This is a genomic window from Dyella sp. AD56, from assembly GCF_002878475.1.
Taxonomy (GTDB): Bacteria; Pseudomonadota; Gammaproteobacteria; order Xanthomonadales; family Rhodanobacteraceae; genus Dyella.
In genome coordinates this window covers 114,624-203,883 of sequence record NZ_NRDP01000030.1, presented here as the reverse complement: position 1 = coordinate 203,883, position 89,260 = coordinate 114,624, and the positions used below count along the sequence as shown (strand labels likewise).

The window sequence follows — 89,260 nt, the reverse complement described above, 5'->3', positions numbered from 1 at the left end:
AGAAAAGTAACCCAAAGAAAGGGCACCCCCACTTGGCGCTGGCCGGTGAAGCCGGCCAGTTCGTGAGGGGCGGCCGGGCTTTTCGACAGGGCATCCTGCCCTGGCGAAAAGGGATCGGCATCCATGCCGATCCCCCTGCGGGCCTGATCGTCCACCCCTCACCGCCGCACAGGGGGCCCGACGATCAAAAGCGCCGAGCCGAAGGCTCGTGCAGCGGAGCTGCACATCGCATCGCGGCAGGTCGCGTTGCTCCTGCTCCAGGGCACAAAGTCGAGGCAGAAGGGAAAAGCAAAGCCGTTTCGTGGCGAGTTCTCCACAACGGTCGGGAAGCGTAGCGACCTCTTTACCTTGCTCCAGTGGTAGGAAAGCGTAGCGCTCCCTTTACCCAGCCTCGACGATAGGAAAGCGTAGCGTCCACTTTCCCTAGCCTCAGCGATCGGGAAGCGTAGCGAAGCCTGCTTTCAGTCCTCTCCGCATCGGCGCGTTGCGAAACGCTCCGACGTATCCGCTGTGTAGCGGCAAAGGTGGCCAAGCAACAAACCGCCTCACCTGTTCGGGCTTATCCCCATGGAATGCTGCGGGCGTTGGCTTGTCAGGCCATTTCTTTGGGTTACTTTTCTTTGGGCCAACAAAGAAAAGTGACTCGAGCGTCCCACGGGACTAGCTTCGCGTCGTCGGCAGACGATCGAAACGCCTGCTGCGTAAGCGGCCAGGTCGCGGTAACGCACGAGGCGACAGCCGACCACCGACGAACCTGGATCCCTGCCTTCGCAGGGATGACGGTTTCATCGAAACAGTGTGGCGAGCACCCACCCCTCACCCCAACCCTCTCCCCGAAGGGGCGAGGGAGCAGTACTGAGGCGTTCCGCACGTGCATTCAAGCCGATGAAAAATCAGGAGCGGCGCCCCGCCGAAGCGCAAAACGCTCAGTTCGACACCACCGAACCCTGCCACCCACCCCCCAACGCCTGAATCAACGCCGCCGTATCACTGAGTCGCGCCGCCTGCGCCTGCACCCGTGAAATGCGCGCCTGCTGAAACGCCTGCTGCGCATTAATCAACGTCAGCACATTCACGTAGCCAAGCTGCTGCTGTTTCTGCGTAAGCGTCAGCGTGCGCGAAGCGGCCTTCTCGGCATCGTCGGCAGCGGCGAGAGCACGTGCGTCGCTGTCAATGGCATACAACGTATCGGCAACGTTCTGGAACGCGCCGAGCACAACGCCGCGATACTGCGCGGCGGACTGTTGAAGGGCAGCTTCCGCGGAGCGCTGCTTGTGCTTGAGCGCGCCGAAGTCGAATACGGTCTGGCTGACGCTGCCGGCCAGCGTCCAGAACACGTTGTTGTCGGTGAACATGTGGGTGAACGAGGTGGAGCTGCCGCCGTAGGCACCCGACAGTGTGAACTGCGGCAGGCGGTTGGCCAGGGCTACGCCAACCTGGGCGCTGGCGTCGTGCACGCTTTCCTCGGCGGCGCGCACGTCGGGGCGCTGTGTGATGAGTTGCGAGGGCACAGCCTGCGGTAGTGATACCGGCAAGGTGAGGTGTTCGAGGTCGAACTCGGGTGCGCCGGCCTGGTCGGGCGTGTCGCCGCACAACACGGCAAGCAGGTCCCTGTTCTGTTCCAACTGTTTTTCGAGTGGCGGCAGCGATTGGCGAGCCTGCGCAAGCGCGCTTTCCTGAGCAGCCACGTCGAGCCCGGAGGCATAACCTAACTTCGCCTGGTCATGCAGGATCGTCAGCGCTTTCGTCTGCGCGTCGATGACGGCCTGTGTGGCTTCGATCTGCGAACGCAGCGAGGCTTCCTGGATGGCCGCATTCACCACGTTGGCAGCCAGGGTCAGGCGCGCTGCTTCCAGTTGGTAGCGCTGGTTGTCGGCCTGCGCCTGCAGCGATTCCACGGTACGTCGGTTGAGTCCGAATACGTCAGGCGCATAGCTGATGTTGAGCTGGGCGGTGTGTAGCGTGTAGTAGGTCGCGTTCGACGTGAGCGTCGGCGCGAGTGTGCCCACGGCATCGCGCTGACGGGATGGCGAGTAATTGAGCTGGGCGGAGGGAAAGAACGTGGCGCGCTGTGCCGCTACGTTCTCCTGCGCCTGCTTCAGCGCGGCGGTGGCGGCGTCGAGATCAGGGTTGTGCGCAAGCGCGCGTTGGACGCGGCGATTGAGTGCATCCGACCCGAAGACCTCCCACCAGGTTTTCGCAATGGCCTCGTTGGAGGACCACTGCTGGGATGCACCGCTTGCGCTGCCCGCCGTAGATGCGAGCGGTTGGCGTGTGATCTGCGTTGGCGTCGGCGTAGTGGGCCGCTGGTAGTCGGGACCGACGGCGCAGCCGGCACAAGCGGTCAATGCAGCAGCGAGCACATACCAGCGCGATGTGTTTCCGGCGCGGATCATGGCGTGCCTCCTGCGTGTCGACGCTTCCGTCGTTTATGCGACCACTCCACCACCAGTACCTGCAGCGCGGGCGCCACGACCAGCAGCATGACGGGACCGATCAGCATGCCGCCGACCACCACGGTAGCGAGCGGGCGCTGCACCTGGCTACCAATGCCAGTGGATAGCGCCGCCGGCAGCAGGCCGATACAGGCTGACAAGGCGGTCATCAGCATCGGCCGCATGCGTTGCTCCGCAGCCTGCGCCATTGCTTCCACCGGAGACAAACCGGTGAATAGCAGGTGATTGAAGTAGGTGATGACGAGAATGCCGTTCATCACTGACACGCCGAACAGCGACACGAAGCCGATGGCGGCGGAGATGCTGAAATCCAATCCCGAGAAGTACAGCGAGATGATGCCGCCGGCGATGGAGAATGGAATGGCCGCCAGTGTGAGCAGGCTGTCGCGGAACGAGTTGAACAGGGCAAAGAGCAGGGCGAGGATCAAGCCCATGGCAATCGGCAACACCACGGCCAGGCGTTGCTTGGCCTGCTGCAGATCATTGAACTCGCCCGCCCACACCAAATGGTAGCCCGGTGGCAGCGGCACGTGTTCGGCGATGCGCTGTTGGGCATCCGCCACCGTGCCGCCCAGGTCGCGACCACGGACGCTGAACTTCACCGGCACGAAACGCTCGTTGCGTTCGTGATAGATGTACGAGGCGCCGGTATCGAGGCTGATCTTGGCGACGTCGCGCAGTGGTACGTAGCCGGTGCCACCGTTGGGCAGGTTGTAGCCCACCTGGATGTTGCCGATGTCCTCGATGCTGCGCCGGTACTTTGGGGCAAGGCGTACGACCAGGTCGAACTGGCGATCACCTTCCAGCACGGTACTGGCCGACGTGCCTCCGGCCGCCGCTTGCACGACGGCGTTGATATCGCCCGTGTTGAGCCCGTAGCGCGCAGCTTTGGCCCGGTCGATGGTGATGTTGAGATTGGGCTGGCCCAATACGTGGAAAACGCCAAGGTCTTGTATGCCGCGCACCTGCTGCATCTGGTGCATGACTTGGTCGGCAAGGCGTTCCAGTTCGGGCAATTCGGGCCCGACGATCTTTACCGAGTTGGCGCCCTTCACGCCGGACAGTCCTTCCTCGATGTTGTCCTGGATGTACTGCGAGAAGTTGAACTCGACGCCGGGCAGCGCGTTCTCGAATTCGTGTTGCAGGTCGGCCACCAGCTTTTCCTTGGTGTGGCCGCTGGGCCAATCGTCCTGCGCCTTGAGTGGGACGAACAGCTCCACGTTGTAGAAGCCGGAGGCATCACTGCCGTCGTCGGGGCGGCCATGCTGCGACACCACCGTTACCACTTCGGGATGGGTGAGCAGGATGCGGCGCAGCTCGTTCACCTTGTCCTGGCCGGCCTCCAGCGAAATGGTGGGCGGCATGGAGGCGCGTATCCACAGGTTGCCTTCCTCCAATGCCGGCAGGAACTCGGTGCCCACGCGCGTCAACAGCAGGGCGGCGAGCAGCAGAAAACCCACGCCCAGGCCCACGGTGGTGCGGCGACGTTCCAGTGCCCAGCGCAGCACCGGTGTATAGACGCGGCGGATGGCCCGCACGAACAACGTCTCGGTTTCCTTCACGTGCTTGGGCAGCAGCAGTGAGGCCAGCACGGGCGAGATAGTGAAGGTTGCGATGAGTGCGCCGGTCAAAGCATAGGCATAGGTGCGCGCCATTGGGTTGAAGATCTGGCCTTCCACACCCTGCATAGTGAACAAAGGAATAAAGGCCGCGACCGTGATGGCGGAGGAGAACAGCACCGCGCGATCCACCTGCATGGCACTGATGAAAAGCAAGCGCAGGCGATCGGTCCAACCGTGGGTGGCGCCGCCGCGCATATAGGTGCCCAGGTCGCTCTGCGCGGCTTCGTGCAATATCTCGTGTTGTTCTTCGCGGCTCTTCTGGAAGTTGCGGAAGATGTTTTCGATCAGGATCACCGCCGAGTCGACGATGATGCCAAAGTCCACCGCGCCCAGTGACAACAGGTTGGCCGAGTCGCCCATCAGCACAAGGATGATGATGCTGAAGAACAGCGCCACTGGAATATTGGCGCTGACGATGATGGCGCTGCGCAGGTCGCCCAGGAAGATCCACTGGATCAGGAACACCAGCAGGCAGCCGAAGATCAGGTTGTGCAGTACGGTGTGCGTGGTCACCGAGACCAGCGTGGAGCGATCGTAGAAGGGCACCAGCTTTACGCCTGCCGGCAGCGTGCCGTCGCTGTTGAGCTTTGCGACCTCTTCCTTGACGCGTGCCACCACTTCATTGGTCTGCAGCGTACGGTTCATCACCACGATGCCAGTAACTACGTCGTCCTGCTTGTCGCGCCCGGCACGACCCAAGCGCGGCACGGAGCCCACCTCAACCTTGGCCAGGTCTTTTACCAACACCGGCGTGCCGTTGGACTGGTTGAGCACGATGTTGCCGATGTCGTCGACGTCCTTGACCAAGCCGACGCCGCGGATGTTCACCGACTGTTGGCCGATGTTGATCGTACGTCCGCCGACGTTGCTGTTGGCGTTGCCGATGGCGGTGATGAGCTGGGGCAGGGTGATGCCGTAGCCCTGCAGCTTGTGCAGGTCGGCCTCAACGTCGTACTCCTTGGTGGTGCCGCCCCAGGTCACCACTTGCGCGATGCCGGGCACTGACAACAGGCGGCGCGTGACCACCCAGTCCTGCAGGGTGCGCAACTCGGTAAGGCTCGTCGATGGCGGGCCAACCAACTGATAGCGGAAGACCTCACCGACCAGGCTGGATGCCTGGATTTGTGGTTGCACGTTGTTGGGCAGGGTTACGTTCTGCTGCAAGGACAGCGCAGCCTGCGTGTAGTCGAAATAGTAGTCAGTGCCGTATTTGAAGGTGACGCGCACAAACGACAGACCGTAGAACGAGGTGGAGCGGATGCTTTCCACGCCCGGTGTGGTCGCCAGCCCCACTTCCATCGGACGCGTATAGGTGCGCTCCATTTCCTCGGCGGAAAGCCCAGGTGCCTGCGCAGTGATTTCCAGGATCACCGGCGCGGGGTTGGGATAAGCCTCGATATTGAGCTTGGCGTATGCCACCAGCCCGGCGATAGTGAACGCCGCCAGCGCCATCAGCACGATGGCGCGGCGGGTCAGCGCGAAAGCGACAAGACCACGAAACACATTCGGTCCTTATGAGATTTGCGGTGCTTACTGCGATTGCAGTGCCAGCGCGTTACTGAGGAACAGCGCGCCTTCGGTTGCGATGCGTTGGCCAGCGGGCAGGCCGGATAGCACGGGGTAGTAGCCGTCCTGTGGTGGCCCCAACTGCACGGGGCAACGGGTGAAGCGCAACCCGTCGGACGTGGTGAACACCACCATGGCGCCGGTGCCTTCGCGCACCACCGCATCGGCGGGCACGGCTTCGTGACGCGCGGGAGGCGCGGTGAAGATGCGGTAGTTCGCCAGCATTTGCGGACGCAGGCCCTGAGGCGGCGTGTGCAGTATCGAGCGCAATGTCACTCGATGCGTGGCGGCATCAGAACTGTTGCCCACATAGTCCACGGTAGCCTTGATGGCCTGTTGCGACAGCGCGGGCAAGGTCGCACTCAACACATCACCCACATGTACCTGGGTGGCGTCGTCCTCGCTCACATTGGCGACCAGCCACAGGCTGTCGTCGTCGGAGATGGTGAAGGGTGCGGGGCTGTTGCCCGGCTGCACCAGATCGCCAGCAGCGATCGTGCGTGCGCTGACGTGGCCGTCGATCGGACTGTCGATGCGTAGCTCGCCGTCCACGCGTCGCGTGGCGGCAATGCGGTCGATATCCGCGTCGCTCTTGCCAAAGATGTGCAGTGCGCGTCGTGCCGCCTGGTAATTACCCTCGGCGGTCTGCTGGTCCGATACCGCCTGTTCGACATCGCGCGGTGCATTGGCTTGCGCCTGCGCCATGCCCTTGGCGCGCTCAAGCGCCGCGGTGGTTTGCACACGCGAAGCGGCGGCGCCAACCAACGTGGCTTCGGCCTGCGCCAGATCCGGGCTGTCCACGGAGAACAGCGACTGGCCCCGCTTTACCGCATCGCCAGCCTTGGCGAACACCTCGCGCACGCGTCCCGCGTAGGGCGAGTTGACCTGCGCCAGACGGTCCTGGTTGAAGTCGACGTAACCCACAGCGTCGACACCCGGCGTGAAGTCGCGCATGACGATCTGCGCAACACGCACCTGATGAGCCTGCTGCTCGTTGATGGTGACGTTCTGGGGATCTTTCGGCGCCGTGGCAGCCGGTGCGCTGGTGTCCGCCGAGCTGGAGGGGGAACGCAGGAACACGGCCAGCAGAATGGCCGCCAGGAGGCAGCCACCGGCGATCAGTCGTCCTTGATGCTTCTTCATGAAACCTACGGCTTGTCGCACGGGAACAGAGGGAGCCGCGGTGGGATACCGCGCGGTGACATTCCATGGTCCCGAGGCTTAAGAGCTGGCCGGCGGGCAGGGAAAGCCCCGCCACCCTAAGGCAGGCAGGTGCCCAGCAACAGTTACGGTTTGGAAAGGTTGGCGGCGGGCAGTTCGATGCCCACCCGCAGGCCTGGCGAGGTGTTTTCCAAGGTCAGTCGGCCTCGATGCAGTGCGACCACCGCCGCCACGATGCTCAGGCCCAGCCCGTTGCCACGCTGGTGACGGCTGCTGTCCACCCGGAAGAAGCGTTCAGTGGCGCGGGACAGCGCCGGTTCCGGTATGCCGGGGCCGTCGTCTTGCACGCTAATGCAGACCCACTCGCCGGTGGATACGGCCTTCATGGTGACGCGGGCACCTTCGCCCGCGTACTTGAAGGCGTTGTCCAGCAGGTTGGCCAGCACGCCAGCCAGCAGATGGCGGTCGGCCATCACACAGGGATTGCCTTCCACGATGGATTGCAGAGTGATCGAACGCAGTTCGGCGGCCGGCTGGTACAGCTCGACGATATCGTCCAACAGGCCAGCCAGCGGCAGCGCTTCGAAGCTGCCGCGTCGCACGCCCGATTCGGCCTCGGCGATCTGCAGCATCTTGTCCAGCACCGTGATCAGGCTGTCCACCTCGTCGATGGCGTACTGCGCGTCGTGGGGCAGGCGGGTTTCCCGTTGCGGCGAGCGCAGCGCCTGCTCCAGCGCGGCGCGTATCCGCCCGAGTGGCGTACGCAGGTCGTGCGCGATGGCGTTGGAAACCTGGCGCGTGTTGTCCATCAAGCGCTCGATTTCGTCGAGCATATCGTTGATGTCACGGGCCACGATGGCGAATTCGTCGCGCGAGCGCCCGACGACGACGCGACGGTCCAGGCGGCCGGCGGCGATTTCAGTGGTGGTGCGGTGGATGGCCTTGAGCTGCCGCTGCAACTGCGAGCGGAACAGCATGGCGCCGCCACCGGCGAGCAACAGCGCCAACAGGCCGCCGATGCCGAAGGCCACCATGATGCGGTGCTCCAGCGTGCGCACGTCCTGCATGTCGCGGCCTACCAGCAGGGTGCTGCCGTCGGCAAAGCGGTGGGTCAGCAGGCGGCTGGGCGAATGGTGGTCCAGTCGATCCACTTCAAGCTGGTGCATGCCGTCGGTGACGACCGCAGCGTTGGGCCACGCCGTAAGGTTGCCGATGATCGTCTTTCCGTGCGCGTCCAGCAGCAGGTAGATCTCGGTGTCGGTGTCCTGGTTGTCGGTGAGCAGGTCGTGGATATCGCTGGCCATGGCATCCATGCCGCGCTGCTGCTCTTCCTGTACCAGGTGACGGGTGCGGCTACGCAATTGTTCGTCGATATTGCTGCGTAACAGCCCTGCAGTGCCAACATAGAAAACGGCAGCAATGAGCACGACCGAAACCAACAACAGCACGCCATAGCCCGCCGCCATACGAAACACCACGGAATGGCGGAAGTCACTCAGCGACATGCAGGTCATCGCCGTCGGTGCCGATAGTGAAGCCGACGCCGCGCACGGTGCGGATCAGCGGCGGCGCTCCGTCTTCGTCGATCTTGTTGCGCAGGCGACTCATCTGCACGTCGATCACGTTGGTTTCCGGATCGAAGTGGAAGCCCCACACCGCGGCGAGCAGCATCTTGCGTGTCACCACCTCGCCTTGGTGGCGCACCAGGTATTCGAGTAACTGGTATTCACGCGGCTGCAGCAGCACGGGGCGGCCGTTGCGAAACACACGTCGTGTGCGCGGCTCCAGGGTGAGGTCACCCACGCTGAACACATCGGGTTCCGGCCGTTGCCCTGCACGGCGCGCGAGGGCTTCCACGCGGGCCAGCATTTCGTCCAGGGCGAATGGCTTGGTCAGGTAGTCGTCGCCACCGCTGCGCAGGCCACGCACGCGCTCGTCCAGGCTGCTGAGCGCGCTGAGCACCAGCACGGGCGTGTGGTCGTCGCGCAGGCGCATGGTGCTGAGGATGTCCAGGCCGTCCACGCCGCCGGGCAGCATGCGGTCCAGCAGCACTAGATCCCATCGTTCGTTGCTGACGCGGTCCAGCCCGGCGGCGCCGTCGTGGCAGGCCTCCACCTGGTGTCCAGCCCCGGCCAGGCCCTCGCGGATCAGGTCCGACGTGGGGATGTCGTCTTCAATGAGCAGACAGCGCATGGTTCAGTGTGCTCTGGTGCGTGTTGGGAGGGGCATGCAGGCGTGCCGCCGACGCTTCATCATCTGCCTATCGTAATCAGTGGACGAACCTGCCGTGGAGCAATGGCTGGATAAGGCAACGCAGGGAGTGGATCCGGACAGCCCCGATGCCTTCCTGCATATCTTCCTGAATCTCATGGGCATGGTGCCGTGGGTGGCGCTGCTGTGGTGGAACGTGGTCTTCATTGCCGTGGGTGCGCTGCTCGGCTGGTGGAAGGGGCGCACGGTGGAGGGCATTGTCTGGGCCGCCGTGCTCGGGCCTATCGGCTGGATTGTCGTGTTGGTGAGGCCGCGCCCCAAGGCGCCGGCCGTGCCGCCACCGCTTCCAGGACGGCGCTGAGCAGGCGCTTGCGATCATGCGTCGCAAGCCTCACACCGGTGGCGGTGTATGATGTACGACGAGGTGAATCCATTGAGTCATGCCGCTGACAAGCCGCACACGCACCACCATCATCATGACGACGCGGAGAGCTTCGTTCGTGCGGTGGAGCATGCCAGCGAGGAACGTGGGCTGCGGCTGACGCCGCTGCGCAAGGAAGTGCTGGAGCTGGTGGCTGCCGCCGGCAAGCCGGTGAAAGCGTATGACCTGTTGGACCAGCTGCGCGAACGCCATGGCAATGCGGCTCCGCCGACGGTGTATCGCGCACTCGATTTCCTGCTCGAGCACGGCTTCATCCACAAGCTCGAATCCATCAACGCCTTCGTGTCCTGCCACCATCCGGCAGAGGCGCATCAGGTGCCGTTTCTCATCTGCGATAACTGTTCCAGCGCCCAGGAAGTGTGTGACGAGCGCGTGGCGGAACTGATCGAGGCGCAAGCCAAGGCCTTCGGCTTCCGGCCGCAGGCGCAGACGCTGGAAGTGCACGGCCTTTGCAAAAACTGCCGCAAGAGCTGACCGGGATGCCCGCCTGAACGGTCCCGTTCTCCGGGCTTGCGTTCGCGACGTTATAATGTAACATGCGTCGAACGGGTCACTCCAAGGCCCGGTATGTGCTCCGCTCCGGCCCCGATCCGATGGAAGCTCCCCGACTGAACAAGAAGCGCTGGTGGTCCCTTGCGGACCGGATTGGCGCGACGGCGTCATTCCTATGCGCCATCCACTGCGCGGCGCTGCCGTTCGTGCTCGTGTTGCTGCCCGTACTCGGGCTCGGCTTTCTGGCCGATCACGCGTTCGAGCGCGGTTTTGTGATGTTTGCCAGCGCGCTCGCGCTGTTCAGCCTGATCAGCGGCTATCGCCACCATCACCGTCCGTTGGCGCTATTGCTGGCGCTGCCGGGGCTGGTCCTGTTGATCGTCGGCGTGACGTTTGCCGAGAAATATTCGATCGGCTTGCACAGCGCGATGGTCACCTGCGGTGGTCTGTTGGTGGCTGCGGGGCACTTCGTCAACCTGCGCACGCATCGCGCCATGCACGTGCATGGTCCGCAATGCGCTCACTGACAGTCGCGACGAATGGCGTCGTGATTGTGTAACGGGGCCCCGGGTTTCTAGCATTTACGCATGAGCTCCACGCACGCGCACACCCACAATCATCACGATCATGACCATGCCAACGGTCATGCGCACGATCACGCCCACGGTCATGACCATGCGCATGGTGGCGTCACCGGTAGGGAAAAGAAGCTGATTTTTGCCTTTGTGCTCACCACCCTGATGATGGTGGTGGAGATGGTGGGCGGCTTCTGGTCCGGCTCGTTGGCGCTGGTGGCCGATGCCGGCCACATGCTGATCGACGCACTGGCGCTGCTGCTCGCTGTGGTCGGCGCGTGGTTCGCCCGCCGACCGGCGGATGCACGACGCAGCTACGGTTACGGACGGCTGGAGGTGCTGGCGGGTTTCGTCAACGCGCTCACGCAGTTCGTACTGGTCGCTTTCATCGCGTACGAGGCGATCACCCGCCTGTTCGAGCCCACGCACATCCTCTCGGGCATGATGCTGGTGGTTGCGTTGATCGGCCTGGTGGTGAACGTACTGGTGCTGAGCACGCTGCACGGACACGCGCACGACGACGTAAACCTCGCCGGTGCGACGTTGCACGTGCTGGGCGATCTGCTCGGTTCCGTGGCCGCCGTGGTGGCGGCGCTGCTCGTACGCTGGATGGGCTGGAACTGGGCCGACCCGGTGCTTTCGGTGCTGGTGTCGCTGCTGATCCTCAACAGTGCATGGCGCCTGCTGCGCCGGTCCTCGCACATCCTGCTGGAGGGCGTGCCGGAAGGCGTGAACACTGGCGACGTCGAAGAGGCGCTGCGCGGCGCGGACGAATCCATTCGCGACGTGCATCATCTGCACGTGTGGCAGCTTGCTTCGGGTTCGCGCATGGCGACGCTGCATGCTGAACTGCACGATGGCGCCAGCAGCGCGCCGGCCATCCAGGCGATCAACCAGGTGTTGGCGGAACGCTTTGGCGTCCAGCATGTCACCGTGCAGATCGATGCCGAAAGCTGTCCTGATGGCACACGTGGTTGCGCCGGCCCAGCCTGTCGTTAAGGGACGCTGATCCGCCAGGTGGGCTCAAAGGCCTCAACTATTGCGCTTTGGGCGGTCGCTGATACGATGGTCGGCCGTATTCAACCCAACGAATCAAGGAGTTCCCCATGGGCAAGGGCGATCGCAGGACCCGTCGTGGCAAGACCTATCGTGGCAGCTACGGCAACAGCCGCGCTCATTCGGTGCAGCCGGCCGTGGCCGGTGGCAAGGCGACTGTGACCAAGTCGGCAGCCGCCAAGAAGGCAGCGCCGAAGAAGAAGTCGGCCTAAGCCGTTACGCTTCGCAAAAAGCCCCCGCCAGTGCGGGGGCTTTTTTATGGGCGTGGCGGGCGCGTTCAGGTGCTGGGAGGCAGGGCCGCGCCGCCGACGAACAGCTTACGCAGGGCATGGTTGCCGCCGATCCAGTAGCACAGCTCTGCCGGCTGCCTCACGTTCCAGATGGCGAGATCAGCCCGCTTTCCCGTTTCCAGCGTGCCACGGTCACTGAGACCCAGCGCCTTGGCCGCATGGACCGTCACACCGCGCAGCGCCTCTTCGGGTGTGAGACGGAACAGCGTGCACGCCATGCCTGCAGCCAGTCGCAGCGAGAGCAGGGGGGATGTACCGGGATTGCAGTCCGTCGCAACGGCCATAGCGACGTCGTGATGGCGGAGACTGGTGATGGGCGGCAGCTTGGTCTCGCGTAACGCATAGAACGCGCCGGGCAGTAGCACCGCCACCGTGCCCGCCTGCGCCATGGCGCGGATGCCGCTGTCGCTGAGGTATTCCAGATGGTCGGCAGACAATCCCTGATAACGGGCGACCAGAGCCGCACCGTCGAGGTCCGACAACTGCTCGGCGTGCAACTTCACGGGTAGGCCAAGCTGCGTCGCGCGGTCGAATACGCGGCGTGTTTCCTCCGGCGTGAAGCCGATGGTCTCGCAGAAGGCATCGACCGCATCGACCAGGCCTTCGCCGGCAAGCGTCGGCAACACCTCGTCGCACATCAGCGCAACGTAGCCGTCGCGGTTGTCACGGTATTCCGGTGGCAGCGCATGCAGACCAAGGAAGGTTGTGCGCACCGTGATGCCCAGCGCCTTGCCCAGGCGCCGTGCCACGCGAAGCATGCGGCGCTCGGTGTCCAGGTTGAGTCCGTAACCTGATTTGATCTCCAGCGCGGTGACGCCGTCGCTCATCAGCGCATGCGCACGCGGCAGCGCCTGGGCGAACAGTTCGTCTTCGCTTGCTTCGCGCGTGGCCTTGACGGTCGAGACGATACCGCCGCCGGCACGTGCGATCTCTTCATAGGTGGCACCGTTGAGGCGCATGTCGAACTCATGCGCGCGGTTCCCACCAAATACGAGATGCGTGTGGCAGTCGATCAGTCCTGGCGTGACCACGGCGCCGCCGAGATCATCCACGTGCGTAGCCTGCGTCGTGGCATCCGCGGGAAGCGCATCCTGTGGGCCGACCCAGGCGATGTGCCCTTCATGCAGCGCAATGGCGCCGCGTTCGATCAGACCATAAGGCGCGTCGCCCGCGAAGGTGGCAAGCGTGGCATTGGTCAGCAGGTGATCCCAGCGTGGCGTCATGAGCTTCGATGGTCGGTGGATGGAGTGGGCGTGTGCGGTGGCTCGTCTGACGGCGGGATGGGCGTGGCCGGATCTTCCACCATCGACAGTTCGGTCCACGCGTTGTGCGTATCGTCGCTATCGTCCGCCGATGCCTCCGCATTGCGGCGCGCCAGTTCTCGCTCATAGCCTTCGATCAACTTATCGGCCAGCGCGCGATACACCGGCTTGCGCGACAACAGCGATGAAGCGGCACGCGCCAGCAGGCAGGTCGCCATGATCGGCAGCACCATTTGCTGATTCGCGGTGAGTTCCATGGAAATCACCGTGGCCGTAAGCGGCGCCTGCGTGACGCCGGAAAGGTAGGCCGCCATGGCCAGCAGCACCACCGCTGAAGGGTCTACACCCGGCAGGATGGCGCACAGGTTGTTGCCCAGCCCCGCGCCCACGGCGAGTGCCGGTGAGAAGATGCCGCCCGGGATACCCGCCCAGTACGACGCGATATTGCCCATGAACTTCAGCACGCCGAAGCTCTGCACCGTATCCGTATGGCCTTCCAGAATGTCCCTGGCCTGGGCGTAACCGGTGCCATAGAGGCCGGTGTGCGTAAGCTGGCTCAGCAGCACCAGCGCAAGGCCGCAGGCAGCGGCGAACACCACGGGCTGGCGCGCGCGCAGGCGACCGACGAAACCACGGAAGCCGGTGTCGTGGGGCACGATAAGGCGGGCAAAGAAACCGCCGGCAAGGCCGCACACGATGCCCGTGGCCAGCACCGCCCACCAAGCCTTGCCCAACGGCAGGCCAATATCGAAATGCCCGAAGTAGGCGTAATTGCCGAGCACGCCCAGCGACACCAGGCCGGCCACGAACACGGCGGTGAGAAGGATGCCGCTCATGCGGTGTTCGAACGAGCCGCTCATTTCCTCGATGGCGAAAACGATGCCCGCCAGCGGCGTGTTGAAGGCAGCAGCGAGGCCGGCAGCCGCACCGGCAAGGATGAAGCGCCCCGCTGCAGCGGGCTCCGCAAAGCCGAAGCGTCGTCCCAACGAGTAGAGCAGACCGGCGCCGACGTGCACCGTCGGGCCCTCGCGCCCTACCGATGCGCCGCCGAGCAAGGCGGCAAGCGTCAACGCCATCTTGCCGATGGCCACGCGCAGCGAGAGCAGACTGCGCCGAAAGCCTTCGTCTTCGATCTTCAGTGCGGCGATGGCCTGTGGAATACCGGAGCCCCGGGTGGGCTTGAGCGCACCCTCGGTAAGCCACGCCAGCAGCGCAAACATGGCCGGCGTGATCAGGAACGCCCAGTACCGGTTATGCGTGACCACGCTGTGGAAAATGTTGAAAGCCCAATCCGCCGCTCGGGCAAAGCCGATCGCCGCCAGACCCACCAGCACGGCACCGCCCCAGAACAGGATGCGTCGGCGCCACTGCACCGGCGAGAACAGATCCGAATTGGCCAGCTGCTGGAGGCGCCCCTTGGCGGTCGATGCCGGGCGCTCCTGTTCGTCGTCCGGGTGGCTCACGATTTCGTCTCGGATTTGCGGGTCCAGCGCGTTTCGTAAAGGTCGAAGCGGCGGTCTTTGAGGTTTTGGACGGCGCCGGCATTACGAGCACGGGCCAAGCTTTCCAGATGCAGGTCGGCGAACAGTACGGTTTCAATGTTCGGCGTGGAGTCCGCTGCAATGCCGTCGCGCGCGAACGGGAAGTCGCTCGGTGTGAGGATGCAGCTCTGGCCGTACTGGATGTCGAAGTTGTTCACGCCCGGCAGATTGCCCACGTTGCCCGAGAGCACGACGTAGCACTGATTCTCGATGGCGCGTGCTTGTGAGCAGTAGCGCACGCGCAGGTAGCCTTCGCGAACATCCGTGCAGAACGGCACGAACAGGATCAGCGCACCCTGGTCGGTGAGATGGCGTGCGACCTCGGGAAACTCCGAGTCGTAGCAGATCATCACGCCGATGGGGCCGCAGTCCGTCTGGATGGTGGCGGCGGTGTCGCCGCCAGTAATGTTCCATACCGTACGCTCGCTCGGCGTGGGGTGGATCTTTTCCTGCTCATGGATCGAGCCGTCGCGCAGGCACACGTAGCAGACGTTATGGATGTCGCCGTTGGCTTGTTCGGTCGGGTGCGAGCCGGCAATGATGTTGATGTTGTAGTGCACGGCCAGGCGGCTGAAAAGCTCTTTCACCTGCGGCGTGTACTGGCTGAGCATGCGGATCGACTCGACCGGCGAGAGTTCCTCGTTCTCGATCGACAGCAACTGCAACGTAATCAGCTCGGGGAAGGTGACGAAATCCGCGTTGTAGTCCGCCGCGATGTCAGTGAAATATTCCACCTGCGTGGCGAATTCCTCGAACGAACGGATGCGGCGTTGCTGGTATTGCACCGACGCCACACGCACCATGTCAGGCAGGCGTTGCGTGGACGGAATGGACGGAATATCCGGTTGGTCCAGCAATTGTGGGTTGCGCCACACCAGGTGCGCCGCGTAACCCAACGACTCGTAATCGGAAGGCACGTAACCACGCAACAGGCCAATCACCTCGAACTCGTTGCTGAGTTGGAAACTCAGTGTGAGATCGCGGCGCTTGCCTTCGGTGACCGCCTGCACGTAAGCCTCTGCGCTGCCATAGCGATGCAGGTTGCGGGCAAGGCCGGGAATACGGCCGCCAAACACGATGCCGCGCAGTTTCAGGTCCGTACACAGGCGTTTGCGCGCCTGGTACAAGCGCTGGCCGATGCGCATGTTGCGGTAGTCCGGGTGCACCACCACTTCCATGCCGTACAGCCAGTTGCCGTCGCGACGATGGCGCGATGCCATGCCGCCGCCAGTGATCTGCATCCAGGTGTGCGGCGCCAGCGCCGTGGCCTCGTCGATACGGAAGGTCGCGCAATAACCGACGACTTTCCCTTCGTACTCGACGACGAACTGACCCTCGGGAAAGTGCGTCTGCTGTGAGCGCAACATTTCCGCCGCATGCCCCCATTCAGGGGTATAGACGCGGGCGGTCAGGTCAACCAGTGCGGGCACATCGGCGGGTTTCGCCTGCCGCACCAGCAGCTTCGGAGTGTGTTCCTGGTTTTTCTTGGCCATCGCCACATTATGCCGCACCGATGTGAACGTGACGGCGTCGGTTACACTCGATGTCTGTTTCCCAGGAGTCCGGTCATGGCAGGCACTATTGCGACCCGTTACACCGCCGATCGTGTCTGGACGCCGCAAGGCTGGACGCCGGACGCGCTGCTGGAAGTGGATGACGGCGGCATGCTTGCCGGCGTTGGGGCAGGCGAGGGCGAGCGGCTGGGGCGCTGGGTACTGCCTGGCATGCCGAACCTGCATTCGCATGCATTCCAGCGTGCAATGGCGGGCCTGGCCGAACGCAAGGGCAAGAGCGATGACAGCTTCTGGACCTGGCGCGAAACGATGTATGCCTTCGCCGCGACTGTCGGGCCAGATGAACTGCAAGCCATCGCCGCCCAGCTCTACGTGGAAATGCTCAAGGCCGGCTACACGCAGGTGTGCGAGTTCCACTACCTGCACCACCAGCCCGATGGCACGCCGTATGCGCAGCCAGAGGCCATGTCACTAGCGTTGATCGAGGCCGCGCGCGAGGCGGGCATCGCGCTTACCTTGCTGCCGGTGCTGTATATGAGTGGTGGCTTCGATGGCCGCCCGCTGGCGCCGCGCCAGCGCCGCTTCGGCCACGATGTACCGTCCTACTTGCGACTGCTAGAAGCCCTGCGTGCGCACGAAAGCGATCGGCTGCGCGTAGGCATCGCACTGCATTCCCTGCGCGCCGTGCCGGAAGAGGCGTTGCGCCAGGTGCTTGCCAGCGATGCCGCCACGGCTTGCCCCATTCACATCCACATCGCCGAGCAGATTGGTGAGGTGCAAGATTGCCTCGCCACACGCGGTGCGCGACCGGTCGAATGGCTGTTCGACCATGCGGAGGTCGATGCGCGTTGGACGCTGGTGCATGCCACGCATCTGAGCGACAAGGAGATGGTGCAGATCGCGCGCAGCGGCGCGGTGGCGGGCCTGTGTCCCACCACCGAGGCGAATCTTGGCGATGGACTGTTTCCGTTGGCCGACTTTATCGATGCGAATGGCACGCTGGGCATCGGCTCCGATTCGCACATCTCCGTGTCGCCGGTCGAAGAACTACGCTGGCTGGAATACGGACAGCGCCTGTCCACACGGCATCGCAACATTGCTGCCCGCCATCAGGGAGACAGCGTGGGCGAGACACTGTGGCGCGCCGCGTTGCGTGGTGGTGCGACGGCGTCGGGCCTATCCATTGGCGAGCTGCGCGCATCCGCACGCGCGGACCTGCTCGTGCTCGATGATCGTGCGCCGCTACTCGCCGCGCGCGACGAACGTTCAGTGATCGACAGCTTTCTTTTCGCCGGCAACACGCCGTTGGTGCGTGACGTCATGGTGGGCGGCGAATGGGTGGTGCGTGGCTTCACGCATCGTGACGAAGACCGCATCGCGGCACGCTATCGCACGGTGCTGGAGAAGTTGTCGCCACGCTGATGTGGACCTATTTGGAAGTAGTTCGGCGAGAGGATATGCCTTATGCGAATTGAACTGGCTTTGTTGGAAGCACCTTTGATCGGCGGCCGTTGGGTCACCGTCCTTGTGTTTGACGCCATGGCCACCGATGGCCAGAAGGCGGCATTGTTGGAACAACTGGTGGAAGCGGCGAAGCAACAGATTGGTGTGACTGCGGAGTTGAATGTCCTCGGCTATAAGGAGGGTGACAAGCCCACCTACTACGGTGAAGAGGCGCTGGTCGCCTATCTGCAGAAGCACGGTGTGCCGCGCTGGACGCACCATATCGAGGTGTAGCGCACGCCCACTCGCGTGCGCTGAATGTCAGCGCGGCTACAGGTTAAAGACGTCTTGCAGAGGGATCGCGCTGACGATCGTGCAAGCTTCATGTCAGCATGAATGGATGCTGCGATTTGCATGAATCGCAGCCATCGCTTTCGGGTGTTTCCGTCATCGCCGTTTTGAGACCGGCGTTTTTCGGATCAAACCCACCCGAAGGAGAACGCCATGCGTCGACTCATGCTGATCGGACTCGGCCTTGCCGTTATGTCTGGCGTGACCCTGTCACTCACCGGTTGCATCGTGGTCGCACCACGCCCCTACGGCGCGCGCGTCTGGGTGCCTGCCTACTACGCACCGAGCGGCATTTACGTTTCCGGTCACTGGCGCTCGTGATGGGACGTCATGACGTCGCGGCGACGACCGTGCCTTGCGCGATGGCACACAAGGTTTCCGTGCCGTCGTCACCAACCGCGACAACGTCGCATAGGCAGACGGCCTGACGTTTGCCCTTGCCCTTGGCATGGGCCCGCGCAATCAGGTGTGTACCCACCGCGGGCCTCAGGTAGTTGATCTTGTATTCCGACGTCAGCGCATCACCGGCCAGCGCGAGCCCTCCCGCAAAGGTAATGGCGTTGTCCGCTAGATAGCTGATGACGCCGCCGTGCACGAAACCGTGCTGCTGTTTCAGGTGATCGACGATGCGCAGGGTTATCTCCGCATGGCCCGGACCACAGCTCGCCAGTTCCGCACCGATGTAGCGTGTGAACGGTTGGGCTTCGAATACCTGATGGGCGAAAGCCTGAAGATCGTCCATGGTGTGTTCCTTGGGTCTCGTCGAGCTATCGACTGGCAGCAATGTGCTGCCGAAGATGCTCGATAAAGGCGCGCAGTTTCGGCGGTACCTGCAAGCGACTCGGATAATAGAGATAGAACCCATCGAAGGGCGGTAGCCACTCGTCCAGCACGGATTCCAGTTGTCCCGTGGCCAGCGCGGCGCGCACCGAGGGCTCCACCATGTGCGTCAACGCCAGGCCGTCGACGGCCGCTCGTATCGCCATGCTCGGGTCGTTGGTGGTGATGGGGCCATCGACATCCAGCTCGAACCATTGCCCTTTGGATGCACCCGATGGGTGCGCGAACTCCCAGCGATAGATCGCGTTGCTGCTGAAGCGGAAACGCACGCAGTCGTGCGCGGCCAGATCCCGTGGATGCATGGGGCGACCGTGAGCGGCGAAGTAGGCCGGCGATCCGACCACCACGGCACGCTGCGGCCCGCCCAGCGGGATCGCCACCATGTCCCGCGCCAGCCGCTCGCCCAGGCGGATACCGGCGTCGAAACCCTCGGCGATCAGGTCGGTCAGGCGGTTCTCGACCTGGATGTCCAGCTTTACCTCCGGCCAGGCCCGCATAAAAGGGACGACACAAGGGGCGATAAGGTGGTCGAGCACCATCTGTGGCACAGCGATGCGCAGCGTGCCAGCGGGCCGGTCGCCATGCTGGCGCAGGGCATCGATGGCTTCGTCGATTTCGTTGAGGGCCGGCGAAATACGTTCCAGGAAGGCATGGCCGGCCTCGGTGAGCCCGACGCGGCGCGTGGTCCGGTGCAGCAGGCGCACGCCGACATGGTCCTCCAACTGGCGCAGCGTCTGGCTCAAGGCCGAGGCGGTGACCTCTAGCTCGGCGGCGGCGCGGGTGAAGCTCCCATGGCGGGCGATCAAGCGGAAGGCGCGCAGCGCGGAGGCGTGGTCGAGGGACATTAATTAGCCCTGCTTAATAAAGCATGCACACGATCCCGGTTTTTCTGGGTAATGGCAAGGCGCAGACTTCGTTCATCCGGTCCACCCCATTCATGTACAGGAGTTCGCCATGTCGCTTGATGCCTACTACACCCTCGGTCGTTCTGGCCTGCGCGTCAGCCGCCTTGCCCTGGGAACCATGACCTTCGGAGACAACTGGGGCTGGGGCGCCGCGGAAGATACCGCCCGCGCCATGTTTGACCGCTACGTGGCAGCGGGTGGCAACTTCTTCGACACCGCTGATCTGTACACCGAGGGCGCCAGCGAGGAACTGCTGGGCAAGTTTGTCGCCGATAGCGGCACCCGCGACCGCGTGGTGCTGTCCACCAAGTTCTCGTACAACGCCCAGCCCGGCAACCCGAATGCGGGTGGCAATGGTCGGAAGAACATCCTGCGCGCGGTAGAAGGTTCGCTGCGTCGCCTCCGCACCGACTATATCGACCTGTACATCCTGCACACCTGGGATCGCCTGACGCCAGCGGAAGAGGTGGTACGCACGCTCGACGACTTGGTACGCGCCGGCAAGATCCGCTACGCAGGCCTTTCCGATGTGCCGGCCTGGTACGCCTCGCGGGCGCAGACCTACGCTGAAGCCCACGCGCTGACGCCGCTGGTGAATCTGCAGTTGGAGTACTCGCTGATCGAGCGGCACATCGAGCATGAGTTCGTGCCCATGGCAGGCGAGCTGGGCATGGGCATCACGGCATGGAGCCCGATGGGCATGGGCCTGCTGTCGGGCAAGTACAAGCCGAGCGAAGCGGGTGGCGCGGGTGACGGCCGTCTGTCGAAGATCTCCGGCACGCCGGGCTTCGACCGCTTCACCGAGCGCAATTGGGCCATCGTGGCGGCGCTGGAAGAGGTCGCCGGCAAGATCGGCAAGCCGATGGCGCAAGTGACGCTGAACTGGGTGGCCACGCAGCCGGGCATCGCCTCGGTGATCATCGGTGCGACGAAGCTGGCGCAGCTGGACGACAACCTGTCCGCGCTGTCGTTCGAGATTCCCGCCGAGCTGCGTGCGCGACTTGACGAAGCCAGTGCGCTCGAGCCGGCCTTCCCGTACTGGTTCTTTGGCGACGTGCAGCAGTCACGCATCCACGGTGGTGTGGCGGTGGGCAGCAAGCCAGAAAGTTATGCGCCGCCGATCTACGTGCCGGCGCAACAGCAGGCTGGCTTCAAGAGCGATTGATCGTTCGCTGACTTGGGAAGCGCACCCTGTGCGCTTCTGGCAAGGGCGGGGGCCTGCCACGCACAGGGTGTGCTTCAAACTGAAATTCGGAAAAAGAACGGCGCCAGCATGCAGGCTGGCGCCGATGTTGTTGCGGGTACCGAAGCGATACCGTGGTTCTTATGACGTCGTCCGAAGTGTTACTGGGTCGAGGACGAGCCCGACACCGGGTGCTGGGCCTTGAATTGCTGCCACTGTTCGCGGCGGGCCTGCTGCTGAGCCTTGAGGGTGGCCAGCTGAGCCTGCTGGGCAGAGGTCAGGATGCCGTAGACCTGGGCGCGAATGGCAGCGCGCTGCTGCACGCGAGCCGTGGTGGCGGCGCCTTCGGCCTGGGCAAGGGCGGTAGCCGCAGCCTGGTAACCGGAAGCATTCGGGGCCATCTGCTCGAAGGCTTCACGCTGCTGGTGCAGCGCCTCACGCTGAGCCTTACCCTGCGAGAAAGCGGTCTGCATGATCTGCTTGATGCTGGCCTTCTGGGCGTCGGTCAGGTTGAGCTTGCCGTACTGCTCGAACCCGCCATGGCCATGTCCGTGGAAGCCGCCATGCGAGCCACCGTCCTGTGCGGACGCGATGGCGAACGGAGCGAGGGCAACAGCCGAAGCGAGCACCAGAGCGAGAGAGATGTTCTTACGCATGGGGTTTACCTGTGTCGTTGGGGGTTGGTCTTGCTTGGTGCCTATTTGACGACAGTGTTATGTGTATGTTCTTTGCGGGAAGGTAAAGAACGGTAAAGCCAGTGGAGCCAGGGATGCTCTGATCTATTCAATAGGGGTGGCATGATGCCCAGAAGGCGCGCTGGCAGCGGGACGTGGCGCCGCGCAGGCTGGCCGCCTGGGCAAGCCGCGCCCCGCTGCCAGCGCGCCTTCTGGGCATCACCCGAAGGGCCGACTCTGTTTGCCCGCAGCTCCGCGTCGCGCTGTCTCGACAGGCAGCCAGCCTGCCTTCGCCAGCGCAACACGCATCTGCGGGCAAACAGAATCGGTGACACCCTTATTGAATAGATCAGAGCACCCCCGTCCTTCGCACGGCTTGAATGACGGGCAGATACGTAGGGTCCACCCAGAAGACATGTCCAGAATTCTCATAGTCGACGACGATCGCGCCTTGGCCGGGCTGTTAGCGGAATACCTGCAGCGGGAAGGCTTTGTCGTGGACGTGGCGCATGACAGCGACGCTGGCTTGGCACAGCTTCATAACCCGTCCACTCGGCCGGATCTGTTGATCCTCGACGTGATGATGCCGGGCCGTGACGGCCTGGATACCTTGCGCGAAGTGCGTCTGAAGCACAGGCTGCCGGTGATCATGCTGTCCGCCAAGGGCGAGCCCGTCGACCGTGTGATTGGTCTGGAGCTTGGTGCGGACGATTACCTCACCAAACCCTGCCTGCCACGCGAGCTACTGGCCCGCGTGCGCGCCCAACTGCGCCGTAATGCGCCGGTCAATGCGAGCAGCATGCAAGTGGGTGTGTTGCGGCTGGAGCCGGCCGAGCGCCGGGCGTATGTCGGCGAGCAGGAACTCTCACTCACCGGTGCAGAATTCCAGTTGCTTTTGGCGCTCGCGCAACGCTCGGGTGAATTGGTGGACAAGTCCACGCTCACGCGCATGGCGTTGGGTCGCGAACTGGAGCGCTTCGATCGCAGCATTGACGTGCACGTGAGCCGCCTGCGTCACAAGTTGTCGGAGGCCTCGGCGCAGGCGCCGCGGATCGAATCGGTGCGTGGTGCCGGTTACAGCCTGGTGGCGGGGGCGGCGTGAGTCCATTCAAGAGCACTCTGTACTGGCGCGTGTTGATCAGCTTTTGCGCCGCCAACTTGTTGGCGCTGGGGTTGGGCATCTTCTTCACGCAGAGCTTCATCGAATTCAGCACGGCGGTAGAGATCAACTGGGTTGCCCTCGCCCAAGGCGCCGACCAAGCCTATGAAAGTGGTGGCTCGGCAGCATTGACCGATTGGTCGCGGCAACAGCGGCGCGAAGGCATCATCGACGCCACGCTTTACGAGAATGGACAAGCACTGGCGCCCATACGCCTCTCGCCAGCGGTGCAGGAATCGTTGCAGACCTGGCTGGAAGAGAAACGCGACGTGGTGCTGCAGCCGTGGCCCAACCTTTACTTGGCCGTGCAGCAGGTGCAGGGCAGCGACGGACAGGTCAGGCAACTGGTGGCGTTGAGCCGCACGCACTCGCGTCTCCGCCAGGGCACGCGGCAAACCATCTTCCTTGCTATCCAGGGTGGGTTCTCACTGCTGTTCATTGGCCTCGTCGGTTGGTGGGTTGCGCGGAGCGTGGCTAAGCCGGTGGAAGCGATCAGTCGCGCCACGCGGCGAATGGCTGCGGGCGAGTTGTCCGCGCGGGTCGAAGCGCCGGGACGCCGCGCGCCGGAGGAGCTCAACCAACTCGCCAACGATTTCGACGCCATGGCTGTACGCATCGAGGCGCTCGTCGCCCATGACCGCAGCGTGCTGCAGGATCTCTCCCACGAGTTGCGTTCACCGCTCGCGCGCCTGCATCTGATCCTGGATCTTGCCCAGCGCAGTGCAACGCCCGAAGAGGCGGCACGCTATTTCCTGCAGGCCGAGCAGGAGATCAGCCGGCTCGACAGCATGACCGGCGAAATGCTCGCGTTGTCGCGTCTGGAAGGCGGCATTCCCGGTGTGAACCGCGAGCCGGTGGACGTGGCCTCGCTGTTGCGCGAATGCATGCAGCGCGCAGAGTTGGAAGCACAGGCGCGAGGCATCACGCTTCAGTTGACCGATAGCGGGCCTGCGGTGATTTCCGGCAATGAACTGCTGCTGGAACGGGCGTTCGACAACCTCATCGGCAACGCGATCAAGTTCAGTCCCGAGGAGGGGCGTGTCGAGCTCGCGGTGCAGGCAGCGGCGGCCAAAGTCGATATTTTCATTCGCGATAACGGTCCTGGCGTGCCCGAAGCGGAGATGAGTTCGCTGTTCCGTCCGCTGTTTCGCGGCAGCAATGCTTCGCGCGCGGATGGTCATGGCCTGGGGCTAGCCATCGTGCAGCGCGTGGTAAAGGCGCATGGCGGCGATATCCACGCGGAGAACGGTGAGAGCGGCGGGCTCGTGGTGCGCATCCAGCTTCCCTTGGCGCCGGACGGGGCGGGCTAAGCCAGCGCGGCCAATTCATGGCCGCGTAGGTCACCGGTCTTCGAAAACGCCCTAACGTCTGCGACACTTAACGCTCTTGAACCATGGATCAACGTATGCGCTCCAACGCTGTCGCCGCGGTGGGACTGGCGCTGTGCGCAGCCTTGTTCTTCACCATGACCTACGTGCTCAACCGCAGCCTCGTCGCGGGTGGCGGGCATTGGGCGTGGGCGGTGATTCTGCGCTATCTCATCACCTTGCCGCTGCTCGCCGTCGCGTTGCCGTGGCAGGGTGGCCTTGGTGAGCTTCCCGCGGAACTCCGGCGCTACCCGCGCACCTGGTTGCTGTGGAGTGCTGTGGGTTTCGTGCTATTTGGCTTACCACTCACCTGGGCCGCCAATAGCGGACCTTCATGGCTGGTAGCGGGTAGCTTCCAGACCACCGTACTCGCGGGGCCATTGCTCGCGCCCTTCATCTACCGCGACGCGCGACGCCATCTGGCGTGGCGCAGTGTGGCGATCGGCGTGCTGATCGTGGCCGGCGTGTTCGCTTTGCAGTGGGGTCATGCGCAGGGCCAGCTAAGTGCCGCTGATTGGCTGGCGATAGGCGCGGTGGTGTTTTCCGCTTTCGCCTATCCGCTGGGCAATCGCATGGTGCTGCTGCATCTGGAGCAGAGCGGCACGCGCATCGGTGCTACCCAGCGCGTGTTCGGTATGACGTTATGCAGTTGGCCGCTCTGGCTGGTGCTTGCGGTGGTGACGTGGATAACGGTGGGGCCGCCGGGATGGCGCGAAATTCTGCTTGCCGGTGGAGTGGCGCTGTCTTCGGGCGTCATTGCCACCGTGCTGTTCTTCCGCGCCACCGACATGGTGCGCTCGGAGCCGACGGCGTTGGCGGCAGTGGAGGCGATGCAGGCCGCCGAGCTGCTGTTCGCCACGGTGATCGGCGCGGTCTTCCTTGGCGAAACTTGGCCGCATGGATTCTCCGCATTCGGTGCGGTGATGATCATAGTGGGCATCGCGCTGTTCGGTTGGGTTAGCGGGCGCTCCGCCGCGGGGCATGAGGAAGAAGTACGCACGTTGAGGACGGATCGCGGCGCCTAAGCAGCTGCGGCTTCGCGTAATGCATCAACAAAGTAAGGTGCCGCCCGTCGTCGATGGGCCTTTCGGAACTTGCCCCTTTGTATCGCCTCGGGTTAAACACCCTGTTTCCGCGCTCGCAAGAGCTGCCGGTTTTGGCTATCTGGGGAGAACAGCGTGCATCGACGTAGTGCTTGGATCATGGCCGGTGCTCTATGGGGCGCCACATGCGCAACGCATGCGCAGACACCGGTGACGCAGCAAGCGTTGCGCTGGAACGCGGACGCTTTGGGCAATCACCGCTATCTGATTCAGGTCGATGCCCCGGCCACGGCGGTGCATGTGCTGATTCCGTGGCGCCGTCGCGATGCGCATCCAGAGAACGTTGCCGTCATCGTGACTGCGCCTGACGGTTCCACGGTTGCCAACGTGCGACGTGGCCGTATCGACCAGGCCAGCGGTGAACTGGTGTTCCAGGCGGTGCAGGCCGGTACCTACGCGGTTTACTACCAGCCCTACGTGGGGAAGGGGCGCAGCAATTATCCGACCGTGACTTACGCTGAGCCCAAGGACACGGCGGACGCCGCATGGGCTGCCAAGCTGGGCGATGCCAAGCGGTGGTCGCGGCTTCCGCAGGCGAAGGTGCTGCGCTACGAAGCCGTGGACGACTTCGATGCGTATACCTCAATGGAGCGCACCGCGACACCCGCCGAATTGGATGCCTTGCTGGCGAAGCACGCGTCCGATGCGTTGCTGTTGTTCCCGGAGACTCGCGCAAACCCGATCCGCATGTTCGATACGTTGCCGGAGTCCTGGGCTGAACGCGGCCCGGGTGGCACGCTGAAGGACACAGCGCTGCGTGGCGAGTACCTGAGCTTTCAGGTTGGCGCATGGGCACCCCGCACAGCGGTGAGCAACCTGCGCGTGAGTTTCGGTGACCTTCGTAGCGACGACGGCTCGACTATCCCCTCCAGTGCGCTTACTTGCTTCAACCTTGGTGGCATCGGTTACGACAGCAAGCCGTTCACGGCACGCGTGGATGTGACGCAGGGGCGCGTACAGCCATTGTGGATGGGGCTGGACATCCCTGTGACCGCGAAGCCAGGCACGTATCGTGGGGAGGTTTCGGTAACGGCGGATGGTATGACGCCGCAATCGATTCCACTTGTGATCACCGTGGGCGAGGGCGAGGCCGTTGCCCACGGCGACGACGATCCGTTTAACTTGACCCGCCTGCGCTGGCTTAACTCCACGCTGGCGCAAGACGATTCGGTGGTGAAGCCTTTCACGCCGATTGCGGTGAAGGGCAATACGTTGGGCATCCTGGGCCGAGAGATCGCGCTCGATGCCAGCGGCCTGCCGGCGCAGATCACCAGTCGATTCGATGAACGTATGACCGCCTTCACCAGGCAGGGCAAAGCGCTGCTTAGCGCGCCCATTCGATTGACGGTGGAGGACGCTACCGGACGACATGCGCTGAGCGCGACGCAGGCTCCACAAATTCAGGTCGATGGCCCCGGCAAGGTGCATTGGCAGGTGGATGCGAATGCCGGATCGCTGCAGGGCGACGTGAAAGCCACCCTCGAAGCGGATGGCACGATGACCTATAGCATCGCGCTGACGGCGCGGCAGGACGTATCGCTTCAGGACGTCCGCCTGTCGATTCCGATGCAGCACGATGCGGCCCGATACCAATTGGGGCTCGGAAGGCAGGGCGACGAAGCGCCTGCCGATTTCAGTTGGAAATGGCAGGTCAAGAACAACCAGGATGGCGCGTGGATTGGTTCGGTGAATGCGGGCCTGGAATTCCACTTGCGCGACGAAAATTATAGGCGCCCGCTGAATACGAACTTCTACCAGCAACAGCCGCTGCGCATGCCCACATCGTGGGACAACAATGGGCAGGGTGGAATACGGCTGCACAGCGAGGCGAAGGACTATCTGGCTGAAGCCTACAGCGGCCCCCGCCAGATGAAAGCCGGCGAAACGCTGCACTATGACATCGTCATGCGCGTCACGCCGTTCAAGACGATCGATCCGTCTAAGCACTTCGCGGAGCGCTTCTTCCACAAGTATGGTGACCTCGACGCGATCAAGGCCGACGGCGCGAACGTGGTGAACATCCACCATGCCACGCCGATCAACCCGTGGATCAACTATCCGTTCCTGGAACCTGGCGCGATGCGCGCTTATATCGATGCCGCGCACCAACGCGGCATGCGCGTGAAGATCTACGACACCGTGCGCGAACTTTCCGACCGCGCGCCTGAGTTGCCCATGCTCGAAAGCCTGGGCCATGAGGTGATCAGCGCGGGTAAGGGCGGCGGCTTCTCGTGGCTGCAAGAGCACCTCGATGGCGACTACATCGCCGCGTGGCATGTGCCGGAGAATCGCGATGCCGCGATCATCAACGCCGGCCAGAGCCGTTGGCATAACTACTACATCGAGGGGTTGGACTGGCTCGCGCGCAACATGGGCATCGATGGCCTGTACCTGGATGACGTCGCGTATGACCGCACGACCATGAAGCGCGTGCGCAAGGTGCTGCAGGCGCGCCGGCCCGATCCGCTGATCGACCTGCATTCGGCCAGCCAGTACAACCCGCGCGACGGCTACATCAACAGTGCGCTGCTGTACATGGAACTGTTCCCGTATATCGACCGGCTGTGGTTCGGCGAGGAATTCGACTACGAGAAAACGTCGCCTACGTACTGGCTCACCGAGATCTCCGGCATTCCCTATGGGTTGATGGGCGAGATGCTGCAGAACGACGGCAACCCGTGGCGCGGCATGTTGTTCGGCATGACGAGCCGGCTGGGCTGGTCGGAGGGTAGCGACCCGCGCGGCTTGTGGAAAGTGTGGGACGCGTTCGGCATCGAGCAGGCGGACATGGTCGGCTGGTGGGTGCACGACACGCCGGTCAAAACAAACCGTGATGACGTGCTGGCCACCAGTTATGTGCGCAAGGGCAAGAAGACGCTTATCGCTGTCGCGTCGTGGGCACCACAGAAGGTGGACATCAAGTTGATGGTGGACTGGAAAGCCTTGGGGTTATCGCCGACACGCGTGACGTTGACGGCGCCTCAAGTCACCGGCTTCCAGCCACAGGCAACGTTCAAGGTAGGGGAGGCGATTCCCGTGGAGCCCGGCAAGGGCTGGTTGATCGTGGCGGAGTGATGCTCATGCGCGTGCATCGGAAGGGTGTGACGGCATGCCTGCTGGCGGGCCTGATGGGTTTGGTATCGATGGTGCACGCAGCAGATAGTGTCGCAACGCCACCGGTGAAGCTCGTCCTGAATGCTCCGGCGTTCGCCCCGGAGCAGATCAACGTCACCGTGTACCTACCACCGGGTTACGCGGTGTCTGATGCTCGCTATCCCGTGCTTTACGCAAACGACGGGCAGGACATGGACGCCGTGGGTCTGCGGGACACCTTGGCCACGCTTTACGCGCAGCACGCTATCCGGCCGGTCATCGTGGTGGCCGTAGATATGCTCAAGGATCGCGCTTCCGGATATGGATTGTTCGATCTTGCACGGCGGCGCAGTGTGGTCGGTGGCTCCCGTATCGGCCCCATCGGCACACGGGCCTATGACTACTCGGCGTGGGTGGTAAACGAGTTGGTGCCGTATGTCGACACGCACTACCGCACGCAGGCTTCCGCACAAGGTCGCACCATGCTGGGTTGGTCGCTCGGCGCACTCCAAGCGTTCTGCCTCGGTTGGGAGTACCCGGACGTCTTTGGACAGGTCGGGGCGTTCTCACCCTCGTTCTGGCTGGCGACTGATCGCAGCGATGCGCGTGCGGTGGAGAGCACTCGCCTGGCGCAGGCGATGGTGGCGCGCAGCAGGGCGCGCAAGCCGGTGCGTTTCTGGTTCGCGGTGGGTGGCCGTGAGGAAACCAACGACCGAAACCACAACGGCGTTATCGATGCCGTCGAGGATCTGCAAGACCTGATCACCGGCTTCACCGCGTCCGATGGCACGCATCAGGGTGGCCTGCGTGACCTGGGCTATACCGTCGACATGGACTACGCGACGCATCCGGAACGGGCGGACGATGTCGCATACGATCTGTTCCCCGACGGCGAGCACAACCAGGCGACATGGAAGCGCATGCTGCCGGTGTTCCTCACCTGGGCCTATGCAGTGGAACCCGCGACGCAGCCCCGGTAAGGCGGGGTGTTCAGCCAGCGACAGCAGTGAGCGAAGCATGCGCAACCACGCAATTGCGTCCGTGCGTTTTGGCTTGATAGAGCGCGGCATCGGCGCGACCGATGAGATCGTCCACCGTATCCGTGGGGCCGAGCAAGCTCGACACGCCCATGCTGACGGTGGTCTGCAAGGTGTTGCCACGGGCGTGAACCTGCAGGACGTCGATGCAGTGACGAATGCGCTCAGCCACCGCCATCGCATTCTCCTGCGTGGTGCCTGGCAAGATCGCCACGAATTCTTCGCCACCGTAGCGGCCAAGGCTGTCCGAAGGGCGCAATTCATCCGTGATGGCTTCAGCCACAGCACGCAGGCAAGCATCACCGGTCGGGTGACCATAGCGATCGTTGACCGACTTGAAGTGATCCATGTCGAGAAAAATCAGCGCTAACGGTTGATGCTGCGTGCGTGCCAGTGCGACGGCATCATGCAGGCGCCTGACCAGCGCCCGACGATTGAGCACGCCAGTCAATGCATCGTGGTCGGCCAGGTGGTGCGCCATGTCGCGTTCGCGGCGCGTCCGCAGGGATAGGTCGGCCAACCCTACCGTCATCACCACGCAGCAGAACGCCATCGCCGTGGGCAGGCCATATTCCAGCCAGGAAGGTAGATCCAGCGACAGCAGTACCTGGCCCAGGCGCAAGATATTCAGCAACACCTGCGGCAGCCATGCGATCAGGAAGATACGCGCCGGCTGCCCACCGCGGATCACCGCCAGGATCACCGCTGCGAGTGCCCACAGCAGGGAGGTGGTGTACCAAAGGTTGTACACGCTCGCAGGCAGATTCATCCGCTCGGCGAACGGAAAGCACAGGAGCAGGGCAATGCCCAGATAGGGCCAGCGCATAGCGCCCAGCACACGTGCCGCGCGCGGCGTGATCGTGCGCAGGTCGCAGAACTCGATGATGAAAGAGAACAGCAGCGGCGCGCCGAGCACGACGAGCAACCACAACGCATGTGTGCCCAGCGGCACTAGCAGCCACCCGCCGGGCAGCTCGTACGCCTCGCCGCTCATCAGCAACTGCGCCATCCATTGCAGGCTGGTATAGCCGAAGAAGTAGAGCAGCACGCGGTCGCGTAACACCAGCCAAAGGCAGAGCGCGGCCAGCAGCATGGTGAACTGCACGCTGGAAAGTAGCGTCACCAGGCGGACATGGTTCAGGTCCTGGGCCTGGTACGTCGCCAGGTCGGTGATATCGACGCGAATCTGCCGAGTGAAGTTGTCCGCAGCGATACGTACATAGACGGACTCACCGGCGCGTAGATCGTGTGGCAATACCAAGGCCAGATGATGGCGGGAGAAACGGGCTGGCTTGCCGCTCTGCGCAAACCAGAGCTCGTGCGGGCGATAGTCCGGCGGGGCGTACACCGTGATGGGTATGTAGGCTGCACCCGTAAAACTGAGCACGGGGGCGCTCTCTTCCTGCCAGTCGCGGTCGATGGTCAGCCGATACCAGCGCTGCGCCTCAACGGCGTTGGGCGTATGGGGCGACGTGCTAGGCACGAAGTTGGCATCCATGCCGCCATGGACGACCTGCGTGGGTGAGGGCGCCGACACGACGGGTGCCAGTGCCGAGACCTGCAGTGCAGGAAGGCGCGACGGTACAGGTGCTGCCTCCACGGTCAGCACGGACAACATGGCGCACACCCACGCGACGAGAACCACTACGGGTCCGCGAAAAGGCATATCCCCCCCTTTTTTGATCCACCGGTCCCCTGTTACCGGCTTGCAGGGTTGTCCTCTCCCGAGACGCTCCCCGCTGGGCCCTTATGTATCACGTCCGCCTTGTGACATGCGCTTTGTGTCAGCCCCGGGCAGCCACGCTGAATGAGGTGCTCGGGGTCAGTGCCGCGGGTCGAACACCATCGCGGCAAGTCTTATGCTTACGCCCCTGCAGTATCGAGGCGGCAGCAACATGGCAAGGCGGGAAAGCGTGGAACCGGTGGCCCGGGCAGGACATCGGCCGGAGGCCGGCGAACTTGAGTCGCACGATTTCATCCGCCACGGCACGCCAGTATTCCGACGTACCAACCTGGCTCTGTTCGCCGCTGGCCTGGCCACGTTCGGCCTGCTGTATTGCACCCAACCGCTGATGCCCGAGTTCAGCAAGGACTATGGGGTCAGCGCAGCCACCGCAGCGCTGTCGCTATCACTCACTACGGGCGTGCTGGCCTTTGCCATGCTGTTTGCCGGTGGCGTGTCGGATGCCTGGGGACGCAAGTCCGTGATGACGGCATCGCTGGTGTCTTCCGCGTTGCTGGTTTTGCTGACGGCGCTGGTGCCGGACTGGAACATGCTGCTGGTCCTGCGTGCATTGCTTGGGCTGACGCTGAGCGGCTTGCCCGCCGTGGCCATGACGTATCTCAGCGAAGAGATGCACCCCGAATCCATAGGCCTGGGTATGGGGTTGTACATCAGCGGCAACGCCATCGGCGGCATGGGCGGGCGCCTGGTGGCGGGCGTGCTGGCCGAGTTCGTCGGCTGGCGCATCGGTGTTGCCACGGTGGGCGTGATCGGCTTGCTTTCAGGCCTGGTGTTCTGGCGCATCCTGCCGCCTTCGCGACACCACGTTCGCCAGCCCTTGCACGTCGGCGCGTTGATGGGGCGCTTCGCCGCGACCTTTCGCGATGCCGGCCTACCGTGGCTGTTCGTGGAAGGCTTCCTGCTGCTGGGCGCGTTCGTCACGGTCTACAACTACATCGGTTATCGCCTGCTCGCGCCGCCGTATGGGCTGAACCAGGCCGTGGTGGGCGCGATCTTCAGCGTGTATCTGATCGGTACGTTCAGTTCCGCGTGGATGGGTCATCTCGCCGGCAAGCTGGGGCGGCGCAAAGTGCTGTGGACGGCCTTCGCGCTGATGCTGGTGGGTCTCGCATTCACTGCCACCAAGCCGTTGGCGTTGATCGTGCTCGGCATCGTCGCCGTGACGTTCGGTTTCTTCGGCGGGCATTCCGTCGCCAGCAGTTGGGTCGGTCGACGCGCAGGCAACAACAAGGCGCAGGCCTCGTCGCTCTATCTGTTCTCGTACTACATGGGCTCCAGCATCGCAGGTGCCAGCGGTGGCTTGTTCTACGCATCGCATGGTTGGAACGGCGTAGCCATTTTCGTCGGCGCATTGATCGTCGCCGGCCTGTTGATCGCCTTGCGCCTGTATCGCCTGCCGCCGTTGGTGAGCCCTTCGCGGCCGGAAACCGAACCCCCGATTCCCCAGTGAGGCACGCTATGAAAATCGATGCGCTTGACCATCTCGTACTGACGGTAGCCGACGTGGCTGTCACCTGCACGTTCTACACACGCGTACTCGGTATGGAAGAGGTGACGTTCGGCGCGGGGCGCAAGGCGCTGTCGTTCGGCGCGCAAAAGATCAACCTTCACCAGCATGGCAAGGAGTTCGAGCCGAAGGCGCAACATCCCACACCGGGCTCGGCGGACCTTTGTCTGCTGACGTCGTCGGCACCGACCGATGTGATCGAGCACCTCAAGCAGCAGGGCGTAGTGATCGAAGAAGGGCCGGTGCGGCGGACGGGCGCGCGTGGGCCGATTGATTCAGTGTATTTCCGCGACCCCGACGGCAACTTGATCGAAGTGAGCCGTTACGCGGATTGAGCGCTGCGGTGGGAACGCGTTGCACGCTCCCACCGTAGTTTGCTGACGATTTACTGCGCTTCCGGCTTGAGCATGCTCTTCACGGCGTTGTAGTCGCCATCGTTCGCGACAGGCTGAACGTCGAGCAGATGCGTCATCAACGGATAGACGTCGACGTTCGGGAACGACGGTACCTGCAAGCCCTGTCGGAACGCAGGGCCGTGCGCCACGAACAGTGCCCGCATCTCCGGCGCGGCGTTGTCGTAGCCATGCTCGCCCAGCGTAGGCTTCTTTTTCTTCGCCACGTAATCGCTGGTGGAAACGCGCCAGCCCACGTCGGCAAGGCACAGCAGCTGCGGCACGCGCGGGTTGCTGCCGTAGGCGAGGCGTGCCGGCACGCGGGTCTTGTCCCAGCACGTCATGTGCTTCTGCGGCTTTTCCAGCGTGGCTTCGATCTTGGCGAAATCGAAACCGGGCTTCGGGTTGAAGCCAGCAAGTACGCCCATGCTCACCACGTCCACTTGTTTGAGCGGAATGAGCTTGTCCGCCATGACCATGTTGTGCGCCGGCGTACTGGCCATGCCATGGTCCGCGACCACGATGATGTTGATGTGATCGAGCAGTCCACGCTGCACCAGGCCCTTGACCAGTCGGGCAAGCGCGGCATCGGTATGGGTGATGGCGTCGTTGACCTGCGGCGTGTCCGGGCCGTAGGTATGGCCGGCATGATCCACTTCATCGAAGTACAAGGTGAGGAACATCGGGCGTTCGCTCGCCGGCAGGTCGAGCCACGACAGCACCTGATCGACGCGCTGGTTCGGCGTCACGTCGCCGTCGTAGGGCTTCCAGAAGTTGGGATGCTCGCCATGGATGTCCGCTTCGGAGCCAGGCCAGAACATGGTGGCGCTTTTCATGCCTTGCTTCTGCACGGTTTCCCACAGCGGCGTGCCTTCATTCCACCAGCGGCCGTTGCTGACGGCGTCGCGGTTGCTCAACGAAAACTTGCCGAGTACCGGGTCGGTCATCGTGTTGTTGACGATACCGTGGTGATCCGGACGCAGACCGGTGACCAGGGTGTAGTGATTCGGGAAGGTCAGCGAAGGGAACGACGGCTGCATGCCATCGGCCGCGCGCACACCGCCATCCGCCAGCGTCTGCAGTGTTGGGCTGAGTCCACGCGCAATGTAGTCCGCGCGATAGCCGTCGATCGAAATCAGCAGCAGGGGCATGGGCGCCGGCTTTACGGCGACCTGCGCCGGTGGCGTGTTGGCTGGCGGGTTGTGCGTGGTGGCGCAGCCTGCGCCAAGCGCGATCAGCGAGCAAAGCAGCGGGCGAAACAGGATCTTCATACGGAAGGCTTTAATATCGATACAAAGCCCGTATGATCGCCCAGGCGTATGACCATTACACGTCTTTTCTTTTACGCGACTTTAGCCACTTGCCCGCTATGGGGAGGTGCGGCGTCGGCTCATCCGACGCTGGATGGCCTGCCTGCTGCCGCCTCAAGTGCAAGCACACCGGCAGCGCTCGCGCCGAAGGCATCGACGCTTCACGCGCAGCCGCCTTCGCCACATGGCAAATCGAAAACCGCTCCCGCAACGAAGGTCGTCAAGGGCGCGGCGGCCCGGCAGGCGTCGACGGCGGGTGCGTATTCGCTTTCGCACCAACCCCATCAACTTGATTCGTACCAGAAAGCCGTGACGCCACCGCCGGTGACGACGGACCGCTGAACCGACCTGTTTGTGGCCGAGGTACCGTTGTTTAGTGCGCGAGGCCCCGTACCGGCACGCCGAACAGATCGCCCTCGATCGTTCGACTTTCCAGCGACAGCAAGAACTGCTTGGTCGGCAGTCCGCCACCAAAGCCCGTCAGGCTGCCGTTGGCGCCGATCACGCGATGGCAGGGCAGAACGATGGGCAGCGGATTCCTGCCGTTGGCTGCACCGACCGCGCGCATGGCGAGGGGCTGCTTGATGCGGCGCGCCAACTCGCCGTAACTGATGGTGGTGCCGAAGGGAATACGCGACAGCTCCCACCACACCTGCACTTGGAATGGTGTGCCGAGTGGATGCAATGGCAGGTCGAAGTGCTGGCGTTCGCCCGCGAAATACTCGTCCAGTTGCTGCCTGGCCAGCGCCAGCGGTTTGCTTGCGCGAATCCAATCCGCGTGCGGTGAACGCTGGTGGCGGCCAGTGGAAAACCACACCTCGCGCAATCCCACCTCATCGGCAACCAAGCGCAGTAGGCCGATGGGCGTCTGCATTTCGTCATACCAGATTGTTTCGTTGGACATCACGCCACCTTCTTGTTCGATGCTTGCGCTGCATCGGTCGCGCTGCGCCACAGATACATGACAGAGTACGCGCGCCATGGGCGCCAGTTCTCGGCCAGTGAGGTCAGCGCTTTTGTCGACAGCTCCGGACCGTTGCCTGCGGCCACACGCCGAAGGATCAGATCCGCGGCAGGGAAAGCATCCGGATGGCTGAGTGCGCGCATGGCCATGTAATGCGCCGTCCATTCGCCAATGCCGGGGAGGGCGACCCATCGCTCGACGAACTCCTCGAGAGGTTGTTCGCTGCGGAAATCGATGCGCCCATCCAGCAGGGCCTGTGCCATGCCCCGTACGGTCGCCGCGCGCGCCGTGATGAGGCCGATGGAGCGAAGATCCGCGTCAACCAGCAGCTCGGGGCCGGGAAACAGGCGCTGTAGTTCTGGCACGGGAGATATCACCGGCGTGCCGAACTTTTGCACGATACGCGTCGCCAGCGTTCGCGCGGCGGCCACGCTGACCTGCTGGCCGAGGATGGCGCGTACGGCGATCTCGAATCCGTCCCAGCCTCCGGGTAGGCGCAGTCCCGGACGCTTACGCAGCATGGGGCGTAGTACCGCGCTTTCCTTCAGTACGTCGCCAATCGATTGTGGACTGGCATCCAGGTCGAACATGCGGCGCAGCTTGTTGACCACGCCGAGCATCTGTGCCGGTTGCGGGCAGTGCAGCTCCAATCGCAACGCGTGTTCGCGGCCGGGCCATTCACTCAGGCGCAGCCAACCCGGCGCTTCCGGTGTGCCGAACACGCGGGAGTAACTGTGTTCATCGACGTGCTCGACGCCGGGCAGGGCGCGACCGCGCAGGAACGCCAAGATGGCCTCGAAGTCATAAGGCGGGCGGTAGCCGAGTCGCAAGGTAATCGCGTCGCCTGTCGCCGTGGTCGGATGGCGACGCAAGTCGCGCGGGGCCATCCGGTTGGATTGCAGGAATGCCGCGTTGAAGCGACGTAGGCTGCCGAAGCCGGAGGCCAACGCGACCTCCGTAACCGGCATCGTCGTTTCCGTCAGCAACTGCTTCGCGAACAACAGGCGTCGCGTGGTGTGCACGCTGATCGGTGGTGCGCCTAGGCGTTCCACAAACAGGCGACGTAGTTGCCGCGAACCCAGGCCGACGCGTTCGGCCATGGCTTCCACCGAGCATTCGTCGAATGCGCCGCTATCCATCAGCTTCAGCGTGCGCGCGATCACGTGGTCACCGCGTTGCCATGCATCGTTGCCCGGCGACAGTTCGGGGCGGCAGCGCAGGCAAGGCCGGAAACCGGCCGCTTCTGCCGCAGCCGCGCTGCCGTAGTAGCGCACGTTCTGCGGTTTCGGCGGCGGCGCGGGGCATACCGGGCGGCAGTAGATGCGCGTGCTGGTGACAGCGGTGAAAAACAGCCCGTCGAAGCGCGCATCGCGGCTCAACCGCGCCTGCTCGCAGGTGTGGGTGTCGAGTGGCGTGTCATGTCGGTCGGTCATGCACGCAGGCTAGCACCGCCCCTGCCGCATGACTCGCCGTTTTCGGACATCAATGGCGGATTGCCTCCAGGGCGTTTATTTCACCGGTGCCATCAGGTGCTCGTAGGGCGTACCGGCCCACATGACATACGGCGCACTGGTATCCGGATCCACGTTCTTCGGATAGTTGTCGTAGAACGCCGGATCGGCGCCGACCACCATCACGTGCGCTCCGGTTCGAATCCAGTGGTTGCCTGTCGCGGGGCCGCTTGCATAAGGGTCGGTGTTGCTCGCGTCCGTTCCGCCTTCGAGCATATACATCAGGCCGACTTTCCCCGCCGGTGGTGGTTTGTGGGCCATATAAGCCGCTACCCATTCCCAGGCGTTCTTGTCCATGCACATGGGGTCCGGGCCAGGTGTGGCAGGGTTGTCCGGCATGCAGGTGAAGCCGTTCTTGCCCTGGCGCAGCGTGCGCATCTTTCCCTGGGCATCCACCGCGACAATGGTCGCGTCTTTCGCCACGCCAGGCGGCGCGGCGCGCATCGCACTGGCGATGAGTTCCTGGTCGGAGGGAGTGCCTTTTTCGGCAGCGGTTGCGCCAGCGGTGGCTAGCAAGGCCAGCGTCAGCATGGCGGCGGGGTAATTCGCGTTCATAGTGGCCTCCACGAGATCGCGTGACGGCCGAGCCTGAATACCCCAAGCCAGAGTCTGTGCTTGCCCCGGGGTGACCTTCAATCGACCAGAAGGCTTAACGCACGGGCATCTCGCGTGTTTTGCCGCAGTGCGGTTTGCGGGCGTCGCCGGGGCTGGTCACAATCGACATTTCCCCACTGGCTGTGACGCTTCCCATGAACGCTCCCACCCGAATCGACACCACCCGCACCATCCGCGCGCCGCGCGGTTCCGAGCTGAGCTGCAAGAGCTGGCTCACCGAGGCGCCGTTCCGCATGCTGCAGAACAACCTCGATCCAGAGGTGGCCGAGAACCCGGCGGAGCTGGTGGTTTATGGCGGCATTGGCCGCGCTGCACGCAACTGGGAGTGCTTCGATGCCATTTTGCGCGCGCTGCGCGAACTCAACGACAACGAGACGCTGCTGATCCAGTCGGGCAAGCCGGTGGGCGTGTTTCCGACTCATCCGGATGCGCCGCGCGTGTTGCTGGCCAATTCCAATCTGGTGCCGGCATGGGCGAACTGGGAGCATTTCAACGAGCTCGATAAGAAGGGCTTGATGATGTACGGCCAGATGACGGCCGGCTCGTGGATCTATATCGGTTCGCAGGGCATTGTGCAGGGCACTTACGAGACGTTTGTGGAAATGGGGCGCCAGCATTACGGCGGCAGCCTCAAGGGCAAGTGGATACTCACCGCGGGCCTGGGCGGCATGGGCGGCGCGCAGCCGCTGGCGGCCACGTTGGCGGGCGCATGTTCGCTCAATATCGAATGCCAGCAGAAGAGCATCGATTTCCGCTTGAAGACGCGTTACGTCGATGAGCAGGCGACCGATCTGGACGATGCACTCGCGCGCATTGCCAAGTACACCGCTGCAGGCGAAGCGAAGTCGATTGCGTTGCTTGGCAACGCGGCGGACGTGTTGCCGGAACTCGTGCGTCGTGGCGTGCGTCCGGATGCGGTCACCGATCAGACCAGCGCGCATGACCCGGTGAATGGCTACCTGCCGCAGGGCTGGACGGTGGAGCAGTGGTTCGAGCGCCGCAAGAGCGATCCGACTGGCACCGCGAAGGCGGCCAAGCAGTCCATGAAGAAGCACGTGGAAGCGATGCTTGCGTTCCATGCGCAAGGCATCCCCACGTTCGACTACGGCAACAACATTCGCCAGATGGCGAAGGACGAGGGCCTGGAGAACGCGTTTGCCTTCCCCGGTTTCGTGCCTGCCTTCGTGCGTCCGCTGTTCTGCCGTGGCGTGGGTCCGTTCCGCTGGGTGGCGCTGTCGGGTGATCCGGAGGACATCTACAAGACCGACCAGAAAGTGAAGGAGCTGATTCCGGATGATCCGCACCTGCATCGCTGGCTGGACATGGCAAAGGAACGCATCAGCTTCCAGGGCTTGCCGGCGCGCATCTGCTGGGTCGGCCTGGGCCTGCGCCATAAGCTGGGCCTGGCGTTCAACGAGATGGTGCGCAAGGGCGAGCTGAAGGCACCGGTGGTGATCGGTCGTGATCATCTCGACTCCGGTTCCGTTGCCAGCCCGAATCGCGAAACCGAAGCGATGCGCGACGGTTCGGACGCTGTGAGCGACTGGCCGCTGCTCAACGCCATGCTCAACGTCGCTGGCGGCGCAACATGGGTATCTCTGCATCATGGCGGCGGCGTAGGCATGGGCTATTCGCAGCATTCGGGCGTGGTGGTCGTGTGTGACGGCACTGAGGCGGCGGACAAGCGCATCGCACGTGTGCTGTGGAACGATCCGGGCACCGGCGTGATGCGTCATGCCGACGCTGGTTACGAGATCGCCATCGAATGCGCGAAGGAGCAAGGTCTCAACTTGCCCATGCTCTGATCGGGTGATGGTGCCTTGCGCGTGGCGCAGGGCACCGCCCGGGGTTGTCCGCGCGCGGGCAGGGACTTGCCCCCGATTTGCCACGGTCGGCTGCCAGAGTGTCCGGCGACAAACCTGACGACAAGGGCTTTCCATGGCTTTCCCATACGTGCGTCGCACGCTCGCTGCGGCGGTTTTGGCACTGGCATGCGCGGGTGCATCGCATGCGCTTTCCGCGCCGGAACAAACCGCGCCGGCCAGTACGAACGAAACGCTGCAGCACTCGCTTGAAGCGCTCGCTCAACGCGCTCACCCCGGTGTGCTTGGCATCGCGGTGCTGGATCTGAATTCCGGTGCTTCCGCACGCGTCAACGCTGATCAAGCCTTTCCGATGATGAGCGTGTTCAAGGCACCGGTGGCGGCGGCCGTGTTGTCGCACGTCGACAGTGGAACGTTGTCGTTGCAGCAACCGGTGACGATCACGCGCGACCAGGTAATGGGCGGCTCGGCCATTCCTTCCATTGGCGCGAATTTCCGCGGCGAGCGCATGACCTTCACTGTCGAGCAGTTGCTGAAGGCGGCGGTGAGCGAAAGCGATAACACCGCGGTGAACGCATTGATCCGCACGCTCGGCGGCCCGTCGGTGGTCACGGACTATCTGCGCGCGCACGGCATCGATGGCATGCGCATCGATATCGACGAGGCCATCGTGTCCCAAGTGTTCGATGGCCTGCGGCCGGGAGAGAAAGAGCCGTTCGATGAAAGCCATGCCGCCGCTAAAGAGCGTTACGAGCACGGCTATCAGGCCTTCCTGGCCGATCCGCGCAATCGCTCCACGCCAGATGCTGCCATTGTCTTTCTGCACAAGCTGGTCGGGCGCGAGTTGCTGTCGCCGGCATCGACGCAGCGTCTGCTCGCGTTGATGGAGGCGCAGACCATTCCCAATCGCCTGCGTGCGGGGCTGCCACAAGGTGTGCGGCTTGCCGACAAGACGGGCTCCTCGGGATCACTGGGTGAACGTCGGGCGGCTTACAACGACATCGGCATCGTCACCTGGCCAGACGGCCACCGTGTACTGGTTGCGGCTTTCCTGCTCGACTCGCCGGGGTCAGATAAGGCACGCGATGCCCTGTATGCCGATATAGCGCGCAGCGTGGTGGCCGTGACTCATCCCTGAGTCCGGCAGTGGTGCCCCGCTGGGGCCGGGCGCATGATGTCGCCACATCCAATACGGAGGTGCGACATGTCCGTCGAGCTCAAGATGTTGGGATGGTCGACCGCGCTGGGGCTGGTCTATTTGCTGTTCGCCACGCTGCTGTCGCTGATGCAGCGTGGCATGGCCTGGAACGCAGGCAACCGGGATGAGCTAATCCCGCTGACCGGCCTGGCCGCGCGAGCGGACCGGGCGAGCCGGAATTTCCTCGAGACCTTTGTGTTTTTTGCCGCTGCCGTGCTGGTGGTCGTGTTGGGGCAGTGCACCAACACCCAGACGGCACTCGGAGCCCAACTCTATTTCTGGGCCCGCGTTATCTACCTGCCGGTCTATGCGATCGGCATTCCCTACCTACGGACCCTGGTCTGGGCCGCCTCGGTGGTGGGGATCGTGATGGTGCTGTCGGGCGTGTTCTGTACGCGCTGAGTCGCCATGCCTGCGACCCTGCCGTTACGTGACGTCAACGTGAAAACTTGGCCACTGGCAGGGGGCCTGGTCTGCTGTGGGCGTCAAAAGATTGGCGTTCGTCGATTTTTTGGCGCTATTTTTCCGCCGATCTTGCGTTGCAGGTCAGCGCGGTGTTCTTAATTTTTCAATGTTCATCAATGGGTTAAGTGGCTTCAGTAGCGCGACCAAAAAGGGGCGTTCGCAAGCTCTCCAAGGCGTGACCACTATGCAGGTCCGGCGCAACACGCGTCGGGCCGCCGGCAGGGTCTGGCGGTATTCCCTGATTGATGACTGGAGAAATTGCATGAACACCAACACTGTACGCACCGGCTCGCTGACCGAACTGTCCAGCTACCCCAAATGGGCGCGCGACATGATTGAAGCCTGCGAACCTGCCCGCCGGAGCGTTCGCGACCACGTGATGTGGGACATGATGAGCGCTGGCAGCATTGATCCGCAGACCATGCGCAACTTCATGGTCGGTACCTGGTCGCTGATCGAGCGCTTCCCGTCCTTCATGGCGCTGAGCCTGCTTAAGACGCGATACGGAAGGAGCGCTGGCGACAACATGGCACGACGTTGGCTGGTACGTAATATCCGCGTGGAACAGAACCATGCGGAGTATTGGCTGGATTGGGCCGAAGGCGCCGGCGTGCCGCGTGAAGACGTTCTTGACGGTATGCCGCCGCGTGGCACCCAGACGGCCGCTGACTGGTGCTACGACGTATGTGGCCGCGACAGCCTCGCGGCGGGTATCGCCGCCACCAACTACGCCATCGAGGGCGTCACCGGCGAATGGTCCCAGAAGGTGTACGACAGCGTGGCCTACGCCAACAGCCTGCCGGAGACCGGGCGCAAGGCCACCCTGCGTTGGCTTCAGCTACACGCGGCCTATGACGATACTCATCCGTGGGAGGCGCTGGAAATTGTCTGCACCCTTATGGGCAGCCAGCCCGCCCCCGAAGAAGTGGAGCATGTGCGGGAATGCATCGAGCGTAGCTATGTAAGCTTGCACTACGGCCTCGAACGCTGCCTGATGCGGCACGCGGTGGGCGAGGTGGAAGAGCAGGCGGCGTAACGGAATCTCGTCGTCGACAGAATGGCGGGACGAGATGTAGCTTTACTAGGTGGTCGTGTAAAAGGACGCCATGGATTTGATCCGTAGCACCTCGCCAAGACCGCTGTCCCGTCGCTTGAGGCCATTGGCCTACGGGCTGGTGGCCGTTATCGGCTTGATTCTCATACTTACCTGGGGAGCACTCCAGGTCCAGGTCACTCTCGCCGGTTTCCTCAACGGCGAGAGTGTCTGGAGCAAGGCGCAAAAGCAGGCCGTGGTGGACCTGCTCGGTTACGCCAACAGCGGCGACGCCGCACGGCTGAGCCGCTTCCGCCAGAATTACGAATTGCTACGGTCCGACGGCTGGGCGCGCGACGCCATTGCCTCGGGCCAGTACGATCGCGGGCAGATCCATCAGGCTTTCGGGCGCGGCAAGATTCTGCCGCAGGCAGAGCCGGGGATGATCTTCATGCTGCGCTTCTGCACCGGCGCGCCGCACATGCGCGACGCGGTGGCCTTGTGGCGTGCGGCGGATCGCCCGCTGACCCAGTTGAACGCCGTGGCGAAGGAGCTGCAGGACGCTTATGCGCGTGGGCAGCCGGAGCGCCCATGGGTGCAATGGCAACTGGACCGCATCAATGGGCTGAACAACGAGCTCGAACCGCTCACTAACGGGTTCTCCCTCGAAGTGGCACAGGGCGCCATATGGTTGGGACGCGTGCTGTTTGCCGCCGTCTTCCTCACCGCCTGCGCGGCGTCGTTGCTGTGGCTGCGCGTGGCGCGGCGCATCCTGCTGCGCATCCGGGGCACCGAGGAGCGCTATAGCGTGCTGTTCAACAGCGCCGCCGACGCCATTCTGATGGTGGACGAGGAGACCGGTCGTATCCTGGAAGCGAACCGCACGGCGCTGCAATGGACCGGGCGCGACGTGGACAACCTTGCCGGCGAGGAACTCTCGACCTTCTTCTCGCCGTTGCTGCATCGCGCTGATGGTGCGGTCACCGGCGAGTTGCGGGGGGCTGGCGATGAACTGCGACCGGTAGAGATGCGTAGCAGCGTGACGCACTGGGGCACGCAAAGCGTGCGCCAGTCCATCATGCGCGACATCACCGAGCGCGTGAACCTGGAACAGCAGCGGCGCATCGCATCGGAGGCTCTGGCCAGCATCGCCGAGGGCGTGATCATTGCTGATGCCGATCGCCGGGTGGCGCGCGTCAACGCCGCGCACATCCGCATGACCGGTTTCACGGTGCAGGCCCTGCTGGGGTTGCGGTTCGATGACTTGCGCTGTCTGGCCGACGGTTCGCCGTTGCCCGACTCGGTATGGGAAGTCATCGAGGCGGAGGGCAACTGGGTAGGTGAGGTGCGCAGCCGCCGCATGGATGGCACCAGCTACCCGGAACTGCTCAGCATCAGCGCCATCCGCAATCCCGAAGGCAAGGTGCAGCACTACGTCGCCGTGATCAACAACATCAGCGCGGCGAAGGCGAACGAACAGCGCCTGCAATACATGGCGGCGCACGACACGCTGACCGGCCTGGCCAACCGCGCTGAATTCGAGCGACGCTGCGTGCAGGCGATCGTGCGGGCCGACCGCGATCGCGGCATGGTGGCGATTGTCTTCATCGACCTCGATGCGTTCAAGGCAGTGAACGATAGCTACACCCACGCCATCGGCGATCAATTGCTGGTGAAGGTGGCCGAACGCATTGGCTACGAACTAGGCGAGAACGGCGTGGCGGGGCGCATCGGTGGCGATGAGTTCACCGTGCTGTTGTCGGACCTGCATTCGCGCGAGCAGGCCAGCGCGTTGTCGGGACGATTGCTCTCCGTGCTGTCTGCGCCCTTTGCGGTGGGGGATTACGAACTGGCGCTCAGCGCCAGCATTGGCATCGCCTGCTTTCCACTCGACGGCACCGACGTGCCTACCCTCATCACCAATGCCGACGCGGCTATGTATGCGGCAAAGACAGAGGAACGCAACGCGTTCCGCTTCTATTCGCCGCGTATGCAGGCGGATGCGCGGCGGCGCATCGCGCTGGCGTCGGAACTGCGCAAGGCGCTGGCCGAAAGCGAATTCCGGCTCGTGTACCAGCCCACGGTGGAAATGCGCACCGGGCGCATCGTGGCGGTGGAGGCGCTGCTACGCTGGTTCCATCCGCAGCGCGGCCTGATCGCGCCGGGCGAGTTCATTCCCATGGCGGAAAAACTGGGGCTGATCCGACGCATCGACCAATGGGTGCTGCAGGCGGCCTGCCAGCAGATGTTCGACTGGGATAAGGCTGGCTTACCGCCGTTGCGCATGGCGGTGAACGTGTCCGCCAATTGGTTTGGTCAGGCCAACTTTGTTGACGAGATCCGCTCGCTGCTGGATGCGCGCCGGCTGGCCCCCGAGCGGCTGATGCTGGAGATCACCGAAGGCGCGATTCTGCGTCTGGGTGAAGAGATGGAGCGCACGCTGCATGCACTCCACTCGATGGGCGTGGGCGTAGCCATCGACGATTTCGGCACAGGCTATTCATCGATGAGCTACCTGAAACTGCGAGCCATCGACTATCTGAAGATCGACCAGAGTTTCGTCGCTGGCTTGCCGGACGACAGCAGTGACGGCGCCATCATCGAGGCGATGCTCACCCTGTGTCGTCGGCTGGATATCAGCCCGATCGCCGAGGGTATCGAAACGGAAGAACAGCATCGCTTCCTGCTGCGCGCCGGATGCGTCGAAGGGCAGGGCTTCCTTTACTCGCGTCCGGTCGAACCGGCCGTCATTGTCCAGTTGCTCACGCCCGGGCGGCGCCAAGGCAACTCGCACTTGCGCCTGGTGCCGCCCGAGGCCAGCTAGCGCGCCCGTCTAGTGCAGCACGACGCTGACCACCTCGCGGTCGGGCTGATAAAGCGCAGGGAATAGCTGCTTGAGATGCGTCACCTTCGGGGCGTCATTGAACACGATGTACGAGTCGTCAGGGTGCCGCTTCGCATAGTCCTGGTGATAGGACTCGGCTACATAGAAAGCCTTGAGTGGTGCCACCTGCGTCACGATGGGATCGTCGAAAGCGTGGGCTGCACCAAGTTGCGCAATGTAGGCAGAGGCAATGCGCTTCTGTTCGTCGTTGCCGTAGAAGATCGCCGAGCGGTACTGCGTACCCACGTCCGGGCCCTGTCGGTTGAGCTGGGTCGGATCGGTGGCGACCGAGAAGTACACCTTGAGCAGTTGCCCATAGCTGATCTTGCTGGGGTCGTAGACGATCTTCACCGACTCGGCATGCCCGGTATCGCCATCGCTGACCCGGTCGTACTCCGCCGTATTGGCTGCGCCGCCGGAATAGCCGGCCAACACCTTCTTCACGCCTTTGACGTGCTCAAAGACGGATTGCAGGCCCCAGAAGCAGCCTCCGGCCAGTACCGCGACCTGATCGCCCTGGGCGGGCGCAGCGTCCACAGTGGGATCGGGAAGTGGTGCAGTGGTGCTGCCGGCCGTGGCCAGCGTGCAGGCGCCCAGGCCTGCCATGAGTAACATGCCCGCGAGGGCAGGGAACAGCGTGAATCGGCGGATGCTCATGAAGGAACGCTCCATCGAAAGGAGGGACGGACTGCCCGCCACGGCCGGCGCGGGTCCTGATTCCTTATTCGTCGCTGGACCGCTTTCGGTTACCTCCATGCTGGCACGTCGTGACGATTGGCGTGCGAAAGCCACGCCAACGCGGTGTTATGGTGCGGCTCCCCTTTCAGTGGGTATCCCCATGGCGCACCGCTTCGATCTGGACGGCTACGTGCAACGCATTGGCTTCGTCGGCGAGCCGAGGGTGGACGTCGCGACCTTGCGTGCTCTTGCGACCGCGCATATCGCCGCCATCCCGTTCGAGAACCTCGATCCCTTGCTGGGCACGCCGGTATCGCTGGAGCTCGCGGCAATTGAAAACAAGCTGGTGAAGAACCAGCGTGGCGGCTATTGCTTCGAGCAGAACGGCCTGTTCATCGCCGTGTTGAAGGCTATCGGATTCGACGTGACGGGCCTGATCGCCCGCGTGCTATGGAATAAACCCGAGGACGCCGAGGTGGCGCAGTCGCACATGCTGCTGCGCGTGGAAGTGGAGGGCGAAAGCTGGCTCGCCGATGTGGGCTTCGGCAGCATGGCGCTGGGCGGCGCGTTGCGACTGGTGGTCGACGAAGCGCAGCCGACATCGTTGGAACCGTTTCGCCTGGTCACGGACGGTGTCCAATGGCGCACGCAGGCGCTGGTGCGCGACGAATGGCGCACGCTGTATCGCTTCCGCTTGCAACCCACCGAAGCCATCGATTACGTCGTGGCCAATCACTTCACCTCGACATATCCCGAATCCCATTTCCTGCATAGCCTGATCGCCGCGCGCACGCTCGCCGACCGCCGTCTTGGACTGCGCAATCGCGAATTCGTGGTGCATACGTTGGGGCAGGAGTCCGTGCGCCGCACCTTGCAAGGTGCGGCGGAGATCAAGCGCGTGTTGGAAGAGCAGTTTGGTATCCGGCTGCCGGTGTCACCGGTGCTCGACGCAAAACTCGACGCGTTGCCGATGGCAGAAGTCTGATCAGTCCAGCCCGTGTACGTGGATGACGAAGTCCTCCACTTGCACCACCTGGCCCACGTGGATCTTGCAGGTTTTGCGCAGCTCCTGTTGGCCGTCCACGTAGACCACACCGCTGGCCACGATGGCTTTGCCGGCGCCACCGCTGTCGCACAGGCCCACCAGTTTCAGCAGCTGGTTGAGTTCAACGTAGTCGCGGTCCAGTTCAAATTCGAGTTCTTGCATAAGTGATGTCAGATTCAGGCGTCGGTATCGTCGAAGGCGCTTTCAGGCAGCGCGAAGAATACGAAGAATGGGGCAGGGGCTTCCTGCCAGTAATCGACCGCTTCCTCGAGGATGTCGAGCAGCGTGTCGAAGTCTTCTTCGTTGCGATCGCGCATGTCTTCCGCGCGATCAAACAGCAGGATATAGCCGGTGGCCTTCAGCCACGAGAGATCGCGCATGCTGTCGGCCAGCGCGTCCCAGTTGCGGCCGAAATCCGCGGGCAGGCGCAGTGCCTGGGTCAGGCGGTCGAACAGGGCATCCCGGTCGGCGACGTCGGCGAGGCTGACGCGGCATACGCGCAGGCCTTGCATGCCAGCGGCTTCGGCCAGTGGTTCCAGGTCTTCGCTGGTGACAAAGAAGATGCCGCCGTGTTCGGCATCGGCAAAGTCGAGATCAAACTGCGCATTCATCGGGATACCTCGAACTGGCGAAACGTGCGGTAGTGGTCATCGGTGTAGTAGTAGATCTGTGGTGGCGTGCCGCCAGTAATGATTCGGCGCGCCCCTCGGTAGTCGAGTCCCGGCGTGTCCACGGTGTACTCGTGGTAGTAGCCCTCGGGCATGGACGGAAGGCGGCTTTCGCGGTTCTGGAACACCACGCCGTCCTGGCGGTGTTGGAACGGGCCTCCACTCGCAATGAGGCGCAAGGTATCGGCGGCTTCCGGCGGGAGGAACGAGGGCAGGGTGGTGCCGCTGGTTCCGGCAGTGCGAGGGGCCGGCGCATGCTGCGGCAGCGCGGTGCCTTGCGGTGCCACCGTGCCTTCCGGCGTGGGCCCGGGCGAGTGGCGACCCCACAGCAAGGCGGCGATAGCCAGCACCGCGAGCAAGAGCAGGGGTTTCATTGAGCGCATGACGGACGACCTGGGCGGAGTGGCGCGAGTGTAGTCCCTGGGAAGCACGCCGGCATCAGCCGGCTGCATCGGCTCTCTGTTGCAAGGCCATGGCGGCGGCCGGGTTTCGCTCTTTGGCGCTGCTGATGAAATACACGAACACGTCCCGCTTGGCCTGTGATTCCCTTGGCGTTGCCATATGCGGCAGCTCCGGCAGATCGAGGCCTTCCGACCAGGCGCGCGCACGGCTGCTCCATGTATCAAGATCGGCGGTCGCATAGCCCGTATCGAGGTGTGATTCGCTGCGCATCAAGCGTGCATAGGCAAAGCCACCCGTCAGGTCCGCCAGCGATGGATACTGCGGGGAATCGGTGAACACGGTGGGGATGCCGTACGAGCGCGCGAGCTCCACGTAGTGCTCGTGGAGAAAGCTGCTGTGGCGCACCTCCAGCACATGCCGCATCGGGTGACCGTTGAGTTCGCGCGGCAGCAGGTCCAGGAAGGCGGCCAGATCGTCGGGATCGAAGGCACGCGACGGCGTGAACTGCCAAAGCACCGGGCCAAGCCGGTCGCCGAATTCGGCAAGACCGCCAAACACGAAGCCGTCAATGCCCCGGCCGGCATCAGCCAGCCGTTTGCTCTCGGTGACGTAACGCGGCGCCTTCAGCGAAAAGACGAAACCGTCTGGCGTTTCGGACGCCCATTTGGCGTACGTCGCGGGCTTCTGCGCGCCGTAGTAGGTGCCGTTGATCTCGATGGCCCGAAGATGCCTGCTCGCGTATTCCAGTTCGCGCCGTTGCACCAACCCTGTCGGATAGAAGTTGTTGCGCCAGGGGGCGAAGTTCCAGCCGCCGATGCCGACGCGGATGCGCGAGGCCGGGCCGTGGGCGGGCGCGGGCGAAAACAGATCGCTGGACATGTGAGGGGCCTCGCTAGGGGGAGGCATGATGCCACGGCGAAAGTGAAGAGACGCCTTGGAGCCACCAACAAAACGACTGCGCGACCGTCAGGCGGCCGCTCGATACATTTTGTTCGCGACGCTTAATCTAGCGGCAAGTGATTCGGATACGGTCCGCGTGCGGCCATGAAGGCCGTGGGCGTCATGCCGGCGAACTCGCGGAACTCGTGCACCAGATGCGCCTGGTCGCCGTAGCCACCGTCGAAAGCGACGGCGCTCCAGTCCACGGCACCAGAGCGGTACACGGCGTCCACCACGCTACGGAAACGCAGGAGTCGCGCATAGCGTTTTGGGCCCATGCCCACTTGGCGGCGGAACAGGCGGCCAAAGCGGTATTCGGATAGGCCGGTGTCGCGCACCAGCGGACCGATGCGCATCACCTGCGGTCGCGCGCCGATCTCGCCGAGCGCGTACAGCACCTCGGGCGCGAGTTGCGGCATGCGCATATGCGCAAGGAGCCAGTGCTCCAGCAGCGCAAGGCGCTGCTGCGCGCAGGATGTGTCCAGCAGTCGTTCGCGCAGCGCGTGGGCGCTGCTGCCGAAGATGTCTTCGAGCCCGATGTCCTGGGCAACTAGGGTCTCGTGATCTTCGCCGGTGAATGCATGCGCGCCGCCAGGGCGAAACACCACGCCCATCACGCGCACTTGTTCGGCGGTGTCGATGATCTGGCTGCGCAGGCAGGGGCCACCGATGACCGACGCAGCCGAACGAACGCAACGTCGTTCCACATCGTCGTTGTAGATGCGGGTTTCGTTCTCGTGCAGGTTGATGATCAGTGCCGCGCCTGGCACGGGCAGCACACGCTCATAGTGGTGCGCGGCCGGCGGCATGTCCCAGTCCCATAGGCGGGCGACCAGGGCATCGAGTGGTGGCGCAGGTACGACGGCGTGGTGTCCCATCGGCAGGCTCCGGGTATGTCGCGAGTCTAGGCCGATGGGATGCGGGTGTCAGGTCTTCTGCCCGGGGATTACCGTGGTCGACGGCGCCGGTGCGGTGGCCGGGTCAGGCTGCATGGTGCGTACCACCATGTCCTGCGGCGTGGAGAGGGGCTGGTCGGCCTTGCGCAGGCGGTCGATGATCTCGAACAGCAGGTCGCTCTTCACCGTGCCGGAGTCGCGCGGATTGCTCACGTAAGCCGTGCATACGAACATCATCGAGCCCGAGTCGATGCTGTCCAGCGTCACACTGGGCGAGGGCGCATTCAGTGTCACCGAGTGGTTGCGCAGGATGTCGAAAATGATCTGCCGCACCTTGGCAGCATCGGTGCTCAGTGGCATGGGTAGGCGGATCTGCACGCGACCTTGCGCATTGGCCAGGGTCACATTGCGCACGTTCTGGGTGATCAGCTGCGAGTTGGGCACGATCACCGTGGAGCGGTCGCTCTGCTGGATTTCGGTGGCACGCACGTTGATGCGTTTGATATCGCCTTCCACGCCGCTGATGCTGACCCAGTCGCCCACCTTCACCGGGCGCTCTGCCAGCAGGATCAGGCCGGAGATGAAGTTCTGCACGATGGCCTGCAGGCCGAAACCGATACCCACCGACAACGCGCTGGCCACCCAGGCGATGCTCTGCACATCCACCTTTAGTGCACCCAGCACCAGCACGAACACCAGAATGCCGCCCACGTAGCCGAGCAGGGTGACGATGGACGTTTGCATGCCTACGTCTAGCGAGGTCTTGGGCAACAGCTGGTGGCTGAGCCAGCGCTTGATCAGGCGCACGATGACGCCGCCCAGCACCAGCACGATCAGCGCATTGAATATACTGGTGGGGCTGATGGTCAGCGTGCCCAGCGACAGACCGCTGAAAATGCGCGTGCCGCGATCCACCAACTCGTTGGTGCCGGCACCGTAGGGCGCCAGGATCAGCGGGATGGCGATCAGCAGCAGGAACGCGCGGCTGACGCCGGAAAGAATGGTGGCCGTCTGCTCAAGGCGGGGTGCCGAGATGCCGAAGTTCTCCTGCATGCGCTGGCCAGCGCGTGATTCCGGCGAAAGCAGCGACTCGCACAGGTCGTTGACCAAGTGCATGAACACGTAGAGTGCAGCGATCAGGAAGCCGGCGCGAATCATCTGTCGTGCGACGTAGAAGCCCAGCGCGATGTAGCCGGTAAGCACTGAGAGCAGGATGATCAGCACCCCAAGGAAAGCACACAGCACCAGCAGGCCCACCCATAGCGGGCGTTCGGCCGGCGTTTCCCCTGCGGCGAGCAGGGCGCGCCGGGCGCGGCTCATCTGGATCAGCCCATAACCCACCAGGCATCCGATCAGCGTGGCCGCCAGGGCATTGGCTGCCATCGCGGTGGCGAGGCTGGCCCCGATGTCGTTGGTGACGCGTTCGATGATGCCTAGCAGCAGCGCGCTATAGGCCATGGTGGTGGGGAACGGCCACAGGCGCTTGGCCAGGTCGTCCGAGATCGGCGGTAGGCGCCATGACGGGTGCTTGACCATCAACAGCGCACGTCCGAGGCCGGCCATGGTGGCTACATAGAACATCAGCCTCACCAGCGGACGTACGAGATCGTCCAGGTCCTGGTCGAACACGCCGTTCCAGTTCACCGCGAGATACAGCAGCCATGCAGCCATGCCGTAGACCAGCATGGTGGCGATGGTCACCAGCACGGCCATGGCGCTGCGGCGCAGGTGGCCGGATGGCAGGTAGCGCGCTGCCATGTCCAGCATCTTGTGCTCGAGCAGACGACGCCCGCCGGCGAACAAGGCGATGGCGGCGAGCAGGCACGCGATGAACGGCAGGCGATTGGCGGGCTGCCAGGCCTGGGCGATGGCGGCCTTCAGCGATACCCAGAGCTGGCCGAAGCCGACCCGGTCATCGGGAACGCTCTGCGCGAGGCGGCTCCAGAACTCGCCGCTCAGCGGCGAAGCGCTGCGTTGGCTGATCTGTGCGTTGAACAGGTCGCGGCGCAGCGCGCCGATCTCCGTCAGCAACTGCTGGCTGTCGCGGCTCAACAGCTTCGATTGGGTGATCTGGCCGGTAAGGTCGGTCTGTGCCTTCAACAACAGTTTGCGCTGGCTCGCCACTTCCGGCGCTTCTGCCGGCGCGCCTTTCTCCGGTGCAGGACCCAGCACGTCGAGTTTGCCCTTGAGTGCGTCGGCCTGCGGGGCGAGGCTGGCGGTGAGCTGGTCGGCTTGCTGCTGCACGTTTTGCGCGCTGGTGCGCGCGGCCGTCAGCGTCTCGTCGGTCAGCTTGGTCTTGTCGGTCAGCGTCTGCTTGATCTTGTCGAGCTGTGCGCTCAGCTGGTCGGGCGTAGCGAGCGGCGCCTGCTGGATCTGCGCGCTGCCCTGCGCATCTTGCGCAAACACGGGAGTAGCGCCAGCGATGGCGATAAGGAGAATCAGCAGAAAGCGAAACAGAATAGGCATGCGACGCATGATCCGGGCCGACCCCTGAACCGGTCAATGAATAAATGTCTCGGAATGCAGCTCTTGACGGTTCATTGATTCCCGGGCATTCACGCTGTCGTGATGACTTCGATCGACATGACGCATGCTGTGCCGCCGTGGGACGGCAACGTGGCGAAGGCCCGCTTGCTGCAAACCGAACTGGCTGCGAGGGTGCGGTTGGAAGACGACTATCCGCCGCTGCGACGCGTGGCCGGTGTGGACGTGGGCTTCGAGGAGGGTGGCGCCGTAACGCGTGCAGCCGCAGTACTGCTGGACGCACACACACGGGAGCCCGTGGCCGAGGTGGTGGCGCGGCAACCGACGCGGATGCCTTACATCCCGGGCCTGCTTTCCTTCCGCGAATTACCTGCGGTGTTGCAGGCACTGTCTGAGCTGCCGGATTCGCCGGACTTGGTGTTCGTCGACGGACAAGGTATCGCGCACCCGCGGCGGCTGGGCATCGCAGCGCACCTGGGCGTGGTCACCGGCCTGCCGACCATCGGCGTGGCGAAGTCGATCCTGGTAGGCACGCACGAAGAAGTCGGCCCGCATCGCGGCGATCGCCAGCCGCTGGAATACAAAGGTGAGGTGATCGGTTGTGTCCTGCGCAGCAAGGATCGCATCCGGCCACTGATCGTTTCGCCCGGACATCGCGTCAGCCTGGCGACGGCGCCGGAACTGGTGCTCGCGTTTGGCACAAAGTACCGATTGCCCGAACCGACGCGATTGGCCGACCGGCTGGCGTCGCGTCGCGGCAACACGCGTCGCTGACGCGTGTTTCAGGTGGTCACGACCGGCACCAATCGGTAGCCGAAGGCGGCAGCAAGGCGGGCTACGGCGGCGATGGCTTCGGTGTTCTTCGTGGTCGATTCGGTAGACGACCCCACGCGCCAGCGCGAGCGTTCGTGCGCGATGGGCCGCGAACTTGCCAGGCCGTGTTGTTCCAGTTCGCGCAGGAACCGATAGACCGTGCCGAGGCTGGTGCGTGGTTCGATCCGTTGCGCCCGGCATAGCAGCTCCACCGCATCGGGCTCATCGGTGGCATCGTGCAGCGCCTGCCAGATGGCCAGGCGCGGCGGGGTGGCGCGCATGCCCACGCGCGCCAGCAGCGGTTGGATGTCGGCTGGCGCGGTGGTCATGGCCTCAGGCATCTTTCTTTCCCTTGATGATCTCATCCACGGCCCGCTTGATGATGTCGACGATGCGCTTCACTTCCTCGGTGTTCCACGGGCCTCCGTGCATGAACAGGGCGCGCTTGAGGTTGTGCATCGCTTCGCGCAGCGCCATCGGTGCGGAAGCGCGGGCAAACATCTTGGCGGTCTGCTCCATGCGAGACATCACTGCGTCCACCGCTTCCTTGTTCTCGGCCAGGAATGCCTTGCCTTCCTCGGTGATCGTGTAGAGCTTCTTGCCGTCGTCGCTCTGCACGCTGGCGTGGCCCAATTCCTCCAGCAGGGTGAGGGTGGGGTAGACCGCGCCGGGGCTGGGCGCGTAGGCGCCATCGAACATCTCCTCGATGGTGCGGATCAGGTCGTAGCCGTGGCGCGGCTGTTCGGCGATCAGGGCGAGCAGGATGAGCTTGAGGTCGCCGTGGCCGAACATGCGCCCACCCCGGAAACGACCGCCCATGCCGCCCCAGCCGCCTTCGCCGTCGTCATCGCCTAAACCGCGGCGACCGCGTCCGCGACCGATGCCCATGGCCTCGCGGGCCCAGGCTTCGCGGCCTTCAAAACCGTCGCGGCAATGGCCGTGGCGGCTGTGGTGATGGTGGTGGTGCTCAAAGAAATGACGAAATCCCATGACTAACTCCGATATATCGTAAGTAACGGTCTTAAGATATATCGTAACTTTTCGGGATTGCAAGTGTCCGGGCCGGGATATCACTTGACCGGCCATCGCGCCCCCGTACAGAGCAGGGTGCGGTTGCCCATCGCCATGGCGATGGAAACCTTGAAACGCCCCCTTCGCGCCTTCACCCACAAAGCACTCCCCGTGCGTTTCCCCCAAGGACGATCCCATGCTGCTCCGCTGGTTCGAATCGCTGATCGACGCCTTCAAGGAGCCCGTCGATGGCATGCCGCCGCAGTCGGTGTGGCGGTTCTATGTGTTCTACCTGCGCCAGGTGTGGCCTGTGTTCGCCGCCGCGTTGGTGGTGGGCTTTGGCGTGGCGATGGTGGAGGTGTCGCTGTTCGGCTTCATCGGCAGCATCGTGGACATGGCCAAGGGGGCGCCGGTAGCCGACTTCTTCCACCTGCACGGCAACGAGTTGCTGTGGATGGGCTTTGTGGCGCTGATCGCGCGCCCGGTGCTGATCGGCCTGCACGACCTGCTGGTGAACCAGGCCATCGTGCCCAACCTCACCAATCGCATCCGCTGGCAGAACCATCGCTACGTGATCCGGCAGAGCCTGGGTTTCTTCCAGAACGACTACGCCGGTCGCATCGCCAACCGCATCATGCAGACCTCCGGCGCGCTACGCGAATCGGCGGTGCAGATCGTCGATGCCATCTGGTATGTGGCGATCTATACCGGCAGCGCGATCATCATGTTCGCCAAGGCTGACTACTGGCTCGCCGTGCCGCTGATCGTATGGCTGGTGGCCTATGTAGCCACGCTGCGCTATTTCGTGCCGCGCACCAAGGAGCGTTCCTGGCGCCAGTCCGAGGCACGCTCGCGTCTGATGGGGCGCATCGTGGACGGTTACAGCAACATCCTCACGCTCAAACTGTTCGCGCATACGCAGCGCGAAGAACAGTATGTGGCCGACGCCATGGGCGAGCAGATCACGCGCATGCGCGCTATGACACGCCTGACCACGGCGATGGACGCCGCCATCACCACGCTCAACGGTTTCCTGATCGTGGGTACCTCCGCGCTGGCGTTGTGGTTGTGGAGCCAGGGCAAGGTCACCGTGGGCGCCATCGCGCTGAGCACCGGGCTGGTGATCCGCATCAACAACATGTCCGGCTGGATCATGTGGGTGATCAACGGCATCTTCGAGAACATGGGTACTGTGCAGGATGGCATCGAGACCATTTCGAAGCCGCGCACCGTGCAGGATCGCGATGGCGCCATGCCGCTGGAAGTTACCGAAGGCAGCGTGCGTTTTGAGGACATCCATTTCCATTACGGCAAGAAGGGCGGGGTGATTTCCGGCCTTGATCTGAATGTGCGTGGCGGCGAAAAGATCGGCGTGGTGGGTCCCTCCGGCGCGGGCAAATCCACGCTGGTGAACGTACTGCTCAGGCTCTATGACCTGGAAGGCGGGCGCATCCTCATCGACGGCCAGGACATCTCGCTGGTGGCGCAAGAAAGCCTGCGCGCGCAGATCGGCGTGGTCACCCAGGACACCTCGCTGCTGCATCGCTCCATCCGCGACAACCTGCTGTATGGCCGTCCGGATGCCAGCGAGGCACAGGTGATCGAAGCCGTACGACAGGCGCGCGCGGAAGAATTCATTCCGCAACTGGTCGATGGCGAAGGGCGTGTCGGTTACGACGCTCATGTTGGCGAGCGTGGCGTGAAACTCAGCGGCGGTCAGCGCCAGCGCATCGCGATCGCGCGTGTACTGCTGAAGGATGCGCCGATCCTCGTTCTCGACGAGGCCACCTCGGCGCTGGATTCCGATGCCGAGGCCGCTATTCAGGACAGCCTGGACGTGCTGATGCGCGGCAAGACAGTAATCGCCATTGCGCACCGTCTATCCACCATCGCGCGCATGGATCGCCTGGTGGTGATGGACAAGGGCCAGATCGTGGAAACCGGCACGCACGCGGAACTGATCGCGCGCGATGGCCTGTACGCGCGTCTCTGGCAGCGACAGACAGGCGGTTTCGTGGCGGTGGAAGATGCAGCCGAGGACAGCGCCCTGGCATAACCATGTGCGCATGGCTGTATCGTCGAGTGCTGTCGCAACGCCCTCTGCTATGCGCATGAACGCTCAGCGAGGGCTTGAGGTTTATTTGTTCCGCCTTTCACGAGAGGCGCGGCAGCATGACGCTTCACCGTCACCGGAGCAGCGATATGCCTACAGAACGAGCCCTGGCACGCGCCCGCAAGGACAGGCGCGAAGGCAAGTCGGCGAGCACGCAGGCCGGCGAATTTGTGCGCGAAGAAATCGAGCGCATTCGCCAAGGTAAACATGGCGCCCGTTCGCCGGAACAAGCCATTGCCATCGGGCTTTCGGAGGCACGGCGCGCCGGTATCGCCGTACCGGCGAAGAAGGGCGCACACAGCGCCAAAAGCAGCCGCAAAAAGCCGGTGGCGAAGAAGACCTCCGCAAGCAAGGCTGCATCGGCCAAGCGCAGCCGCGCCACGCTGGGCGCGCTGAAACGTGAAAGCAGCGCGGCAGCTTCGAAAGCCGCCTTGTCCGAGCACGCGAAGGAAGCCGCTGCCCGGCGTACACCGACCGAGCGCTCCGCGGCCGCCAGAAAGGCCGCGCGCACCAAGGGAGCTACCAAGCGCAAGGCCGCCGCGAAGAAGGCAGCAGGCACGCGAGCTACGACGCGAACCGCCGGTGCGACTCGCGCCGCACGCACGCGCGCTATGCGTAGTCGCACACGCTAGCGGTCGAACACCAGCAACGTAGAGGTCGCCGAGCCGTACAGGCGGCCTTCGGCGTCGAGCAGACTGGCTTCGGCAAACGCCACCCGGCGGCCAATGCTGCGTACGTGACCTTCCGCGCGGATGCGGCCGGTGTCGCGCGTCATCGCTTTGTGGAAGGCGACTTTCAGCTCCAGCGACGTATAGGCCTGTTGCGCGGTCAGGCGCGAATGCACGGCGCAGCCGCAGGCCGAATCGAGCAGGGTCGCGAAGTAGCCGCCGTGCACGATGCCCATGGGGTTGTAGGCATGCGGGCCCGGCGTGCCCGCAAAGACGGCGGTACCGTCACCCACTTCCACGAGATCGAAATCCAGGGAATCGCCGATGCCTGGGCGCTGACCGGAAGCCATGAACGCGCGCAGTTGTTCCAGCCCGTTCAGACCCTGGCCAATCTGGTTGATCATGCTCATGCGGTGGGTTCCAAGGCCAGTCGGTGTTTCAGCTGTCGGCGCGAGTCGGCAAGAATGGCATCGGAGTGCTGCGCATCCGTTTCTGCACGGGCCAGCGACAACGCGCCCACCAGCTCCGATACGGTGGAGCGGGCCAGTGCCTGCGGATCGGGATACCCCATGGCTGTGAACTTGCCGGCCATGGTTTCGGTGAGTCGGCGGGCACCTTCCGCAAACAGCGTGCGGGCATCTTCAGGGAGACGCGGCAGGTCTGATGCCAGCGCCGCGATGGGGCAGCCCGCGCCACGCGCATCGCGATGTTTCGTCGACAAGTAAAAGTCGATATAGGCGGACAAGCCATCGGCGGGGCTGCGGCCCTCCATCTCGCGCTCAAGGCGTGCGCGCGATTCCTCGAACATCTGCCCGATAGCCGCGGTGACCAGTTCGTCCTTCGACTTGAAGTGCGCGTAAAACCCGCCGTGGGTCAGGCCGGCCTCGGCCATGACGCCGGCCACGCCAATGCGATCCGGGCCATCCTTACGGATGGCCTTGGCGGCGACTTCCAGTACTTTGGCTCGGGTTTTCTGTTTGTGTTCGGCGTCGTAACGCATGGCCGCTCCACGCAATTTGTATGACGTAAATCATACTATTGACATGGGGCACCGCAAGTGCCCTGAACGGAAGGCGGGCTGTTCGTTCACGGTGGAGGCACTTCACCGGAGCGCGGCGACGGTTCTGTGGGTGCGGGCGCGATGATGACCACCGGCTCCGAGGCTCCAACTGCAGCTATCCCTCGGGATGGAAAGGTCATGCTCGGTAGCACGTCATCGCGTCGAATCAAGCCGTGGTAGAGCGCTGCGCCCACGTGCCCGAGCACGGTAAAGAACAGCAGGTAGGCCAGATAACGATGCGACTCGCGCAACCACGCAAACGTTTCGCCGTTGGCGGAAAGGATCGGCGGTAGATGCAGCGAGCCGCCCAGCGAGATCGGATAGCCGCCCGCCGACAGCATGGCCCAGCCCACCAGGGGCAGGGCGAGCATCAGCGCGTAGAGCAGCCAGTGCGACGCATGCGCGGCGAACTTCATCAGTGCAGGCATGTCGGCTGGCAGTGGCGGCGGAGGGAAACGCAGACGAACGCCGAGGCGGATCAGCGCTAGCACGAAGATAAGCGCACCTAGCGGCTTGTGGAGGGCGAGCAGCCACGTGTGTTTGCCGGACACAGTGGACACCATGCCCACGCCGATAAACAGCATCGCCAGGATGAGCACGGCCATGGTCCAGTGCAGCAGGCGCGCCAGCGGATGGAAAGCGTTGGGGGCGTTCATTACGGATGCTCCGAAGGCGTGCTTGCGTGCGCGGTGCCCGGAATATGGGCTTCCTCGCCCGTGCGGCGCAGATACGAATCCGCATAGGCGGAGGAGCGCGCCGGCAGCAGCGGGTCGTCGGAGATCTTGATGCCCGACGGCAGGATGGTCGGGTCGTAGTTCACGTCGCGGCAAGGGCCGCTTTCCTGCGGTTGTTCGCTTTCGATCACCAGCGTACCCGCATCGATGACGCGCCGGTCCGCGGGCCACACTTTGGTGGCATCGTTGGTCGGGTCGTCCGGCGCGGCCAGCGTCACCAGCAGGCGCCAGCGCTGCGAGCCCTGGGCCAGTCGGTGTTCCAGGTCGCGGGCGAGGTAATCCTTGTCGCCGGCCTGCGGGCCGGTGCCTGCATCGTCCGTGGCTTCCGGCACCACCTTCCAGCGTACGGCATGGCGTTTGCCCATGGCGTCGATGAAGTAGAACGCGTTGAGTCCTTCGTAGGTTTCGGTCACATAGCTGGCCGAAGGCTTGGCCGTCTTCACCCAGGCGAGGAAGGCGCCGGTTTCAGGGTGTGCGGCAAAGAAGGCCCCCACGCGTTTGGGGTCGGGTTTACCGGTGGCCGGGTCGGGCCGTGTCGCCACCAATTGCTCGTAGAACGCTTCCGGCGTCGCCACGGGAAACACCGGCATGCTGTTCATGCCCGTGCGCCATTGCTCGCCGTTAGGCAAGGCAAAGCGCAAGGCGAAGCTGCGGATGGGAACGCTGCTGTCCGGTGCATACGGATTGCCGCCGGGCAGCGCGAAGCGACCGACCACGGGCGTACGCCCCTGCGCGAACACCCCGGCCTTGGAATAGGTGGCCGCCGCGCCGTTGCTTTCGAAGTAGCCGGCCACGCAGACGCCCTTGGCATGGTTGCGCCGGTAGCCGGGATAGACGCCGCTGTTGTCCTGCAAGGCATTCACGATGCGGTGCGCGGTAAGGCGCTGGGGCGTGATCCAGCCGGCGACGTAGGCGAAGGCAGCGGCCAGCGCCACCACGGCGAGGCCGATCACCGCCCACCTCCAGGGCTGATGCGATGGTGACGGTCGGGACGGATCGGTCATGCGGCACTCCCTGGATAGCAGGTTGAATGTCCTGACTTCGTCCGGTGGCGGCCGATGGTTACCTCGGTGCTACGCGTCGGGCTGCCGCCGGATGTCCCGCTCCGGCGCCGGATGGTTGAAGGCCGCTATTGTTGGCTCGGGGTCATGCTGCGCCACGTGAAGAAAGGGCCCGCGTCGAGCGGGCCCTGTTTCGTCACTTTGCTGCCTGCTGGTTCCAGGTAGCGACCTTGGCGCGTGTCTCGTCGAGCATGCCGTCCAGCGCGTGGCGGTCATAGACATGGCCGCGCAGGATCACCGTGTCGATGTCGCGCGTGGCGTCGATGTCCTTCAGTGGATCGCGCTTGAGCAGCACCATGTCGGCGGCATGACCCGTGGCGATGGCGCCATACCTATCCAGCTTGCCGAACCACGCCGGGCCGGCACGCGTGGCAGACGATAGGGCCTGCGCCGGCGTCAGGCCGTTCTTTACGTACAAGCTCAGCTCGTCGTGAAGGCCAATGCCGGGGTAGTCGAAGGAGTTGAGGAAGCCGGCGTCGGTGCCCGCCATGATGGTGACGCCCGCCTGCTGCAGCATGGGCAGCACCGCGGCCAGTTGCTGGTAATGCGCGTGGCGGGTCGCGATCTGCTCCGGCGTCGCCTTGGCGGCGCGCTCGATGCGCCAGTCGTAGGTCTTGCGTAGCTTCGGCCCGATATAGGCGAGGTAGGGATCGTGGGCGTGGTCGTCGGCATCCAGAAAGTCGAGCACGCGGCCGCCGTTGAGCGTCGGTGTCACGAACACGCCCTTGTCCTTGAACATCCGGTACGCCTTCATCGCCGTCGCCTGATCGAAGCCGGCATCGAGGCGACGATTGGCTTCCGCACGCGTGATGCGTCCCGCGGCGAAGTCGGCGGCGATGGCGGCCTCATCCTTCACACCCGCCTTGTACGCATAGTCGATGTGCTCGATGGAACTGATACCGGCGTCAACCGCCTGTTCCACCGTCAATGCCATGGGGATGTGGCCCGACGAGCGGATGCCGAAACTCTTCGCTTCCGACACGGCATAGAGAAACAGTTGCGGGTCGAGCGTGCTGTCCGTGATCTTGACGAAGTCGACCTTGTCTTTTTTCAGCTTCACGAACGCGGCGTCGACGTCCGCTTTGCTGCCGACTTCGATGGTGCCCTTCCATACCGGATGGATGCCTTCGATCTTCGCGCCCGAGGTAAATAACTGCGGGCCGAACAGCGTGCCGTTGGCAATCTCGCCGCGCCAGGCGAGTACCTGATCGGGCAGATCGCCGGAGCAGTCGCGGATGGTGGTGATGCCGTGCGCGATGTACAGCGGAAGCAGTGCCTTGTTCTCCTCGATAAGATCCGGGCCGCCACCGAAATGCACGTGCATGTCCCACAAGCCGGGGATCAGGAAGCGATGGTTGCCATCCACAGTCAGCCCTGCCTTCCACGCCTTGGCGATGTCGGCATCGGGCCCGACGGCAACGATGTCGTTGCCGCGCAGCACCACGGCCTGGTCGTCGATGGTCTTTGCATGCTCGACGTCGACCACGTTGGCATGGCGGATGATCACGTCACCGATGGACGGTGCCGCAAAAGCAGGTGATGCCAGGGCCACCGCGGAGGCGATGGCGACTGAAAGAAGCTTCTTCACGCGTGATGTTCCTCGACGGGGGAAAGCGGGCGTTGCCCGGTGCCTTCATCGATGTTAGAAGTCGGTCCTGTCATTTAGAAGCCAAATATTCAAATGGCTACCAGTGCAAAACCAAATAGGGCGTTGTTCGACCTGGACCTGCTGCGGGCCATCGTCACCGTGGCCGATTGCGGCAGTTTCACCACGGCCTCGGCGCATCTGCATTCCACGCAATCGACGGTGAGCCAGAAGATCCGGCGCCTGGAAGACATGGCGGGCCACCCGTTGCTGGTGCGTGGCAATCGCGATGTGCGGCCCACCGACCAGGGCGAGAGGTTGCTTGCGTACGCGCGGCGCATGCTGTCGCTCAACGACGAGATGCTGGATGCCTTGGCAGGCGCAGCCGTGGCGGTCACAGTGCGGTTAGGCGTGCCGGAGGATTTCGTTGTCGGCAGAACGCCGCAATTGCTCGCCGCGTTCAATCGCCGGCATCCCGACCTGAAACTGGAAGTGACTACCGGGCTCAGCCGGGATCTCGCACAGGGCTACGACCACGGCGAGCTCGATCTGGTCATCGTCAAGCAGCGGCGGAACAGCCGCGAGGCGGTCGCACGCTGGCAGGAGAAACTGGTGTGGATCGACAGCGCGAAGAACCCGGCCGTGGATCAGGAACCACTACCGTTGGTGGCGTTCCCTCCGCGCGGCCTGTATCGCGAGGAAATGATTAAGGCCGTGGAAGGGCGGGGGCGAAGCTGGCGCATCGCCTTCACCAGTTCCAGCTTGTTCGGCGTGCAATCGGCTGTGGCGGGTGGTCTCGGCGTGAGCCTGATTCCGGCGCGCGCGGTCACCGCCGAGCACGTTGTGCTCACACGCCGGCAGGGCCTGCCTCCTATCGGTACGATGGATATCGCCTTGCTGCATCGGCCCACGGCGGACCCGCTGGTTAAGGAACTCGCGGCGGAACTGGGGCGAATGCTGCAGCGGTATCGCGGCTAGCCCTCGCGCCTCGCCTGACCACGGTGCAGCCGATCACGTTTTATTCGACAGTGCGTGTCGAGCGCTGTGATATGGTCAGATCGAGTCACGCGCAGCAGCGCGTTTCGCGAGCGTTCTCCTATGAAATTGCAACACCTGCGCAGCTTGGTGGCCGTATACGAATCCGGCAGCCTGCAACAAGCCACTAAGCGCCTGCACATCAGTCAGCCTGCGTTGAGCCGCACCTTGCAGGCACTGGAAGAAGAGCTTGGTGTTGCGTTGCTTGTGCGTTCGAGCCAGGGAGTGACACTGACTCCATTCGGCCTTCGCCTGATCGAACACGCACGTCATGTGCTGGAAAGCGTGGGCCGCGCGCAGCGCGATATCGAGGAAATGAAGGGGGACGCCGCGCGACGAGTGTCCATCGGCATGACGGCGGTGGCGGCGCTATCCATGTCGTTGGAGGATGCCTTCGTCGCGTTCCACGCCAAGTTCCCTGAAACCCGATTGAGCGTGCACGAGCTGCGTCCATCCGCGATCACCGCGATGTTGCGCGAGGGTACGCTGGATTTCGCCCTGAGCACGCATCCGCCGGAAACGTCGAGCGGATTCGACGTCTCGACGGCCTGCCATATCCCTTTGCGGATTTCCGCACGGTGTGGCCACCCACTGCAGCGCGCAAAGCATCTGGCCGAACTGCGCGAGGCGCTGTGGGTGACGTCGGCATCCGGTTCGCAAACTGTTTTCCAGCAGTTTTTCCTGCAGAACGGGTTGCAGCCACCCGAGCGTGTCTTCGAGTGCTCGTCGCTGACTATGGCGTTGGACGCCATGGCGGGCCTGGATGCGCTGGCGATGGGTCCGCAAATGAGCGCGCGGATGTCGTCGTCATTGCACCATCAGATTCGGCCGCTAGAAATAGAGGAGTCGCTGCCGGATCGTCCGCTACTGATGATCAGCCTCAACCGCGAGCTACTCCCGACGTCCGCCGAACTGATGTTCAAGCTAGTGCTGGAATCATTGCAGCGTAGCCACCCTTCCACCTGAGTCGGGTGGAAGGGTGGGCCACGCTTGCTCAGCGGGTCGGGAAATGCAGCACGCGCCGCTTATGAGTTCGGCTGCATCGAGCTCATAACGGCAAGCGTCATCGCTTCGACGCCGGTGCGGATGGTCGGCTCGGGCACCGGGGCGTACATGGGCGAGTGGTTGACGGGCAAGCTTTCGCCTTTCTTCTTCGCTTCGGCGACACGCTCGGGTTCATAGGCGCCCACGGCGAAGTACAGCGACGGCACGCCGGCTTCGATGAATTCCGAATAGTCCTCGCTGCCCGACATCGGGCTGGGCATTTCATGCGCCTTGTCGCCGAAGACGGCCTTGAATACCGACGCCGTGCGTGCGGTCACCGCAGCGTCGTTCACCACGGCATCGTAATTGACGCCGCTGTGCACGCTGACGTCGGGCGCTGGTGCTCCCGCCATTTGCGCTACTCCATTGGCAGTGCGCGTGATGCCCGCGAACAGTTTTTCGCGGACTGCGGGATCGTAGCTGCGAATGGTGCCGCGCAAGAGGGCGGTGTCCGGGATGATGTTGCCCGCGCTGCCCGTCTGGATGGCGCCGACCGTGATCACGCCGAAGGCGGCCGGATCCTTCTCGCGGCTGATCACCGACTGCACGTCCTCGACGAAACGCGCAGCCATCAGCACCGGGTCGATCGACTCCTGTGGCATCGATCCATGCGATCCCTTGCCATGGAAGGTGACGAACAGATCGTTGGAGTTCGACGTCAACACGCCGGGCCGGTAGTACACGCCGAACGGCATGGGGCCGTTGTGCAGGGCGAAACCCACGTCGGGCTTCGGGAAGCGCGTGAACAGGCCGTCGTTGATCATGGCCTTGGCGCCGCTGACGCCATCCACGGCGGCCTCTTCGGAGGGCTGAGCAATGAACATCAATGTACCGTGCCACTGGTCTTTCATCGCCAGCAACGCCTTTGCCGTGCCCACCCACGTCGCCATGTGGATGTCATGGCCGCATGCATGATCGACCGGAGTGTCCTTGCCCTGCCAAAGCTGTTTGGCCTTGCTCGCATAGGGCAGGCCAGTCTTCTCCTCCAGCGGGAGTGCATCCAATTCGGTGCGGACCAGCACGGTGGGACCGGCGCCGTTCTTGTAGATCGCCACGAGGCCCGTCTTGCCGACGTGCTCGGTCACGGTGAAACCGAGGGCGCGCATCTGCTTGGCCAACGCTGCCGCGGTGCGTGTTTCCTGGAAGCCGAGTTCAGGATGCTCGTGGATGTCCTTGTACAGCGCGTCGAGGTGCGGATAGTCCTTGTCCAGTTCGGTATCGATGCTGCTCTTGGCTGCGACGGGATCAAAGGCGAGGCAGGTTGCAGGCGCGGCGATGGTGACGAGTATGCCGAGAGCGAAGGCTAGGCGGTTCTTGCGGATCACGAGGTTCTCCTCTGCAACGATGTTCAGAATGAAAAATACAGGGTGGACATCCATACCAGCGTGGCGGGGTGCTGCGGCACCAGTACCGGATGATTGGTATAGGAAAGCGAGTTGTTGAAGTAAAGGCCGCGTATCACGTGGAAGGCGTAGCTCAGTGTGTAGGTTTGGCTGTTGTCGATGGGCTGGAGCCCGGTGGCGTGGGCTAACGCCAGGCGCGTCCATGGGCTGATCCACTTGTACTGGTAGCCGAAGGTTGCCATGTCGTACGGGCGGGCCTTGAAGGGGCCAATGCTGTAGAGCGAGAACAGCACGTCCTTGTCGTACACGTTGCGGCTCGATGGTGCCTCGTCCAGCTTGATGTCCGTATACAGGCCACGCACCGGGTAGCTTGGATCAGGCTGCGTGTACTGCTGCGTGTACGCCACATAGACCATGTGGTTGCTGACGGTTGGGCGCCCGACCTTGTAGTTCATGTAGTCGCTGGTGTTGTAGACACCGCCAGCGCGTATCCAACTGGCGAACTGGTCAGGCTTGGGCATCACCCGATAACCCACTTCATCGATGTACAACACTTTGGCGCCGGGCACGGTAAGGCTCAGGCCGGTGGGGTTCTGCTGCGAGTCGTACTGGAAGCCGCGAGGGCTCGTGCTGCGCGCCATGCCGAAATGGTTGTAAAAGCGCTGGCTCGGTGAATAGAGCCGCAGATCGAGTGCGGGCGTGGGCTTGAATCCACCCGTCACCACGCCGGCTTCGTACATCAGGCCGCTGGTCGGCCCAAGTGCCGACGCGGCTGTACTGGTGCCCAGCACTGCGCCGTAGAACTTGGCGCCGATGCTGTAGAAGCCATATTCCAGACGCACGCGGCTGTTAGCGAATTCCTGCTCGATGGAGAGCTGGTTGACGAATGCGCCGCGCAGGCCGTTGCCGAGGTAGCTGTTCTGGTTCCACGTCACCTGCGCCCCGAACTGCGCGTTCTGGCCAAAGAAGCCCACTCGCGATAGATCGTAGGTGATGGTGAAGTTGGTGTTGGCCTGGAAGGTCGGGCGCTGACCGCTATAGGTCTGCGGCACGTCGCGATCGGCGTGGTTGAGGTCATAGGATTCGGTGACCGAGCTGTAGTTCTGTACCAGCCAGCCGCTGTTGATCATGGACTTGCGCAGGCCGCCCAGGTCGGGCGACAAGGTATCGCACGTCGTGATGATGGCCGTTTCCGATCCGCGCAGTCGGTACTTGTCGTACATGGCGCAGTCGGTGGTTTTGGCTGCCTGGGCAATGCTGTCGTCGGCATGGGCCAACGGTGCCCACGCGGACGCTGCGATGGTGGTGCCGAGCACGGGTGCCGCCAAACGCAAGGCGAAGTGAACCGTCGCGCCTGGGCGCGATGCGTTAGTCATCAATGTCTCCCCCTCAGAGTGGTGCTGCCTGCGCGTCCTGCTGGCGGCAGCGATCAGGTGGTTGCCCGAAAATCGGCGTGGATCGGCTGGCCGGGTGCGCCCGTTCTGCTTGGCGAACCCAGCGTGTAGCGAACCGTCGAAGCCAACGCCGTAGTGGGTAGATCAATGGATACCATCGCGACCAGCAGGGCGCGTAGTTCCATTTATGGATGGCTATGCAAAAAAGTTATAGCCCGATGACGGCCGGGCGGCCTATGGGGAGTGATGAGGCCACCGAAGCGGCACGCGAGAGCGGGTGCCGTCGTACCGGTAAACGCAGCCTATTTGAAGAAGGTTGACGTGAAGATGACACCCAGCGCGTTCTGCGCTGCCTCTTCCGACAATTCTTTTGGAATGGTTTCGTTGAAGAAACGCATGCCGTCGATCAGAGCCATGGTGGTAAAGGCCAGATCTTTGGGCGGGGCGGGCGGCTTGGTGCCACGCATCTGGTAGAAGCGCTCGATGACGTCGGCGATGTCGTCGCGCTTTTCCAAGCAGTACGCATTGAGCCGTGCGCGGAACTTGGCATCGCGCAGCGCCAGCAAGCGCGCTTCAGCCCACAGGATGAAATTCTTCTCATCGCGGTAGACACGCAGGTAGTACTGCGTGATCTGTTCCTCGATGGCTTCCAGCGACTGCGGCGCATCCAGGATCTGGTGCAGGTCCTGGCGCACGCATTGGTGGTCCTGGCTCAGCAGCTCAATGAACAGCTCGGCCTTGCTTTTGAAGTTCGAATAGAACGCGCCGCGCGTGTAGCCCGCCTGCGCGGTGATGTCTTCGACGCTGGCCGCCGCAAAGCCCTTCTTGGCGATGACAAGCGCCGCCGCCTCCAGCAGGCGCTGGTGGGTCTGGTCGCGGCTTTCCTCGCGGGTGAGTCGTTTACGGGCCATGCGCCATGGTAACACCTGTGCCGAAAGTCATCATTTGAATGCTTATTTGAATTCAGATACAACTGTGTATTAGAGTTCATCGGCGTATGAAGGGTGTTCCGGCGGAGCTGGCGCACCTGAATCCCCCATCCCCATCAGGAACGGCTCGTGAACCTTCCCGACTTCCCCGTGCGCGGTTTCGCGCGCAGATCCGCGGCGTGGCTTGGCATGGCGGCAGCGCTGGCCTTGCTGTCTGGCTGTGGCCCATCCGCCCATGACTCCGAAGCGGCGCGCCCTGTCATCGCCTTGCCGGCCTCGGCGGCGGACGGCGCTAACGTGCTGCGCTTTCCTGGCGACATCCACGCGCGCTACGAGATGCCGTTGTCCTTCCGCGTGCCTGGCCAACTGGTGTCGCGCGAGGCGCACCTGGGCGACAGCGTGAAGAAGGGGCAGGTGCTTGCACGCCTCGATGATGCCGACGCCAGCAAGAACGAAGCTGCCGCGCGCGCCGCTCTGGACGCGGCTGAGCACCGGCTGGTGTTCGCCACCCAGCAGCGCGATCGCGACGAAGCGCAGGCGAAGGAAAACCTGATCAGCCAACTGCAGTTGGAGCAGACGCGCGATGCCTATACCTCCGCCTTGGCTAACCAGGTACAAGCCCGCCAGCAGCTCGAACTGGCGCAGAACCAGCATCACTACACCAGCTTGGTAGCCGACCGCGATGGCGCGATCACCAGCGAACAGGCGGAAGTAGGGCAGGTGCTGGCGGCGGGCCAGGCCGTGTTCGGCTTTGCCTGGTCGGGCGAGCGGGACGTGTTCGTGGACGTGCCCGAAAGCCGCATCGGTGAGATCAAGTCGGGCCAGTCGGCGAGCGTCGTTCTTTCCCCGGCGGATGGCAAAGCGCTGACGGCGCACGTGCGTGACATCGCACCAGCCGCCGATCCGGTCAGTCGCACCTACCGCGTCAAACTGGGTCTGGATGATGTCGGGCCGCAGGTGCACCTGGGCATGACAGCTGCGGTCGCGCTACAGATCTCGGCGCAGACCAGCCCGTCCGTACGCCTGCCGGCCACCGCGTTGTTCCATCAGGGCGAGCAACCGGCCGTGTGGGTGGTGCGTCCGTCAGATATGACGCTGGAGCTTCGCCCCGTGACGGTGCTGCGTTACGGCGAGCACGACGTGTTGGTAAGCAATGGCATCAAGGCCGGTGAGCGCGTGGTGATGCAAGGCGTGCACACGGTCAGTGCCGGCGAGAAGGTTGCGCCGATCGATCCGCCGCATCCCGAGGACCGCCCGCTATGACGGCCCCGGCCCCCCACGAGGAAGGTCGCTTCAATCTCTCGGCCTGGGCGTTGCGGCATCAGTCGCTGGTGTTCTTCGTCATGGTGATGGTCGCGGTGTTCGGCATGCTGTCGTACAGCCGGCTGTCGCAGTCGGAAGATCCGCCGTTCACCTTCAAGGTGATGGTGGTGCAGACGTTCTGGCCCGGCGCAGATGCAAAGCAGGTGCAGGAGCAGGTCACCGACCGCATCTCGCGCAAGCTACAGGAAACACCGTCGATCGACTTCCTGCGCAGTTACTCGCGTCCGGGCGAATCGCTGATCTTCTTCAACATCAAGGATTCCGCTCCGGCTTCCAGCGTGCCCGATACCTGGTATCAGGTACGCAAGAAAGTGGGCGACATTGCCACGCAATTGCCGCCGGGCGTGCAGGGGCCGTTCTTCAACGACGAGTTCGGCGACGTCTACACCAACATCTACGCGCTGGAGGGCGATGGTTTCTCGCCGGCGCAACTGCACGACTACGCCGATCAATTGCGCGCCGAGTTGTTGCGCGTACCGGGCGTGGGCAAGGTGGATTTTCTGGGCGACCAGAACCAGCGCATCACCATCGAGATCGCCAACGCGCGCCTGTCTCAGTTGGGCATCACGCCGCAACAGATCGCGCAGGCCATCAACGAGCAGAATGCCGTGGCCTCAGCCGGGGTCATCACCACCGGCGACGATCGCGTGTTTGTACGCCCCACGGGGCAGTTCAGTGACGTTGCTGCATTGGAGAACACCCTGCTGCGCGTCAATGGCCAAAGCTTCCGTCTGGGCGACGTGGCCACCATCCGGCGCGGCTACGACGATCCGCCGACGCAACAGATGCGTTTCATGTCGAAGGACGTACTGGGCATTGGCATCACCATGCAGCCCGGCGGCGACGTAGTCCACCTGGGCAAGGCCTTGGACAAGGCCACGGTGGACCTGCAGAAGCGCCTGCCTGCTGGCCTCAAGCTCAACGAAGTGACCAGCATGCCGCACGCGGTGTCGCATTCGGTCGATGACTTCCTTGAGTCGGTTGCCGAAGCCGTCGGCATCGTGCTGCTGGTCAGCCTGCTCAGCCTGGGCTTGCGCACGGGCATGGTGGTGGTGATCTCCATTCCGTTTGTGCTGGCGGCGACGGCGCTGTGCATGGAGCTGCTTGGCATCGGCTTGCACAAGGTATCGCTGGGTACGCTGGTGCTGGCCTTGGGTCTGCTGGTGGACGACGCGATCATCGCGGTGGAGATGATGTCGGTGAAGCTGGAGCAAGGCTGGAGTCGCCTGCGCGCCGCCGCGTTTGCCTACACCAGTACCGCGTTTCCCATGCTCACCGGTACGCTGGTGACGGTGTCCGGCTTCCTGCCCATAGCGCTGGCGAAATCCGGCACGGGCGAATACACCCGATCCATCTTCGAGGTCTCCGCCATCGCCTTGCTGGTGTCATGGCTGGCGGCGGTGATCGTGATCCCGCTGCTGGGCTATCACATGCTGCCCGAGCATCACGCGCGGACGAAGCCGGGCGACGAGTGGTGGGCGCGTTTTCTGCCAACACGCTGGCGCGATGCACGTCGTGCGAAGGCGCTGGTCGCGCCGACGCACGGTGGCGACATCGACATCTACCAGACCGCGTTTTACCAACGCTTCCGCCGCATGCTCGACGCCTGTCTGAAGCATCGCGTGCCGGTATTGGTGGTGACGGTGGCCTTTTTTGTGGTGTCGATGGCCGGTTTCGCGCTGGTGCCCAAGCAGTTCTTCCCGAGTTCGGATCGGCCAGAGTTGCTTGTCGATCTGCGGTTGCCGGAAGGCGCGTCGTTCGAGGCCACGCTGGCCCAGGTCAAGCGCATGGAAAACGTACTGAAGGATCGCAAAGACGTCGCCAACTACGTCAGCTTCGTAGGCAGCGGCGCGCCACGTTTCTATCTGCCGCTGGATCAGCAGTTGGCACAGCCTAACTTCGCGCAGTTCGTGGTAACCGCCAAAGATGTGGAGAAGCGCGAGGCGCTGGCGAGTTACTTCGATGGTGTGCTGTCACGTGATTTCAGCGCCGTGCGTACTCGCGTCAGCCGTCTCGAGAACGGTCCGCCGGTGGGCTTTCCCGTGCAGTTCCGCATCGATGGCGACGACATTGCGACGGTGCGCGGTATCGCCGAGAAAGTCGCCGCAGTGATGCGCGCAGACCCACGCACGCGCAACGTGCAATTCGACTGGGACGAGCCGGCTGAGCGCTCGGTGCGTTTCGAGATCGATCAGGCCAGGGCACGCCAGTTGGGTGTCAGCTCGCAGGATGTGGCCAATTTCCTGGCGATGTCACTGTCGGGTACCACGGTCACGCAGTACCGCGAGCGGGATAAGTTGATCGCGGTTGACCTGCGCGCGCCCAAGAACGAGCGCGTGCATCCGGACCAGATCGAACAGCTTGCGCTGCCCACGGCCAATGGTCAGGCAATTCCACTCGCCCAGCTCGGCCATGTGCGCTATGGGCTGGAGTATGGCGTGATCTGGGAGCGCGATCGCCAGCCATCGATCAACGTACAGGCCGACACGCGCAACGGCGCGCAGGGCTTGGACGTCACCAACGCCATTGACGCAAAGCTGAGTGAGCTGCGCAGCCAGTTGCCCGTGGGCTATCGCATCGAAGTGGGCGGTTCGGTGGAGCAGAACGCCAAGGCGCAGGGCTCCATCAACGCACAGATGCCGCTGCTCGCCATTGCCGTGCTGACGCTGTTGATGATCCAGCTGCAGAGTATCGGCCGCACCTTCATGGTCGTACTCACCGCACCTTTGGGCTTGATCGGCGTGATCGTGTCGCTGCTCGTGTTCCGCCAGCCATTCGGCTTCGTCGCGATGCTGGGCACCATCGCCATGTTCGGCATCATCATGCGCAATTCGGTGATCCTGGTGGACCAGATTGAGCAGGACATCCGCGACGGCCATTCGCGCTGGGAGGCCATTGTGGGCGCCACCGTGCGCCGCTTCCGACCCATCACGCTCACGGCCGCTGCCGCGGTGCTCGCGCTGATCCCGCTGTTGCGTAGCAACTTCTTCGGCCCGATGGCTACGTCGCTGATGGGTGGTATCACCGTAGCGACCGTGCTCACTTTGTTCTATCTGCCGGCGTTGTACGCCGTGTGGTACCGCGTGCGTGCTGACGAAACGCCGAAGGAGATCGCCCCATGATGCGCTCTGTTCCTCTACGCATGGTGACGCTGGGTGTGGCCGTCGCATTGGCCGGCTGTTCGTTTGCACCGCCAGCGCGGCCGCCAAAGGCACCGGAACCTGCCAGCTACACCGCCACGCCGACACCCCCCACCAGTGCGGAAGCCGCGGGCGTGGCGCAAAAGTTCAGCCTGGGTACGCGCGCCGTGCCGGAATGGTGGAAGGCTTACGGTTCGAGCGAACTGGATGCGCTGGTCGATGAAGGCCTGCAGCACAGCCCTTCACTGGACGCCGCACGCCACACGTTGGAATCAGTGCGCCAGCAATATCGCGCCCAAGTGGGTGACGCGCTGTGGCCTTCGTTCGACGCCGCCAGCCAGGTGGGTCGCCAGCGTGCGCTGGGCCTGCCGAATTTCGGCAGGCCCACCAACATCTACGACGTCTACGCGGGACAACTGCAACTGAGCTATGACTTCGACCTGTTCGGCGTCTCCCGCAACGAAGTGAAGCAGGCAGCAGCGCAGGTGGACTCGCAGTCCTATCAGTTCGATGCCGCTAAGCGGGCACTGGCTGCAAATATCGTGATCACCGCCGTACGGGTGTCGGCATTGGCGGAGCAGGTGAGTGCCACCGAACGGCTCTCTGCGCTTGCGCGCGAACAGATGGCCCTGGCCGGGAAGGCGCACAAGCTCGGTGCGGTAGCGCAGGAAGACGTGCTCGCCTCGCAACGCAGCGCCGCCTCCATCGATGCCAGCCTGCCTGGCCTGCGTGCGCAGGCGCTGCACGAACGCCACGCGCTCGCCGTACTGCTAGGGCGCACGCCGGACCAGGCGCCTGCGCCGTTGTCACTGGCCAGCCTGACCTTGCCCGCCGAGGTGCCGGTGCTGGTGCCTTCCGATCTGCTGAGCCAGCGACCTGACGTGCTGGCGGCGGAAGCAGCGGTGCGCGCGGCGTCTGCACAGGTCGGTGTCGCCACCGGCAATATGTTTCCGCATTTCTCGCTGACGGCTTCGCTGGGCACGGGCGCATTCGACAGCGCCAAGCTATTCACCGGCGCGGGGACGATCTGGGGCGCTACTGCGGGAATCACTCAACCGATCTTCCACGGCGGCGCGCTGCGGGCGCAACGCAATGCAGCGGTCGCGAGCTACGAAGCATCCATTTCGCAGTACCGGCAAACCGTGCTGGGTGCGTTCCAGAACGTGGCGGACACGCTCACTGCACTCGATCAGGACGCGTTGGCGCTGCGCGCAGCACAGAACGGCGAAGTCTCCGCGCGCCAGTCGTTCGACGATGCGCAACGACGCTACCGGCTGGGTTCGGCGTCCTATCCCTCGACGCTCGCCAGCGAATCGGGTTGGCAGAATGCTCGGGTGCAGGCGATTCAGGCTACGGCGACACGCCTGATGGATACGGCAGCGCTGTATCAGGCGATGGGTACGCCGGTGGATGAAACAGCGGGCACACAGGGTGGTGGCGTCGGGGCACAGCGGGGACAGGGCGAGCGCTGAGCGGTTGCCTGGATACTCTGGATCGCATTTTTTAGCGACGCTTGGGAAGGCCGGTCGATCTACCGGCCGTAGCGCCCGGTGCATGCGTTTGGCGCGGCACCGGGCGCGTGCGTTCGCGGGTCTGCCCAAGTGCCGTTGGCGGCGAGCCCACATCATCGCGTACGCCTATTACCTGTTTAATCAGGTAATTAACCCGAGGTAACTCGAGCCAGTCATGAGTGACTTCTGCCAGGGTTGACTAAACTAACCCTTGGGTTCAAAAATGAGAATGATCATTCACCCTCATTTCTAAACTACCCGTCCCCACGGGTACAAGGCCCCCGCCATGTCGCTCGCACGTAAATTTTTGCGCCCACTTCTGGGGGGCGCCCTGGTTTCCGCCACGCTGCTGCTGGCTGCCTGCAGGGGCTCGGCCGAGGCACCCCAGGGTGGCCCGGCCGAAGTTACGGTGGTGACGCTCAAGCCTCAACCGGTCACCGTCACCCGCGAACTGCCAGGACGCACCAATGCCTTCCTGATCGCCGAGGTGCGGCCACAGGTGAATGGCATCATCAAGCAGCGCCTTTTCGAAGAGGGCGCGATGGTGAAGGCGGGGCAGCCGCTCTATCAGTTGGAAGACGCGCAATACCGCGCCGATAACAACAACGCCAAGGCGGCGTTGGCCAAGGCCAAGGCGGCGCTGTACTCCGCGCAGCTCAACGCCAAGCGCACCAGCGAGCTGGCGCGCATCGATGCGGTGAGCAAGCAAGACAACGAGAACGCCACCGCGGCATGGCAACAAGCCGAGGCGGACGTAGCGGCGGCACAGGCATCGGTGGAAAGCACCGGCGTGACGCTCGCCTTCGCCCGCATCGTGTCGCCGATCACCGGCCGCATAGGCAAGTCCAGCGTCACGCCGGGTGCGTTGGTCACGGCCAACCAGTCCGAGCCGATGGCGCGCGTGCAGCAGTTGGATCCGGTGTTCGTTGACGTCACCCAGTCCAGTGGCGAGTTGCTGGCGCTGCGCAAGCAGATCGCTGCAGGGGCGCTGAAGGAGTCGGACGGCACGCCAGTGAAGATCCTGTTGGAGGACGGCACCCCGTATACGCACGAGGGCAAGCTGCAGTTTTCTGACGTCAGCGTGGACCCCACCACGGGCAGCTTCGCGCTGCGTGTGATCGTGCCCAATCCCGAGCATGCGCTGTTGCCCGGTATGTATGTGCGCGCCGTGCTGGACAAGGGCACCAATCCCAAGGCGCTACTGGTGCCGCAGGCCGGTATCGCACGCGACCCCAAGGGCGGTGCCACCGTGATGCTGGTGGACAAGGACGGCAAGGCCGCGCTGCGCGACGTGCAGGTGAGCCGCACCATCGGCGACCAGTGGTTGGTCGAGAGCGGTTTGTCGGCGGGTGACCGGGTGATCGTGGAAGGGTTGCAGATGATCCAGCCCGGCATGCCGGTACACGCGGTTGAAGCGGGCGCACCTGCTGCAGCTGGCGCGCCTGGCGCGTCGGCACAGGCATCGACGGCCCACTAAGGACTTCTACCCATGGCCAGGTTTTTTATCGATCGCCCCATCCTTGCGTGGGTCGTCGCCATCATCGTCATGCTTGCGGGTGCGTTGTCGCTGACACGCTTGCCTATCTCGCAGTATCCGGTGATCGCGCCGCCGCAGGTGACCATCAACGCCAACTACCCGGGTGCCTCCGCTCAGGCGGCGGAAGACTCGGTGGCGCAGATCATCGAGCAGAACATGAAAGGCCTGGACGGCCTGATCTACATGTCCGCCACCAGCGATTCCGATGGCTCGGTGCAGGTGACGCTCACCTTCGAGAACGGCACCAACCCCGATATCGCCCAGGTGCAGGTGCAGAACAAGCTGCAGCTCGCCACGCCGCTGCTGCCGCAGATCGTGCAGCAGCAGGGCATTAACGTGGTCAAGTCCAGCTCCGGCTTCCTGATGGTGGTGGGCTTTGTATCCGAGGATGGACGTCTGGATGGCGAAGACATCTCCGATTTTGTCTCTGCCAACGTGGTGGACCCGCTCAGCCGTGTGGAAGGCGTGGGCAATATCGAAGTGTTCGGCTCCAAGTACGCCATGCGTATCTGGCTGGACCCGAACAAGCTCGATACCTACAAACTGACACCCGCGGAAGTGGTGACGGCGTTGCGCGCCCAAAACCAACAGGTGGCCGTGGGTCAGATTGGCGGCAACCCCGCGGTGAAAGGCCAGCAGCTCAACGCCACGGTGATTGCGCAACAGCGCATGCAGACGCCGGAGCAGTTCCGCAACATCGTCGTTCGCAGCAACACCGATGGCTCGGTGTTGACGCTGGGTGACGTGGCGCGCGTGGAGCTGGGTCTGCAGGACTATGGCTTCACCAGCAAGTTCAACGGCAAGCCAGCCACCGGTATCGCAATCTCACTCACCTCCGGTGCCAATGCGCTGGCAACAGCGGAGCGCGTGCAGGCATCGTTGAAGCAGATGGAGCCCTCGTTCCCGCGCGGCGTGAAGTCGGTGATCGCGTTCGACAGCACGCCGTTCGTGAAAGTGTCGATCAAGGGCGTGATCAAGACGCTGCTGGAAGCGATCGTGCTGGTGTTCCTGGTGATGTATCTGTTCTTGCAGAACTTCCGGGCCACGCTGATCCCGACCATCGCCGTGCCGGTGGTACTGCTGGGTACGTTTGGTGTGCTCGCGGCCATGGGTTACTCCATCAACATGCTGACCATGTTCGCCATGGTGCTGGCCATCGGTTTGCTGGTGGACGACGCCATTGTGGTGGTGGAGAACGTCGAACGCGTGATGAGCGAGGAGGGATTGTCGCCGCTCGAAGCCACGCGCAAATCCATGACGCAGATCACCGGCGCACTGGTGGGCATTGCGCTGGTGTTGTCGGCGGTGTTTGTGCCGATGGCATTCCTGAGCGGTTCCACGGGTGTGATCTATCGCCAGTTCTCGGTGACCATTGTGTCGTCGATGGCCTTGTCGGTGCTGGTGGCTCTCGTGTTGACACCGGCGCTGTGCGCAACTTTGCTCAAGCCTATCGCCAAAGGTCACCACGTATCCGAGCGTGGCTTCTTTGGCTGGTTCAATCGCAAGTTCGACCAGGGCACGCTGAAGTACGAGCGCAGCGTGGGCGGCATCATCGCGCGCAGCCGGCGTTTCCTGCTGGTGTTCGTAGCGATGAGCGCGGCGATGGTGGTGGTGTTTCTGCGCCTGCCCACCTCGTTCCTGCCGATGGAAGACCAGGGCTTTGCTTTCACCATTGTGCAGGCGCCGGTAGGTGCTACCACCGAGCGCACTGCCCACGTGATGGCACGCGTGGAAAAGCAGTTTATGGACGATCCGGCGGTCGATTCGGTGTTTTCGGTGCAGGGCTTCAGTTTTGCCGGTGCCGGCCAGAATACGGGCATGGCCTTTGTGCAGTTGAAGGACTGGAGCGTGCGCCACAAGGCCGACCTGAGCCTGGATGCGGTGATCGGGCGCGCCATGGGCGCTTTCAGCCAGATCAAGGAAGCGATGGTGTTCGCTTTCGCGCCGCCGGCCGTGCCGGAGCTGGGCAACTCAGCGGGCTTCGATTTCTACCTGAAGGACAACGCCGGCCTCGGCCATGCGGCTCTGGTGGAGGCGCGTAATCAGTTCCTGCAGGCAGCCGCCCAGAGCAAGCTGCTGGCCAATGTGCGTGCGAATGGCCAGGACGACACACCGCAGTTCCGCATCGACGTGGATTACCGCAAGGCCGCAGCGCAGGGCCTCGCCATTGGCGACATCAACGACACCTTGACGATGGCCTGGGGTGGTCAGTACGTCGACGACTTCATGGATCGCGGCCGCGTAAAGCGTGTGTTCGTGCAGGCCGACGCGCCGTTCCGCATGGCGCCGGAAGACTTCGAAAAGTGGTCGGTGCGTAACGCCAGCGGCGCGATGGTGCCGTTCCGCGCCTTTGCCAACACACGTTGGGATTTCGGCTCGCCGCGTCTTGAGCGCTACAACGGTGTCTCCGCCATGCAGATCAACGGCGAGGCTGCGCCGGGCGTGAGCTCGGGTGATGCCATGACGGAGGTGGAGAAGCTGGTGGCGAAATTGCCGCGTGGCGTTGGCATGGAATGGACCGGCCAGTCGTATCAGGAGCGTGAGGCCGGAGCACAAGCGCCGCTGTTGTACACGCTGTCCGTGCTGGTGGTGTTCCTGTGTCTGGCCGGCCTGTACGAGAGTTGGACGATTCCCACGTCCGTGCTGCTGGTGGCGCCGCTGGGCATCCTCGGCACGGTGGTGGCGGCGTATCTCGCAGGGTTGGATCGCGATGTGTATTTCCAGGTCGCGATGCTTACTACGGTGGGTCTGTCGAGCAAGAACGCCATCCTGATTGTGGAGTTCGCCAAGGAGAACCTGGAGAAGGGCATGGACCTGATCGCCGCGACGTTGCTGGCGGTGCGTACGCGTCTGCGTCCCATCCTGATGACCTCGCTGGCTTTTGGTCTGGGCGTGTTGCCGCTGGCGCTCGCCAGCGGGGCAGGTTCGGGTGCGCAGCGCGCGATTGGCACCGGCGTGTTGGGCGGCATGGTAGCCGGCACGGCGCTGGGCATCTTCTTCGTACCGCTGTTCTTCGTGATGGTGCGGCGCGTGTTCGGCAAGAAAATAGCTCCGGTCAGCGACATGCCGGCGGCGGGAGAAACCATCCATGAGTAAGCCCATCCTGGCCGCGTGCTGCGCGGCCATTGCCCTGGCCCTCGGCGGCTGCGTGAGCATGGCACCCAAGCTGCCCGCGGCGCAGGCGGGTATCCCGGCGTCGTGGCCCTTGCCGGAAGCCACCGCCGCCGAGCCGGGTCGCGCGGAGGACATCGGCTGGCGCCAGTTCTTCACCGATCCCAAGCTGGCGCGCTTGATCGAGCTGTCGCTCGACAATAACCGCGATCTGCGCGTGGCTGTGCTCAACGTGGAGAAGGCGCGCGCGCAGTACCGCATCCAGCGCGCCGACCGTGTGCCGTCGGTGAACGTCACTGGCCAGTCGACACGCACCGGCGTGAGTGGTCAGCCGTTGAGCGAGCAATACCGCGCCGATCTGGGCACAACCAACTTCGAACTGGATCTGTTCGGTCGCGTGAACTCGCTGAGCAATGCCGCACTGGAGCGCTACCTGGCCCAGGATGAATCGCGACGCAGCACGCAACTGAGCCTGATCGCGGAGGTCGCCAACGCCTACCTCACGCTGGCGGCGGATCAGGAGTCGCTGAAGGTGGCCCAGGCCACGCGTGACAATCAGGAAGTCTCGTTCGAGCTTACGAGCAAGCGGCACGCCCTGGGCGCAGCCTCCCAGTTGGATCTGAGCCAGGCGCAGACTACGGTGGAAAGTGCGCGCGCCGATATGGCTCGCTACACGGGGCTGGTGGCGCAGGACACCAACGCGCTGCGTCTGTTGGTGGGCGCACAGTTGGACGATGCACTGCTGCCTGACGGGTTGGATGGTGATGTCACCATGTTGGGGGCATTGCCGGCAGGCCTGCCTTCCGACGTGCTGTTGCGCCGGCCGGACATTCTGCAGACGGAGCACTTGCTGCGTGCGGCGAATGCGGATATCGGCGCGGCGCGTGCGGCTTTTTTCCCTTCCATCCAGCTCACTGGCAGCGTGGGGACGGTCAGCAACGATCTCTCCGGTCTATTCAAGAGCGGCAGCGGCACATGGACCTTCATGCCGCAGATCACTGTGCCGATCTTCCAGGGCGGTCGACTCACCGCACAGTTGGCGGGCGCCAAGGCCGACCAGCAGATTGCGTTGGCGCAGTATGAGAAGGCAATCCAGACCGGCTTTCGCGAAGTGGCCGACGCGCTGGTGCTGACCCGCACGCTGGCCGATCAACGCCAGGCGCAGGAGGCCTTGGAGAGTGCGGCGGCACGAGCGGACGAACTGTCGAAGGCTCGTTACCGTGCGGGGCGCGACAGCTACCTGGAGTCGCTGGTGACGCAGCGTTCGTTGTACAGCGCGCAGCAGCAACTTATTGCGACGCGACTGGCCGAGCAGACCAACCGGGTTACTTTGTATAAAGTGCTGGGAGGCGGCTGGAACGAACGAGCACCATGAGTCAACGCAAGACATCCGACGACAAACCCCTGAGCGAACGTGCCAGGGAACAACGCGAGCGCATCCTCGCGGCTGCGCAGCATTGCTTCGTCAAATACGGCTTCCACGCAGCGAGCATGGCCAACATCGCTGAAGCGGCCGGGATGAGCGCGGGACTTATCTATCGCTACTTTCCCAACAAGAGCACCATCGTGCTGGCCATCATCGAGCGCCAGACCGAGATCGAGTTGGAGGACATGCGCGCCTTCAACGCATCGATGGACATGACCGAGATGCTGGTGGAGACGTTCGACACCTGGACGCATCCCAAGCCCGACATGCGCATCACCAATGCTGCGCTGTTTCTGGAGGCCAGCGCAGAGGCCACGCGCGACAAAGCGGTGGCGAAGGCCATGCACCAGACCGATCAGCTGTTCTGTACCGAGATGCAGGCGATCTTGATGCGGCCGGTGGCCGACGGTGGTTTTGGTATGTCAGCAGAGCTGGCGCGCCAGCGCTCGCTAGTGCTGACCTTCCTGTTCGAAGGCCTGGCCGTGCGCGCAGCGCGCGATCCCGGGCTGGACATGGACTGGCTGCGTTCGGCATTGAACGACGTGATGCCACACTTGCTCGGGAAATAACAGACGTACCCGCCGCGCTGATCGCGGCGGGACATCACGGCGGGTTACCAGCGATAACGGGCGGAAACGGTGATCTCACGCGGGTAGCCGTAATAGCACCAGATGGCGCTGTTGCAGGCAGATACGTACTCACGATCGAACAGGTTCGCCGCCGTGACCTGGAAGCGCCAGTTCTGAATGTCGTAGTGCGCATTGGCGTCGAACAGTGTGTAGCCGCCGGTATGGAACTGGTTGAACGCATCGCCGTAGTGATCGCCGATAAAGCGCACGCCACCGCCAAAACCCAGGCCGGCGAGTACGCCCTCGTGGACACCGTAGTCAGCCGATAGTGATGCCTGCTGCTTGGGCACCAGTGCCACTTGTTTGCCGAGTGTGGCGTCGTTGGCGTGGGTGACCTTGGCGTCCGTGTAGGCGTACGCGGCCGTCATGCTCAGGTGGTCCGTCACGGCCACGTTCGCTTCGAGTTCTGCGCCACGCGTGCGCGTCTGGCCTTGCTGCAACGAGAAGAACAAGTGGTCGGGGTCGACCGTGAGTGAGTTCTTCTGCGTGAGTTGGTAAACGGCGCCGGTGATCAGCGTACGTCCGTCGGGCGTCTGGTACTTGAGGCCGGCTTCGTACTGGTCGCCAGTGATCGGTTTGTATGCGTTGCCGTCAAACGTGGTGCCCACCGTGGTCTTGAACGAGTGGGAGTAGGCGACGTACGGCACCAGCCCGATGTCGGTGGTGTAGTTGACGCCCAGGCGACCGGAGAACGCGTTGTCGTTTTGCTTGTCGCGCGTGTTGGCGATCAGGTCTTTCACGTCGTTGCTGACCCAGTCCTCGCGGCCGCTGGCGACGATGCCCCATTTGCCGATGGTGATCTGGTCCTGCACGTACGCACCCAATTGCTCCAGCAGGCTGTTGGTGTGATACGTGTACGGCGCGGGTGCGATGGGCTGCCCGTAGATCGGGTCGAAGATATCGATCGGCGGGGCCGAGGCATAACCCGACTTGTAGTCGTTGTGGCTGTGCAGATAGTCCACGCCCATCAGCACGTTGTGCTGCACGTTGCCCTGGTCGAATTTGGCCTCGACCTGGTTGTCCACGGCGAACACGTTGGCGTGATCCACCAACGGATAGTTGTAGCGGTTGAGCGTGCGCAGGTCGTCCTGCAAGCCCAGGCTGCCGATGGAGCGGTGGTCCACCTTTTCATTCTGCAGGCGCATGTCCTGACGGAACGACCAGGTGTCGTTGAAGCGATGCGTAAAGGCGTAACCGATCGATTCGTCGGTTTTCCAGTAGTGGTCGTATCCCGGCTCGCCCGGATTCACGTCACGCGGAATTTGTCCGTTCGGGTTGGGGTAGAGCGTGCCCTGCGACGGCAGGAAGCCACCCACGCCATCCGACAGAGCGCGCTGGTAGCGCGGCAGCAGCGTGAACGACGTGTTGTCATCGGGCTGCCAGGTCAGGCTGGGGGCGAAGTAGTAGCGGTCGTCCTTCGAATGCTTGATGTTCGAGTCGCCTTGCCGGGCCAGCGCTACCAAACGCCACAGCCAGTGGCCGTCGCTGTCGAGCTGTCCGCCGGTATCGCCAGCCAGTTGCTTCTGACCGAAGCTGCCCACGGTCGCGATGATTTCGTGCGGAGCATCCAGGCTGGGGCGCTTGCTCGTCATGTCCATCATGCCGCCGGGTGGCAACTGGCCATACATGGCTGACGACGGGCCCTTGTTCACTTCGACGCGCTCGAGGCCATACGGCTCGATGCGCGAATCCGCGGTCCAGTCGCCATTGGGCAGCGCCAGGCCGTCGAGGAATTTGGCGGGGTCGTAACCGCGCACCAGAATCCAGTCGCTGCGCGGGTCGGCACCATAGCTGCCACCCACCGCGCCGGCGAGATAACGGACGGCCTCGTCCAGGCCCTGCATGCCATATAGCTGCATGCGATCAGGCGTGATGGTGCTTACCGATTGCGGGATCTCGACGGCCGGAGTTTCCGTCTTGGTCGTGGAGTACACGACATTGACAGCCTCGAGGGCGACGCTTTTCTTGTCGTCCTTCTGGGGTGTCGTGGATGCAGGCGTGGTCGCGTTGTCGGTCTGGTCGTCGGCATAAGCCGGGGAGGCCAGGGCAAGGGTCATGGCTGCCAGAAGCGCGCTTCTGGAGAAGAGGGCGGACATCAGTCGTTGTTCCCGGGGCGACGTGGCCGTGGCTCGGATGGGGCACGGCTCATGGGTTGCAAAGCACAAGATGATAATGATTCTTATTTTTGAATCAACTTCTTGCTGCCTGTCTGCGGCAATTACTCCCTTGGGCCTTGTCTCGATGCCTGCAAGTTCTTGCGAAAATGCAGGCTTTTACCGCGCGTTGTCGGAAGTTGACTAGTAATGCGAATGATTCGCGAAAGCGTTCTGATCTATGCTGCGCCGCTCAAGTTGGGGACAAGCTTTCTGCAAAGGGGCAGGCATGTTTCGAAAGCGCAGTCGTAAAGGGACGTTGGATGGGCGCAGCGCGTCTGCTGTTTTCCTGGCAGCACTTGGCGTGGGCTCGGCAGGCGTGGTCGCAACAGGTGACGCGTGGGCCGGTGTTCCGCCGTTGTCGGTGCCGATCAGCTCCGACCAGGTCAATGGTCAACCCAAGAACCTCGCGAGCTTTCTGGGTGATCTCAAGCGAAGCAACTTTATGCTTGGCGACATGTTTGGCTTGCGCAGTGGGCTGAGCAAGTACGGCATCTCGCTGGCGATCCAGGAAACCAGCGAAGTGCTGGGCAATGCGACGGGCGGCACGCAGCGAGGCGCCCAGTACGACGGTCTCACGCAGATGATCATGCAGTGGGATACACGTCGCGGCATCGGCTGGTACGGCGGCTTGTTCAATATCAGCGCGCTCCAGATCCACGGCCAGAATCTGAGTGCCAATAACCTCTCGACCATACAAACCGCCAGCGGTATCGAAGCGGATCGCGCGACGCGTTTGTGGGAGATGTGGTACGACCAGAAGTTCCTGGAAGAAGATCGGCTGGACATCAAGGTCGGCCAGCAAAGCGTCGATCAGGAATTCATCGTCAGCAGCAACGCGTCGTACTTCGTCAATACGATGTTCGGCTGGCCCGCGTTGCCCTCGTACAACATGCCGGGGGGCGGTCCTGCGTATCCGCTGTCGGCGCTTGGTGTCAGGTTCCGCTATCGCCCCGTGGATTCCATCAACCTTCTGGTTGGCGTGTTCAACGGCAGCCCTACAAAGAACAACCAAGGCGATCCGCAGCAGACCAATCCTTCCGGCACCAGTTTCCCGCTGGGTGGTGGGCGATTGATCATGGCGGAATTGCAGTACGCCTATCCGTCGTTGGGCAGCATGGTGTATCCGGGCGAATCGGCTCCGCTGGCGCGCACGTATCGACTCGGCGCCTGGTACGACACCGAAAGCTTTGCGGATCAGCGCTACGACACGCAAGGCGTGGCGCTGGCGAACCCGCAGAGCAATGGTGTTGCGGCGAACCACAAGGGCAACTTTTCCTTGTATGCCGTTGCCGATCAGATGCTCTGGCGTAGCAGCACCGATCCTAATCACACCTTCAACGCGTTTGGTCGTGTGATGGGCACGCCGCAGAACGATCGGAACTTCATCCGCTTCAGCATGAACGCGGGCGTTGTGCTGCACGAACCATTTCGAAACCGCGCGGACGATACGTTCGGCGTCGGCATGGGCTACGTACGTGTCTCCACCGGTATTGCCGGGGCTGATCGCGACACAGCGTACTTTGCCCAGTTGATTGATCCCAACAGCTACAACCCGATCCGCAGTTCCGAAACCTATGTCGAGATGACTTACCAGTATCAGCTTCGACCGTGGTGGCAGTTGCAGCCGGATCTTCAATACGTGTTCAACCCCGGTGGCGGGATAGCCAACCCCAACGAACCCACGCGTCGCATCGGCAACGAGCTGGTGCTTGGGTTGCGTACCAATATCCTGTTCTGAGGTGTCGCCGATGAATGATTCGATCTTTAGTGGAAAGGGTGGGGCGCTGGCCCTCGCAGTGGCACTCATGACGTGTGCGGCACAGGCTGCGGCGGATGAACCCAAGGGTATGCTGGAGTCCATTCACCGTCATGTGACGTTGACTTCGTCGGTCACGGAGAACGGGGACTTGAATCCCTATGCGGTCGTTGTCGCGCCGGTCTCTGCAGGCGCCATCCAGAAAGACGATGTGCTGGTCGACAACTTCAATAACCTGTCCAACCTGCAGGGCACAGGCACGACCATCATCGATTATCGGCCCTCGACCAAGCAGACCACGCTGTTCGCCAAGCTGCCGCAGAAACTGCCGGAATGCCCGGGTGGCGTGGGTTTGACCACGGCGATGACCATGCTCAAGAGCGGTTGGGTGATTGTTGGCAGTACCCCGAGCACCGACGGCACCACCGCCACCAAAGGCGATGGTTGCCTGATCGTGCTGGATCCCAATGGCAAGATGGTGGCGGCATGGTCGGCCGACCATCAACGATCCCTGGGGCGATATGGCCGTGGTGGATCGTGGTGACACCGCCACGTTGTTTATCAGCATGGCGGGCTTTGGACTGCGCAGCCCAGACGTGATCGATAAGGCCACCGGCTTTCCGGAAGTCATTCACAAGGCGACGGTGCTGCGCCTGAATATCAAGATTCCCGACGGCAAGCCGCCGGTGCTGGTCGATCAGACCGTCGTGGGCGATGGTTTCGCGCAGCGCGCGGATCGCGACAACTTCCTGCTGGGTCCAACCGGGTTGTCATTGGGGCCGGACAATACGCTTTACGTGACGGACGGCCTGGATAACGTCATCACCGCCATTCCGGATGCCGTTGATCGCACGACCAGCGGGGGCACTGGCAAGTTGGTAACCAAGGACGGCTTGTTGAGCTGGCCGCTTGCGATGGTCTACACCCCGGCCGGGCATCTCCTGGTTTGCAACGGCAAGGACGGTCAGCTCGTGGAGGTCGATCCGGCCGGCGGCAAGCAGATCTATAGCCAGTGGATTGATTCCGATCAGGCGCAATCGCCGCCTGGCAATGGCGATCTTTTTGGTATTGCCCTGACCCCGGACGGCCAAGGCTTCTACTACGTCGAAGACGACATGAATACCTTGGTGAGAGGCGGAAAATGAGCACCACCGACGATTCCAGGTTACACGGCCGGCGTCGTTTTCTCGCATCGGCAACGACATTGGCAGCGGTCGCTTCCGTAGCGCCCGCGCTGTCCTACGCACGTAGTCGGAATGCACCCGATGCGAGTGCCGGTGATGGCGACGTCGTACCGTTCTTTGGCGAGCATCAGGCGGGCATTGCCACGCCTCAGCAGTCGCACGTGTATTTCGCCGCTTTCGATGTCGCGACGGAGAAGCGCGACGAGCTGATTGCCTTGTTGAAGACATGGACGAATGCAGCGGCGCGCCTGACCCAAGGTCAGACCGCCGCACCACTCTCCAACGATCCGGGCAAGGAGCCGCTTGATTCGGGAGAGTCGCAAGGACTGCCGGCCAGTCGCCTCACGGTGACCTTTGGATTTGGCGCAACGCTCTTCGTGAAGGACGGTAAGGAGCGCTTTGGCCTTGGTGATCATCGGCCCGCCGCGCTGGTGGATCTTCCGCGTTTCAACGGTGACCAACTGGTCGCGGAGCGCACTGGCGGCGATCTTTGCATCCAGGTGTGTGCGAACGATCCGCAAGTAGTTTTCCATGCCGTGCGGCAGTTTGCGCGCCTGTCCTATGGCGCTGCTAAGTTGCGCTGGGCGCAGACGGGCTTTCTTTCCGCCGGCAAGTCTGCGCATGAAACACCGCGCAATCTGATGGGGTTCAAGGATGGCACCATGAATCCCAGCGCGTCCGACCCAAAGACCATGAGCGACTTTGTGTGGGCGGGCAGCGAAACGGCGTGGATGCAGGGTGGTTCCTATCTGGTGGCGCGGCCCATCCGCATCGCTCTCGAACACTGGGACCGCATGAAGCTCGCGTTCCAGGAGCAGGTGATGGGGCGTCACAAAGACACCGGCGCCCCATTGGGCAAGACGGGCGAGTTCGATGCGCTGGATCTTGAGGCCAATGATGCCGACGGAAACCCTGTGCTACCGGAGAATTCCCACGTTCGGTTGGGTGCGCCCGCGGTCAATGACGGTGCGCAGATTCTTCGTCGCTCCTACTCCTACGACAACGGTCTGAGCTTTACAGCGGAGCGTTGGCCGCCGTGGCACCAAGGCATGGAGTTCGACGCCGGCCTGATGTTTCTGTGCTTCCAACACGATCCGCGTCAGGGCTTCATCAAGATCTTCGACAAGATGTCCAAGTTCGACATGATGAATCAGTTCGTGACGCATATTGGCGGTGGTGTGTTCGCGTGCCCGCCAGGTGCGCGAGAGGGCGGATATGTGGGCCAAAGTTTGTTTGGCGTTGCTTGAGAAGCTTGATCCGCGTGTCGTGTCTGGTTGCGTGGGGTCGCAAGTGCCAAGGTCTGGCACTTGCGGCTATCCAGGCACGCCGACCTCAGTGTCTGCGCGGTGCTGAAAGAGACGGACCGAGTAGTACCTTGTCGTCCTCGTCATGCAGCGCGGCCTCCAGCATGTCGACGACCTGCTCGCCTTGATCGGCGAAAACCATTTCCAGCGCTGTGTGTCCGTCAAATCCGTCGATGTGCGTATGAAGCAACCAGTCCCAAACCGCGGTGCGATTGGGTTCCAGCTGTTCAGCCAGTTGGAAGATGCGTCGGAAGATGCCTTGGCTCATGTTCAGAAGATGTAGCTCAGGGAGATGAAATAACTCTCCGTATGATCGGCGTCGACCATGGGGCTGTCCTTCACGGCGTCCGGCAAACGCGCATAGCGCACGCCGGCTGAGGTTAGCCAGGATCGAGATAGCTTGTAGGTGGCCGACATGCCGAGGTACGGCATGGAGCCGCTGCCGGCGCGATAAAAGCTCAGCCCACTTCGAGAAGCATCGGCTGCGCTTATGCCGTAGTAGTAATTATTGATCGCGCCCGTGTCGTACGTGACGCCCAAGGTCGGCGTCAGCAGCAGACTTCCTTCCTTCATCGGGAAGCTGTAGTTCGCATCAAGCACCTCGCCGCCACCGTGGCCAGTGAATTCCTTTTGCGCACTCGCTTGAAGAACACCCCAGTTCGCGCGATGCAACCATGCCACGCCGGCGATGCCGGAAATGTCACGATCGGAGAGACGACGAAGGCGTGGATCGTTGGTGTCGTCATGCATGAAACGATTGCCCAATGGCGATGCGATAACGGAGAACTCATCCGACCCGGTGGTGAATAGCCGATATCCGAGGCTGGCTCCCCGCACATAGAACGACTTGCCTTCATAGCTGACCAACGGCATCGGCCATGCCTTGTTGCTGTAGTCGCGATACGGGCTGGGACTCCAAATGGCGCCTATGCCTATGGTCCACGTGCGGTTTTGCTCTGGCGACGATTGCGCAGCGGTACCGGCGCAGTAAAGGGTGCCCATCGAAATAACGACCAGGCTGGCGAGACGTTGGGAAATAGTTGGCATGGGATGCAGGCTGATAATCCAAGCGCTGCATGCTGGGGAACCTACATTGCCCGAACATTGCGCCGGCTAAGCAACCTAACTGCTAGAGTCATCGCCCCGGCCATGGCGGGCTGAGAAGGAGCAACCGCCTCACTATGCGTATCCTGCTGGTCGAAGACGAACCAGAAATGGCCATCGCCTTATGCGCGGCCTTGCAGCGCCACGGCATGCTGGTAGATACCGCACCCGATCTGTCGCAGGCGGGTGAAGCCTTGCGTCAAAACGTCCATGATCTGCTCCTGCTCGATCGCCAATTGCCGGATGGCGACGGCATCACGCTCATTCGGTTGGCGCGCAAGTATCGGGCAGATCTGCCTGTCATCATGCTGACGGCGCGTGGCGCGCTGCCCGATCGTGTCGCTGGCCTTGATCTTGGCGCGGATGATTATCTGGTCAAACCGTTCGCCATCGAGGAGTTGTTGGCGCGTATTCGCGCGATATCCCGACGCCCCTCACAACTGGTCTTGCCCACGGCAACCGTTGGTAACCTCACGTTCGATTTTTCCACGCATGAAGCCTTCGTCGAGGGTGTCCTGTTGCCGCTTCCGCGACGTCAAATGCTGGTGCTGGAGGCACTGTTCCTGCGGCATGGCCGTACCGTTCGACGCGAAGTGCTTCAGGAGTCGGTATATGACTTCAATGACGAGATTCAGTCGAATGCGCTGGATGCTCACGTTTCAAAATTGCGCCGTTCATTGGCCGAATCCGGTGCGCGTGCCGATATTCATGTCATTCGCGGCATCGGCTATCTGCTGAAGGAGCGTCCCGATGTTCGCGAGGAGTAAATCGCTGGTCTTTCAGCTGTCGTGGCGAATCATCGGCTTGCAGTTGTTGGCGGTCCTTGGCCTGATCGTTGTCGTTACGTTCTCGTATCACCAGGAAAACGTCTCTTACATCGACGACAGCGTGCCCCGTGTCATTCAGGATGCCTTGCATCTTGATTCGTCAGGGCATTTGGCCCTCGCTGATGATAAAGACGTGCAGGCACTCTTACGTGCGCAACCAGGCTTGTGGTTTGTGGTGGAGGACGAACAGGGGCGGCAACTCGAGCATGGCGAGGTGCCAGCGATTTATCGTCCACTGGCGTCGTCGCTGTCACATCTGGGGGCAACGGAGATCCACGATAGTCGCCCGCCTTACACGCTTACCATGCGCACCCGCCTTGGTGAGACCTCGTTTGGACAGGTGCACATCATGTGCGGCGGCGTCGCGTCGGTGAAGCTCGGACCTGTGCTCGTTGGAGTGGCCAGCTATCTTGCCTGGCGCATGACGTTGCCGCTTATATTGGCTACGTTGGTCGTCATGCCATGGCTCATTCGTCGCGCCATATCAGGTGTCCGAGAGGTAGCCGAGCAAGCGCGAGCGATCAATATTGATGAGCGTAGTGCGCGATTGGCCGACCAGGCGGTACCCCGCGAGCTGCAACCTATGGTGCAGGCCTTCAACGCGGCGCTTGAGCGACTCAATGAAGGCTACGAAGCGCGTGATCGCTTCCTTGTCGATGCCGCTCACGAGCTGCGCGCACCGATTGCCATTCTGGAAGCGCGCATTGAGACACTGGTGGCTGGCGCATCCCGGAGCCGGCTGCTGGCCGACGTGGCACGGTTGTCCAATCTCGCGGAACAGCTGCTCGACCTGCAACGACTGAGCCGGCCACAAGATGCTTTCGAGCCGCTTGACCTGGTGGCTCTATCGAGCGAAGTGGCTGCCGATGTGGCGCCGATGGTTGTTGACGCAGGCTACGAGCTGGCCTTGGACGCACCGGACGCCCATGTGATGGTCATGGGTGATCGCATGGCTTTGTCGCGCGCCCTGACAAATTTGCTTCAGAACGCCATTGCCCATGGTGGCGGCCGGGGCGTGATCACGATTGTCGTCAAGGAAGACGGCACGCTTGGCGTGAGTGATCAGGGGCCTGGTGTTCCCGTTGATGAGCGACACCGCATCTTTGACCCTTTCTATCGCCTGCGTCCCAGCAGTACCGGCGCGGGACTCGGCCTGCATTTGGTGCAGGAAATCATCGCGTTGCATCGCGGACGAGTGGAGGTTACCGAGGCGGATGGCGGCGGCGCATGCTTTCGCCTATGGCTTCCCCGTTGCGGGGATACCGCTTAGGCAACGGGCGTGATGTCACGCCCATTGCCAGATCGACGCGGATTGTTTCAGTGGCTCACCAGTCGTAGGTGGCCGTGAGCATGGCGGTGCGGCCGGGGCCGTAGATGCAGCGGGTGGCGTCATAGCAGCCGGCGACATACACCTTGTTCGCCAGGTTGCTCAGATTCAGAGCCAGGCGCCACTGCGGCAACTGGTAGAACGCCGTGGCATCGATCAGCGTGTAGCCAGGCACGTGCAATGAGTTGTCCGGAGCGCCGCGCGACGAGCTGGTATAGCGCACACCAGTACCTA

The 89,260-nt window shown here is 63.2% G+C and carries 78 protein-coding genes (1 of these 78 running past the window's edge); 40 read left to right on the top strand and 38 right to left on the bottom strand.

The features are described 5' to 3' along the window. Window positions 1-926: 926 nt before the first annotated feature. The 5 genes from DyAD56_RS19620 to DyAD56_RS19600 all read right to left on the bottom strand — a co-directional run bounded on the left by DyAD56_RS19620 (window position 927) and on the right by DyAD56_RS19600 (window position 8,998). Window positions 927-2,396, bottom strand: coding sequence for an efflux transporter outer membrane subunit (locus DyAD56_RS19620; protein ID WP_102304520.1), 1,470 nt, complete (start codon window positions 2,394-2,396; stop codon window positions 927-929). Next, window positions 2,393-5,581 (bottom strand): CusA/CzcA family heavy metal efflux RND transporter, encoded by a 3,189-nt coding sequence (locus DyAD56_RS19615; RefSeq protein WP_102304519.1) that lies wholly within the window; start codon window positions 5,579-5,581, stop codon window positions 2,393-2,395. The genes DyAD56_RS19620 and DyAD56_RS19615 overlap by 4 nt, the downstream gene beginning before the upstream one ends. A 27-nt stretch (window positions 5,582-5,608) precedes the next feature. After that, the gene (locus DyAD56_RS19610; protein WP_102304518.1) at window positions 5,609-6,787 is read right to left on the bottom strand and encodes an efflux RND transporter periplasmic adaptor subunit; all 1,179 of its coding nucleotides are present in this window, start codon (window positions 6,785-6,787) and stop codon (window positions 5,609-5,611) included. A 143-nt stretch (window positions 6,788-6,930) separates the two neighbouring features. After that, complete coding sequence (locus DyAD56_RS19605; RefSeq protein ID WP_158241396.1) at window positions 6,931-8,310, bottom strand: HAMP domain-containing sensor histidine kinase; 1,380 nt, start codon at window positions 8,308-8,310, stop codon at window positions 6,931-6,933. Next, on the bottom strand, window positions 8,297-8,998 hold the full coding sequence (locus tag DyAD56_RS19600) for a response regulator transcription factor (protein WP_102304516.1): 702 nt from the start codon (window positions 8,996-8,998) through the stop codon (window positions 8,297-8,299). Before DyAD56_RS19600 ends, DyAD56_RS19605 begins: the two co-directional genes overlap by 14 nt. A 79-nt stretch (window positions 8,999-9,077) precedes the next feature. On the opposite strand from DyAD56_RS19600, the gene DyAD56_RS19595 reads away from it, so the two are divergent. The 5 genes from DyAD56_RS19595 to DyAD56_RS19575 all read left to right on the top strand — a co-directional run bounded on the left by DyAD56_RS19595 (window position 9,078) and on the right by DyAD56_RS19575 (window position 11,793). Continuing rightward, the gene (locus tag DyAD56_RS19595; protein WP_309445736.1) at window positions 9,078-9,377 is read left to right on the top strand and encodes a hypothetical protein; all 300 of its coding nucleotides are present in this window, start codon (window positions 9,078-9,080) and stop codon (window positions 9,375-9,377) included. Window positions 9,378-9,425: 48 nt separating this feature from the next. Then, a complete protein-coding gene (locus DyAD56_RS19590; protein WP_102304514.1) occupies window positions 9,426-9,932 on the top strand; it encodes a transcriptional repressor in 507 nt (168 codons plus the stop codon). Window positions 9,933-10,051: 119 nt separating this feature from the next. Further along, window positions 10,052-10,477, top strand: a complete 426-nt coding sequence (locus DyAD56_RS19585; RefSeq protein ID WP_102304513.1) for a MerC domain-containing protein — start codon at window positions 10,052-10,054, stop codon at window positions 10,475-10,477. A gap of 60 nt (window positions 10,478-10,537) precedes the next feature. Further along, window positions 10,538-11,524 (top strand): cation diffusion facilitator family transporter, encoded by a 987-nt coding sequence (locus DyAD56_RS19580; RefSeq protein WP_102304512.1) that lies wholly within the window; start codon window positions 10,538-10,540, stop codon window positions 11,522-11,524. A 107-nt stretch (window positions 11,525-11,631) separates the two neighbouring features. After that, complete coding sequence (locus tag DyAD56_RS19575; protein ID WP_019465635.1) at window positions 11,632-11,793, top strand: 30S ribosomal protein THX; 162 nt, start codon at window positions 11,632-11,634, stop codon at window positions 11,791-11,793. 65 nt (window positions 11,794-11,858) lie between these two features. Here the strand turns inward: DyAD56_RS19575 and hutI are convergent, their stop codons facing one another. The 3 genes from hutI to DyAD56_RS19560 are packed head-to-tail and all read right to left on the bottom strand — an operon-like array spanning window position 11,859 to window position 16,167. Then, window positions 11,859-13,094 (bottom strand): imidazolonepropionase, encoded by a 1,236-nt coding sequence (gene hutI, locus DyAD56_RS19570; RefSeq protein WP_102304511.1) that lies wholly within the window; start codon window positions 13,092-13,094, stop codon window positions 11,859-11,861. After that, complete coding sequence (locus DyAD56_RS19565) at window positions 13,091-14,596, bottom strand: chloride channel protein (RefSeq protein WP_102304510.1); 1,506 nt, start codon at window positions 14,594-14,596, stop codon at window positions 13,091-13,093. The genes hutI and DyAD56_RS19565 overlap by 4 nt, the downstream gene beginning before the upstream one ends. Then, entirely contained in the window at window positions 14,593-16,167 is a 1,575-nt protein-coding gene (locus DyAD56_RS19560) for a carbon-nitrogen hydrolase family protein (protein WP_102304509.1), read from the bottom strand. Before DyAD56_RS19560 ends, DyAD56_RS19565 begins: the two co-directional genes overlap by 4 nt. A 75-nt stretch (window positions 16,168-16,242) precedes the next feature. Here DyAD56_RS19560 and DyAD56_RS19555 point away from each other — a divergent pair, with 75 nt between their 5' ends. The 3 genes from DyAD56_RS19555 (at window position 16,243) to DyAD56_RS23975 (ending at window position 18,303) form a co-directional block, all read left to right on the top strand. After that, window positions 16,243-17,610 carry a formimidoylglutamate deiminase gene (locus DyAD56_RS19555; protein ID WP_102304508.1) on the top strand — a complete coding sequence of 456 codons (1,368 nt, stop codon included), beginning with the start codon at window positions 16,243-16,245 and terminating at the stop codon, window positions 17,608-17,610. A 42-nt stretch (window positions 17,611-17,652) separates the two neighbouring features. After that, the gene (locus tag DyAD56_RS19550) at window positions 17,653-17,925 is read left to right on the top strand and encodes a hypothetical protein (RefSeq protein WP_102304507.1); all 273 of its coding nucleotides are present in this window, start codon (window positions 17,653-17,655) and stop codon (window positions 17,923-17,925) included. A 210-nt stretch (window positions 17,926-18,135) separates the two neighbouring features. Beyond that, window positions 18,136-18,303, top strand: coding sequence for a hypothetical protein (locus DyAD56_RS23975; protein WP_158241395.1), 168 nt, complete (start codon window positions 18,136-18,138; stop codon window positions 18,301-18,303). Window positions 18,304-18,310: 7 nt separating this feature from the next. Here DyAD56_RS23975 and DyAD56_RS19545 read toward each other — a convergent pair whose 3' ends face one another. Both DyAD56_RS19545 and DyAD56_RS19540 read right to left on the bottom strand, forming a co-directional pair. Beyond that, the gene (locus DyAD56_RS19545) at window positions 18,311-18,724 is read right to left on the bottom strand and encodes a PaaI family thioesterase (RefSeq protein WP_102304506.1); all 414 of its coding nucleotides are present in this window, start codon (window positions 18,722-18,724) and stop codon (window positions 18,311-18,313) included. 25 nt (window positions 18,725-18,749) lie between these two features. Continuing rightward, window positions 18,750-19,667 (bottom strand): LysR family transcriptional regulator, encoded by a 918-nt coding sequence (locus tag DyAD56_RS19540; protein ID WP_102304505.1) that lies wholly within the window; start codon window positions 19,665-19,667, stop codon window positions 18,750-18,752. A gap of 109 nt (window positions 19,668-19,776) precedes the next feature. Between DyAD56_RS19540 and DyAD56_RS19535 the strand changes: the two genes are divergently transcribed. After that, the gene (locus DyAD56_RS19535) at window positions 19,777-20,892 is read left to right on the top strand and encodes an aldo/keto reductase (protein ID WP_102304504.1); all 1,116 of its coding nucleotides are present in this window, start codon (window positions 19,777-19,779) and stop codon (window positions 20,890-20,892) included. A gap of 179 nt (window positions 20,893-21,071) precedes the next feature. Here the strand turns inward: DyAD56_RS19535 and DyAD56_RS19530 are convergent, their stop codons facing one another. Next, window positions 21,072-21,566, bottom strand: a complete 495-nt coding sequence (locus DyAD56_RS19530; RefSeq protein ID WP_102304503.1) for a Spy/CpxP family protein refolding chaperone — start codon at window positions 21,564-21,566, stop codon at window positions 21,072-21,074. 433 nt (window positions 21,567-21,999) lie between these two features. Between DyAD56_RS19530 and DyAD56_RS19525 the strand changes: the two genes are divergently transcribed. The 5 genes from DyAD56_RS19525 to DyAD56_RS19505 all read left to right on the top strand — a co-directional run bounded on the left by DyAD56_RS19525 (window position 22,000) and on the right by DyAD56_RS19505 (window position 29,286). Beyond that, on the top strand, window positions 22,000-22,686 hold the full coding sequence (locus tag DyAD56_RS19525) for a response regulator transcription factor (RefSeq protein WP_102304502.1): 687 nt from the start codon (window positions 22,000-22,002) through the stop codon (window positions 22,684-22,686). After that, window positions 22,683-24,053, top strand: coding sequence for a HAMP domain-containing sensor histidine kinase (locus DyAD56_RS19520; protein ID WP_102304501.1), 1,371 nt, complete (start codon window positions 22,683-22,685; stop codon window positions 24,051-24,053). Before DyAD56_RS19525 ends, DyAD56_RS19520 begins: the two co-directional genes overlap by 4 nt. A 95-nt stretch (window positions 24,054-24,148) precedes the next feature. After that, on the top strand, window positions 24,149-25,135 hold the full coding sequence (locus DyAD56_RS19515; RefSeq protein ID WP_102304500.1) for a multidrug resistance efflux transporter family protein: 987 nt from the start codon (window positions 24,149-24,151) through the stop codon (window positions 25,133-25,135). A gap of 153 nt (window positions 25,136-25,288) precedes the next feature. After that, window positions 25,289-28,288, top strand: coding sequence for a glycoside hydrolase domain-containing protein (locus DyAD56_RS19510; protein WP_146010571.1), 3,000 nt, complete (start codon window positions 25,289-25,291; stop codon window positions 28,286-28,288). Between the two features lie 5 nt (window positions 28,289-28,293). Further along, complete coding sequence (locus tag DyAD56_RS19505; protein WP_233202674.1) at window positions 28,294-29,286, top strand: alpha/beta hydrolase-fold protein; 993 nt, start codon at window positions 28,294-28,296, stop codon at window positions 29,284-29,286. 10 nt (window positions 29,287-29,296) lie between these two features. Here the strand turns inward: DyAD56_RS19505 and DyAD56_RS19500 are convergent, their stop codons facing one another. Then, window positions 29,297-31,009 (bottom strand): diguanylate cyclase, encoded by a 1,713-nt coding sequence (locus tag DyAD56_RS19500; protein ID WP_102304497.1) that lies wholly within the window; start codon window positions 31,007-31,009, stop codon window positions 29,297-29,299. 229 nt (window positions 31,010-31,238) lie between these two features. Between DyAD56_RS19500 and DyAD56_RS19495 the strand changes: the two genes are divergently transcribed. Together DyAD56_RS19495 and DyAD56_RS19490 are read left to right on the top strand one after the other, a co-directional pair. After that, on the top strand, window positions 31,239-32,537 hold the full coding sequence (locus DyAD56_RS19495) for an MFS transporter (protein ID WP_233202672.1): 1,299 nt from the start codon (window positions 31,239-31,241) through the stop codon (window positions 32,535-32,537). An 8-nt stretch (window positions 32,538-32,545) separates the two neighbouring features. After that, complete coding sequence (locus DyAD56_RS19490) at window positions 32,546-32,929, top strand: VOC family protein (protein ID WP_102304496.1); 384 nt, start codon at window positions 32,546-32,548, stop codon at window positions 32,927-32,929. A 50-nt stretch (window positions 32,930-32,979) separates the two neighbouring features. On the opposite strand, the gene DyAD56_RS19485 is transcribed toward DyAD56_RS19490, so the two are convergent. From DyAD56_RS19485 to DyAD56_RS19470, 4 genes are all read right to left on the bottom strand, one after another. Beyond that, entirely contained in the window at window positions 32,980-34,257 is a 1,278-nt protein-coding gene (locus tag DyAD56_RS19485) for an ectonucleotide pyrophosphatase/phosphodiesterase (RefSeq protein ID WP_102304495.1), read from the bottom strand. Window positions 34,258-34,669: 412 nt separating this feature from the next. After that, window positions 34,670-35,200, bottom strand: coding sequence for a methylated-DNA--[protein]-cysteine S-methyltransferase (locus DyAD56_RS19480; protein ID WP_102304494.1), 531 nt, complete (start codon window positions 35,198-35,200; stop codon window positions 34,670-34,672). Further along, a complete protein-coding gene (locus DyAD56_RS19475) occupies window positions 35,200-36,693 on the bottom strand; it encodes a DNA-3-methyladenine glycosylase 2 (RefSeq protein ID WP_102304493.1) in 1,494 nt (497 codons plus the stop codon). Before DyAD56_RS19475 ends, DyAD56_RS19480 begins: the two co-directional genes overlap by 1 nt. Before the next feature lie 75 nt (window positions 36,694-36,768). Beyond that, window positions 36,769-37,326, bottom strand: a complete 558-nt coding sequence (locus DyAD56_RS19470; protein ID WP_102304492.1) for a hypothetical protein — start codon at window positions 37,324-37,326, stop codon at window positions 36,769-36,771. Between the two features lie 194 nt (window positions 37,327-37,520). On the opposite strand from DyAD56_RS19470, the gene hutU reads away from it, so the two are divergent. The 5 genes from hutU (at window position 37,521) to DyAD56_RS19445 (ending at window position 44,729) form a co-directional block, all read left to right on the top strand. Further along, window positions 37,521-39,191, top strand: coding sequence for a urocanate hydratase (gene hutU / locus DyAD56_RS19465; RefSeq protein WP_102304491.1), 1,671 nt, complete (start codon window positions 37,521-37,523; stop codon window positions 39,189-39,191). Between the two features lie 133 nt (window positions 39,192-39,324). Then, window positions 39,325-40,347 carry a class A beta-lactamase gene (gene bla, locus DyAD56_RS19460; RefSeq protein WP_102304490.1) on the top strand — a complete coding sequence of 341 codons (1,023 nt, stop codon included), beginning with the start codon at window positions 39,325-39,327 and terminating at the stop codon, window positions 40,345-40,347. 66 nt (window positions 40,348-40,413) lie between these two features. Then, window positions 40,414-40,809 carry an MAPEG family protein gene (locus DyAD56_RS19455; protein ID WP_102304489.1) on the top strand — a complete coding sequence of 132 codons (396 nt, stop codon included), beginning with the start codon at window positions 40,414-40,416 and terminating at the stop codon, window positions 40,807-40,809. Between the two features lie 325 nt (window positions 40,810-41,134). Next, window positions 41,135-41,908 (top strand): iron-containing redox enzyme family protein, encoded by a 774-nt coding sequence (locus DyAD56_RS19450; protein ID WP_102304488.1) that lies wholly within the window; start codon window positions 41,135-41,137, stop codon window positions 41,906-41,908. 70 nt (window positions 41,909-41,978) lie between these two features. Next, window positions 41,979-44,729, top strand: coding sequence for an EAL domain-containing protein (locus DyAD56_RS19445; protein WP_199179048.1), 2,751 nt, complete (start codon window positions 41,979-41,981; stop codon window positions 44,727-44,729). Window positions 44,730-44,738: 9 nt separating this feature from the next. On the opposite strand, the gene msrA is transcribed toward DyAD56_RS19445, so the two are convergent. Then, window positions 44,739-45,446, bottom strand: coding sequence for a peptide-methionine (S)-S-oxide reductase MsrA (gene msrA / locus DyAD56_RS19440; RefSeq protein WP_233202671.1), 708 nt, complete (start codon window positions 45,444-45,446; stop codon window positions 44,739-44,741). 181 nt (window positions 45,447-45,627) lie between these two features. Between msrA and DyAD56_RS19435 the strand changes: the two genes are divergently transcribed. After that, the gene (locus DyAD56_RS19435; RefSeq protein ID WP_102304487.1) at window positions 45,628-46,452 is read left to right on the top strand and encodes an arylamine N-acetyltransferase; all 825 of its coding nucleotides are present in this window, start codon (window positions 45,628-45,630) and stop codon (window positions 46,450-46,452) included. Here the strand turns inward: DyAD56_RS19435 and DyAD56_RS19430 are convergent, their stop codons facing one another. The 6 genes from DyAD56_RS19430 to DyAD56_RS19405 form a co-directional block, all read right to left on the bottom strand. Beyond that, the gene (locus tag DyAD56_RS19430) at window positions 46,453-46,674 is read right to left on the bottom strand and encodes an RNA-binding S4 domain-containing protein (RefSeq protein WP_102304486.1); all 222 of its coding nucleotides are present in this window, start codon (window positions 46,672-46,674) and stop codon (window positions 46,453-46,455) included. It lies immediately after the preceding gene. Between the two features lie 14 nt (window positions 46,675-46,688). Continuing rightward, window positions 46,689-47,123, bottom strand: a complete 435-nt coding sequence (locus DyAD56_RS19425) for a barstar family protein (RefSeq protein WP_102304485.1) — start codon at window positions 47,121-47,123, stop codon at window positions 46,689-46,691. Continuing rightward, on the bottom strand, window positions 47,120-47,563 hold the full coding sequence (locus DyAD56_RS19420; RefSeq protein WP_102304484.1) for a ribonuclease domain-containing protein: 444 nt from the start codon (window positions 47,561-47,563) through the stop codon (window positions 47,120-47,122). Before DyAD56_RS19420 ends, DyAD56_RS19425 begins: the two co-directional genes overlap by 4 nt. A 55-nt stretch (window positions 47,564-47,618) precedes the next feature. Beyond that, window positions 47,619-48,461 carry a DUF72 domain-containing protein gene (locus DyAD56_RS19415; protein ID WP_102304483.1) on the bottom strand — a complete coding sequence of 281 codons (843 nt, stop codon included), beginning with the start codon at window positions 48,459-48,461 and terminating at the stop codon, window positions 47,619-47,621. A 122-nt stretch (window positions 48,462-48,583) separates the two neighbouring features. Next, window positions 48,584-49,399, bottom strand: coding sequence for a helix-turn-helix domain-containing protein (locus DyAD56_RS19410; protein WP_102304482.1), 816 nt, complete (start codon window positions 49,397-49,399; stop codon window positions 48,584-48,586). A 48-nt stretch (window positions 49,400-49,447) separates the two neighbouring features. Beyond that, a complete protein-coding gene (locus DyAD56_RS19405) occupies window positions 49,448-51,883 on the bottom strand; it encodes a DUF3772 domain-containing protein (RefSeq protein WP_102304481.1) in 2,436 nt (811 codons plus the stop codon). Between the two features lie 102 nt (window positions 51,884-51,985). On the opposite strand from DyAD56_RS19405, the gene nfi reads away from it, so the two are divergent. Continuing rightward, window positions 51,986-52,675, top strand: coding sequence for a deoxyribonuclease V (gene nfi / locus DyAD56_RS19400; RefSeq protein ID WP_233202664.1), 690 nt, complete (start codon window positions 51,986-51,988; stop codon window positions 52,673-52,675). 8 nt (window positions 52,676-52,683) lie between these two features. Here nfi and DyAD56_RS19395 read toward each other — a convergent pair whose 3' ends face one another. Continuing rightward, on the bottom strand, window positions 52,684-53,055 hold the full coding sequence (locus DyAD56_RS19395; protein ID WP_158241394.1) for a transcriptional repressor: 372 nt from the start codon (window positions 53,053-53,055) through the stop codon (window positions 52,684-52,686). Continuing rightward, window positions 53,048-53,704, bottom strand: coding sequence for a PadR family transcriptional regulator (locus tag DyAD56_RS19390; RefSeq protein ID WP_102304479.1), 657 nt, complete (start codon window positions 53,702-53,704; stop codon window positions 53,048-53,050). The genes DyAD56_RS19395 and DyAD56_RS19390 overlap by 8 nt, the downstream gene beginning before the upstream one ends. Before the next feature lie 220 nt (window positions 53,705-53,924). On the opposite strand from DyAD56_RS19390, the gene DyAD56_RS19385 reads away from it, so the two are divergent. Together DyAD56_RS19385 and DyAD56_RS19380 are read left to right on the top strand one after the other, a co-directional pair. After that, window positions 53,925-55,781, top strand: coding sequence for an ABC transporter ATP-binding protein (locus tag DyAD56_RS19385; protein ID WP_199179050.1), 1,857 nt, complete (start codon window positions 53,925-53,927; stop codon window positions 55,779-55,781). Between the two features lie 146 nt (window positions 55,782-55,927). Then, entirely contained in the window at window positions 55,928-56,470 is a 543-nt protein-coding gene (locus DyAD56_RS19380) for a DUF6496 domain-containing protein (protein WP_102304477.1), read from the top strand. On the opposite strand, the gene DyAD56_RS19375 is transcribed toward DyAD56_RS19380, so the two are convergent. The 5 genes from DyAD56_RS19375 to DyAD56_RS19355 form a co-directional block, all read right to left on the bottom strand. Next, window positions 56,467-56,916, bottom strand: coding sequence for a PaaI family thioesterase (locus DyAD56_RS19375; protein WP_102304476.1), 450 nt, complete (start codon window positions 56,914-56,916; stop codon window positions 56,467-56,469). The two genes, DyAD56_RS19380 and DyAD56_RS19375, sit on opposite strands and share 4 nt — an antisense overlap. Further along, window positions 56,913-57,506, bottom strand: a complete 594-nt coding sequence (locus DyAD56_RS19370) for a TetR/AcrR family transcriptional regulator (protein WP_102304475.1) — start codon at window positions 57,504-57,506, stop codon at window positions 56,913-56,915. Before DyAD56_RS19370 ends, DyAD56_RS19375 begins: the two co-directional genes overlap by 4 nt. Before the next feature lie 86 nt (window positions 57,507-57,592). Beyond that, on the bottom strand, window positions 57,593-58,222 hold the full coding sequence (locus tag DyAD56_RS19365; protein ID WP_102304474.1) for a cytochrome b: 630 nt from the start codon (window positions 58,220-58,222) through the stop codon (window positions 57,593-57,595). After that, window positions 58,222-59,304 carry a catalase family peroxidase gene (locus tag DyAD56_RS19360; RefSeq protein ID WP_102304473.1) on the bottom strand — a complete coding sequence of 361 codons (1,083 nt, stop codon included), beginning with the start codon at window positions 59,302-59,304 and terminating at the stop codon, window positions 58,222-58,224. The genes DyAD56_RS19365 and DyAD56_RS19360 overlap by 1 nt, the downstream gene beginning before the upstream one ends. Before the next feature lie 193 nt (window positions 59,305-59,497). Next, the gene (locus DyAD56_RS19355; protein ID WP_102304472.1) at window positions 59,498-60,949 is read right to left on the bottom strand and encodes an amidohydrolase family protein; all 1,452 of its coding nucleotides are present in this window, start codon (window positions 60,947-60,949) and stop codon (window positions 59,498-59,500) included. 93 nt (window positions 60,950-61,042) lie between these two features. Here DyAD56_RS19355 and DyAD56_RS19350 point away from each other — a divergent pair, with 93 nt between their 5' ends. Together DyAD56_RS19350 and DyAD56_RS19345 are read left to right on the top strand one after the other, a co-directional pair. Further along, window positions 61,043-61,924 (top strand): LysR substrate-binding domain-containing protein, encoded by an 882-nt coding sequence (locus tag DyAD56_RS19350; RefSeq protein WP_102304471.1) that lies wholly within the window; start codon window positions 61,043-61,045, stop codon window positions 61,922-61,924. 120 nt (window positions 61,925-62,044) lie between these two features. Next, window positions 62,045-62,947, top strand: a complete 903-nt coding sequence (locus DyAD56_RS19345) for a LysR family transcriptional regulator (RefSeq protein ID WP_102304470.1) — start codon at window positions 62,045-62,047, stop codon at window positions 62,945-62,947. Between the two features lie 59 nt (window positions 62,948-63,006). Here DyAD56_RS19345 and DyAD56_RS19340 read toward each other — a convergent pair whose 3' ends face one another. The 4 genes from DyAD56_RS19340 to DyAD56_RS19330 all read right to left on the bottom strand — a co-directional run bounded on the left by DyAD56_RS19340 (window position 63,007) and on the right by DyAD56_RS19330 (window position 66,673). Further along, a complete protein-coding gene (locus DyAD56_RS19340) occupies window positions 63,007-64,350 on the bottom strand; it encodes an amidohydrolase (protein WP_233202662.1) in 1,344 nt (447 codons plus the stop codon). A gap of 23 nt (window positions 64,351-64,373) precedes the next feature. Next, window positions 64,374-65,744 carry a carbohydrate porin gene (locus DyAD56_RS19335; RefSeq protein WP_102304468.1) on the bottom strand — a complete coding sequence of 457 codons (1,371 nt, stop codon included), beginning with the start codon at window positions 65,742-65,744 and terminating at the stop codon, window positions 64,374-64,376. Window positions 65,745-65,797: 53 nt separating this feature from the next. After that, on the bottom strand, window positions 65,798-65,947 hold the full coding sequence (locus DyAD56_RS23970; protein ID WP_158241393.1) for a hypothetical protein: 150 nt from the start codon (window positions 65,945-65,947) through the stop codon (window positions 65,798-65,800). A gap of 117 nt (window positions 65,948-66,064) precedes the next feature. Next, a complete protein-coding gene (locus DyAD56_RS19330; RefSeq protein WP_102304467.1) occupies window positions 66,065-66,673 on the bottom strand; it encodes a TetR/AcrR family transcriptional regulator in 609 nt (202 codons plus the stop codon). A 147-nt stretch (window positions 66,674-66,820) separates the two neighbouring features. On the opposite strand from DyAD56_RS19330, the gene DyAD56_RS19325 reads away from it, so the two are divergent. The 7 genes from DyAD56_RS19325 (at window position 66,821) to DyAD56_RS19295 (ending at window position 79,308) form a co-directional block, all read left to right on the top strand. Further along, the gene (locus DyAD56_RS19325) at window positions 66,821-67,954 is read left to right on the top strand and encodes an efflux RND transporter periplasmic adaptor subunit (RefSeq protein ID WP_233202660.1); all 1,134 of its coding nucleotides are present in this window, start codon (window positions 66,821-66,823) and stop codon (window positions 67,952-67,954) included. Continuing rightward, a complete protein-coding gene (locus tag DyAD56_RS19320; RefSeq protein ID WP_102304466.1) occupies window positions 67,951-71,136 on the top strand; it encodes an efflux RND transporter permease subunit in 3,186 nt (1,061 codons plus the stop codon). The genes DyAD56_RS19325 and DyAD56_RS19320 overlap by 4 nt, the downstream gene beginning before the upstream one ends. Beyond that, the gene (locus tag DyAD56_RS19315) at window positions 71,133-72,626 is read left to right on the top strand and encodes an efflux transporter outer membrane subunit (protein ID WP_233202658.1); all 1,494 of its coding nucleotides are present in this window, start codon (window positions 71,133-71,135) and stop codon (window positions 72,624-72,626) included. Before DyAD56_RS19320 ends, DyAD56_RS19315 begins: the two co-directional genes overlap by 4 nt. Before the next feature lie 325 nt (window positions 72,627-72,951). Further along, the gene (locus DyAD56_RS19310; protein ID WP_102304465.1) at window positions 72,952-74,142 is read left to right on the top strand and encodes an efflux RND transporter periplasmic adaptor subunit; all 1,191 of its coding nucleotides are present in this window, start codon (window positions 72,952-72,954) and stop codon (window positions 74,140-74,142) included. Window positions 74,143-74,154: 12 nt separating this feature from the next. Next, window positions 74,155-77,298 carry an efflux RND transporter permease subunit gene (locus tag DyAD56_RS19305; protein WP_102304464.1) on the top strand — a complete coding sequence of 1,048 codons (3,144 nt, stop codon included), beginning with the start codon at window positions 74,155-74,157 and terminating at the stop codon, window positions 77,296-77,298. Next, window positions 77,291-78,688 (top strand): efflux transporter outer membrane subunit, encoded by a 1,398-nt coding sequence (locus tag DyAD56_RS19300; RefSeq protein WP_102304463.1) that lies wholly within the window; start codon window positions 77,291-77,293, stop codon window positions 78,686-78,688. Before DyAD56_RS19305 ends, DyAD56_RS19300 begins: the two co-directional genes overlap by 8 nt. Continuing rightward, window positions 78,685-79,308 (top strand): TetR/AcrR family transcriptional regulator, encoded by a 624-nt coding sequence (locus tag DyAD56_RS19295; protein WP_102304462.1) that lies wholly within the window; start codon window positions 78,685-78,687, stop codon window positions 79,306-79,308. Before DyAD56_RS19300 ends, DyAD56_RS19295 begins: the two co-directional genes overlap by 4 nt. Before the next feature lie 44 nt (window positions 79,309-79,352). Here DyAD56_RS19295 and DyAD56_RS19290 read toward each other — a convergent pair whose 3' ends face one another. Next, window positions 79,353-81,464, bottom strand: coding sequence for a TonB-dependent siderophore receptor (locus tag DyAD56_RS19290; protein WP_102304461.1), 2,112 nt, complete (start codon window positions 81,462-81,464; stop codon window positions 79,353-79,355). A gap of 286 nt (window positions 81,465-81,750) precedes the next feature. On the opposite strand from DyAD56_RS19290, the gene DyAD56_RS19285 reads away from it, so the two are divergent. Genes DyAD56_RS19285 through efeB form a run of 4 tightly spaced genes read left to right on the top strand, consistent with a single transcriptional unit; the run spans window position 81,751 to window position 85,711 of the window. Beyond that, the gene (locus DyAD56_RS19285; protein ID WP_102304460.1) at window positions 81,751-83,262 is read left to right on the top strand and encodes a carbohydrate porin; all 1,512 of its coding nucleotides are present in this window, start codon (window positions 81,751-81,753) and stop codon (window positions 83,260-83,262) included. 10 nt (window positions 83,263-83,272) lie between these two features. Beyond that, on the top strand, window positions 83,273-83,824 hold the full coding sequence (locus DyAD56_RS24130; protein ID WP_199179047.1) for a hypothetical protein: 552 nt from the start codon (window positions 83,273-83,275) through the stop codon (window positions 83,822-83,824). Next, window positions 83,748-84,425: a hypothetical protein gene (locus DyAD56_RS24125; RefSeq protein WP_199179046.1), complete on the top strand. Its 678-nt coding sequence runs from the start codon at window positions 83,748-83,750 to the stop codon at window positions 84,423-84,425. The genes DyAD56_RS24130 and DyAD56_RS24125 overlap by 77 nt, the downstream gene beginning before the upstream one ends. Beyond that, entirely contained in the window at window positions 84,422-85,711 is a 1,290-nt protein-coding gene (gene efeB / locus DyAD56_RS19275) for an iron uptake transporter deferrochelatase/peroxidase subunit (RefSeq protein ID WP_102304459.1), read from the top strand. Before DyAD56_RS24125 ends, efeB begins: the two co-directional genes overlap by 4 nt. Window positions 85,712-85,796: 85 nt before the next feature. Here efeB and DyAD56_RS19270 read toward each other — a convergent pair whose 3' ends face one another. Both DyAD56_RS19270 and DyAD56_RS19265 read right to left on the bottom strand, forming a co-directional pair. Beyond that, the gene (locus DyAD56_RS19270) at window positions 85,797-86,036 is read right to left on the bottom strand and encodes a hypothetical protein (protein WP_102304458.1); all 240 of its coding nucleotides are present in this window, start codon (window positions 86,034-86,036) and stop codon (window positions 85,797-85,799) included. A 2-nt stretch (window positions 86,037-86,038) separates the two neighbouring features. Next, entirely contained in the window at window positions 86,039-86,815 is a 777-nt protein-coding gene (locus tag DyAD56_RS19265; protein ID WP_102304457.1) for a MipA/OmpV family protein, read from the bottom strand. A gap of 134 nt (window positions 86,816-86,949) precedes the next feature. On the opposite strand from DyAD56_RS19265, the gene DyAD56_RS19260 reads away from it, so the two are divergent. Both DyAD56_RS19260 and DyAD56_RS19255 read left to right on the top strand, forming a co-directional pair. Beyond that, window positions 86,950-87,639, top strand: coding sequence for a response regulator transcription factor (locus DyAD56_RS19260; protein ID WP_102304456.1), 690 nt, complete (start codon window positions 86,950-86,952; stop codon window positions 87,637-87,639). After that, on the top strand, window positions 87,623-88,969 hold the full coding sequence (locus DyAD56_RS19255; protein WP_102304455.1) for a HAMP domain-containing sensor histidine kinase: 1,347 nt from the start codon (window positions 87,623-87,625) through the stop codon (window positions 88,967-88,969). Before DyAD56_RS19260 ends, DyAD56_RS19255 begins: the two co-directional genes overlap by 17 nt. Window positions 88,970-89,024: 55 nt before the next feature. Here the strand turns inward: DyAD56_RS19255 and DyAD56_RS19250 are convergent, their stop codons facing one another. Next, on the bottom strand, window positions 89,025-89,260 hold the 3' portion of the coding sequence (locus tag DyAD56_RS19250; protein WP_158241392.1) for a TonB-dependent siderophore receptor. It continues 1,936 nt past the right edge of the window; 236 of the gene's 2,172 nt are visible here — the last part of the coding sequence; its start codon lies beyond the right edge, outside the window; the stop codon is at window positions 89,025-89,027.

Excerpts from the sequence above, each read along its gene's own strand:
- DyAD56_RS19620 (WP_102304520.1), bottom strand. The coding sequence starts at position 2,396 with ATGATCCGCGCCGGAAACACATCGCGCTGGTATGTGCTCGCTGCTGCA.
- DyAD56_RS19610 (WP_102304518.1), bottom strand. The coding sequence starts at position 6,787 with ATGAAGAAGCATCAAGGACGACTGATCGCCGGTGGCTGCCTCCTGGCG.
- DyAD56_RS19605 (WP_158241396.1), bottom strand. The coding sequence starts at position 8,310 with ATGTCGCTGAGTGACTTCCGCCATTCCGTGGTGTTTCGTATGGCGGCG.
- DyAD56_RS19600 (WP_102304516.1), bottom strand. The coding sequence starts at position 8,998 with ATGCGCTGTCTGCTCATTGAAGACGACATCCCCACGTCGGACCTGATC.
- DyAD56_RS19590 (WP_102304514.1), top strand. The coding sequence starts at position 9,426 with ATGATGTACGACGAGGTGAATCCATTGAGTCATGCCGCTGACAAGCCG.
- DyAD56_RS19585 (WP_102304513.1), top strand. The coding sequence starts at position 10,052 with ATGGAAGCTCCCCGACTGAACAAGAAGCGCTGGTGGTCCCTTGCGGAC.
- DyAD56_RS19580 (WP_102304512.1), top strand. The coding sequence starts at position 10,538 with ATGAGCTCCACGCACGCGCACACCCACAATCATCACGATCATGACCAT.
- DyAD56_RS19575 (WP_019465635.1), top strand. The coding sequence starts at position 11,632 with ATGGGCAAGGGCGATCGCAGGACCCGTCGTGGCAAGACCTATCGTGGC.
- hutI (WP_102304511.1), bottom strand. The coding sequence starts at position 13,094 with ATGACGCCACGCTGGGATCACCTGCTGACCAATGCCACGCTTGCCACC.
- DyAD56_RS19560 (WP_102304509.1), bottom strand. The coding sequence starts at position 16,167 with ATGGCCAAGAAAAACCAGGAACACACTCCGAAGCTGCTGGTGCGGCAG.
- DyAD56_RS19555 (WP_102304508.1), top strand. The coding sequence starts at position 16,243 with ATGGCAGGCACTATTGCGACCCGTTACACCGCCGATCGTGTCTGGACG.
- DyAD56_RS19550 (WP_102304507.1), top strand. The coding sequence starts at position 17,653 with ATGCGAATTGAACTGGCTTTGTTGGAAGCACCTTTGATCGGCGGCCGT.
- DyAD56_RS23975 (WP_158241395.1), top strand. The coding sequence starts at position 18,136 with ATGCGTCGACTCATGCTGATCGGACTCGGCCTTGCCGTTATGTCTGGC.
- DyAD56_RS19545 (WP_102304506.1), bottom strand. The coding sequence starts at position 18,724 with ATGGACGATCTTCAGGCTTTCGCCCATCAGGTATTCGAAGCCCAACCG.
- DyAD56_RS19540 (WP_102304505.1), bottom strand. The coding sequence starts at position 19,667 with ATGTCCCTCGACCACGCCTCCGCGCTGCGCGCCTTCCGCTTGATCGCC.
- DyAD56_RS19535 (WP_102304504.1), top strand. The coding sequence starts at position 19,777 with ATGTCGCTTGATGCCTACTACACCCTCGGTCGTTCTGGCCTGCGCGTC.
- DyAD56_RS19530 (WP_102304503.1), bottom strand. The coding sequence starts at position 21,566 with ATGCGTAAGAACATCTCTCTCGCTCTGGTGCTCGCTTCGGCTGTTGCC.
- DyAD56_RS19525 (WP_102304502.1), top strand. The coding sequence starts at position 22,000 with ATGTCCAGAATTCTCATAGTCGACGACGATCGCGCCTTGGCCGGGCTG.
- DyAD56_RS19515 (WP_102304500.1), top strand. The coding sequence starts at position 24,149 with ATGCGCTCCAACGCTGTCGCCGCGGTGGGACTGGCGCTGTGCGCAGCC.
- DyAD56_RS19505 (WP_233202674.1), top strand. The coding sequence starts at position 28,294 with ATGCGCGTGCATCGGAAGGGTGTGACGGCATGCCTGCTGGCGGGCCTG.
- DyAD56_RS19500 (WP_102304497.1), bottom strand. The coding sequence starts at position 31,009 with ATGCCTTTTCGCGGACCCGTAGTGGTTCTCGTCGCGTGGGTGTGCGCC.
- DyAD56_RS19495 (WP_233202672.1), top strand. The coding sequence starts at position 31,239 with ATGGCAAGGCGGGAAAGCGTGGAACCGGTGGCCCGGGCAGGACATCGG.
- DyAD56_RS19490 (WP_102304496.1), top strand. The coding sequence starts at position 32,546 with ATGAAAATCGATGCGCTTGACCATCTCGTACTGACGGTAGCCGACGTG.
- DyAD56_RS19485 (WP_102304495.1), bottom strand. The coding sequence starts at position 34,257 with ATGAAGATCCTGTTTCGCCCGCTGCTTTGCTCGCTGATCGCGCTTGGC.
- DyAD56_RS19480 (WP_102304494.1), bottom strand. The coding sequence starts at position 35,200 with ATGTCCAACGAAACAATCTGGTATGACGAAATGCAGACGCCCATCGGC.
- DyAD56_RS19475 (WP_102304493.1), bottom strand. The coding sequence starts at position 36,693 with ATGACCGACCGACATGACACGCCACTCGACACCCACACCTGCGAGCAG.
- DyAD56_RS19470 (WP_102304492.1), bottom strand. The coding sequence starts at position 37,326 with ATGAACGCGAATTACCCCGCCGCCATGCTGACGCTGGCCTTGCTAGCC.
- hutU (WP_102304491.1), top strand. The coding sequence starts at position 37,521 with ATGAACGCTCCCACCCGAATCGACACCACCCGCACCATCCGCGCGCCG.
- bla (WP_102304490.1), top strand. The coding sequence starts at position 39,325 with ATGGCTTTCCCATACGTGCGTCGCACGCTCGCTGCGGCGGTTTTGGCA.
- DyAD56_RS19455 (WP_102304489.1), top strand. The coding sequence starts at position 40,414 with ATGTCCGTCGAGCTCAAGATGTTGGGATGGTCGACCGCGCTGGGGCTG.
- DyAD56_RS19450 (WP_102304488.1), top strand. The coding sequence starts at position 41,135 with ATGAACACCAACACTGTACGCACCGGCTCGCTGACCGAACTGTCCAGC.
- DyAD56_RS19445 (WP_199179048.1), top strand. The coding sequence starts at position 41,979 with ATGGATTTGATCCGTAGCACCTCGCCAAGACCGCTGTCCCGTCGCTTG.
- msrA (WP_233202671.1), bottom strand. The coding sequence starts at position 45,446 with ATGAGCATCCGCCGATTCACGCTGTTCCCTGCCCTCGCGGGCATGTTA.
- DyAD56_RS19435 (WP_102304487.1), top strand. The coding sequence starts at position 45,628 with ATGGCGCACCGCTTCGATCTGGACGGCTACGTGCAACGCATTGGCTTC.
- DyAD56_RS19430 (WP_102304486.1), bottom strand. The coding sequence starts at position 46,674 with ATGCAAGAACTCGAATTTGAACTGGACCGCGACTACGTTGAACTCAAC.
- DyAD56_RS19425 (WP_102304485.1), bottom strand. The coding sequence starts at position 47,123 with ATGAATGCGCAGTTTGATCTCGACTTTGCCGATGCCGAACACGGCGGC.
- DyAD56_RS19420 (WP_102304484.1), bottom strand. The coding sequence starts at position 47,563 with ATGCGCTCAATGAAACCCCTGCTCTTGCTCGCGGTGCTGGCTATCGCC.
- DyAD56_RS19415 (WP_102304483.1), bottom strand. The coding sequence starts at position 48,461 with ATGTCCAGCGATCTGTTTTCGCCCGCGCCCGCCCACGGCCCGGCCTCG.
- DyAD56_RS19410 (WP_102304482.1), bottom strand. The coding sequence starts at position 49,399 with ATGGGACACCACGCCGTCGTACCTGCGCCACCACTCGATGCCCTGGTC.
- DyAD56_RS19405 (WP_102304481.1), bottom strand. The coding sequence starts at position 51,883 with ATGCCTATTCTGTTTCGCTTTCTGCTGATTCTCCTTATCGCCATCGCT.
- nfi (WP_233202664.1), top strand. The coding sequence starts at position 51,986 with ATGACTTCGATCGACATGACGCATGCTGTGCCGCCGTGGGACGGCAAC.
- DyAD56_RS19395 (WP_158241394.1), bottom strand. The coding sequence starts at position 53,055 with ATGCCTGAGGCCATGACCACCGCGCCAGCCGACATCCAACCGCTGCTG.
- DyAD56_RS19390 (WP_102304479.1), bottom strand. The coding sequence starts at position 53,704 with ATGGGATTTCGTCATTTCTTTGAGCACCACCACCATCACCACAGCCGC.
- DyAD56_RS19380 (WP_102304477.1), top strand. The coding sequence starts at position 55,928 with ATGCCTACAGAACGAGCCCTGGCACGCGCCCGCAAGGACAGGCGCGAA.
- DyAD56_RS19375 (WP_102304476.1), bottom strand. The coding sequence starts at position 56,916 with ATGAGCATGATCAACCAGATTGGCCAGGGTCTGAACGGGCTGGAACAA.
- DyAD56_RS19370 (WP_102304475.1), bottom strand. The coding sequence starts at position 57,506 with ATGCGTTACGACGCCGAACACAAACAGAAAACCCGAGCCAAAGTACTG.
- DyAD56_RS19365 (WP_102304474.1), bottom strand. The coding sequence starts at position 58,222 with ATGAACGCCCCCAACGCTTTCCATCCGCTGGCGCGCCTGCTGCACTGG.
- DyAD56_RS19360 (WP_102304473.1), bottom strand. The coding sequence starts at position 59,304 with ATGACCGATCCGTCCCGACCGTCACCATCGCATCAGCCCTGGAGGTGG.
- DyAD56_RS19350 (WP_102304471.1), top strand. The coding sequence starts at position 61,043 with ATGGCTACCAGTGCAAAACCAAATAGGGCGTTGTTCGACCTGGACCTG.
- DyAD56_RS19345 (WP_102304470.1), top strand. The coding sequence starts at position 62,045 with ATGAAATTGCAACACCTGCGCAGCTTGGTGGCCGTATACGAATCCGGC.
- DyAD56_RS19335 (WP_102304468.1), bottom strand. The coding sequence starts at position 65,744 with ATGACTAACGCATCGCGCCCAGGCGCGACGGTTCACTTCGCCTTGCGT.
- DyAD56_RS23970 (WP_158241393.1), bottom strand. The coding sequence starts at position 65,947 with ATGGAACTACGCGCCCTGCTGGTCGCGATGGTATCCATTGATCTACCC.
- DyAD56_RS19330 (WP_102304467.1), bottom strand. The coding sequence starts at position 66,673 with ATGGCCCGTAAACGACTCACCCGCGAGGAAAGCCGCGACCAGACCCAC.
- DyAD56_RS19320 (WP_102304466.1), top strand. The coding sequence starts at position 67,951 with ATGACGGCCCCGGCCCCCCACGAGGAAGGTCGCTTCAATCTCTCGGCC.
- DyAD56_RS19315 (WP_233202658.1), top strand. The coding sequence starts at position 71,133 with ATGATGCGCTCTGTTCCTCTACGCATGGTGACGCTGGGTGTGGCCGTC.
- DyAD56_RS19310 (WP_102304465.1), top strand. The coding sequence starts at position 72,952 with ATGTCGCTCGCACGTAAATTTTTGCGCCCACTTCTGGGGGGCGCCCTG.
- DyAD56_RS19305 (WP_102304464.1), top strand. The coding sequence starts at position 74,155 with ATGGCCAGGTTTTTTATCGATCGCCCCATCCTTGCGTGGGTCGTCGCC.
- DyAD56_RS19300 (WP_102304463.1), top strand. The coding sequence starts at position 77,291 with ATGAGTAAGCCCATCCTGGCCGCGTGCTGCGCGGCCATTGCCCTGGCC.
- DyAD56_RS19295 (WP_102304462.1), top strand. The coding sequence starts at position 78,685 with ATGAGTCAACGCAAGACATCCGACGACAAACCCCTGAGCGAACGTGCC.
- DyAD56_RS19290 (WP_102304461.1), bottom strand. The coding sequence starts at position 81,464 with ATGTCCGCCCTCTTCTCCAGAAGCGCGCTTCTGGCAGCCATGACCCTT.
- DyAD56_RS19285 (WP_102304460.1), top strand. The coding sequence starts at position 81,751 with ATGTTTCGAAAGCGCAGTCGTAAAGGGACGTTGGATGGGCGCAGCGCG.
- DyAD56_RS24130 (WP_199179047.1), top strand. The coding sequence starts at position 83,273 with ATGAATGATTCGATCTTTAGTGGAAAGGGTGGGGCGCTGGCCCTCGCA.
- DyAD56_RS24125 (WP_199179046.1), top strand. The coding sequence starts at position 83,748 with ATGGCAAGATGGTGGCGGCATGGTCGGCCGACCATCAACGATCCCTGG.
- efeB (WP_102304459.1), top strand. The coding sequence starts at position 84,422 with ATGAGCACCACCGACGATTCCAGGTTACACGGCCGGCGTCGTTTTCTC.
- DyAD56_RS19270 (WP_102304458.1), bottom strand. The coding sequence starts at position 86,036 with ATGAGCCAAGGCATCTTCCGACGCATCTTCCAACTGGCTGAACAGCTG.
- DyAD56_RS19265 (WP_102304457.1), bottom strand. The coding sequence starts at position 86,815 with ATGCCAACTATTTCCCAACGTCTCGCCAGCCTGGTCGTTATTTCGATG.
- DyAD56_RS19260 (WP_102304456.1), top strand. The coding sequence starts at position 86,950 with ATGCGTATCCTGCTGGTCGAAGACGAACCAGAAATGGCCATCGCCTTA.
- DyAD56_RS19255 (WP_102304455.1), top strand. The coding sequence starts at position 87,623 with ATGTTCGCGAGGAGTAAATCGCTGGTCTTTCAGCTGTCGTGGCGAATC.